106 protein-coding genes and 1 tRNA gene (1 of these 107 running past the window's edge) are annotated in these 115,343 nt (G+C 45.4%); 62 read left to right on the forward strand and 45 right to left on the reverse strand.

Features of this window, described 5'->3' with window-relative positions:
* The first annotated feature begins 173 nt into the window (after positions 1 to 173).
* From DYB02_RS05375 to yfcE, 6 genes are all read left to right on the forward strand, one after another.
* Positions 174 to 908, forward strand: a complete 735-nt coding sequence (locus DYB02_RS05375; protein ID WP_005478515.1) for a DUF1538 domain-containing protein — start codon at positions 174 to 176, stop codon at positions 906 to 908.
* Complete coding sequence (locus DYB02_RS05380) at positions 905 to 1,696, forward strand: DUF1538 domain-containing protein (protein WP_005454529.1); 792 nt, start codon at positions 905 to 907, stop codon at positions 1,694 to 1,696. The genes DYB02_RS05375 and DYB02_RS05380 overlap by 4 nt, the downstream gene beginning before the upstream one ends.
* Positions 1,686 to 2,036 (forward strand): P-II family nitrogen regulator, encoded by a 351-nt coding sequence (locus DYB02_RS05385; protein WP_005382084.1) that lies wholly within the window; start codon positions 1,686 to 1,688, stop codon positions 2,034 to 2,036. Before DYB02_RS05380 ends, DYB02_RS05385 begins: the two co-directional genes overlap by 11 nt.
* Positions 2,033 to 2,440, forward strand: coding sequence for a CBS domain-containing protein (locus tag DYB02_RS05390; protein WP_025442175.1), 408 nt, complete (start codon positions 2,033 to 2,035; stop codon positions 2,438 to 2,440). Before DYB02_RS05385 ends, DYB02_RS05390 begins: the two co-directional genes overlap by 4 nt.
* 142 nt (positions 2,441 to 2,582) lie before the next feature.
* A complete protein-coding gene (locus DYB02_RS25870; RefSeq protein WP_011105727.1) occupies positions 2,583 to 2,792 on the forward strand; it encodes a hypothetical protein in 210 nt (69 codons plus the stop codon).
* A gap of 69 nt (positions 2,793 to 2,861) precedes the next feature.
* The gene (gene yfcE, locus DYB02_RS05400) at positions 2,862 to 3,407 is read left to right on the forward strand and encodes a phosphodiesterase (RefSeq protein ID WP_021453881.1); all 546 of its coding nucleotides are present in this window, start codon (positions 2,862 to 2,864) and stop codon (positions 3,405 to 3,407) included.
* 58 nt (positions 3,408 to 3,465) lie between these two features.
* Here the strand turns inward: yfcE and DYB02_RS05405 are convergent, their stop codons facing one another.
* From DYB02_RS05405 to toxR, 4 genes are read right to left on the reverse strand one after another with little or no spacing between them, the layout of a single operon-like run.
* The gene (locus DYB02_RS05405) at positions 3,466 to 3,744 is read right to left on the reverse strand and encodes an Rdx family protein (protein WP_029804709.1); all 279 of its coding nucleotides are present in this window, start codon (positions 3,742 to 3,744) and stop codon (positions 3,466 to 3,468) included.
* Positions 3,745 to 3,765: 21 nt separating this feature from the next.
* Positions 3,766 to 4,521 (reverse strand): sulfite exporter TauE/SafE family protein, encoded by a 756-nt coding sequence (locus tag DYB02_RS05410; protein WP_025504342.1) that lies wholly within the window; start codon positions 4,519 to 4,521, stop codon positions 3,766 to 3,768.
* Between the two features lie 46 nt (positions 4,522 to 4,567).
* The gene (gene toxS / locus DYB02_RS05415) at positions 4,568 to 5,083 is read right to left on the reverse strand and encodes a transmembrane regulator ToxS (RefSeq protein WP_005454545.1); all 516 of its coding nucleotides are present in this window, start codon (positions 5,081 to 5,083) and stop codon (positions 4,568 to 4,570) included.
* A gap of 11 nt (positions 5,084 to 5,094) precedes the next feature.
* A complete protein-coding gene (toxR, locus tag DYB02_RS05420) occupies positions 5,095 to 5,973 on the reverse strand; it encodes a transcriptional regulator ToxR (protein ID WP_029804710.1) in 879 nt (292 codons plus the stop codon).
* 270 nt (positions 5,974 to 6,243) lie between these two features.
* Between toxR and htpG the strand changes: the two genes are divergently transcribed.
* The 3 genes from htpG to hemH all read left to right on the forward strand — a co-directional run bounded on the left by htpG (position 6,244) and on the right by hemH (position 10,181).
* On the forward strand, positions 6,244 to 8,148 hold the full coding sequence (htpG, locus tag DYB02_RS05425) for a molecular chaperone HtpG (RefSeq protein ID WP_029804711.1): 1,905 nt from the start codon (positions 6,244 to 6,246) through the stop codon (positions 8,146 to 8,148).
* 320 nt (positions 8,149 to 8,468) lie between these two features.
* The gene (gene adk, locus DYB02_RS05430; protein ID WP_005454556.1) at positions 8,469 to 9,113 is read left to right on the forward strand and encodes an adenylate kinase; all 645 of its coding nucleotides are present in this window, start codon (positions 8,469 to 8,471) and stop codon (positions 9,111 to 9,113) included.
* 105 nt (positions 9,114 to 9,218) lie between these two features.
* The gene (hemH, locus tag DYB02_RS05435; protein WP_020904114.1) at positions 9,219 to 10,181 is read left to right on the forward strand and encodes a ferrochelatase; all 963 of its coding nucleotides are present in this window, start codon (positions 9,219 to 9,221) and stop codon (positions 10,179 to 10,181) included.
* Positions 10,182 to 10,257: 76 nt separating this feature from the next.
* Here the strand turns inward: hemH and DYB02_RS05440 are convergent, their stop codons facing one another.
* A complete protein-coding gene (locus DYB02_RS05440) occupies positions 10,258 to 11,646 on the reverse strand; it encodes a peptide MFS transporter (RefSeq protein ID WP_005454549.1) in 1,389 nt (462 codons plus the stop codon).
* Positions 11,647 to 11,979: 333 nt separating this feature from the next.
* Here DYB02_RS05440 and rfaH point away from each other — a divergent pair, with 333 nt between their 5' ends.
* Positions 11,980 to 12,480 (forward strand): transcription/translation regulatory transformer protein RfaH, encoded by a 501-nt coding sequence (rfaH, locus tag DYB02_RS05445; protein ID WP_005454588.1) that lies wholly within the window; start codon positions 11,980 to 11,982, stop codon positions 12,478 to 12,480.
* Positions 12,481 to 12,597: 117 nt separating this feature from the next.
* Here the strand turns inward: rfaH and asnB are convergent, their stop codons facing one another.
* The 4 genes from asnB to nagA form a co-directional block, all read right to left on the reverse strand.
* Complete coding sequence (asnB, locus tag DYB02_RS05450) at positions 12,598 to 14,262, reverse strand: asparagine synthase B (protein WP_005454564.1); 1,665 nt, start codon at positions 14,260 to 14,262, stop codon at positions 12,598 to 12,600.
* 242 nt (positions 14,263 to 14,504) lie between these two features.
* On the reverse strand, positions 14,505 to 16,094 hold the full coding sequence (locus tag DYB02_RS05455; RefSeq protein WP_005454558.1) for a cation:proton antiporter domain-containing protein: 1,590 nt from the start codon (positions 16,092 to 16,094) through the stop codon (positions 14,505 to 14,507).
* Between the two features lie 81 nt (positions 16,095 to 16,175).
* Positions 16,176 to 17,390 (reverse strand): DNA-binding transcriptional regulator NagC, encoded by a 1,215-nt coding sequence (gene nagC / locus DYB02_RS05460; protein WP_005454586.1) that lies wholly within the window; start codon positions 17,388 to 17,390, stop codon positions 16,176 to 16,178.
* A gap of 2 nt (positions 17,391 to 17,392) precedes the next feature.
* Positions 17,393 to 18,529: an N-acetylglucosamine-6-phosphate deacetylase gene (gene nagA / locus DYB02_RS05465; RefSeq protein ID WP_023624136.1), complete on the reverse strand. Its 1,137-nt coding sequence runs from the start codon at positions 18,527 to 18,529 to the stop codon at positions 17,393 to 17,395.
* Positions 18,530 to 19,018: 489 nt separating this feature from the next.
* On the opposite strand from nagA, the gene nagE reads away from it, so the two are divergent.
* Both nagE and glnS read left to right on the forward strand, forming a co-directional pair.
* Positions 19,019 to 20,590: an N-acetylglucosamine-specific PTS transporter subunit IIBC gene (gene nagE / locus DYB02_RS05475; protein WP_005454584.1), complete on the forward strand. Its 1,572-nt coding sequence runs from the start codon at positions 19,019 to 19,021 to the stop codon at positions 20,588 to 20,590.
* Between the two features lie 235 nt (positions 20,591 to 20,825).
* Positions 20,826 to 22,496: a glutamine--tRNA ligase gene (gene glnS, locus DYB02_RS05480; RefSeq protein WP_017448750.1), complete on the forward strand. Its 1,671-nt coding sequence runs from the start codon at positions 20,826 to 20,828 to the stop codon at positions 22,494 to 22,496.
* Positions 22,497 to 22,625: 129 nt separating this feature from the next.
* Here the strand turns inward: glnS and fcrX are convergent, their stop codons facing one another.
* Positions 22,626 to 23,075 (reverse strand): ferric iron uptake transcriptional regulator FcrX, encoded by a 450-nt coding sequence (gene fcrX, locus DYB02_RS05485; protein ID WP_005489847.1) that lies wholly within the window; start codon positions 23,073 to 23,075, stop codon positions 22,626 to 22,628.
* Positions 23,076 to 23,274: 199 nt separating this feature from the next.
* Between fcrX and DYB02_RS05490 the strand changes: the two genes are divergently transcribed.
* The gene (locus DYB02_RS05490; RefSeq protein WP_017448749.1) at positions 23,275 to 23,778 is read left to right on the forward strand and encodes a DUF4442 domain-containing protein; all 504 of its coding nucleotides are present in this window, start codon (positions 23,275 to 23,277) and stop codon (positions 23,776 to 23,778) included.
* A gap of 50 nt (positions 23,779 to 23,828) precedes the next feature.
* Here the strand turns inward: DYB02_RS05490 and fldA are convergent, their stop codons facing one another.
* From fldA to DYB02_RS05505, 3 genes are all read right to left on the reverse strand, one after another.
* A complete protein-coding gene (gene fldA / locus DYB02_RS05495; RefSeq protein WP_015296391.1) occupies positions 23,829 to 24,362 on the reverse strand; it encodes a flavodoxin FldA in 534 nt (177 codons plus the stop codon).
* Positions 24,363 to 24,410: 48 nt separating this feature from the next.
* Positions 24,411 to 24,632, reverse strand: a complete 222-nt coding sequence (locus tag DYB02_RS05500) for a DUF2788 domain-containing protein (protein WP_005461613.1) — start codon at positions 24,630 to 24,632, stop codon at positions 24,411 to 24,413.
* A 112-nt stretch (positions 24,633 to 24,744) separates the two neighbouring features.
* Positions 24,745 to 25,512 (reverse strand): alpha/beta fold hydrolase, encoded by a 768-nt coding sequence (locus DYB02_RS05505; RefSeq protein ID WP_015296392.1) that lies wholly within the window; start codon positions 25,510 to 25,512, stop codon positions 24,745 to 24,747.
* A 92-nt stretch (positions 25,513 to 25,604) separates the two neighbouring features.
* On the opposite strand from DYB02_RS05505, the gene seqA reads away from it, so the two are divergent.
* The gene (gene seqA / locus DYB02_RS05510) at positions 25,605 to 26,147 is read left to right on the forward strand and encodes a replication initiation negative regulator SeqA (protein WP_005489857.1); all 543 of its coding nucleotides are present in this window, start codon (positions 25,605 to 25,607) and stop codon (positions 26,145 to 26,147) included.
* A 94-nt stretch (positions 26,148 to 26,241) separates the two neighbouring features.
* Positions 26,242 to 27,888, forward strand: a complete 1,647-nt coding sequence (gene pgm / locus DYB02_RS05515) for a phosphoglucomutase (alpha-D-glucose-1,6-bisphosphate-dependent) (protein ID WP_029806371.1) — start codon at positions 26,242 to 26,244, stop codon at positions 27,886 to 27,888.
* Positions 27,889 to 27,952: 64 nt separating this feature from the next.
* Here pgm and DYB02_RS05520 read toward each other — a convergent pair whose 3' ends face one another.
* Positions 27,953 to 28,723 (reverse strand): DUF1853 family protein, encoded by a 771-nt coding sequence (locus tag DYB02_RS05520; RefSeq protein WP_025522713.1) that lies wholly within the window; start codon positions 28,721 to 28,723, stop codon positions 27,953 to 27,955.
* Positions 28,724 to 28,860: 137 nt separating this feature from the next.
* On the opposite strand from DYB02_RS05520, the gene DYB02_RS05525 reads away from it, so the two are divergent.
* Complete coding sequence (locus DYB02_RS05525) at positions 28,861 to 29,619, forward strand: Nif3-like dinuclear metal center hexameric protein (RefSeq protein WP_017448746.1); 759 nt, start codon at positions 28,861 to 28,863, stop codon at positions 29,617 to 29,619.
* 81 nt (positions 29,620 to 29,700) lie between these two features.
* On the opposite strand, the gene DYB02_RS05530 is transcribed toward DYB02_RS05525, so the two are convergent.
* Entirely contained in the window at positions 29,701 to 30,990 is a 1,290-nt protein-coding gene (locus tag DYB02_RS05530; protein ID WP_005455487.1) for a citrate synthase, read from the reverse strand.
* A 395-nt stretch (positions 30,991 to 31,385) separates the two neighbouring features.
* On the opposite strand from DYB02_RS05530, the gene sdhC reads away from it, so the two are divergent.
* The 8 genes from sdhC to sucD all read left to right on the forward strand — a co-directional run bounded on the left by sdhC (position 31,386) and on the right by sucD (position 41,070).
* Positions 31,386 to 31,778: a succinate dehydrogenase cytochrome b556 subunit gene (gene sdhC, locus DYB02_RS05535; protein WP_005496079.1), complete on the forward strand. Its 393-nt coding sequence runs from the start codon at positions 31,386 to 31,388 to the stop codon at positions 31,776 to 31,778.
* Positions 31,772 to 32,116: a succinate dehydrogenase, hydrophobic membrane anchor protein gene (gene sdhD / locus DYB02_RS05540; protein ID WP_005455480.1), complete on the forward strand. Its 345-nt coding sequence runs from the start codon at positions 31,772 to 31,774 to the stop codon at positions 32,114 to 32,116. The genes sdhC and sdhD overlap by 7 nt, the downstream gene beginning before the upstream one ends.
* The gene (gene sdhA / locus DYB02_RS05545; RefSeq protein WP_005455465.1) at positions 32,117 to 33,883 is read left to right on the forward strand and encodes a succinate dehydrogenase flavoprotein subunit; all 1,767 of its coding nucleotides are present in this window, start codon (positions 32,117 to 32,119) and stop codon (positions 33,881 to 33,883) included.
* 14 nt (positions 33,884 to 33,897) lie between these two features.
* Positions 33,898 to 34,608, forward strand: coding sequence for a succinate dehydrogenase iron-sulfur subunit (locus DYB02_RS05550; protein WP_005455467.1), 711 nt, complete (start codon positions 33,898 to 33,900; stop codon positions 34,606 to 34,608).
* Positions 34,609 to 34,777: 169 nt separating this feature from the next.
* Entirely contained in the window at positions 34,778 to 37,603 is a 2,826-nt protein-coding gene (gene sucA, locus DYB02_RS05555) for a 2-oxoglutarate dehydrogenase E1 component (protein ID WP_023585941.1), read from the forward strand.
* A 28-nt stretch (positions 37,604 to 37,631) separates the two neighbouring features.
* Positions 37,632 to 38,837 carry a 2-oxoglutarate dehydrogenase complex dihydrolipoyllysine-residue succinyltransferase gene (odhB, locus tag DYB02_RS05560; protein ID WP_005455502.1) on the forward strand — a complete coding sequence of 402 codons (1,206 nt, stop codon included), beginning with the start codon at positions 37,632 to 37,634 and terminating at the stop codon, positions 38,835 to 38,837.
* 194 nt (positions 38,838 to 39,031) lie between these two features.
* The gene (gene sucC, locus DYB02_RS05565; protein ID WP_005455468.1) at positions 39,032 to 40,198 is read left to right on the forward strand and encodes an ADP-forming succinate--CoA ligase subunit beta; all 1,167 of its coding nucleotides are present in this window, start codon (positions 39,032 to 39,034) and stop codon (positions 40,196 to 40,198) included.
* Positions 40,198 to 41,070, forward strand: a complete 873-nt coding sequence (gene sucD, locus DYB02_RS05570; protein ID WP_029803856.1) for a succinate--CoA ligase subunit alpha — start codon at positions 40,198 to 40,200, stop codon at positions 41,068 to 41,070. The genes sucC and sucD overlap by 1 nt, the downstream gene beginning before the upstream one ends.
* Before the next feature lie 137 nt (positions 41,071 to 41,207).
* Here the strand turns inward: sucD and znuB are convergent, their stop codons facing one another.
* Together znuB and znuC are read right to left on the reverse strand one after the other, a co-directional pair.
* The gene (znuB, locus tag DYB02_RS05575; protein ID WP_005455500.1) at positions 41,208 to 41,993 is read right to left on the reverse strand and encodes a zinc ABC transporter permease subunit ZnuB; all 786 of its coding nucleotides are present in this window, start codon (positions 41,991 to 41,993) and stop codon (positions 41,208 to 41,210) included.
* Positions 41,986 to 42,774, reverse strand: a complete 789-nt coding sequence (znuC, locus tag DYB02_RS05580; protein WP_015296396.1) for a zinc ABC transporter ATP-binding protein ZnuC — start codon at positions 42,772 to 42,774, stop codon at positions 41,986 to 41,988. Before znuC ends, znuB begins: the two co-directional genes overlap by 8 nt.
* Positions 42,775 to 42,852: 78 nt before the next feature.
* Between znuC and znuA the strand changes: the two genes are divergently transcribed.
* From znuA to DYB02_RS05615, 5 genes are all read left to right on the forward strand, one after another.
* The gene (gene znuA, locus DYB02_RS05585) at positions 42,853 to 43,731 is read left to right on the forward strand and encodes a zinc ABC transporter substrate-binding protein ZnuA (protein ID WP_029803857.1); all 879 of its coding nucleotides are present in this window, start codon (positions 42,853 to 42,855) and stop codon (positions 43,729 to 43,731) included.
* A 210-nt stretch (positions 43,732 to 43,941) separates the two neighbouring features.
* Positions 43,942 to 47,313, forward strand: coding sequence for an AraC family transcriptional regulator (locus tag DYB02_RS05590; RefSeq protein ID WP_029803859.1), 3,372 nt, complete (start codon positions 43,942 to 43,944; stop codon positions 47,311 to 47,313).
* 881 nt (positions 47,314 to 48,194) lie between these two features.
* A complete protein-coding gene (locus DYB02_RS05605) occupies positions 48,195 to 48,422 on the forward strand; it encodes a FeoA family protein (RefSeq protein ID WP_005455496.1) in 228 nt (75 codons plus the stop codon).
* The gene (gene feoB, locus DYB02_RS05610) at positions 48,422 to 50,698 is read left to right on the forward strand and encodes a Fe(2+) transporter permease subunit FeoB (RefSeq protein ID WP_029803861.1); all 2,277 of its coding nucleotides are present in this window, start codon (positions 48,422 to 48,424) and stop codon (positions 50,696 to 50,698) included. Before DYB02_RS05605 ends, feoB begins: the two co-directional genes overlap by 1 nt.
* Positions 50,695 to 50,925: a FeoC-like transcriptional regulator gene (locus DYB02_RS05615; protein WP_005455490.1), complete on the forward strand. Its 231-nt coding sequence runs from the start codon at positions 50,695 to 50,697 to the stop codon at positions 50,923 to 50,925. The genes feoB and DYB02_RS05615 overlap by 4 nt, the downstream gene beginning before the upstream one ends.
* Positions 50,926 to 51,042: 117 nt before the next feature.
* Here DYB02_RS05615 and DYB02_RS05620 read toward each other — a convergent pair whose 3' ends face one another.
* A complete protein-coding gene (locus DYB02_RS05620) occupies positions 51,043 to 51,471 on the reverse strand; it encodes an HIT family protein (RefSeq protein WP_021449627.1) in 429 nt (142 codons plus the stop codon).
* Between the two features lie 125 nt (positions 51,472 to 51,596).
* Entirely contained in the window at positions 51,597 to 53,330 is a 1,734-nt protein-coding gene (gene argS / locus DYB02_RS05625) for an arginine--tRNA ligase (protein WP_029803862.1), read from the reverse strand.
* 220 nt (positions 53,331 to 53,550) lie between these two features.
* Between argS and DYB02_RS05635 the strand changes: the two genes are divergently transcribed.
* Positions 53,551 to 54,150: a VOC family protein gene (locus tag DYB02_RS05635; RefSeq protein ID WP_021822526.1), complete on the forward strand. Its 600-nt coding sequence runs from the start codon at positions 53,551 to 53,553 to the stop codon at positions 54,148 to 54,150.
* Between the two features lie 73 nt (positions 54,151 to 54,223).
* On the opposite strand, the gene purU is transcribed toward DYB02_RS05635, so the two are convergent.
* Positions 54,224 to 55,057: a formyltetrahydrofolate deformylase gene (gene purU / locus DYB02_RS05640; RefSeq protein ID WP_021822853.1), complete on the reverse strand. Its 834-nt coding sequence runs from the start codon at positions 55,055 to 55,057 to the stop codon at positions 54,224 to 54,226.
* A gap of 217 nt (positions 55,058 to 55,274) precedes the next feature.
* Between purU and yoaA the strand changes: the two genes are divergently transcribed.
* The 7 genes from yoaA (at position 55,275) to rnd (ending at position 62,753) form a co-directional block, all read left to right on the forward strand.
* Positions 55,275 to 57,185 carry a DNA repair helicase YoaA gene (gene yoaA / locus DYB02_RS05645; RefSeq protein WP_017448734.1) on the forward strand — a complete coding sequence of 637 codons (1,911 nt, stop codon included), beginning with the start codon at positions 55,275 to 55,277 and terminating at the stop codon, positions 57,183 to 57,185.
* A 56-nt stretch (positions 57,186 to 57,241) separates the two neighbouring features.
* Positions 57,242 to 57,943: a tRNA (adenosine(37)-N6)-threonylcarbamoyltransferase complex dimerization subunit type 1 TsaB gene (gene tsaB, locus DYB02_RS05650; protein ID WP_017448733.1), complete on the forward strand. Its 702-nt coding sequence runs from the start codon at positions 57,242 to 57,244 to the stop codon at positions 57,941 to 57,943.
* Positions 57,944 to 57,994: 51 nt separating this feature from the next.
* Positions 57,995 to 58,300 carry a hypothetical protein gene (locus tag DYB02_RS05655; protein WP_005478797.1) on the forward strand — a complete coding sequence of 102 codons (306 nt, stop codon included), beginning with the start codon at positions 57,995 to 57,997 and terminating at the stop codon, positions 58,298 to 58,300.
* A 39-nt stretch (positions 58,301 to 58,339) separates the two neighbouring features.
* Complete coding sequence (locus DYB02_RS05660; RefSeq protein WP_029803863.1) at positions 58,340 to 58,897, forward strand: Slp family lipoprotein; 558 nt, start codon at positions 58,340 to 58,342, stop codon at positions 58,895 to 58,897.
* A 5-nt stretch (positions 58,898 to 58,902) separates the two neighbouring features.
* Positions 58,903 to 59,757, forward strand: a complete 855-nt coding sequence (locus tag DYB02_RS05665; protein WP_021823457.1) for an alpha/beta fold hydrolase — start codon at positions 58,903 to 58,905, stop codon at positions 59,755 to 59,757.
* A gap of 106 nt (positions 59,758 to 59,863) precedes the next feature.
* Positions 59,864 to 61,555, forward strand: a complete 1,692-nt coding sequence (gene fadD / locus DYB02_RS05670; protein WP_005455511.1) for a long-chain-fatty-acid--CoA ligase FadD — start codon at positions 59,864 to 59,866, stop codon at positions 61,553 to 61,555.
* A gap of 79 nt (positions 61,556 to 61,634) precedes the next feature.
* Positions 61,635 to 62,753 carry a ribonuclease D gene (gene rnd, locus DYB02_RS05675; RefSeq protein WP_021447616.1) on the forward strand — a complete coding sequence of 373 codons (1,119 nt, stop codon included), beginning with the start codon at positions 61,635 to 61,637 and terminating at the stop codon, positions 62,751 to 62,753.
* An 87-nt stretch (positions 62,754 to 62,840) separates the two neighbouring features.
* Here rnd and minE read toward each other — a convergent pair whose 3' ends face one another.
* From minE to minC, 3 genes are read right to left on the reverse strand one after another with little or no spacing between them, the layout of a single operon-like run.
* Positions 62,841 to 63,104, reverse strand: coding sequence for a cell division topological specificity factor MinE (gene minE, locus DYB02_RS05680; protein ID WP_005458079.1), 264 nt, complete (start codon positions 63,102 to 63,104; stop codon positions 62,841 to 62,843).
* Between the two features lie 2 nt (positions 63,105 to 63,106).
* A complete protein-coding gene (minD, locus tag DYB02_RS05685) occupies positions 63,107 to 63,919 on the reverse strand; it encodes a septum site-determining protein MinD (RefSeq protein WP_005458081.1) in 813 nt (270 codons plus the stop codon).
* A 17-nt stretch (positions 63,920 to 63,936) separates the two neighbouring features.
* Positions 63,937 to 64,599: a septum site-determining protein MinC gene (gene minC / locus DYB02_RS05690; protein WP_011105734.1), complete on the reverse strand. Its 663-nt coding sequence runs from the start codon at positions 64,597 to 64,599 to the stop codon at positions 63,937 to 63,939.
* Positions 64,600 to 64,796: 197 nt separating this feature from the next.
* Between minC and DYB02_RS05695 the strand changes: the two genes are divergently transcribed.
* The 4 genes from DYB02_RS05695 to DYB02_RS05710 all read left to right on the forward strand — a co-directional run bounded on the left by DYB02_RS05695 (position 64,797) and on the right by DYB02_RS05710 (position 68,621).
* Positions 64,797 to 65,081 carry a YcgL domain-containing protein gene (locus DYB02_RS05695; RefSeq protein ID WP_005460544.1) on the forward strand — a complete coding sequence of 95 codons (285 nt, stop codon included), beginning with the start codon at positions 64,797 to 64,799 and terminating at the stop codon, positions 65,079 to 65,081.
* Positions 65,082 to 65,125: 44 nt separating this feature from the next.
* Positions 65,126 to 66,097 carry a lytic murein transglycosylase gene (locus tag DYB02_RS05700; RefSeq protein ID WP_005479026.1) on the forward strand — a complete coding sequence of 324 codons (972 nt, stop codon included), beginning with the start codon at positions 65,126 to 65,128 and terminating at the stop codon, positions 66,095 to 66,097.
* 74 nt (positions 66,098 to 66,171) lie between these two features.
* Positions 66,172 to 67,116, forward strand: coding sequence for a LysR family transcriptional regulator (locus tag DYB02_RS05705; RefSeq protein WP_005460577.1), 945 nt, complete (start codon positions 66,172 to 66,174; stop codon positions 67,114 to 67,116).
* A gap of 305 nt (positions 67,117 to 67,421) precedes the next feature.
* Positions 67,422 to 68,621: a NupC/NupG family nucleoside CNT transporter gene (locus DYB02_RS05710; protein ID WP_029805854.1), complete on the forward strand. Its 1,200-nt coding sequence runs from the start codon at positions 67,422 to 67,424 to the stop codon at positions 68,619 to 68,621.
* A gap of 68 nt (positions 68,622 to 68,689) precedes the next feature.
* On the opposite strand, the gene folD is transcribed toward DYB02_RS05710, so the two are convergent.
* A complete protein-coding gene (gene folD / locus DYB02_RS05715; protein ID WP_005460545.1) occupies positions 68,690 to 69,550 on the reverse strand; it encodes a bifunctional methylenetetrahydrofolate dehydrogenase/methenyltetrahydrofolate cyclohydrolase FolD in 861 nt (286 codons plus the stop codon).
* A 203-nt stretch (positions 69,551 to 69,753) separates the two neighbouring features.
* On the opposite strand from folD, the gene DYB02_RS05720 reads away from it, so the two are divergent.
* Together DYB02_RS05720 and DYB02_RS05725 are read left to right on the forward strand one after the other, a co-directional pair.
* A tRNA-Arg gene (locus tag DYB02_RS05720) sits at positions 69,754 to 69,830 on the forward strand.
* 166 nt (positions 69,831 to 69,996) lie between these two features.
* The gene (locus tag DYB02_RS05725) at positions 69,997 to 71,691 is read left to right on the forward strand and encodes a class I SAM-dependent methyltransferase (protein ID WP_029805852.1); all 1,695 of its coding nucleotides are present in this window, start codon (positions 69,997 to 69,999) and stop codon (positions 71,689 to 71,691) included.
* Between the two features lie 96 nt (positions 71,692 to 71,787).
* Here the strand turns inward: DYB02_RS05725 and DYB02_RS05730 are convergent, their stop codons facing one another.
* From DYB02_RS05730 to DYB02_RS05810, 17 genes are read right to left on the reverse strand one after another with little or no spacing between them, the layout of a single operon-like run.
* Positions 71,788 to 73,011 (reverse strand): beta-ketoacyl-ACP synthase, encoded by a 1,224-nt coding sequence (locus tag DYB02_RS05730; protein WP_021452981.1) that lies wholly within the window; start codon positions 73,009 to 73,011, stop codon positions 71,788 to 71,790.
* On the reverse strand, positions 73,008 to 73,733 hold the full coding sequence (fabG, locus tag DYB02_RS05735) for a 3-oxoacyl-ACP reductase FabG (protein ID WP_015296414.1): 726 nt from the start codon (positions 73,731 to 73,733) through the stop codon (positions 73,008 to 73,010). Before fabG ends, DYB02_RS05730 begins: the two co-directional genes overlap by 4 nt.
* Entirely contained in the window at positions 73,730 to 74,194 is a 465-nt protein-coding gene (locus DYB02_RS05740; RefSeq protein WP_015296415.1) for a hotdog family protein, read from the reverse strand. Before DYB02_RS05740 ends, fabG begins: the two co-directional genes overlap by 4 nt.
* Entirely contained in the window at positions 74,187 to 75,374 is a 1,188-nt protein-coding gene (locus tag DYB02_RS05745) for a beta-ketoacyl-[acyl-carrier-protein] synthase family protein (RefSeq protein ID WP_029804370.1), read from the reverse strand. The genes DYB02_RS05740 and DYB02_RS05745 overlap by 8 nt, the downstream gene beginning before the upstream one ends.
* A 20-nt stretch (positions 75,375 to 75,394) precedes the next feature.
* Positions 75,395 to 76,006, reverse strand: coding sequence for a DUF3261 domain-containing protein (locus DYB02_RS05750; RefSeq protein WP_029804368.1), 612 nt, complete (start codon positions 76,004 to 76,006; stop codon positions 75,395 to 75,397).
* On the reverse strand, positions 76,003 to 78,345 hold the full coding sequence (locus tag DYB02_RS05755) for an MMPL family transporter (RefSeq protein WP_029804366.1): 2,343 nt from the start codon (positions 78,343 to 78,345) through the stop codon (positions 76,003 to 76,005). The genes DYB02_RS05750 and DYB02_RS05755 overlap by 4 nt, the downstream gene beginning before the upstream one ends.
* The gene (locus DYB02_RS05760; RefSeq protein WP_029804365.1) at positions 78,317 to 78,937 is read right to left on the reverse strand and encodes a LolA family protein; all 621 of its coding nucleotides are present in this window, start codon (positions 78,935 to 78,937) and stop codon (positions 78,317 to 78,319) included. Before DYB02_RS05760 ends, DYB02_RS05755 begins: the two co-directional genes overlap by 29 nt.
* Positions 78,937 to 79,383 (reverse strand): acyl-CoA thioesterase, encoded by a 447-nt coding sequence (locus DYB02_RS05765; RefSeq protein WP_005460557.1) that lies wholly within the window; start codon positions 79,381 to 79,383, stop codon positions 78,937 to 78,939. The genes DYB02_RS05760 and DYB02_RS05765 overlap by 1 nt, the downstream gene beginning before the upstream one ends.
* Entirely contained in the window at positions 79,383 to 80,936 is a 1,554-nt protein-coding gene (locus DYB02_RS05770) for an HAL/PAL/TAL family ammonia-lyase (protein ID WP_029804363.1), read from the reverse strand. Before DYB02_RS05770 ends, DYB02_RS05765 begins: the two co-directional genes overlap by 1 nt.
* Positions 80,920 to 82,626 (reverse strand): glycosyltransferase family 2 protein, encoded by a 1,707-nt coding sequence (locus DYB02_RS05775; protein ID WP_029804362.1) that lies wholly within the window; start codon positions 82,624 to 82,626, stop codon positions 80,920 to 80,922. The genes DYB02_RS05770 and DYB02_RS05775 overlap by 17 nt, the downstream gene beginning before the upstream one ends.
* A complete protein-coding gene (locus tag DYB02_RS05780) occupies positions 82,619 to 82,987 on the reverse strand; it encodes an ApeI family dehydratase (protein WP_029804361.1) in 369 nt (122 codons plus the stop codon). The genes DYB02_RS05775 and DYB02_RS05780 overlap by 8 nt, the downstream gene beginning before the upstream one ends.
* A 10-nt stretch (positions 82,988 to 82,997) precedes the next feature.
* The gene (locus DYB02_RS05785; RefSeq protein ID WP_029804359.1) at positions 82,998 to 84,398 is read right to left on the reverse strand and encodes an AMP-binding protein; all 1,401 of its coding nucleotides are present in this window, start codon (positions 84,396 to 84,398) and stop codon (positions 82,998 to 83,000) included.
* Between the two features lie 4 nt (positions 84,399 to 84,402).
* The gene (locus DYB02_RS05790; protein WP_025520452.1) at positions 84,403 to 84,963 is read right to left on the reverse strand and encodes a COG4648 family protein; all 561 of its coding nucleotides are present in this window, start codon (positions 84,961 to 84,963) and stop codon (positions 84,403 to 84,405) included.
* Positions 84,963 to 85,220 carry an acyl carrier protein gene (locus DYB02_RS05795; RefSeq protein ID WP_005460583.1) on the reverse strand — a complete coding sequence of 86 codons (258 nt, stop codon included), beginning with the start codon at positions 85,218 to 85,220 and terminating at the stop codon, positions 84,963 to 84,965. The genes DYB02_RS05790 and DYB02_RS05795 overlap by 1 nt, the downstream gene beginning before the upstream one ends.
* A 15-nt stretch (positions 85,221 to 85,235) precedes the next feature.
* Positions 85,236 to 85,496, reverse strand: a complete 261-nt coding sequence (locus DYB02_RS05800; protein WP_005457487.1) for a phosphopantetheine-binding protein — start codon at positions 85,494 to 85,496, stop codon at positions 85,236 to 85,238.
* A 13-nt stretch (positions 85,497 to 85,509) separates the two neighbouring features.
* Positions 85,510 to 86,277, reverse strand: coding sequence for a lysophospholipid acyltransferase family protein (locus DYB02_RS05805; protein ID WP_025498686.1), 768 nt, complete (start codon positions 86,275 to 86,277; stop codon positions 85,510 to 85,512).
* Positions 86,274 to 87,002, reverse strand: coding sequence for a beta-ketoacyl synthase chain length factor (locus tag DYB02_RS05810; RefSeq protein WP_023624124.1), 729 nt, complete (start codon positions 87,000 to 87,002; stop codon positions 86,274 to 86,276). Before DYB02_RS05810 ends, DYB02_RS05805 begins: the two co-directional genes overlap by 4 nt.
* Positions 87,003 to 87,078: 76 nt before the next feature.
* Between DYB02_RS05810 and DYB02_RS05815 the strand changes: the two genes are divergently transcribed.
* From DYB02_RS05815 to DYB02_RS05830, 4 genes are all read left to right on the forward strand, one after another.
* Positions 87,079 to 87,477 carry a lipoprotein gene (locus DYB02_RS05815; protein ID WP_005460588.1) on the forward strand — a complete coding sequence of 133 codons (399 nt, stop codon included), beginning with the start codon at positions 87,079 to 87,081 and terminating at the stop codon, positions 87,475 to 87,477.
* A 28-nt stretch (positions 87,478 to 87,505) separates the two neighbouring features.
* A complete protein-coding gene (locus tag DYB02_RS05820) occupies positions 87,506 to 88,573 on the forward strand; it encodes a methyltransferase (RefSeq protein ID WP_005460567.1) in 1,068 nt (355 codons plus the stop codon).
* 8 nt (positions 88,574 to 88,581) lie between these two features.
* The gene (locus DYB02_RS05825) at positions 88,582 to 89,826 is read left to right on the forward strand and encodes an NAD(P)/FAD-dependent oxidoreductase (RefSeq protein WP_029804355.1); all 1,245 of its coding nucleotides are present in this window, start codon (positions 88,582 to 88,584) and stop codon (positions 89,824 to 89,826) included.
* Positions 89,827 to 90,019: 193 nt separating this feature from the next.
* Entirely contained in the window at positions 90,020 to 90,760 is a 741-nt protein-coding gene (locus DYB02_RS05830) for a transglycosylase SLT domain-containing protein (RefSeq protein ID WP_029804354.1), read from the forward strand.
* On the opposite strand, the gene DYB02_RS05835 is transcribed toward DYB02_RS05830, so the two are convergent.
* Entirely contained in the window at positions 90,750 to 92,102 is a 1,353-nt protein-coding gene (locus DYB02_RS05835) for a hemolysin family protein (RefSeq protein WP_029804352.1), read from the reverse strand. The genes DYB02_RS05830 and DYB02_RS05835 overlap by 11 nt on opposite strands.
* 184 nt (positions 92,103 to 92,286) lie before the next feature.
* On the opposite strand from DYB02_RS05835, the gene DYB02_RS05840 reads away from it, so the two are divergent.
* From DYB02_RS05840 to DYB02_RS05885, 9 genes are all read left to right on the forward strand, one after another.
* Positions 92,287 to 93,522, forward strand: a complete 1,236-nt coding sequence (locus tag DYB02_RS05840) for a DEAD/DEAH box helicase (RefSeq protein ID WP_021454305.1) — start codon at positions 92,287 to 92,289, stop codon at positions 93,520 to 93,522.
* Between the two features lie 251 nt (positions 93,523 to 93,773).
* Positions 93,774 to 94,436, forward strand: a complete 663-nt coding sequence (locus tag DYB02_RS05845) for a potassium channel family protein (RefSeq protein WP_029804351.1) — start codon at positions 93,774 to 93,776, stop codon at positions 94,434 to 94,436.
* On the forward strand, positions 94,433 to 95,800 hold the full coding sequence (locus DYB02_RS05850) for a TrkH family potassium uptake protein (protein WP_005460587.1): 1,368 nt from the start codon (positions 94,433 to 94,435) through the stop codon (positions 95,798 to 95,800). The genes DYB02_RS05845 and DYB02_RS05850 overlap by 4 nt, the downstream gene beginning before the upstream one ends.
* 295 nt (positions 95,801 to 96,095) lie before the next feature.
* Positions 96,096 to 99,080, forward strand: a complete 2,985-nt coding sequence (locus tag DYB02_RS05860; protein WP_029804636.1) for a M6 family metalloprotease domain-containing protein — start codon at positions 96,096 to 96,098, stop codon at positions 99,078 to 99,080.
* A gap of 175 nt (positions 99,081 to 99,255) precedes the next feature.
* Positions 99,256 to 100,068 (forward strand): sugar transporter, encoded by an 813-nt coding sequence (locus tag DYB02_RS05865; RefSeq protein ID WP_025622389.1) that lies wholly within the window; start codon positions 99,256 to 99,258, stop codon positions 100,066 to 100,068.
* Between the two features lie 179 nt (positions 100,069 to 100,247).
* On the forward strand, positions 100,248 to 101,717 hold the full coding sequence (locus DYB02_RS05870; protein ID WP_029804637.1) for a protein adenylyltransferase SelO: 1,470 nt from the start codon (positions 100,248 to 100,250) through the stop codon (positions 101,715 to 101,717).
* 202 nt (positions 101,718 to 101,919) lie between these two features.
* A complete protein-coding gene (locus tag DYB02_RS05875) occupies positions 101,920 to 102,918 on the forward strand; it encodes a TRAP transporter substrate-binding protein (protein ID WP_029804638.1) in 999 nt (332 codons plus the stop codon).
* 88 nt (positions 102,919 to 103,006) lie between these two features.
* Positions 103,007 to 103,681: a TRAP transporter small permease gene (locus DYB02_RS05880; RefSeq protein WP_005479032.1), complete on the forward strand. Its 675-nt coding sequence runs from the start codon at positions 103,007 to 103,009 to the stop codon at positions 103,679 to 103,681.
* Positions 103,682 to 103,684: 3 nt separating this feature from the next.
* Complete coding sequence (locus tag DYB02_RS05885) at positions 103,685 to 105,046, forward strand: TRAP transporter large permease (protein WP_005495990.1); 1,362 nt, start codon at positions 103,685 to 103,687, stop codon at positions 105,044 to 105,046.
* A 47-nt stretch (positions 105,047 to 105,093) separates the two neighbouring features.
* Here DYB02_RS05885 and DYB02_RS25630 read toward each other — a convergent pair whose 3' ends face one another.
* The 3 genes from DYB02_RS25630 to DYB02_RS05900 form a co-directional block, all read right to left on the reverse strand.
* The gene (locus DYB02_RS25630) at positions 105,094 to 105,276 is read right to left on the reverse strand and encodes a hypothetical protein (protein ID WP_021451574.1); all 183 of its coding nucleotides are present in this window, start codon (positions 105,274 to 105,276) and stop codon (positions 105,094 to 105,096) included.
* Positions 105,277 to 105,352: 76 nt separating this feature from the next.
* On the reverse strand, positions 105,353 to 106,690 hold the full coding sequence (locus DYB02_RS05895) for a sigma-54-dependent transcriptional regulator (RefSeq protein WP_023584165.1): 1,338 nt from the start codon (positions 106,688 to 106,690) through the stop codon (positions 105,353 to 105,355).
* 4 nt (positions 106,691 to 106,694) lie between these two features.
* The gene (locus tag DYB02_RS05900) at positions 106,695 to 108,497 is read right to left on the reverse strand and encodes a sensor histidine kinase (RefSeq protein WP_029804640.1); all 1,803 of its coding nucleotides are present in this window, start codon (positions 108,495 to 108,497) and stop codon (positions 106,695 to 106,697) included.
* A gap of 46 nt (positions 108,498 to 108,543) precedes the next feature.
* On the opposite strand from DYB02_RS05900, the gene DYB02_RS25635 reads away from it, so the two are divergent.
* From DYB02_RS25635 to hbs, 6 genes are all read left to right on the forward strand, one after another.
* The gene (locus tag DYB02_RS25635) at positions 108,544 to 108,729 is read left to right on the forward strand and encodes a hypothetical protein (RefSeq protein WP_005482581.1); all 186 of its coding nucleotides are present in this window, start codon (positions 108,544 to 108,546) and stop codon (positions 108,727 to 108,729) included.
* 293 nt (positions 108,730 to 109,022) lie between these two features.
* Positions 109,023 to 110,327, forward strand: a complete 1,305-nt coding sequence (gene tig / locus DYB02_RS05905) for a trigger factor (protein WP_005460612.1) — start codon at positions 109,023 to 109,025, stop codon at positions 110,325 to 110,327.
* Between the two features lie 105 nt (positions 110,328 to 110,432).
* The gene (clpP, locus tag DYB02_RS05910) at positions 110,433 to 111,059 is read left to right on the forward strand and encodes an ATP-dependent Clp endopeptidase proteolytic subunit ClpP (protein WP_005460620.1); all 627 of its coding nucleotides are present in this window, start codon (positions 110,433 to 110,435) and stop codon (positions 111,057 to 111,059) included.
* Between the two features lie 71 nt (positions 111,060 to 111,130).
* Entirely contained in the window at positions 111,131 to 112,411 is a 1,281-nt protein-coding gene (clpX, locus tag DYB02_RS05915) for an ATP-dependent protease ATP-binding subunit ClpX (protein ID WP_029804642.1), read from the forward strand.
* A 131-nt stretch (positions 112,412 to 112,542) separates the two neighbouring features.
* Positions 112,543 to 114,894 (forward strand): endopeptidase La, encoded by a 2,352-nt coding sequence (gene lon, locus DYB02_RS05920; protein WP_015296438.1) that lies wholly within the window; start codon positions 112,543 to 112,545, stop codon positions 114,892 to 114,894.
* A 192-nt stretch (positions 114,895 to 115,086) separates the two neighbouring features.
* A protein-coding gene (gene hbs / locus DYB02_RS05925) for a non-specific DNA-binding protein Hbs (protein WP_005382341.1) crosses the window boundary here: on the forward strand, positions 115,087 to 115,343 show its 5' portion. It continues 16 nt past the right edge of the window; the window shows 257 of its 273 coding nt (coding positions 1-257); it begins with the start codon at positions 115,087 to 115,089; the stop codon falls past the right edge of the window.

Consider the following 115,343-nt stretch of genomic DNA (forward strand, 5'->3'; position numbering starts at 1 on the left):
GTGGCTCATCCAGTTCACATATTAGGAAAATGTAACCAAATGTTAGTGGTGACATAAGGTTGTTCACGTTTGTGAGTAGAAATTTATGCCACACTGAGAGTAGATGATAAGGATATCACTGGACAGGTCTCGCCTTCAGAGCCAATAACTTGTTCGTCAAAGGGAGGATTTGCATGGAAGCACTCACTGCTTTGTTCCGCGCTCTGTTTAACAGTGCCCGCGATCTTCTTCCTATTGTGATTGTTATTACCTTCTTCCAATTGGTGGTTCTGCAAGAGCCTTTACCTAACTTGGTCTCGATTCTTTTTGGTTTGTTGTTGGTCATTTTAGGCCTGACGTTTTTTATTTTCGGGCTAGAACTCGGCTTGTTCCCCATTGGCGAAAATATGGCACAAGCCTTTGCTCGAAAGGGCAGTGTGTTTTGGTTATTGATTTTTGCGTTTTGCTTGGGGTTTGGAACCACTATCGCAGAGCCAGCATTGACTGCTGTTGCAGAAGAGGCCTCAGAGGTGGCGGCTGAAGGCGGGATGATCCCCAATTCCGAACAATCCATGACGGAGTATGGCGTTGGCCTGCGGATAACGGTGGCTTTTTCTGTTGGGATTGCGATTGTGATTGGGGTGCTGCGCATCTTAAAAGGGTGGCCAATTCATTACATGATCATCGGTGGTTATGTTGGCGTTGTGACTCTTACTTGGTTTGCGCCAGAGTCGATCATCGGCGTTGCTTACGACTCGGGTGGCGTGACCACGTCAACGATTACCGTCCCTTTGGTGACGGCATTAGGTGTGGGGTTAGCTTCGGCCATTAAAGGGCGTAACCCTATGGTGGATGGTTTTGGGTTGATTGCGTTTGCCTCTTTACTGCCAATGATGTTTGTCATGATTTATGGGATGGCCGTTACATGATTTCATTCGAACATTTCTTAGATACGTTGCTGTCCACCATTCGTGATGTGATCCCGATTGCGGCGATTATTTTTGGCTTTCAATTGGCTGTGCTGCGCCGCCCAGTGAATAACCTCAAAAAAGTGTTGCTCGGTTTTGCGTATGTCATTGTTGGGTTATCGTTGTTTTTACTCGGTTTGGAGATGGCATTGTTTCCGTTGGGCGAAACAATGGCGGTGCAGTTGACCGCTCCTGAATTCGTCCGAGAGTTTAAAGTCTCTATTGGGCAGGCGTTAGAGTGGGTCGACTATTATTGGGTGTACACCTTTGCTTTTTTTATCGGCTTTAGTACGACCATTGCTGAGCCATCTTTGATTGCAGTGGCCATCAAAGCCAATCAAGTGTCTGGTGGCAGTATTAGTGTAAATGGCTTACGAGTTGCGGTTGCTTTAGGCGTAGCGATAGGTATCGCGCTTGGCAGCTATCGTATTGTGGTGGGCGACCCGATTCATTACTACATCATTGCGGGGTATATCGTCGTGGTGATTCAAACCTTTTATGCGCCTAAGTTGATCATTCCACTTGCCTACGATTCAGGTGGTGTCACCACCTCTACCGTGACAGTGCCTTTAGTGACGGCGCTTGGGCTGGGACTAGCGTCAACTGTGCCAGGCAGGAATCCGATGATTGATGGCTTTGGGCTTATCGCCTTCGCCAGTTTGTTTCCAATGATATCCGTAATGGGGTATGCGCAAATTACTCAGTGGCTTAATAAAGACACCTCGGAGGACGAAGAAAATGCGCTTTAAATTGATACTCGCGTTTGTTGAAGACAGCAAAACAGACAAGGTGCTCGATGCGGCTCGTGATGCAGGAGCAACGGGGGCGACCGTGATCAATAATGCTCGTGGTCAAGGTTTAAATCAGAAGCGGACGTTTTTTGGATTAACCCTAGAAGTACAAAAGGATGTTCTGCTTTTTGTGGTGGAAGAGCACCTTTCTCGGCACATACTTGAGACCATTAATGAAGTGGGAGAGTTTGACCGAGAGTCGGGGCAGGGGATTGCGATTCAAATTGATATCGAGGATGCCGTAGGTGTTGCGCATCAAGTCGAAACGTTGACCAAGGTGGTTGAGGATGAACTATGAGTAATCAAACGATAGTACGAGTAAGGGATGTCATGGCTGCTACTTACGTTATGGTAGATGGACTGATGACCGTATACGAAGGCATTACTCTAGCAAAGAAGTATCAAGTGAAAGCGCTGGTGGTCAAAAAGCGCGATGACAACGACGAATACGGCATTGTGCTAATGAATGATATTGCGAAGAAAGTGTTGGCAAATAACCGTGCCCCTCAGCGCACCAATATCTACGAAATCATGACTAAGCCTGCTTTGTGTGTCGATCCTAATATGAACGTTAAATACTGTGCTCGTCTGTTCGAGCGATTTGGGATCAGCCGCGCGCCCGTGATTGAAGATGGGGAAGTGATCGGCATGGTGAGTTACAACAATATCGTGATTAATGGCATGGTCAGAGAGGACGGCTAAACTGTGTAAGTAACATGCGTAATATTTTTCTCAAGTCAGCGACATGCGTCAATCTCTAAGATATTGATTATTAATGGTGTTGCATATATTTTCACAGGCGCTATTCTTTGTGCCCTAAGCATATAGTTGAGGAATTTAAATCATGCCTTTAGTCTCTTGCCCTGTGTGTGAGAAACAAATATCGAAACGTGCTCACACATGTCCAGGGTGTGGGGAACCGGACCCGTTACACCATTTAGCGAAGTCGAAGTTCATTTCGATGGTTTTTTGGACATTAGTTTTAGTCGGTGCTGGATATTTTGCTTGGTTCCATTTGCTACCAATGCTGATTGAGACTGTGCGTCATCAGTAATCGGGAAGTCGGTTGAGCATACGTCAGAATGCCGTAGAATAGCCTCATACATTTTGAGGAGACAACGTCGTGAAACTATTTTTTGCCTCAGACCTGCATGGCTCTTTGCCAGCAACCGAAGAAACCATCAAGTTATTCCTAGCATCAGGTGCAAAGCATTTGGTGCTGTTGGGTGACACGTTGAACCACGGACCACGCAACCCGATTCCGGAAGGGTATAACCCGCCCCAAGTGGCGGAGCTTCTCAACCAATACAGTCAGCAAATCATTTCCGTACGCGGTAACTGTGACAGCGAAGTAGATCAAATGCTGCTGAACTTCCCAATGATGATGGATTACGCATGGGTATTGCTAGAGTCTGGTAAGCGAATCTTTCTGACGCATGGCCATTTGTACAACAGCGATAAAAGACCACCTTTGCGAGAGGGTGACATCATCGCTCATGGTCATACGCATGTTCCCGTAGCCGAAATGAAAGAGGGGGTGGTGATCTTTAACCCCGGTTCAATGACCTTCCCGCGTAACGGTTTACCAAGAAGCTTTGGATTACTGGATGGGAATACGCTCAGTGTTCAAACGCCAGAAGGTGAAGTGCTGGCGCAGACGACGATTTAACGACCAACTAAGGTTAGTCGCTACGAAAATGATTTAAATAAGGGAACCGAGTGTTCCCTTATTTTGTATCGGAATGACCGAGATCGCGCTCTGGGTCGATGATGTCTCTTACGCGCTGTTTTAGTACTTTTGCCTCAGGAAAACCGCCGTCCTTCTTACGTTCCCAAATTTGCTGGCCATTGCAGAAAATCTCGAATCGACCACCTGTGTCTGGATGCAAACTGATGGTTTTGATTTCTTCGCTAAAAGTATGCAGCAACTCTTGTGATAGCCAAGTCGAACGCAACATCCAGTTGCATTGTCGGCAGTAATAAATATCAATGATTGCTTTATCCATGAAAATTTCCTTTTAACTGGGTTAAACCAGCAATTTGATGCCCACGGCAAACGTGAGAATTTCGAACGCAATTTTAATCACTCGGTTGCTATAGCGAGTTGCGGCCCACGCGCCTAAACTGCCCCCAAGAAAAGAGCTCAACAACAATACTGGTAACCAAGCCCAGTGAATCGGTGCTCCTGCTTGTACAACCGCGACGCCACCAATACCATTCCAAAACAGGCCGACACAAATCATGGTGTAGGCGACCGCTTGTTTGTAATCGAACCCAAACCAACGCACAAGAAAGAGAGTGACAAGCAACCCAGACCCAGCGGTTAAAGACCCGTTGACGATGCCTATCAACATGATGCCAATACCACCAAGAATCCAACCCAATTGATTGCGATGCTTAATGATTTCGGTTTGCCCCAGCTGCTTTTTCAAGCGGGAATAAATACCGAGTGCCAGAATCATACTGCCTAGCATCTTTTCCGCAATACCATCAGGGATATGAACGATGAGGTTTGCGCCAATCACAACGCCTATACTGCCAACAAAAATCAGATAAAGGGCGATGGGCAATTTAATGGTGCCGGCTTTGAGGTGAGTGCTTGCAGCTCCTAAGCCTAAAGCAACAGAAGCCACTTTATGAGTGCCTAGTGCAACGGAGAACGGTAAGCCAAGAAAAATAAGTAGAGGAAACTGTAGCAAACCGGCGCCGCCACCAGAAAGAGATGCCAACGTATTTGCAACGAGCGAGCCGAAAAAGAGAGTGAAAGTGTCTAACCAATCCATGAGAAAAAATTAAGGGGGCATCTTGCCCCCTTATCACTAATTAAATTCAGTTTCTAAACAGTACCGTAGAACCGTGATTTAGGCTAGTTAATAGCAGAGTCTTCTCATTAACCACGTCAATTCGGCGGCTTTGTTCTGCATCTAGCTTAAAGATTTGAGTAATTAAACGTAGTTGCGCTTCAGAAAAATCCTTGGATTGAGAAGAGGAAATATCTTTGAACTCAGAAGGAGAAACAAGCAGATAGTTATCACTCACTTCCCAGCGACCTTTCTCTGAAATATTAATTGTCGATTCAGCCGTCGAGCCTTGTGCGAACAGTTTGATGTTTGCCACGCGAATGTAATCGCCATTCGGCAGGTACTTAACGTTCGACTCCACATTTACTCGACGTAACGGGCCTACGGTATCGTCTGGCAAGTTATCAGTAATCACAGTCACCATGGTTGACTGCCATTCATTTGATGTAAGCACTTGCTCAACTTTAAGGTCACTGCCCCAGTACAACCAACCACTGAAAAGGATAGATACGGCCAAAACCGCAGATGCTACTTTAATCTTCATGCTGGCCTCCTTTATTTGCAGATGTCTGTTGGATCATTTTGACCTGCGAAAATACGCAATGTCACGTTCTCATACGAGTGGTTGCTGTCATGAATGTAGTTCAAAATCAGCTGGTTATTTTGTCCGCCAGTGGCAATTACTTCCACTGGTAACGAGTCTTCTGCATGGTGCTTAACGTAGCGTTCAATGCACTGCTCAATAGAAGGCAACCAGTTGTTGATTTGCGGGTGATTTACAGGTGTCATCACTGGTACGTTCTGATACTCACCAATCTGACGGAACTGAGATTCCGCAGGGTTTGTAAACAGCAGTACGCAAATCGGTAGTAATAGTGCCAAAAATAAAATAACGCGTGGAATCCAAGGATTCACAGCAGAAGCCACAGGTGCTTTTTCAGGTACTACTGGCGCTTCTGGTTCAACGATTGCGTCAGAAGGCGTCGCTAAAGGCGGCTCTACGATCGTTTCTACCTCATGAGCAGAGGCGTCATTGTTATCAGAAGCAGGTTCTTCAACTTCAATTGAGCTTGAGTCTGAAGAAAGCGGGCTTAGGCGTTCAACAGTACAAATGAGTTGATAGCCTCGTTTTGGAACGGTTTTAACAAACTCTGGAGATTTGGTTGAATCCTTCAACATCTTACGCAGAGTAGAAATCGCTTGAGTCAGGCTTGAGTCATCCACCTCAAAACCTTGCTCACGCCAAACAAACTCGTGAAGCTCGTTACGGGTTAAAACTTCGTTTGGTCTCTCCGCCAACATCAGGAGTATACGGCTTTCGTTGCTTCCTAATCGTACAACTTCGTTGCCGCTTTGTTGGTCAGCGAGCGAATTACTATTTGGATCAAAGGTAAACCTTTGAGCAAGTAGAAATTTGGTGCCGATGTTAGTCATTTAGTTCTTCTTAGATGGATGATGTTGTAATTATGGTGATTTATATCACAAAATTACGTTTGCGCATGGGAGATACGCGACGTTTTAGATGCTTTTAGGGGGGTAGGATAATTAAATTTTTCTAAAAAAACACCGTTTTTAGCAATATTGACCTTGAATTTACATTTGTCAGCCACATGTTAAATGACATCTTAGTGTGGTGATTTCATGGGGCTAAATCACAAAGTCGTCCCAGAAAAAGCCTGTTAGTTTAGATGTTATGGAGCACACATGAGCGAAACCGTATCTCAAAATAAAGAAACTCGTGGTTTTCAATCAGAAGTAAAACAACTACTTCATTTAATGATCCATTCTCTTTATTCCAATAAAGAGATCTTTTTGCGCGAGCTGATTTCTAACGCATCAGATGCATCAGACAAATTGCGTTTTCAGGCACTTTCGAATCCAGATTTATATGAAGGTAACGCAGATCTTGGCGTTAAGCTGTCATTTGATGAAAGTGCAAATACCCTAACGATTTCTGATAACGGTATCGGTATGAGCCGTAATGACGTTATCGAACATTTAGGCACCATCGCAAAATCAGGCACCGCGGAATTCTTCTCAAAGCTTTCAGAAGAGCAAAGCAAAGACTCGCAATTGATCGGCCAATTTGGTGTTGGCTTCTACTCTGCATTTATCGTTGCTGATGCGGTGACCGTGCGCACTCGTGCAGCAGGTTTGCCAGCAGAAGAAGCAGTGCAATGGCATTCTGCTGGTGAAGGTGAGTACACCATTGAAAACATCACTAAAGAATCTCGTGGTACCGACATTATTCTTCACATGCGTGACGAAGGTAAAGAGTTCTTAAATGAATGGCGCTTGCGCGATGTCATCAGCAAGTACTCGGATCACATCGGCATTCCTGTTTCTATCCAAACTGTAGTGCGTGATGAAGACGGTAAAGAGACAGATGAGAAGAAGTGGGAGCAAATCAACAAAGCTCAAGCGTTGTGGACGCGTAATAAAGCAGATATCTCAGATGAAGAGTACCAAGAATTCTACAAACACGTTTCACACGATTTCGCTGATCCATTGGTGTGGAGCCATAACCGCGTAGAAGGTAAAAACGACTACACTAGCCTACTTTACATCCCATCGAAAGCGCCATGGGATATGATGAATCGTGATCATAAGTCAGGTCTGAAACTGTACGTGCAACGTGTGTTCATTATGGATGATGCTGAACAGTTTATGCCGTCTTACCTGCGTTTCGTACGTGGCTTGATTGATTCAAACGATCTGCCACTCAACGTTTCGCGCGAAATTCTACAAGACAACAAAGTGACTCAGTCGCTACGCAATGCATGCACGAAACGTGTACTGACTATGCTTGAGCGCATGGCGAAGAATGATGAAGAAAAATACCAATCATTCTGGAAAGAGTTTGGTCTAGTGTTGAAAGAAGGCCCAGCGGAAGACTTTGCGAACAAAGAGAAAATTGCAGGTCTATTGCGTTTTGCTTCAACAGAAGTTGATTCAGCGGAACAAACCGTTGGTCTTGCGTCCTACGTTGAGCGCATGAAAGAAGGCCAAGATAAGATCTACTACTTAACTGCAGACAGCTACGCGGCGGCGAAGAACAGCCCTCACTTAGAGCAGTTTAAAGCGAAAGGCATCGAAGTCATTCTGATGTTCGACCGCATTGACGAGTGGTTGATGAACTACCTAACTGAGTTTGATGGTAAGCAGTTCCAATCGATTACCAAAGCTGGCCTTGACTTGAGTAAGTTTGAAGACGAAGCCGATAAAGAAAAGCAAAAAGAAACCGAAGAAGAGTTCAAATCGGTTGTTGAGCGTACCAAGTCTTACCTGGGTGACCGCGTGAAAGACGTGCGTACGACCTTTAAACTTGCATCTACACCCGCAGTCGTTGTGACGGATGATTACGAGATGGGGACTCAGATGGCGAAGCTGCTTGCTGCCGCAGGTCAAGCTGTGCCAGAAGTAAAATACATCTTTGAAATCAACCCAGAGCACGAACTTGTTAAGCGCATGGCGGATGAAGCGGATGAAGAAGCGTTTGGCCGCTGGGTCGAAGTGCTACTTGGTCAAGCCATGTTAGCAGAGCGCGGCTCGATGGAAGATCCAACGCAGTTCTTGGGTGCTATCAACCAGCTTTTGACTAAGGTTTAATAAGTCATCAATATCGAAAAGCTCGCATAATGCGAGCTTTTTGTTTGTTGTCGCAAAATTTTGCATTACAGGTGTTGAGTTAATAATCAATAGCTGCAGAAAGAGGGTGTTGTTAACATTCTTTAGTCTTAATTCACTCTTTGCTCTGTGAACCTGTGATAGAATCTGTGACTTGAATGTGAGTAATAAGGCGTGTATTTTTGCCCGCCTATATACCTTATACCGAAACTTATCGTTGCGAGCGCTTCTAGGGTTTATGCCTGCGAAGCACAGCTATTGTGAGCTTCGGTATAAATCTTAAATATAAAAGAGGATAAATCATGCGCATCATTCTTCTAGGTGCTCCAGGTGCAGGTAAAGGCACACAAGCAAACTTCATCATGGATAAATACGGTATTCCACAAATCTCTACTGGTGATATGCTTCGTGCTGCTATCAAAGCAGGTACAGAACTTGGCAAACAAGCTAAAGCTGTTATCGACGCTGGTCAGCTAGTTTCTGATGAAATCATCCTTGGTCTTATCAAAGAGCGTATCGCTCAAGACGATTGTGAGAAAGGTTTCCTACTAGATGGTTTCCCACGCACTATTCCTCAGGCTGATGGCCTAAAAGAAATGGGCGTTGAAGTAGATTACGTTATCGAATTCGACGTAGCTGACGATGTGATCGTTGAGCGTATGGCTGGTCGTCGTGCTCACCTTCCTTCAGGTCGTACTTACCACGTTGTTTACAACCCACCTAAAGTGGAAGGTAAAGACGACGTAACGGGTGAAGATCTTGTTGTTCGCGATGACGACAAAGAAGAAACAGTACGTGCACGTCTAGGTGTTTACCACGAGCAAACTGCACCACTTATCGATTACTACGGTAAAGAAGCTGCAGCAGGCAAAACTAAGTACCTAAAATTTGACGGTACTAAGCAAGTTGCTGAAGTAAGTGCTGATATCGAGAAGGCATTAGCATAATAGGTAATACCTATTATCAAAATTTTTAATAATTTTGTTATAGTGAAGCGGCCGTAAGGTCGCTTTTTTTATACATTTTATATGCTGGGAAAACAAAGGGACGCAATGCAAACTAAAAATAAACAAGGTGTGTTACTGGTTAACCTAGGAACACCTGATGAACCTACCGCTCCAGCGGTTAAGCGCTTCTTAAGTCAGTTTCTTCATGATCATCGTGTAGTCGATATGACACGATGGCTTTGGTGTCCAATTTTACATGGTGTGATTCTTCCAATGCGCTCGCCAAAGGTCGCTAAGTTGTATGAATCGGTATGGATGGAAGAGGGCTCACCTTTAATGGTGTATTCCAAACGCCAGGCAAAGAAACTTGCTCAGCATCTCGATATGCCTGTGGAACTCGGCATGACTTATGGCAACCCAAGCCTTCAATCTGGTTTTGAAGCTCTTATCGCTCAAGGTGTGGAAGAGGTGATTGTGCTACCGTTGTACCCACAATACTCTGGTACAACCACAGCAGCCGTGTCTGATGGAATCACAAAAGCGTTTAAGCAACTGCCAGTGATGCCAGCATTCAGCTTTATTCGCGATTATCACGATCATCCAATGTACATCGAAGCGCTTGCGCACTCGGTTCGACAATACTGGGAAGAGCATGGCAAAGGGGATTACTTACTGTGTTCATATCACGGTATTCCTAAACGTTATGCAGACAATGGCGATATTTATCCTCAGCATTGTGAAGCGACCACTCGCTTGCTCGGTGAGGCGCTTGGTTTATCATCGGATCAGATTGGTATGTCTTATCAGTCTCGTTTTGGCCGAGAAGAGTGGCTACAGCCTTACACTGATAAAACATTGGAAACCATCACCAGTAAAGGCGTTAAGAAAATTGATATCATGACTCCTGCATTTTCATCTGATTGTTTAGAAACTTTGGAAGAAATTGCGGGAGAGAACAAAGAGATCTTTATGGAAGCGGGTGGTGAGCAGTTCCACTATATTCCATGCCTTAATGACGATGATATGCATATCGATATGATGGCAGAACTAGTACGCAGCAAGCTGTAGAGCTTTGGTATTCTGCACTGAATGAATACAGAAAAGGGTCGCGATTGCGACCCTTTTTAGTAACTTTGAAACCATGTTAAGCAACTTGTGTTTGTTGCTCTTCAATTTGTTCTGCAGTGCTGTGAGTGTTTTCTGCACCGTGCATCCAACGAACAAGCGTGTTCGAGAATAACATTAGAATCACACCACTGATCAATGCGGTTACTGCGATGCCACTAAAGATAGCCATTGCACCAAGTTCACCCACATGAGAACCCACGTAACCAGCGACATAGTTCGCAATAGCGTTACAACCAAACCATGCACCCATCATCAACGATGCAAGACGTAGCGGAGCCAGTTTGGTTACAAGAGACAGACCAATAGGGGATAGACACAGTTCGCCCAAAGTATGGAAGAAGAACGCGCCAACTAGCCATAGCATGGATGTTTTCACGTTAGTATCACCACCTTGTTCCATTACTGCACCAACCATGCATAGGAAGCCTAGTGCCAAGAAGAACATAGCTAAAGCAAATTTCGCTGGTGAGTTTGGTTCACGTTTACCTAGTTTCACCCATAGAACCGCAAGGACAGGCGCAAGCGTAATGATAAAGAATGGGTTTAGTGACTGGAACCAAGCTGCAGGTACTTCAAAACCGCCAATCATACGATCGGTGTACTGCTGAGTGTAAATGTTCATCAGACCGCCAGCTTGCTCGAAACCAGCCCAGAATACGATAGTAAACAGGCTCATCACCAAGATAACTTTAATGCGATCTACTTCTTCTTTGGTAAGAGGCTGTTTTGTTTTGGCGTTCTTATTGTTTAGGTCGCGTTTCGCGGCTGGCTCACGGCCAATATCGCCAAGCCAAGACTGTGAAAGCGACATTTGCATGACAAGGCTGATTATCATACCCACGCCCGCTGCTACGAAACCTGCTTTCCAACCAAATGAGTTCGTTACAGATCCAGAAACCACGCCGGCTAGTAAAGCACCAAGGTTGATACCCATGTAGAAGATAGTGAAAGCGCCATCACGACGGTTATCACCTTCATTGTAAAGGTCGCCAACCATGGTAGAGATATTTGGCTTGAATAGACCGTTACCACAAATAAGCAGAGCAAGACCTAAATAGAAAGTGTGAAGTGCTCCGAAGCCTAGTGCGTCAGCCGGAAGTGCCAGTGTGAACTGGCCGATAGCCATTAATGCACCACCAAGCAAAATTGAGCGGCGTTGGCCAAGGTAGTTATCGGCAAGGTAACCACCAATCAATGGGGTAATGTAAACAAGGCCGGTGTAAATGCCATAAAGGTCGAGCGCGTCTTTCGTTGACCAGCCCAAACCACCATTCATTGTGGTATCAGTTAAGTAGAGTACTAGAATGGCACGCATTGCGTAGTAGGAAAAGCGTTCCCAGAGTTCTGTGCCGAACAATAAGAACAAGCCACGAGGGTGACCGAAATATTGATGTTGGTTTGACATAAGCTCTTCTAATAGTAGTTATTACATTTTTTAACGACACCTACGTATACATTGCAATTTAACTGCTTACAAACAATAAAATTTTGCCTTACGACTAAATAACATTGTTAAGTCACTGTTTATTTTTGATTTTGTGGAGCTTTTGTTGGTGATTGGGGTGTGTTACAAACTTAATTTTCATTTTTGCCTATGGACTTATTTTCTTAACCTTTTGAAAAAGTGTAAGTTATGCGAACAATGTATAATGTTCTTCTTATGGATAATTTGAATATTCATGACTCACCTTTAGCTTAATGCTAGGATGAAACAAAAATATAATTGGCTAGTAATAAAATGAAACGTTGGTATTTACTTTATTGTAAGCGTGGAGAACAAATAAGGGCTAAGCAGCATCTTGAAAATCAAGGTGTTGAGTGCTTCTACCCAACTGTAGAAGTCGAAAAAATCTTGCGCGGTAAGCGACAAAAGGTCGAAGAACCGTTGTTTCCTTGTTATGTATTTGCACGTTTTGATTATGAACAAGGCCCGAACTTTACGTCGGTTCGGTCGACGCGCGGTGTTGTCGACTTTGTTCGATTTGGTGCCCAACCAAAAGAAGTTCAAGGCGATCTTGTGTTTGAGTTGAAGCAGCTAGAGAAATGCTGCACAGAAAAAAACATATCCGAATGCATGCCTAAACCAGGTGATCAGGTTCGTGTTAAGAGCGGACAATTTGCAGGTATTGATGCCATTTTCCAAGAACAAGACGGAGAGAAGCGTTCAATCATGTTGGTACAAATGATCTCGAAGCGAGTGCCAGTTAGCATTGATAACACCGATTTAGACTTAAAGTAGTCGCTTAATACTCATAACAACCAACACAAAAAAGAGGTGCGCACGCACCTCTTTTTTTGATCTTAACGTCAACAAGTTAAATAACTGGGCTGGATTGCTGCTCCAGCCCAATTCTGCTTAGTAAGCGTCGTTGTGAACGGTTTGCACTGCACGGCCTGAAGGGTCAACACAGTTCTTGAATGACTCATCCCACTCAATCGCTTTCGCTGATGAACACGCTACAGAAGGACCACCTGGTACACATTCTGCAGCTGATGGTAATGGGAACAACTCCTCAAAAATTTCGCGGTATACGTAACCTTCTTTAGTTGTTGGTGTGTTGTATGGGAAGCGGTACTGAGCCGTTTCCATCTGTTGATCGGTTACTTTCTCTTCTGCTACGGCCTTCAATGTGTCAATCCAGCTGTAACCTACGCCATCAGAAAACTGCTCTTTTTGACGCCAAGCGATTGAGTCTGGTAAGTAATGCTCAAAACATTCGCGAAGAATGTGTTTTTCCATCTTACCGTTGCCACACATTTTGTCTGCAGGGTTTAAGCGCATTGCGACATCAATGAACTCTTTATCCAAGAATGGTACACGGCCTTCAACGCCCCATGCCGCCAACGATTTGTTCGCACGAGCACAGTCAAACATGTTTAGAGCCAGCAGTTTACGAACCGTTTCTTCGTGGAACTCTTTTGCGTTTGGCGCTTTGTGGAAGTACAAGTAACCACCGAAGATTTCATCAGCGCCTTCACCAGAAAGCACCATTTTGATGCCCATTGCCTTGATTTTACGGCCCATAAGGAACATCGGCGTTGAGGCACGAATCGTTGTTACGTCATAAGTCTCGATGTGGTAAATTACGTCACGAATAGCATCCAAACCTTCTTGAATGGTGTATGTCATTTCGTGGTGAACGGTACCAATTTTTTCTGCCACTTCACGTGCTGCTTTTAAGTCTGGAGCGCCTTCAAGACCAACCGCAAAAGAGTGAAGTTGAGGCCACCATGCTTCTGATTTTTCATCGTCTTCGATACGCATTGCTGCATAGCGTTTTGCTACCGCAGATGTGATGGATGAATCCAGACCACCAGATAATAGTACGCCGTATGGTACGTCAGTCATTAGTTGACGTTTCACCGCTGCTTCCAGTGCTTCTGTTAGTTCTTCTTTACTCGTGCTGTTACCTTGAACAGCGGCATATTCGTTCCAGTCACGGATGTAGTAACGCTGAGGTTCTGCATCTTTTGAGCTGTAGTGCGAACCTGGAGGGAATTCGCTGACTGTTTTACAAACGGGTACGAGTGCTTTCATTTCGGAAGCGACGTAGTAGTTACCGTGTTCATCGTAACCTTGGTAAAGTGGAATGATACCGATATGGTCACGACCTACTAGGTACTCATCTTTTTCTTCATCGTACAGTACGAAAGCAAAAATGCCGTTTAGCTCTTCAAGAAGATCAGCTCCCATATCTTGATACAGCGCTAAAATAACTTCACAGTCAGAGTCTGTTTGGAATTCGTACTTGCCTTCGTAGCGAGCGCGAATCTCTTTGTGGTTGTAGATCTCACCGTTAACGGCAAGGATTAGTTTTTTATCAGGGCTGTATAGTGGTTGAGCACCGCTATTTAAACCAACGATAGCCAAGCGCTCGTGAGCTAGGATTGCTCTTTCTGAAGAGTAGATACCAGACCAGTCAGGGCCACGGTGACGAAGCTTTTTCGACATTTCTAACGCGATAGGACGCAGTGCCGCTGCATCACTTTTAATGTCTAAAATCCCAAATACTGAACACATACAACATCCTTTCTAAACTAAACAATTTCTAATCGGTATGGATTCAATTTGCCATTCTGAGTAAAAAAAGCAACGTTTTGTGATTAAAAAAATGATAAAAAGCCTTGTTGATTAAATGATATTTAATTTATTTGTTGTTTTGATGAATGGAATTAAGGTTTGGTATGAAAATCAAACAAAAAAGCCTCTCTATTGATAGAAAGGCTTTTAATTGGTAGTAGCGTTGTTGCGTATTTTTAGGGTTATTTTATCGAGGTGAACTGAGGTTCTAGTTGTTTGCACACGTGTCGCGCAAAACCACTACCTGCTTCGCTGTATATATTAAAGGCAGCGTCCACACCACTTTCCAACAAACCTTCTAGTTGGTCTGGATATTCTGCAATAGCGGCAATTTGCCCTTTGTAGTTTCTACGCTGAAGTTGTTCTAGTGCCGTCTGATTACCTTGATGGTGTGGCATTGCCAATAAAACTAACTTTACATGACCAGTATCTAGGATTCGTTCCCAAAAATCTGGGTCGGTAGCATCCCCTGAAATGACATTACGTCCTTCTGAACGGTGTTGTTGCGCTGCTTCTTCACGGATCTCAATCCCCAGAGAAATCTTGCCGTAACGTGCGCGTAGCTCGTCATATGCACCGGTACCAATTCGCCCCATACCTAGAATAAGTACTTGAGCATGTCCCGGGTTGATCAACTGGTCACGTTGGTTGAGTTTCTCTGCAGCCGTTTCTTGTAACCATTTACCGGAATGTTGATAAATTTTATGGCCCAAGCGATTTAGAGGTGCTGAGATAATAAAGGATAGTGAAACCGCTACAGCGATGGCTGCGAGCATGTCACTCGGCATCCACCCCATTTTGTACGCCAGGCCACCGACAATGAGCCCGAATTCGCTGTAGTTAAATAGTGATAAAGAAGCGAGTAGGGAAGTACGCACGCGAAACTTAAAGTGGTTGATTGTGAGGAAGTATAGCAGCCCTTTAATAGGTAGAAGGACAATGAATAAAAGCGCTAGTGCGATACCCGTTAGACTCAAAGATGCGGATAAGCCGATATTTAAGAAGAAGCAGACGAGAAAGAGCTCTTTCATATTAAATAGCGATTTAGACAACTCTGACGCTTTACGGTGACCAGCGAGCATCATGCCAAGAATCAAGGCGCCAAGGTCTGGTTTCATTCCAACTAACTCAAACAGTCCGGCACCCACAACAAGCGCGAAGAAAATGCCGAACAGCACTAACATCTCGCCGTGGCCTACTTTATCCAATAACTTGTAAAACAGCGGGCGCAGGAGAGGAAGAGCAAATAGACCTATGGCGTACCATTCTGGCACTTTGCCTGTTGAAACAGTCAGAAACACGACCGCGAAGATATCTTGCATAACCAAAATACCGATGGCCAGTGTGGCGTATGTCGCGTTGAGTTCACCTTTTTCCTGCAGTGTTTTTACCGCGAAAACAGTGCTAGAGAAGGAAAGTGCAAAGGCTAGGAGCAATATCTGCCCGCTTTCCATACTTGCAAGGGACGTTAATCCAAGCAGTTTCAGCCCTGACAACGCAAGGGCAAAAAAAGCGGTTGAAAGAATATTGTGCGCTGTTGCGCCGCCCCAAATTTCTTTGGAGAGCAATGTTTTTACATCGAGCTTTAAGCCAATAGTAAAAAGCAAAAGAGTAACGCCGAGATCAGCCAGAGTGACAATAACGTCATTACTTTGATAGCCAAAGGCATGTAAGCCAAAACCCGCTAGTAGAAAACCGACTAGAGGGGGAAGGCTGCATTTGAGCGCGATGAAGCCTGCTAAAAAAGCCGTTGTAATTAGAATAATTTCCATACTGTTGAGCTAGATTCCTGATATACGAAAACGGGCTGTGAAAACACAGCCCGAGATTGTAACTCAATTAGTTGTATAAACTTAGTCTTCTAGTAACTTTTGTAACAAAACGCCATTTAACATTGCTCGTTTTATCATGGCAAAAGCGCCCATTGTTGGCTGCTTATCAATGTGAGAAGCCACAATTGGAAGATCGTTGTGGAAGGTTTTCAGTGACTGGTTTTCTACATTTCTTTGAATTGCAGGGAAAACAATGTCTTGTGCAGCCGTGATGTCACCTGCAATCACGATTTTTTGTGGGTTAAACAAGTTGATGGTGATAGCGATGGCTTTACCCAACTGGTTACCAACACGTACTAAGCTCTGTTTCGCGAGCTCATCACCGTTCATAGCATGAGTGCATACATCTTCAATCGTAATGTGCTCCAATTGCGTTAAGCTAGACTCATAGCCTTGTGCTATGAGCTGTTTAACGCGTTGGATGATCGCTGGGTTAGCAGCAACCGTTTCAAGACAGCCAAAGTTGCCGCATTGGCATTGCTCACCAAGAGGGTCAATTTGAATGTGGCCAATTTCACCTACGTTACGGTTAAAACCTAGAAACACTTGGCCGTTAACAATGATACCTGCGCCAGTACCGCGGTGTACACTGACTAAGATAGAGTCTTGGCAATCTTGGCTAGCACCAAAATAATGTTCTGCAAGTGCCATACCACGGACGTCGTTACCGACAAAGCAAGCCGTATTGAACTTCTCTCGGATAATTTCACCAAGCGCAAGGTTATCAATATCCGTATTTGGCATGTACTCAACGACGCCTGTCGTAGGGTTAACTAGGCCTGGTAACGTAATACCGATAGCAATCAACTGGTCAATTTTATCTTGGCAACGACTTACGAAGTCTTTTAATAAATCAATAAGACCTGCGATCAAATCGGCTTGGTTGGTGTAGTGAAGTTCGTGTTGATCTTCTGCCAGTGCAGTGCCGCCTAAGTCATAGAGACAGAATTGAACGTAGTCTCGACCCAAACGAACGGCGATAGAGTGAAAAGGCTTCACTTCAGTGGTCAATGAGATTGCTCGACGACCACCTGTTGAAGCTTGTTGGGCGACCTCTTTAATGAGGCCGCGTTCCAATAGTTGACGGGTGATTTTAGTAACACTCGCTGGAGCAAGCTGGCTAACATCCGCGACTTGAATTCGGGAGATAGGACCTTGCTGATCAATCAGCCTGTATACCGCAGCGCTGTTAAGCTGTTTTACTAAATCTACATTACCAATCTGTCCGCCATTCATGCTTAATTTTGCTCGTATTGTCCGTTAACAACCGTCGCTTTAACGTTGAAGTCACGATCGAAAATAGTTAGGTTTGCAACCATGCCTTTTCGAATACGGCCGAGACGGTCCTCAACGCCAATTGCTGTCGCTGGGTACAGTGTAGCCATTCGTAGAGCTTCTTCTAAAGCGATACCTGCGTGCTCAACTGTGTTCTGAACTGCTTCAATCATAGTCAGAGCTGAGCCGCCTAGTGTGCCGTTTTCATCAACACACTTACCATCTCGGTAATATACTTTCTTACCGACAAAAATAAAGTGATCAATGTTAGCACCTGCCGGAGCTGTGGCATCGGTCACCAAAACAAGCTTTTCACCTTTGATTTTATGAGCAATTCGAATGTTTGCGTAGTCTACGTGGAAGCCGTCAGCAATGATGCCTGCGTAGATCTCTGGTGTATCGTAAATAGCACCAACCACTCCTGGCTCACGACCAACCATAGGAGTCATCGCATTGAATAGATGAGTGGCAAAAGTAATACCAGCCTCAAACCCTTTACGAGCTTCAGCATAGGTCGCGTTTGTGTGACCGATTGAAACCACAATGCCTGCAGCTTTTAGGCGTGCGATATGTTCAGGGTCGTTCTGCTCTGGCGCAAGAGTTACTTTGGCAATGATGTCTGCATTTGAGCAAATAAGGTCAATCATGCCGTCATCGGATGGACGGATGAAGTCAACGCTATGAATACCTTTTTTCGCGACGTTAAGGTATGGGCCTTCAAGATGTAGGCCAAGCGATTGGTTTTGGTATTTTTTGTGATATTCGCGAGCTGCGGCGATTGCCGCGCGCATATCTTCATCAGAAGACGTAATAAGCGTAGGAAGGAAGCTGGTACAACCCGACTTTAGGTTTGCTTCGTGCATGATTTGCATCGTTTCTGCTGTGATAGCATCGTTCAACATGACGCCGCCACAACCGTTCAGTTGCAGGTCGATAAAACCAGGACTTAAGTTAGCTCCATTAAGATCTTTTACTTCAATGCCTTTCGGTAGTTCAGCAACGGGCACAATGGATTGAATTAGATCGTTTTCAACGATGACCGCATGATCGGTAAGAACATCACTACCGGTATAGATTTTACAGTTACTTAGCGCGTACATAGTCAGCTAGTCCTTATAGATGAGAATTCAATTTCTGTATCGTTATCTAATCGGCGACTGAATGAGTCATGTGGGTACTTAGTTTGTATCACTGAATTAGATAACGAGTCACATACAGCAAGTTGCGTTTTATCGATGTCATTGTCAGAGTAACTAACTGAAAAATAATAAATGAATTGTTTTTTATGATTCTTTTTCAGAGCAAAGTTACTAAGAATTACCCGCCGAGATACCAAAATAACACTGATTCTGCCTTGCATAAAGTGCGAGAATATTATCTTTAAAACGCCATTTTTTCGTATAATAAAATAAGTTTTATGATCTCGCTAGCAAAAACCTTTCGAAAGGGCAAATTGTGGTGATTATGATCACAAACAATGAGCTTTTAATTTGCGGAGCAAAATTAATGTCATAAACTGACGATGACTAAATTGAACGACTGAAATAAGTCATTCAACATAACATCGAATCCTATAGGGGGAACTTAAGGTGAATATTCTCGGATACGCGCAGAAGTTAGGTAAAGCTCTTATGCTTCCTATCGCGACTTTGCCAATCGCAGGCTTGTTACTGCGCTTGGGCCAACCTGATGTATTTGACATCGCGTTTATGGCACAAGCCGGTAACTCAATCTTCTCTAACCTTCCATTGTTATTTGGTCTAGGTATCGCGATCGGCTTATCAAAAGACGGTCAAGGTGCTGCAGGTCTTGCTGGTGCGGTTGCGTACTTCGTACTTACTGCGACAGCGTCAACAATCGATGCGTCAGTTAACATGTCATTCTTCGGTGGTATCATCGCAGGTATCATTGCTGGCCATTCTTACAACGCTTTCCATGCAACACGCCTTCCTGAGTGGCTAGCATTCTTCTCTGGTAAGCGCCTAGTGCCAATTATGGCTGGTTTGTTCGCCCTAGTTGCTGGTGCTGTTTCAGGTATTGTATGGCCAACAATCCAAGGTGGTCTAGATGCACTTGCTCACGGTATCTCTACTTCTGGCGCAATCGGTCAGTTTGTATACGGTACGCTTAACCGTGCTCTAATTCCTGTAGGTCTGCACCACGTACTGAACTCTTTCTTCTGGTTTGGTATGGGCTCTTGTCAAGAAGTGCTAGTTTCTGGCGCAACAGCTGCTGGTCAAGCTCTTCCTGCACTACAACAACTTTGTGTTGACCCAGCTCTAGCTAAGACTCTTGTTGCTGGTCAAACTCACACATTTGAATTCGCTAACTCAGTAACTCCAGAAATTACAGCAACTGTTAAAGAAGTAACTGAAACAGTTAAATCTGGTGACCTACACCGTTTCTTCGGCGGCGATAAGAGCGCTGGTGTATTCATGAACGGTTTCTTCCCAGTAATGATGTTCGGCCTACCAGGTGCAGCACTTGCTATGTACCTAGCAGCTCCTGTTGAGAAACGTAGCCAAGTTGGTGGTGCATTGTTCTCTGTTGCATTCTGTTCATTCCTAACTGGTATCACAGAGCCTCTAGAGTTTATGTTCGTATTCCTAGCTCCTGCTCTATACGCGATTCACGCAGTGTTCACTGGTCTATCGCTAGTTGTTGCTAACATGCTTGGTACGCTACACGGCTTCACATTCTCTGCTGGTCTAATTGACTACTTGTTGAACTACGGTCTAGCAACTAAACCTCTACTACTAGGTGCAGTTGGTCTTGGCTTCGGTGCTCTTTACTTCTTCACATTCAGCTTCGCAATCCGCGCGTTTAACCTAAAATCGCCAGGCCGTGAAGATGATGATAGCCAAGCAGCAGCACCAGCAGGTGAAGCAAAAAGTGGTGACCTAGCTCGTCAATACCTAAAAGCGCTAGGTGGTCATGACAACCTAACTTCAATTGACGCATGTATCACTCGTCTACGTCTAACTCTGAAAGATCGTTCAGTAGCTGATGAAGAAGTGTTGAAGAAACTAGGTGCGAAAGGTGTTGTTAAACTAGGTGAAAACAACCTTCAAGTTATCCTTGGTCCTCTAGCAGAAATCGTTGCTGGTGAAATGAAAGCAATCGGCGCAAACGAAGACCTATCGAATGTAAAACTACCATAATTACATCGAACTAATATTTGATTAGAGACCTCCTTCGGGAGGTCTTTTTTTGTTTTAGTGCTTTGAATCTGCTGTGCATTCACGCGAACTCGATAAATATTGCCGTTTTAGCGCGAGTTCTTGTTGTCTAATGGCTTAGAATTGTGGATCATTAGAAACAATGCACTCTGTAAAACCATATCGGATACAGAGTTCCGTTTTCTCTGACAATACTTATATTTTTGAGGTGCTATAGATGAGTGAAGCTGATGCTCGTCCATCAAACTTTATTCGCCAGATCATTGATAAGGATCTAGCGGATGGCAAACACACTAGCGTGCATACTCGATTCCCGCCGGAGCCAAATGGCTACCTGCACATCGGTCATGCTAAGTCTATCTGTTTGAACTTCGGTATTGCTCAGGACTACCAGGGTCAATGTAACTTACGTTTCGACGATACAAACCCTGAAAAAGAAGACATCGAATACGTTGAGTCTATCAAGAAAGATGTAAACTGGTTAGGCTTCGAGTGGGATGGTGAAGTATGTTACTCATCAAACTACTTCGACAAGCTTTACGAATATGCAATTGAATTGATTAACAAAGGCTTAGCGTACGTAGATGAGCTAAGTCCAGAGCAGATTCGTGAGTACCGTGGCACGCTAAAAGAGCCAGGTAAGCCAAGCCCATACCGCGACCGTTCTGTTGAAGAAAACTTAGCGCTATTTGAAAAAATGCGCGCAGGTGAATTTGAAGAAGGTAAAGCGTGTCTTCGTGCGAAGATCGATATGGGTTCGTCATTCATGGTTATGCGTGATCCAGTGCTATACCGTGTACGTTTTGCTACTCACCATCAAACGGGTGATAAGTGGTGCATTTACCCAATGTACGACTTCACACACTGTATCTCTGATGCGCTAGAAGGCATTACGCACTCTATCTGTACGCTAGAGTTCATGGACAACCGTCGTTTGTACGACTGGGTATTAGACAACATCACAATTGATTGTCGTCCTCATCAATACGAGTTCAGCCGTCTAAACCTAGAATACACAGTGATGTCTAAGCGTAAGCTAAACCAACTAGTAACCGAAAAATTGGTTAACGGTTGGGATGATCCTCGTATGCCAACAGTATCTGGTTTACGTCGTCGTGGTTTCACACCTGCGTCAATCCGCGAATTCTGTAAGCGTATCGGCGTGACGAAGCAAGAAAACATGATCGAGTTTAGCTCGCTTGAATCTTGTATTCGTGACGACCTAAACGAAAATGCACCTCGTGCGATGGCTGTGTTGGACCCTGTTAAAGTTGTTATTGAGAACTTTGAAGAGGGCGCTGTAGAAAATCTAACGCTGGCTAACCATCCAAATAAACCTGAAATGGGTGAGCGTGAAGTGCCGTTTACTCGTGAAGTTTGGATCGAGCGTGAAGACTTCCGTGAAGAAGCGAATAAAAAGTACAAGCGTCTAGTTCTTGGTAAAGAAGTTCGTTTACGTGGTGCTTACGTGATCAAAGCTGAGCGTGTTGAAAAAGACGCGGAAGGCAACATCACAACGATTTACTGTACTTACGATCCCGAAACGCTAGGCAAAAACCCAGCAGATGGTCGTAAAGTTAAAGGCGTAATTCACTGGGTATCTGCGGATAAAGCGCTACCAGCAGAAATTCGCCTATACGATCGTTTGTTCACTGTTCCAAATCCTGCAGCAGCAGAAGACTTCGCTTCAACCATTAACCCTGATTCACTCGTTGTGATCAACGGTTTCGTTGAGCCAAGCCTGGCATCTGCAGAAGCAGAGCAAGGCTACCAGTTCGAGCGTATGGGTTACTTCTGTGCGGATTCTAAAGATTCAACTGCAAATAACCTAGTGTTCAACCGCACGGTTGGCCTACGTGATACATGGGCGAAAATTGAGAACCAATAATCTCAATCGTTACCTATAGAAAAATGCCAGCAATTGCTGGCATTTTTGTTTTTGGATTAAGCAAAACAAAAAGTACAGATACAAAAAACGCCAGCTTTAACTGGCGTTTATTTTTAATCTACAAGCAAATTATTTTGCAGGTTTGTGCGCATCTGGGTTTTCTTTGCAACCACCGTCACTGCATTTACCGTATAGGTATAAGCTGTGGTTTGTTAGCGTCACATTGTACTTAGCTGCGATTTCGCGTTGGCGCTCTTCAATGATGTCGTCAGAAAACTCAATTACTTCACCACAGTCTAGACATACTAGGTGGTCGTGGTGATGTTGAGTTGACAATTCGAAGACTGACTTGCCACCTTCAAAGTGGTGACGAGTAACAATACCTGCATCGTCGAATTGGTTTAGAACGCGATAAACAGTTGCTAGACCTATCTCTTCACCTAGATCAATCAGCTTTTTGTACAAATCTTCAGCACTGATGTGCTGGCAGTCTGGCTGCTGAAGTACTTCTAGAATTTTTAGCCTTGGAAGGGTAACTTTTAGACCCGCATCCTTCAGCGCCTGATTATTATCTGACATATACTTTCCCGTTGGATCATCTGCAGCGATTTAACAGAATTCAATATTCCTACCATTATAGGCGAAGCGCTAAAAACATTAAACCACGAACTTCAAAGGGTTAATAGAATCTTTTTGTAAATTGGAAATGGGTCGATTATATTACAGATCTGACCAGTTACAATTTTGTAACATGAGCTTAGAGAGGGCACGGACTGCAATGAATAAGCGACTCGCGAAGATTTATAAACCAGGGATTGTGAAATTTGCGTTGAATGTATGGCCACCATTTTGGGGGGCCGGAATTAAAATCTTACATATTTCTGAAGACTTCCGAATGGTTAAAGTTCGTTTGAAACTTCGCTGGTGGAACAAAAATGCCAATCGTACACAGTATGGAGGCAGTATTTTTTCCTTAACCGATCCCATTTACTCTCTCATGTTGATGGGTATTCTACGTGAAGAGTATTACGTGTGGGATAAAGAGGCGAGCATCAACTTTATCAAGCCAGGACAAAGCGATTTGTTTGCTGAGTTTAAGATCACGGATGGCATGCTAGACGAGATCTATCAGATGACTCGAAACGGCGAAAAGTGCTTTCCTGAATTCATTACGCATGTAAAAGACAAACAAGGGAATGTGGTATCTGAAGTTCAGCGCAAGTTATATGTGAGAAAGAAGCCTCAATATCGAGAAGAAGAGGCGGTAACGGAAGCGCCTTAATTTAATGCTATAAAAAAGACCTCTAATCGGAGGTCTTTTTTAATACTTACTTAGCCTTCTAGCTCAGCTAGGCACATTTCTTCGTAAATCTGCTTAACCCAGTTTTCGACGCGTTGGTCAGTCAACTCAGGTTGACGGTCTTCATCAATACATAGACCTACGAATTGGCTTTCGTCGCCTTCTACAAGTGCTTTTGAAGCTTCAAACTCGTAGCCTTCAGTTGAAGTATGGCCAAGAATTGTGCCGCCTTTAGACTCAACGATGTCACGCACTGTACCCATCGCATCGCAGAAGTATTCTGCGTAGTCTTCTTGGTCGCCACAGCCGAAGATAGCCACTAGCTTAGTAGAGAAATCGATCTGCTCAAGTTCAGGGAAGAAATCATCCCAATCACATTGTGCTTCGCCGTAGTACCAAGTAGGGATACCTAGAAGAAGAAGATCAAAGTTATCAATGTCTTCTTTGCTGCTTTTCGCGATGTCTTGAACGTGAACTAGATGTTTGCCTAGTTGCTTTTGAATCATCTTTGCAACGGCTTCAGTATTACCTGTGTCGCTACCGAAGAAGATACCTACACTTGCCATAGAGTCTATACCTTTACATTGTTTGTTATGGGCAATGGTACTGAGGGTTTAACCTAACCCCGAGCCTTCCCAAGTGAGCTGAATAATGCCTTTTGCAATAAAGCCAGCACAGCCTAGGAAAAGGACTAACCATACAATACGACGACCAAAAACAGGTACATTGCCTTGCTTTAGCACATCTTTTATTGCCATCCCGATGAAAAAGAAGATAGCAGCAAAAAGAAGATCGAGCCCAATAGACTCGAGCATATCCATATAGTCGTAAAGCATTTTAGTCCTTCATGCCGAAAAATCATGGGCGCACTATACCACTGTTACACAGTATTGTTAATGCACTACAAGGAGGGTTATTTCAATAATCTATTGTTGCTTTTCGAATTTGTTAACTCGAAATGTATTTCCGGATCACTCGCATCACTTCAGCGGGTTTTTCTGCGTGTAACCAATGGCCAGTGTTGGCAATAATGTGTGCTTTAGCTTGTTTGAATTGTCGTTGTACTGACGGTTGGTGCTCTGGCATTAAGTAGTCCGAATCTCCGCCTTTAATGAAGAGTGTCGGGATCTCGGTAGGAGCAATATCTTGCCAGCCAATGATCTCAGCATAGTTACTTAATAAACTGTCGACGTTAAATCGCCAAGCCATATGGTCTTCGTTTTTAAACAGCGATTTTGAGAGAAATTGTCTAACGCCATCCATCTCAATGTGTTGAGCTAAGATTTCTAACGTTTGTTGACGGTTCTCAGGTTTTTCTTTGATAACGGCCAGCAAACCATCAAATACGTTGTCGTGACGATTGGTCTGGTAAGCTACTGGAGCCATGTCCAATACGACCAACTGTTTCACAAGATTTGGTGCTATATCAGCGAGTTTCATCGCGACTTTACCGCCCATTGAATGGCCGACGATTATCGATGGCTCAACGTTTAAGTGCTGAAGAAGCGTCGCGACATCTTGTGCCATGTCAGTGTAGTTATGAGTATCAGAGTGGAAAGAGAGACCGTGATTGCGTAGGTCGATACTGATCACTGAGTGATCTTCAACAAGATCACGAGCCAATAGGCCCAGATTACTTAAACTACCAAACAATCCGTGAATCAAAACAACTGTTTGGCCTTGGCCTTCCTGCTTATAGTTGAGTAATGCTGACATTTTATCTTATTCGTGATGGGTTTAACGTGGAGTATCCGAAAGGATCTCGTTATAATCCCCCAGAGTTTAAACATTGAGAATGTGAAAAGCGAATGAAAACAATTGAGGTTGATGAGGATCTATACCGTTACATTGCTAGCCAAACTAAGCATATCGGTGAAAGCGCCTCGGATATTTTGCGACGCCTTTTAAACCTTGATGGTCAGTTGCAGGTAGCAGAATCGGCACCAGCAGTAGAGAAGCCACAAGGGATTGTAGTAAGTAAAGATGCGGGCAAAGCAGAATCTATTGATGTAGTGAAAGAGATGCGTTCGCTGCTAATTTCTGATGAGTTTGCCGGTCTAAAAAAAGCGATTGATCGCTTTATGTTAGTACTATCGACCTTACATAAGTTAAATCCAGAAGGCTTCGCACAAGCGACAAACGTAAAGGGACGCAAACGCGTTTACTTTGCAGACAATGAAGAAACCTTACTGGCCAATGGTAACACCACCAAGCCTAAAGCCATTCCAGGTACGCCGTTTTGGGTTATCACAAACAACAATACCAGTCGTAAGAGACAAATGGTTGAACAAGTGATGACGCACATGGAGTTCCAACCTGACTTGATAGAAAAAGTAACAGGTTCAATCTAAGAAACCTGATAGAAGCCTCATAATGCGTCGCAGTTAGCGGATATTATGAGGCTTTTTTGTAATTTTATTATTTTTAAAAGAAAGGATGTCAAACATGGCTATGCACCCTCGTGCTGGGCAAAAAGCGCAGCAGGAAGATCTCCATAATATTCCAGCGTTAGTTGCTAACTACTTCTTACTTCAGCCTGATGCTAATAATGCGGAACATAAGGTTCAATTCGGTACTTCTGGTCACCGTGGCACAGCAGACAAGCAAACTTTTAATGAAAACCACATTCTTGCTATCGCACAAGCAGTTGCAGAAGTACGTGCCAAGCAGGGGACTACAGGGCCGTTGTTTGTGGGCAAAGATACCCACGCGTTGTCAGAACCTGCGTTTTCAAGCGTAATCGAAGTTTTGATTGCGAATGGTGTAAAAGTCATCGTACAGCAGGATAATGGCTACACACCAACACCTGGCATTTCTCACGCTATCTTAACTTACAATCTAAAGCATGATGAGAAAGCGGATGGCATCGTTATCACACCGTCTCATAATCCACCACAAGATGGCGGTATTAAGTACAATCCAACACATGGTGGTCCAGCAGAAGCTGAATTGACTCAAGCGATTGAAGATCGTGCGAACGAGATCATTGCTGGTGGCCTAAAAGATGTGAAGCGTCTAGCGCTAGCAGAAGCGAAAGCATCTGAGCTATTCGTAGAGGTGGATTTGGTGAAGCCTTACATCGATGACTTAGTAAATGTTATCGATATGGAAGCGATCCAGAAATCGAAGTTGAAAATTGGTGTGGATCCACTTGGTGGCAGCGGCATTGATTACTGGCGTCAAATCGGCCAAGCATACAACTTAGATCTGACCTTGGTCAGCGAAGCGATTGACCCATCATTCCAGTTCATGTCGCTTGATAAGGACGGCGTGGTTCGTATGGACTGTTCTTCTCCATACGCAATGGCTGGTCTGCTAGCTCTGAAAGATGAATACGATCTTGCGTTTGGTAACGACCCAGACTATGACCGTCATGGTATCGTGACGCCGAAAGGTTTGATGAACCCGAACCATTTCTTAGCGGTTTGTATCGACTACCTATACCGTCATCGTGAGGCGTGGGGTAAAGATGTTGCTGTTGGTAAGACGCTGGTTTCAAGTGCACTTATTGACCGAGTAGTAGCCGATTTGGGTCGTGAACTGTGTGAAGTGCCTGTCGGCTTCAAGTGGTTTGTCGATGGCCTTTACACTGGCAAGTTTGGTTTTGGTGGTGAAGAGAGCGCAGGTGCCTCTTTCTTACGTAAAGATGGAACACCATGGTCAACAGACAAAGACGGCATCTTACTATGTTTGTTAGCGGCAGAGATTACTGCGGTAACGGGTAAAAACCCACAAGAGTACTACGAAGAGCTTGCCGCTAAACATGGTGAGTCTAAGTACAATCGTATTCAAGCGGTAGCGAATGGCCCTCAAAAAGATGTGTTGAAGAAACTGTCGCCAGAAATGGTTGCAGCAGAAACACTGGCAGGTGATCCGATTACGGCGCGTCTAACACACGCTCCTGGTAACGGTGCGGCGATTGGCGGATTAAAAGTGACGACTGAAAATGGTTGGTTTGCTGCTCGTCCATCGGGTACGGAAGACATCTACAAAATCTATTGTGAGAGCTTCAAGGGTGAAGAGCACCTAAAACAAATTGAAACTGAAGCACAAGAAATTGTGAATCAAGTATTTGCAGCTGCAGGTTTGTAATTAAACCTACTCTGACAAAAAGGCGACCAGATGGTCGCCTTTTTTACAACTCGTCGTTAACTCTCTATTTAAGAGCCTTTGGATTTTGTGGCCAATTATCTGGCACGATAAACCAGAACTCGCCATCTGCTGTTTGTGCATGCTCAAATCGCTCCATTGGTTTTTCAATCGGCTGAGAAAAATCATCCGTACCAATAGCCCAGTTGGGTTTGCTTAAGTGGTAAAGCGGTTTATTGATCAAACTCCATTGGCTTTGATAACACCAATATCCACTGATTTGGCTTGGATTGAGAGCAAAGCCTAAGCACTCTTTCGGTGGTACTTCATTAGAAAATGGATTGATGTAAAGTCGCCCTTGCATCAACAAGCGTTCCTTTGGAGACTGATCCAGAGGAAGCATTTGTCTAAATTCAGGCCTTTCGCTCATTTTCAATTGGTGGGAGAGCATTCTATCCAGTTTTGTATGCAATTGATCGTGCGCGTTAGGGCCATACCAAACACCTTCATGTAAAAGATAAAACTTAATCGCTACTTCCCAATGTTCTAGTTGGTCCAATGTTCTATTTTTGAGTATGAGATCTATCGCTCCAATGGTTTTTCCGTCGCTATCGTTGAGTTGAATTTCTTCTGCAATAATTTCATATTGTTCTGAATTAGCAAGTGCAGCGGTACATAAATGCTGATACAAAAAACCCAGTCTCGGGTTCCCTTGGTACTCTTCAGATTCATCCAGAGGTTTAATCGATAAGTCTTCCAATGTAGCAAAAGGGGGGAGCAACTGAAAAAGAGGAGGAGAAGAGGTGATCCATTGATAAAGACGTTGCAGTTGATTCATCCTGATTCCTTAGTGATGTTGATAAAGCAGCGAGCCTCGTTATTGTAACTAAATTTGGTTAGTAGAATAGGGTAGCTAGCATCAGTGTCATAGTTCGATATACACTTTGAGGTACTCGCTCGAAATTGGAAGTGATAATGAATAATTTACAGTTAGAAAAGATTCTCAACAGCAAACTCTCGCCCGAGTTAATTAAAGATTACGCGCCAAATGGCTTACAGGTTGAAGGTTGTCCACAGATCAAGCGCGTAGTTACTGGAGTAACTGCTTCTCAAGCATTAATTGATAAAGCGATTGAACTCAGAGCCGATGCGTTATTGGTCCACCATGGTTATTTTTGGAAAGGGGAGCCAGAACCCATTCGCGGTATGAAAGGTAAGCGCATTCGTAGCCTAATTAAAAGTGACATTAATCTGTATGGCTACCATCTACCGCTCGACATTCATCCTGAACTTGGTAACAACGCAGAGCTTGCTCGTCTTCTTGATATTGAAATCGACGGTGGGTTAGAAGGTCATCCGCAGTCTGTCGCCCTATTTGGACGCTTGAAAAAACCGATGACTGGTTCTCAATTTGCGAGCAAGATCAACCAAGTCCTTAATCGAGAGCCTCTACATATCGCTCCAGATAATGCGGAGAAAATGATCGAAACCGTTGGTTGGTGTACTGGCGGCGGACAAGATTTCATTGAACTTGCGGTTCAGCATGGATTAGATGCATTCATTTCTGGCGAAATTTCGGAGCGAACAACTTACACCGCTCGTGAGATGGACATCCACTATTTTGCTGCGGGTCACCATGCAACAGAGCGTTATGGCATCAAAGCACTTGGTAAGTGGTTAGCCGATGAATACGGTTTAGATGTCGAGTTTGTGGATATTGATAATCCAGTGTAGCGTGTATTTTTATCGTTAAAACTAAAAAGGGTTGAGACTTACATCTCAACCCTTTTGTTTATCTGATAACTCTAGTAACGATTATTCGCGCTCATGAAGCGGCGAAAATTCACGTTGCGTTTCGCCTTTGTAAAGCTGACGTGGACGACCGATACGGTTTAGTGGGTCGCTGTGCATCTCGTTCCAGTGGGCAATCCAACCAATAGTACGAGAAATCGCGAAGATAACCGTAAACATTGATACAGGAATACCGATCGCTTTCAGAATGATACCTGAATAGAAATCTACGTTCGGGTACAGTTTCTTAGAAACAAAGTATTCGTCAGAAAGAGCGATACGCTCAAGTTCCATTGCTACGTCCAGCAGAGGATCTTTAATGTTCAGCTCTTTTAGAACTTCGTGACATGTTTCGCGCATTACGGTCGCACGAGGATCGTAGTTCTTGTAAACACGGTGACCGAAGCCCATCAAACGGAATGGGTCATCTTTGTCTTTCGCACGTTCCACGTATTCTGGAATGTTATCCACGCTGCCGATTTCTTCTAGCATCTTCAGACATGCTTCGTTTGCGCCACCGTGAGCTGGGCCCCAAAGTGATGCGATACCAGCGGCAATACATGCGAATGGGTTTGCACCAGAAGAACCTGCTAAACGGACTGTTGATGTCGACGCGTTTTGCTCGTGATCTGCGTGAAGTGTGAAGATTTTATCCATCGCACGAGCAACAACAGGGTTCACTTCATACTCTTCACATGGGTTAGCAAACATCATGTGTAGGAAGTTTTCCGCGTAGCTCAAATCGTTGCGTGGGTAGATAAATGGCTGACCAACAGAGTATTTGAAACACATTGCAGCCAGAGTTGGCATTTTAGATAGCAGACGATAGGCCGCAATTTCACGGTGCTCGTCGTTATTGATATCAAGTGAATCGTGGTAGAAGGCTGCAAGAGCACCAACCACACCACACATTACTGCCATTGGGTGAGCATCACGACGGAAGCCATGGAAGAAGCTTGCGATTTGCTCGTGTACCATTGTGTGACGAGTAACTGTCGTTTTGAATTGCTCGTATTGTTCTCGGGTAGGGGCTTCACCGTAAAGAAGGATGTAACATACTTCTAGGTAATCTGCGTTATTGGCTAATTGATCAATCGGGTAACCGCGGTGCAAAAGAATACCTTTGCCGCCATCGATGTAAGTGATTGATGATTCACAAGATGCAGTGGCAAGAAAACCTGGGTCAAAAGTAAAGTAACCATTGGCTCCCAGTTTACGAACGTCAATTACAGGTGTACCTAGCGTACCGTCCATAATTGGCAGTTCGATTGGCGCTTGACCTTCAACATGAAGGGTCGCTTTCTTATCCGCCATAACAATCTCCTTTGTTTATTATTTAATCCGTCCAGGATGTTTATGTGCCATTTTTGTACTGTTGTTAAAGCTTAAAGTCAATTTTTCTCCATCTTTGTGTGCACTTGTTATGATTTTTCTCATGAAAATCGTTAAAAATCTGTTCTATGTAGCATAATTTGTTACACCAATTGTATTAGAATGTTGCTCGCCGTATATTGGCAAAGAAAATTTTAGTTAAATCCTTATAAATTCGGGGCTAGAAACAAAAGTGAGGTTTGTTTGTGGACTCCGGTTGTTAACAAAGTGTTTACAATTATCTCTGAGCTTATTGTGATAATTTGTTAATCAAATGTTAACTTTTGTACGTTTGGAAGCTGAAATTGGTTATAACAATAAATGCTCAATGGAGCTGAGTGAGCAAGCCCGTGAAAGAAAGAAAGTCAAGACCTGTTAATTTAGATTTACAGACCATTCGCTTTCCTATCACAGCAATCGCATCGATCCTGCACCGTGTGTCTGGGGTAATTACGTTTGTTGCGGTGGGTATATTACTTTGGTTACTGTCCATTTCTCTGTCATCCCCTATGGGTTTTATGGAAGCCGCAGATATCGTTGATGGCTTCTTCGTAAAATTCATCCTGTGGGGTATCCTGACTGCACTTGCCTACCACATCGCTGGTGGTATTCGTCATTTGCTGATGGATCTAGGTCATTTTGAAGAACTAGATTCAGGCGCGATGAGCGCGAAAGTTGCCTTTGGTGCAACTGCAGTATTATCACTATTGGCGGGGATCTTGGTATGGTAAAACACGTATCTTCATTTGGTCGTAATGGTGTACACGATTTCCTACTGATTCGTGCAACAGCCATCATTATGACGCTATACACGATTTATCTGGTTAGCTTCTGTGCATTTTCAGATATCTCTTACGCATCATGGACCCAATTCTTTGGTGGTACTTTCACTAAAGTCTTCACCATGTTGGCGCTTGCATCTGTTCTGATTCATGCATGGATCGGTATGTGGCAAGTGTTCACCGACTACATTAAGTGCGCGAAACTTCGTGGTGCACTTCAACTTGGTGTGATTGCCGTTTTATTCGGTTATGTCTTCTCTGGTCTATTTATTCTGTGGGGTGCGTAAGTGTCTATTCCAGTTCGTGAGTTTGATGCCGTAGTAATCGGCGCTGGTGGTGCAGGTATGCGCGCTGCACTACAAATTTCGGAACAAGGCCTTTCTTGTGCTTTGTTGTCTAAAGTATTCCCAACCCGTTCTCATACTGTATCTGCTCAAGGCGGTATCACAGTTGCGCTTGGTAACTCGCATAAGGACGATTGGCAATGGCACATGTACGACACAGTAAAAGGTTCTGATTACATTGGTGACCAGAACGCGATTGAATACATGTGTAAAAATGGTCCTGAGTCAGTTATCGAGCTAGAAAAAATGGGTCTTCCATTCTCTCGTTTTGATAACGGTACCATCTACCAACGTCCATTCGGCGGTCAGTCAAAAGAGTTTGGTGGTGAGCAGGCGGCGCGCACAGCAGCTGCAGCAGACCGTACAGGTCACGCTCTTCTTCATACGCTTTACCAACAAAACGTCAAACATAAGACAACCATCTTTTCTGAATGGTACGCTTTGGATCTTGTGAAAAACCAAGATGGCGCAATCATGGGTTGTACTGCGATCTGTATGGAAACGGGTGAAATCTGTTACTTCAAATCGAAAGCAACAATTCTAGCTACTGGTGGTGCAGGTCGTATTTACGCATCGACAACTAACGCGCACATCAACACGGGTGATGGCGTTGGTATGGCACTTCGTGCAGGCGTTCCAATGCAAGACATGGAAATGTGGCAGTTCCACCCAACGGGTATTGCTGGCGCGGGTGTTCTTGTGACAGAAGGCTGTCGTGGTGAAGGTGGTTACCTTCTAAACAAAGACGGCGAGCGCTTTATGGAACGTTACGCTCCAAACGCGAAAGACCTTGCTGGTCGTGACGTTGTTGCTCGCTCTATGATGATTGAAATCCGTGAAGGCCGCGGTTGTGATGGTCCTTGGGGTCCACATATCAAGTTGAAACTTGATCACCTTGGCAAAGAAGTACTTGAATCACGTCTGCCAGGTATCTGTGAACTGTCTCGTACATTCGCACACGTTGATCCAGTGAAAGAACCAATTCCAGTAATTCCAACTTGTCACTACATGATGGGTGGTGTTCCGACTCAAGTTTCTGGTCAAGCGATTAAGCAACTTGCGGATGGCAGCGAAGCGGAAGTTCAAGGTCTATACGCTTGTGGTGAAATTGCTTCTGTATCTGTACACGGTGCAAACCGTCTAGGTGGTAACTCACTGCTAGACTTGGTGGTATTTGGTCGTGCAACAGGCCTACACCTAGGTGAGACTCTTGCTGCTCAAGTTGAAGCTCGCCCTGCAACTGAATCAGACATCGAAGCTTCTCTAGCGCGCACTATGCGTTGGGAAAATAGCACTGGTGGCGAAGATCCGGTACAAATCCGTAAAGACCTACAACGCTGTATGCAAAACAGCTTCTCGGTATTCCGCGAAGGTGATGCAATGGCGACGGGCCTAGAAGAGTTGAAGGTAATTCGTGAACGTCTGAAAGATGCTCACTTAGCCGACAAATCTTCTGAGTTCAACACGCAACGTATTGAGTGTCTAGAACTAGATAACCTGATGGAAACCGCGTTCTCAACAGCAGTTGCAGCAAACTACCGTACAGAAAGCCGTGGTGCTCATGCTCGCTTCGACTTCCCTGAGCGTGATGATGAGAACTGGCTATGCCACTCTATCTACAACCCGGAAACCGAAGCGATGACAAAGCGTGATGTAAACATGACGCCAGTACACCGTGACGCGTTCCCACCGAAAGTACGTACATACTAAGGGAGGATATGAATATGAAACTGAACTTCTCTTTGTACCGTTACAACCCGGACGTAGATACTAAGCCTTACATGAAAGAGTACACACTTGAGGTAGACGAAGGCTCAGACATGATGGTGCTTGATGCATTGATTCTGCTAAAAGAGCAAGATCCAAGCATCGCATTCCGTCGTTCTTGTCGTGAAGGTGTGTGTGGTTCTGATGGTTTGAACATGAACGGCAAAAATGGTCTGGCATGTATCACTCCATTATCGGCTCTACAAGGTGACAAGATCGTCATTCGTCCTCTACCGGGTCTACCTGTAGTGCGCGATCTTATCGTTGACATGACGCAGTTCTATGATAACTATGCGAAAGTTAAGCCTTTCTTAATTGATGACGGTGCTCTACCGCCATCACGCGAGAACCTGCAATCTCCAGATGAGCGTGCGCATTTAGATGGATTGTACGAATGTATCATGTGTGCATGTTGTACAACTTCTTGTCCGTCATTCTGGTGGAACCCAGATAAGTTTATTGGCCCTGCAGGCCTACTTGCGGCTTACCGCTGGTTGATTGATAGCCGAGATACGGCAACAGATGAACGTTTGTCTGATCTTGATGATGCATTTAGCGTTTTTCGTTGCCATGGCATCATGAATTGTGTAAGTGTTTGTCCTAAGGGACTAAATCCGACGAAAGCCATCGGTCACATTAAGTCGATGCTGGTGAATCGCTCGGTTTAATTACTCGCAAGCCATAAAGTTGCAGTAAAGTGAGCACGCAACGTACTGACTTTGCTGCAGCCTCCAAGCACGAGTAAAAGGATACTAAAATTGCCGGCTATTTCGGTCGGCTTTTATTAGCTCGGCGTAAGACCGAAGCAAACGTGAAAACTACTGGTTAAGGGAAAATATGCACAACGGCGTGATGAAGGCATGGCTCGAGTCTTCACACTTGGCTGGCGCCAATGCAACGTATGTAGAGGACCTCTACGAACTGTATCTAAGTGATCCCGATCTGGTAAGTGAGGAGTGGAAACGTGTTTTTGAGGGCTTGCCTAAGCCATCAGAAGAAGTGGCAGAACAGCCGCATTCACGTGTCCGTGACTACTTCCGACGACTCGCTAGAGAAACAAAGCATTACAATGTCCAAGTTAGTGATCCAGATGTCGATGCAAAACAAGTAAAAGTTCTACAGCTTATCAACGCATACCGCTTCCGCGGACACGAAGCTGCAGAATTGGATCCACTAGGTCTGTGGCAACGTCCACCTGTGGCGGAGCTAGACCCAGCATTTCATAATCTTACCGAAGACGACTTCGAAGAAACTTTCAACGTAGGTTCTTTTGCTGTTGGGCAAGAAACCATGAAGTTGAAAGACATCTACGCAGCTCTCAAGAAAACTTACTGCGGTTCCATCGGTGCTGAATACATGCACATGACTGACACAGAGCAAAAGCGTTGGATCCAACAACGTCTTGAGTCTGTCGTAGGCCAGCCATCATTCAACCAAGATGAAAAACGCACGTTCCTTGAAGAGTTGACTGCAGCGGAAGGCCTTGAGCGTTATTTAGGCGCAAAATTCCCTGGTGCGAAGCGATTCTCTCTTGAAGGTGGTGATGCGCTTATCCCAATGACGAAAGAACTGATTCGTCATGCGGGTAAGAGTGGCATGCGTGAAGTGGTTATTGGTATGGCTCACCGTGGTCGTTTGAACATGCTGGTGAACGTACTGGGTAAGAAACCACAAGATCTATTTGATGAGTTCGCGGGTAAGCACGATGAAACGTGGGGTACTGGTGACGTTAAATACCACCAAGGTTTCTCTGCAGACTTCGCAACTCCTGGTGGCGATGTTCACTTAGCGCTTGCGTTTAACCCATCTCACTTAGAAATCGTAAACCCAGTGGTTATCGGTTCCGTGCGTGCACGTCAAGACCGTTTGGGTGACAACTACGGCAGCAAAGTTCTTCCTATCACTATTCATGGTGACTCTGCGATTGCTGGCCAAGGTGTAGTGGCTGAAACGTTCAACATGTCACTTGCTCGTGGTTTCTGCGTTGGCGGTACGGTTCGTATTGTTGTAAACAACCAGGTTGGCTTTACAACGTCTAACCCGCGTGACACTCGATCAACCATGTATTGTACTGACATCGCTAAGATGGTTCAGGCTCCGATTTTCCACGTTAACGCCGATGATCCAGAAGCGGTTGCTTTTGTTACTCGCATTGCATTGGATTACCGCAACGAGTTCAAGCGTGATGTCGTGATTGATTTGGTTTGTTACCGTCGTCATGGTCACAACGAAGCGGATGAACCGAACGCGACTCAGCCGTTGATGTACCAAAAAATCAAAAAGCACCCAACTCCTCGTAAACTGTACGCCGATGTTCTGATTGATAAGAATGAGTCGGATATTGAAACTGCAACGCAGTTGGTGAACGAGTATCGTGATGCACTTGACCGCGGTGAAGTCGTGGTGAAAGAGTGGCGTCCGATGGCATTGCATTCTGTAGACTGGTCTCCTTACTTGGGACACGAGTGGGATATGCAATGGGAGGCGACCTACGATAAGCAACGCCTTGTCGAACTAGGTAATCGTTTGTGTCAGTACCCGGAAAGCCACAAGCTGCAAAGCCGAGTAAACAAGCTGTACAACGATCGCTTAGCAATGATGACAGGTGAGAAGGCTATTGACTGGGGTATGGCTGAAACATTGGCTTACGCGACATTGGTAGACGATGGTAAGCGTATCCGTATTTCTGGTCAGGACTCAGGTCGTGGTACTTTCTTCCATCGTCACTCAGTTCTTCACAACCAATCAGATGCAAGCACTTACATCCCGCTAGCGAATATCCATGACAAGCAGGGGCCTTTCCAAGTTTTTGACTCTGTGTTGTCGGAAGAAGCTGTTCTTGCATTTGAGTACGGTTATGCAACAGCTGAACCTGGCGGTTTAACCATTTGGGAAGCGCAGTTTGGTGACTTCGCTAACGGCGCACAAGTGGTTATTGACCAATTCATTTCGTCTGGTGAGCAAAAGTGGGGACGTTTGTGCGGCCTGACGATGCTTCTGCCTCATGGTTACGAAGGCCAAGGTCCGGAGCACTCATCTGCTCGTCTAGAGCGTTACCTTCAATTGTGTGCTGAGCAAAACATGCAGGTCGTTGTACCGTCAACGCCAGCTCAGGTGTACCACATGATTCGTCGTCAAGTAGTACGCCCAATGCGTCGACCATTGATTGTAATGTCGCCTAAATCATTGCTTCGTCATCCTCTTTGTACTTCGACTCTAGAAGACCTTGCAGAAGGTACGTTCCAAGCAGCGATCCCTGAAGTGGATAACTTGGAGCCAAGCAAAGTGAAACGTGTCGTGTTCTGTTCGGGTAAGGTGTATTTCGACCTTCTTGAGCAGCGTCGCAACAACGAGCAAGAAGACGTAGCAATCGTGCGTATTGAGCAGCTTTACCCATTCCCGATGGAAGAAGTACAAGCAGCTATTGCTCAATACACTAACGTTGAAGACTTCGTGTGGTGTCAGGAAGAGCCTCAGAACCAAGGTGCTTGGTACTGTAGTCAACATAACTTCCGTGCCGCTATTCCTGCAGGTGCAGATCTTAAATACGCAGGTCGCCCAGCTTCTGCTTCGCCAGCAGTTGGCTACATGTCGGTGCACTTGAAACAACAAAAAGCGTTGGTTGAAGACGCTCTGAACGTGAACTCAAAAACTTCGGACTAAGAACTAGAAGTTAAAGGAAGAAACAGATATGACAATTGAAATTCTGGTTCCAGATTTACCTGAATCAGTTGCTGATGCAACCGTGGCGACATGGCACAAACAACCAGGCGACACCGTAGAGCGTGATGAAGTTCTGGTTGATATTGAAACTGACAAAGTTGTACTAGAAGTGCCAGCTCCAGAAGCCGGCGTTTTAGAAGCCATTCTTGAAGTAGAAGGTGCAACGGTACTTTCAAAGCAACTTCTTGCTAAATTGAAAGCCGGCGCTGTTGCGGGCGAGCCAACCGCAGACAAAACAGAAGCAACAGAAGCTTCTCCAGATAAGCGTCACAAAGCGACACTGACTGAAGAAAGCAATGATGCACTTAGCCCTGCCGTTCGTCGTTTACTTGCGGAACATGGTCTAGAAGCACACCAAGTTAAAGGTACTGGTGTTGGCGGTCGTATTACTCGTGAAGATATCGAAGCGCATCTAGCAAACGCTAAAGCGGCTCCAAAAGCTGATGCTCCAGCAGTTGAAGCACCAGCAACCGCTCGTAGTGAGAAGCGTGTGCCAATGACTCGCCTACGTAAGACGGTTGCAAACCGCCTATTGGAAGCGAAAAACAGCACCGCAATGCTAACGACGTTTAACGAAGTGAACATGAAGCCAATCATGGATCTTCGTAAGCAATACAAAGACCAGTTCGAAGAGCGTCACGGTATTCGTCTTGGCTTCATGTCTTTCTATGTGAAAGCAGTGACAGAAGCCCTAAAACGTTACCCAGAAGTAAATGCATCAATCGATGGTGATGATATCGTTTACCACAACTACTTTGACATTAGCATGGCGGTATCAACGCCACGCGGTCTAGTAACTCCAGTGCTAAAAGACTGTGACAAACTTGGCTTTGCAGATGTTGAAAAAGGCATCAAAGAGCTAGCGATCAAAGGTCGTGATGGCAAGCTAACAGTTGATGAGTTAATGGGTGGTAACTTCACTATCACTAACGGTGGTGTGTTCGGTTCTCTAATGTCTACGCCTATCATCAACCCACCGCAATCTGCAATCCTTGGTATGCATAAAATCCAAGAACGCCCGATGGCTGTAAACGGTAAAGTTGAAATCCTACCGATGATGTACCTAGCGCTATCTTACGACCACCGTTTGATCGATGGCCGTGAGTCAGTTGGCTTCCTAGTAACGATTAAAGAGCTACTAGAAGATCCAGCGCGTCTCCTATTAGACGTTTAATATCGCTAAAACGTCTAGTTACCTTGGGTGGCTAGACGTTGAAAATTTCAATGGCTAGACTAGCTCAACGTCTGGCCTTCATTTGAATCACTCAGTGATTTACTTGAGAAGACCCTACAGACGTACAAGCAGCCAAGACTGCAGCGTTATGGAAATAATAAATCCCTCAAGGGAAAAACAAACGGAATATCGAAATGAATTTGCATGAATACCAAGCCAAACAGCTGTTTGCAGAATTCGGTTTGCCTGTGCCAGAAGGCTACGCATGTGATACACCACAAGAAGCGTTTGAAGCAGCAGGCCGTATCAGCACAGCAAAGAAAGTAGTCAAGTGTCAGGTTCACGCTGGTGGCCGCGGTAAAGCGGGTGGCGTAGAGCTTCACGACACTAAAGAAGGTGTAAAAGAGTTTGCGCAAAAGTGGCTAGGTAAAAATCTAGTAACTTACCAAACAGATGCAAATGGTCAGCCAGTTACAAAAATCCTTGTTGAAGAAGCGTCAAACATTGCCAACGAACTTTACTTAGGTGCGGTAGTTGACCGTGCTAGCCGTAAGATCGTTTTCATGGCTTCTACAGAAGGTGGTGTGGAAATCGAAAAAGTTGCGGAAGAAACGCCGGAGCTAATCCACAAAGCAGCCATCGATCCTCTAGTAGGCCCTCAAGCTTACCAAGGTCGTGAGCTTGCGTTCAAACTTGGTCTTGAAGGTGACCAAATCAAACAATTCGTTAAGATCTTTATGGGTCTTGGCACTATGTTCTCTCAGTACGATCTTGCTCTACTAGAGATTAACCCGCTTGTGATTACTGCTGAAGGCAACCTGCTATGTCTTGACGGTAAGATCAACATCGACTCAAACGCACTTTACCGTCAGCCTAAGCTACGTGAAATGCACGATCCATCACAAGAAGATGAGCGTGAAGCGCACGCAGCTCAGTGGGAACTGAACTACGTAGCACTAGACGGTAACGTTGGCTGTATGGTTAACGGTGCAGGCCTAGCAATGGGTACGATGGATATCGTAAACCTACATGGCGGCAAACCAGCGAACTTCTTAGACGTAGGTGGCGGCGCAACTAAAGAACGCGTTGCTGAAGCATTCAAGATCATCCTATCTGATGACAATGTGAAAGCGGTACTCGTAAACATCTTCGGTGGTATCGTTCGTTGTGACATGATCGCAGAAGGTATTATCGGTGCAGTTAAAGAGGTAGGTGTAAGCGTACCTGTTGTTGTTCGTCTAGAAGGTACTAACGCAGACCTAGGTCGCGAAGTTCTTGCTAATTCTGATGTTGATATCATTGCTGCTGAGTCGCTAACTGACGCTGCTCAGAAAGTTGTTGCTGCTGCGGAGGCTAAATAATGTCTGTATTAATTAACAAAGACACTAAATTAATCTGTCAGGGTTTCACTGGTGGTCAAGGTACTTTCCACTCAGAGCAAGCTATCGCATACGGTACGCAAATGGTTGGTGGTGTGTCTCCAGGTAAAGGTGGCCAAACTCACCTAGGTCTACCTGTATTCAACACAGTACGCGAAGCAGTAGAAGCGACTGGTGCAACTGCAACAGTAATCTACGTTCCAGCACCTTTCTGTAAAGATGCAATCCTAGAAGCGATTGATGCGGGTATCGAGCTAATCGTAACCATCACTGAAGGTATTCCTACAACAGATATGATCGACGTGAAAGTGAAGCTAGAAGAAACTGGCGTTCGTATGATCGGTCCTAACTGTCCGGGGGTTATTACTCCAGATGAATGTAAGATCGGTATCATGCCTGGTCACATCCACAAGAAAGGTAAAGTAGGTATCGTATCTCGCTCTGGTACTCTGACTTACGAAGCAGTTAAACAAACTACAGACGAAGGCTTCGGTCAGTCTACGTGTGTTGGTATCGGTGGTGACCCAATCCCAGGTTCAAACTTCATTGATATTCTAAAACTGTTCCAAGAAGACCCAGAAACTGAAGCGATCGTAATGATCGGTGAAATCGGTGGCACAGCAGAAGAAGAAGCGGCGGCGTTCATTAAAGAAAACGTAACTAAGCCAGTTGTTTCTTACATCGCTGGTGTAACTGCACCTCCAGGTAAACGTATGGGCCACGCTGGTGCGATTATCTCAGGTGGTAAAGGTACTGCAGAAGACAAATTTGCTGCACTAGAAGCGGCAGGCGTTAAGACAGTTAAGTCTCTAGCAGACATCGGTCAAGGTCTACGTGAAGTAACTGGTTGGTAATTTCTGACTCGTAAAATAAAAAGCCTGGCATTGCCAGGCTTTTTTGTATCTGATCTTGTATTGATTTTGTATGTAAGCCAGCAATAGCACTGAGAATTCTTAATCACCAGCTCCGTTTGCTTAACCTGTGCTTATAACTAAGCTTTCCGCTGAATCAGTTGGCTCAGCATAAACAAAGAAGTCGCACTGATCACCACTGATGGGCCTGCTGGTGTGTCGAAGTGCCAAGACAGACTCAGTCCCATTAGAACTGAAATCGCACCTATGATGGATGCGAAGAATGCCATTTGTTCTGGTGTAGAAGACAACTTACGCGCTGTTGCTGCAGGGATGATCAACAGTGAAGTCATAATAAGGGCACCGACAAACTTCATACCTACCGCAATCACTACGCCCACCATCAGCATCAAGACCAGACGAATTAAGTCTGTGTTCACACCTTCTACAGCGGCTAGCTCTTCGCTGACGGTACTTGATAATAACGGTCGCCAGAATATGTACAAACATGCACTAACGGCAATTACGCCGGCATAAATAAACATCAAATCTTCTGGTGATACAGCTAATAAATCACCAAATAGGTAACTCATTAGATCGACACGAACATTGTCCAAAAAGCTTACTGACACCAAACCGATAGACAAAGAGCTGTGAGCTAGAATTCCGAGTAGGGTATCTGTGGCCACCAGTTGCTGCCTTTGCAGTGTTACAAGGAGTACCGCTAATGCTAAACAGCAGACTAGCAGCGCAAGATAGAGGTTAACGTTCAGTAAGAACCCGAGAGCGAGCCCCATTAAAGATGCATGGGCAAGAGTGTCACCGAAGTAGGCCATTTTTCGCCATACAACAAAAGACCCAAGTGGACCTGCGATGATTGCAATACCAATACCAGCGAGAATAGAAGGTAGAAGAAACTCAATCATGGTGATGATGTCCGTGGCTATGGTTAGAGCACGAGGTAGCGTCGCCCGATACTGGAGAGCCAGACAAATCGTGATGGTGATGCTCGTGGTCGTGATGATAAAACGCGAGTGATTCTCTCGCTGCGTTACCAAACAATGCTATGTAAGAAGGATGCTGAGTGATCGTTGCTGGTGATCCCGAACAACAAACGTGGTGGTGCAAACAAATCACATCGTCTGTTTTTGCCATGACCAAATGCAAATCATGAGATACCATAAACACAGCGCAATCGAAGCGGTGACGGATGCTTTCAATCAAATCGTATAGATCGATTTGTCCCTGAACATCAACACCTTGAGCTGGTTCATCAAGAACCAACAAGTCAGGGCGTTGTAGCAGCGCGCGGGCGAGTAGGACGCGTTGGTTTTCACCACCGGAAAGGCGGTGCATGTTGCTCTTAATTAAGTGCTCGGCACCAACTAGTCTTAATGCATCAAGGCATTCTTGTTTGCTGTACTTTCCTGCTAAATTTAAGAAACGGATAACGTTTAGCGGCAAAGAGTCGTTGAGTTTCAGTTTCTGAGGCACATAACCAATTTTTAGCTTTTTCGCTTTAACCAATTTTCCGCTAGTCGGCTTTTGAAGCCCTAAAATGACTTTAACTAACGTGGATTTTCCCGCTCCGTTGGGACCGATTAGGGTTGTGATTTTGCCCTTTTCTAATTCCATGCTGATGTTATCGAGAACTCTGCGATCATCGAACTCGACGCACAATCGTTCAAGACTGACTAATGAAGACATGAATGAAACTCATTTGCAAAACTATAATGTTATAATGTAACATTATCGCACTTTCTATGCCATATCCCAAGTAAAACTATGAAAAGAGCTTTAATTCTTGCTGCTTCAGCCATGTTAACCTTGCCAGCGCAGGCGATAACAGTACTTACAAGCATTAAACCGATCCAACTGATGGTGACTGAACTGACGGAAGGCGTCACTACTCCTGAAGTGCTAGTTCAGTCAAACGCATCACCACACGATTATTCGCTGCGACCTTCTGATGTAAAAAAAGTCGCGTCTGCGGATTTGGTGATTTGGTATGGTCATGATTTGGAACCGTTTCTTGAAAAAGTCGTATCAAATAGATCTAGTACACTGACGCTAAGCGAAATACCAAATCTAGCGCTTCGTGAGTTTGATAGTGAGCATTCGCATGATCACGACGGTCATGACCACGGTAGCCACGACCCGCACTTTTGGTTGGGTATTAAACCGGTTAAACAGGTCGCCCAAGCTGTTGTGAACAAATTGATGGAAATCGATCCAGCTAATGCGAAAACGTACAGCAACAATCTTGTTAAATTTGAAGAACAGCTTGCGGCTAAAGATAAGGAAATAGAGCAGCAGTTAGCACCAGTGAAGAACCAAGGATACTTCGTTTTCCATGATGCGTACGGTTATTTTGAAGAGCGTTACCAGTTAAATAATCTAGGACACTTTACCGTGACTCCCGACCGAAAGCCGGGTGCCAAGACGCTGATTCAGATCAGAAAAACACTGGGAGCAGGTAACGTGGCTTGTGTGTTTTCTGAGCCTCAATTTACACCAGCCGTTGTCGAGAGTGTGATGCGTGGCAGCGATGTGGCCAAAGGCGAGCTTGACCCATTAGGCAGCACGATCAAAGTGGAGCCAGGCAGTTACTTTAACTTGTTAGGCAACATGGCTGACAGTTTTGCGCAATGTTTGGCTAAATAAGGGTAATTAGTTGTAGTTTTGCGGATGAAATGTCTCTTTTACGTGATCTAGCAGTAAGAATTACAACCTTTGGCAAGACGAACCTTTTCTATAAAAGGAATTGAGATATCATTATCAATAATTAGCGGCTCAAAATAACCCTACTCACAAGAGCTACGGAAGGCCTATAGGGAGTTGAGTTGATATAAATTGATATATAAGGTTTTCGTCTTGCTTCGCCAACTTGTCCTGATTTTCTGGGGACTCTTCATATCATCTCAAGCATTTGCGCTGAACAACGCAAATGCCATCTTTTACCCTTTGCCTACTCAGGTTAAGGGCACTTTTATTGCTGCGAAAAAATTGTTCTTGGGCGAGCAAGGTGGGCTATGGATTCATGATGTACATGGCCGCGTTCTTTTTTATGACGGCCAGAATGTTCTGCCAAAATCAGGCAGTTTTTTGCAAACGACCGCAAAGCAGCTTGCGTATCATCAAGGGTCATTCTGGACCTTTGTCGAAAATGAGGTTTATCAGACCTACCCAAACAAAGAAAGGCAGTTGGTCTTTAGCCTTAACCCCGGGTCGCAAATTAGAAAAATAGGTTCATCAGGTGATTATATTTGGGTCAGTGATGGCGCACATTTTTATACCTACAACATCAAAACCAATGAACTTGATTCATTTTCACTGCTTCAACTGTATCAACATAGCAATAATAGTTATGTGTACATCAATGATGCGATTCTGGTCGAAACCAAATGGGCGTTGGCTACAACATCTGGTGTCTATCTCTCTGAAGGTAATAAATTTGATCATGTGATTTCTTCCGGTCAAAACTACATTGAAAAAGTGTATTACTCGCATACGAGACGCGAGATATTGGTCGGCACCTTAAAAGGCGCGTTGATCTTCAATATTTACGAGCCGAACAAAGAGATCGTCAAAATTGGCGGCTCCCACGTACTGACGTTTTCAGAGACCAATCAAGAGTATTGGGTTGGTACTGAGCACGGTTTGTATCTCTACTCGTTTTTAACAGGTGAAGTTACTGAAGTTGAGCCTGCGAGCTTCTTAGAGTTAGAGCTCGATAGCACTAAAATTTATTCCTTACTTAGCGACAACATGGGCGGAATGTGGATAGCGACCAACCAAGGCATTCGTTATTACTCTTTGTTTAGCAAAAAATTTGAGCGAGTCACCTTTAGTAGTTATGACTCGCAAACCTTATCTGGTCGTATCAGACAAACGGTAACAGGGCCAGATGGTGTGCTTTGGTTTGCCGATGACCGCAAGCTGTATCGTTCTGGCGCGGAAGGGATTGTAAAAGTCTTAGAATTAGATTCTCAGATTAACGAATTTGCGTTCCAACGAGGCATGTTATGGCTTGCTACTTCAAAAGGTTTGGAGATATTCCAATTGGAGGGGCTGAAAAAGGTTAGCTTCCCTTATTTACAAGTAATGGCTGGGCATGCTGTTGAGCATATTGCTCTAGACGACACAAACCGTTTGTGGGTATCCAGCGGTTACCAACTTTACAACGTTGATATCGACAAGCAATCCGTCAGAAACTTTGGTAGCGAATGGATCGTGAGTCAGTACTTACCAGCTAAAGTGACGCGCTTATATGATACCGAAGATAAACTTTTTATTGGTACGGATCACGGCATTTATGAATACGATGATGAACGTATTCGTTTCAATCGTTTCTCGGAAAAATATGGCGAGTCGCTAGATATAGTGACAGCGGCGGATGGCTCTCAGTGGTTTGCCTCTTCCTATGGGTTGTTTAAAACAGTGGCTGGTGGCGAAGCCAAGCAAGTCTTGGAGATGAGTGTTGCGAATGCTCGTCCGGCGTGTTTGATCAGTGATGCGAAAGGTGTGTGGCTCGCATCTTCTGTTGGGTTGAGTTACTACCGATTGTCCGGTGAGTTAGTTAAACATTATTCATCTGCATCGGGCTTGATTAATAATGAGTTTATTCCTGGGATATGTAGCGTAGTGAAACGCACAGAAGATGGTGAACGTGAACTTGTTTTAGGCTCAAAATATGGATTAGTTAAAGCAGAGGCTTCAAAACTATTGGTGTCAAACCCGCCAGAATCCCGCTTTATTGTTAGCCAAGTGATGCTTGAAAACGATGTAATCCAAGTGGGGAGTTCCGACCTTGATGGGATTAAGCTGCCTTATGGTTCTTCGCTGAGTTTTCTCTTTGGCATCATGCCTAAACCGGATAGCCAGAACCTGTACTACCGCTTAAACGAAGACGATCGATGGCAGACCTTAGACGGGGGTCAGTTAACCTTAGAGCACCTCAACTCTGGGGAATACCACCTTCAAGTGAGTAACGAGTCACAGGTAACGGCGGGCGTTGTTGGTTTAGAGTCTCGTTTTGAAGTGCTCAAACCATGGTATCTATCCCAGCTTGCGATATTAGGCTTTCTCGTCTCAATTTCTACGCTTATCGGCCTTATCATGTACTGGCGTTCACGATATGTTATGCAAGCAAACCGAGAGCTTGCTGCTCAGGTCACTCTAAAGACCAACCAACTAAGGCATCAAAGCCGCGTATTATTGACGAGTAACCAACAGTTAAGAAAGCAAATTCAGGTTAGAAATCTATTAGTTGACCATGTTGCTCAGTCTATAAAAACCAGCGTCGATTATATCTCGTCAAAATTGCCAGTGGAGAGAGACTCCATCACAGAGGATCACGTATCAAAAACTTACTGGCAGCTGAATGAGCTTAAAAGTGCTCCTGGTGATGCGAGTAACGGCAGTCAAAACTACAACCTAAGCCAAATTACGCAATCTGTGGTGGATGTGTGGCGAGACGATTTCGCCAAAGCGGGGATCTCTGTGGAGTTAGAGGATGAGAACAAGTCTAGCCGTATTGCTCTAGAGAGTTTTAATCTGGATGTTATCTTCAACAGTATCTTTGCCAACATCATCAAGCGCTCTTTCCGAGGTCAAGCCGTTAAAGTGATGTTAGAAGAGGGGCGGGACATTGTCTCACTCAGCTTTTTGGATTACGGAACGCAATTGCCAAATAAACTTTCTCTAAGTCGTCCTGCTAATAACAATGTGGACTTGAGTATAGACAATCTTTCGCAGTTGGTTACGGTGAGTGGAGGGCACTTAGCGGTGTTCACTTCTGATGCGCAGAATAAAATTGAGATTACTTGGCCGATGGCAAAAGAGTTGAGCCATGTCGAGGAAGTTTTACCAGAATTTGTGCCAGAAAACATCGCCGAAGAAAAAGCCAGTCCAGAGAATGAGTGGCTACAAAAGGTCTATCAGTTAGTTGCTGAGCATTACCATGACCCTGATTTTGGTACTGCGACAGCGGCTAAGATGTTATTTATGTCTGAACGTAGTTTACAACGCCGCTTTAAGTCGGCCTCGTCAAGAACGTTAAAAGATTATTTAACGGAGGTACGGTTAGAAACTGCTTGCGAACAGTTACTCGCAGGTGAAAAAATCAGTGAAGTGGCTTTCAATTGCGGTTTCAATGATCCCTCTTACTTCAGCCAGAAGTTCAAGTTGCACTTTGGTTTACCTCCATCAAAGTTCGCGATGGAACAAGACAGTCACGCAAATTAGTCTCCAATCTTTCGAGCATCGTTAATAGTTACAGCACGGATGCTATCTAAATCACCTCCTCACGTTTAGCGGCGTGATTCGTTCTGATACCGCAACTAAACCATTCTAGTCGCCTCGGGCTACGCAGCGTTCTGTTTTTTTGAGTTGTTCTGAGTAAGTAAAGCATCTGTACTTTCTTATGTAGTTCATAGAAATAAAGAGCTGCAATGCCTTTGTGTGTTGTTAGGTTAGAGTTTTTTTGCCTAATTTATGCGTTGTGATAGGTAAGTGAAACATCAATGCACAGCGTTGTAGCAGTTTGTTTTCGCCAAACAGCACATATAAATAGGATATAGAAAGCTTAACTAAAGTGCTTCTAGTTACAGGAGGTTGGTTGTTAAAGGTTTAAATCGGGAGTAGAAAAGAAGTGAAAAAAAATATCGTGGTATAGCCGGGGGGACTATACCACGGGTGTCAATGACACCTTCGCTTGCTGCCGGAGTGACATGTTGCCATGCCACCTCTGGAATTCTTTTAAGAGGTTGCCCTCTCGATGGAATAACTATACGAGACCTTACTTATTTTTCTTATAAAAATAACGACAGGTTGATATGAGAAAAGCGACAATGTTGATTTTTCATCTTAAGTTATTGATTTTATGGGATAGTATTTGTTCTGATTAGGCGATGTTAAGTTTTTGTTTCTTTTTAATGGTTTTAAAAATGTCGATTTTGACGAAAATGACGAGGTAAAACTTAACGGAGTTAACGTTCAAAATATGAAAGGCAATTATGGAATCTTTGATTTCACACAATGAATGGAAGGGTATAGAGGAGTATTATCGCAGCCTAAATACTCTTAAATAATAATATTTATCATTAGCAATACTCTTAAGGGCCACTATGAAATTATCAGAAATTAAACCTGGCGATACGGTGACAATTCGTTTGTTAGATGGTCTTTCATCAGATATTAGAAAAAAGCTTATGGTAATGGGGCTACTTCCGAACACAGAAGTTAAGGTGATCAGACGCGCACCGATGGGAGACCCGCTACAAGTTGAGGTACGCGGTGTATCTGTTGCGTTAAGAGAAACCATTGCTCAAAAAATTGAAGTGGAGCGAGTGTAATGCAGTATCAAGTTCTTACCGTAGGTAACCCAAACAGCGGTAAAACCACTCTTTTTAATGGTTTGACTGGTGCCAAACAGCAAGTCGGTAACTGGGCGGGCGTGACTGTCGAGAAAAAAACGGGTCAATTTAAGCACGCGGGTGATGAGTTTTTACTGACGGACTTACCGGGCATTTACTCTCTGGATAGCGGTAACGATAGTAACAGTATCGATGAATCCATCGCTTCTCGTGCGGTGTTGACGCACCCAGCTGATTTGATCATCAACGTGATTGATGCCACCAGCTTAGAGCGCAGTCTATATATGACGCTGCAACTTCGTGAGCTTGGTCGTCCGATGGTTGTTGTTCTCAACAAAATGGATGCGTTAAAGCGTGAACGTCAGATGATCAACATTGCTGAGTTAGAAAAGACGCTAGGTTGCCCAGTGATCAGTTTGTCTGCCACTAATAAAGCACAAGTTGCTGAGTTTAAAGAAAAGCTCCACAAAGCCATAGTTCAGGGTGTTGCGCTAAAAGACCGCTCTTTGAATTACGGCGATAAGATGGAAGTAGCGATCGAGCATATTTCTTCTCTATTTAACGATCAAACCGTTTCTCATCGTGCATTAGCGATCCGTGCTCTAGAAAAAGACACGATGGTTCTCAATAGCCTTTCCGATCTTGATAGAAGCAAAGTACTGGAAGCGATTGCGACTTTAGATTTGGATATTGATTTACACGTTGCGGATACCAAATACACTCATCTGCACGAACAATGCAAAAAAGTTCGCCGCAGTGAAGGCAAACTCAGCCGCAGTGTTACCGAAAAACTTGATCAGTTTATTTTGAACAAGTGGGTGGGGATTCCATTCTTCTTTGTTGTGATGTACCTAATGTTTATGTTCTCGATTAACATTGGTAGTGCATTTATCGATTTCTTTGATATCGGCGTTGGCGCACTTTTGGTTGATGGCGGTCATCACCTATTGGATGGTTATTTGCCAGTTTGGCTTGTGACGGTTATTGCCGATGGTATTGGTGGCGGTATCCAAACGGTAGCGACCTTTATTCCTGTCATTGCGTGTTTGTATTTGTTCCTCGCTGTGCTTGAGAGTTCGGGTTATATGGCTCGCGCTGCGTTTGTACTCGATAAAGTGATGCAGAAAATCGGCTTGCCGGGTAAAGCGTTTGTGCCGTTGGTTCTTGGTTTTGGTTGTAACGTGCCGTCAATCATGGCAACACGCACTCTAGACCAAGAACGTGAGCGTAAGTTAGCGGCATCGATGGCGCCATTTATGTCATGTGGTGCTCGTTTACCTGTATATGCACTGTTTGCGGCGGCGTTCTTTCCTGGTTCTGGTCAAAACATTGTCTTTGCACTTTATCTATTAGGTATTGTGGCTGCGATCTTCACCGGTCTTTTCTTAAAGCACACTCTTTACCCTGGCAGCAGCGATAGCTTAGTCATGGAAATGCCGGACTACGAATTGCCAACATTGCAAAACGTCGTGATCAAAACTTGGCAAAAGCTTAAGCGCTTCGTGCTGGGTGCAGGTAAAACCATCGTTGTGGTTGTTGCTATCCTAAGTTTCCTAAACTCGTTGGGTACAGATGGCAGCTTTGGTAATGAAGACAGTGAAAACTCTGTACTTTCTAAAGCGGCACAAGTGGTAACGCCAGTGTTTGCGCCAATTGGCATTCAAGAAGATAACTGGCCAGCAACGGTTGGTATTATTACCGGTATTTTCGCCAAAGAGGCGGTCGTTGGTACGCTAAACAGTTTGTACACGTCGCCAAGTGACGGTGAAGAAGCAGAGTTCGATCTGATGGGTAGCCTAAAAGATGCGGTAATGAGTATTCCTGAGAACCTTGCAGGCTTGAGTTACTCTGATCCATTAGGCATCGAGGTGGGTGATCTAACAGATTCAAATGCGGTCGCAGAAGAACAAGAAGTGGATGCGTCTATCTTCGGCAATATTAAGTCTCAGTTTGTTTCTGGTCATGCCGCGTTTGCTTACTTGATCTTCATCTTGTTGTACACACCATGTGTTGCTGCGATGGGGGCGTATGTACGTGAATTTGGCCATAACTTCGCACGTTTTATTGCGGTATGGACGATGGGTTTAGCTTACCTATGTGCAACGTTCTACAATCAGTTGACGCATTTCTCTGAAAGCCCAATTACTAGTGGTGTCTGGATGGCAATTATTGTTGCAATCTTCATCGGAACTTATCACGTATTCAAACGTATTGGTAAAAAACAACATGGTGCGTTAGAGGCGCAAGTCGCATGATTTTAAATGAGCTTTATCAATATATTGCAGACAAAGGGACGGTCTCACAGTCTGAGCTGGCTAAGCAGTTTGGAATGAGTGAAGATGGCGCGGATGCAATGTTAAGCGTGTGGATCAAGAAGGGTAAAATTAGCCGCTTGGTTGATACCAATAAAGCTCGAGATGTGATGCGTGTGCGTTATGCCGTGACAAAACAAGACGAGTTGTCACTCACTGTTACTATGTAGTGGTTCATCAACCAAAGTTTACAAATAATAAAGCCGCGTCATTTCTGATGCGGCTTTTTCGTTTCTAATCAATAGCCTTGTCGCTGGCAAGCAAATCTCATAGCGGCTGAATATTAATTAAGCTTTATGGAAGATCGAGCTTAGCGACAATACATTTCCAATACGTTTGAGAATCTCATCTTGTTCTTTTTCGCTGCGAAACTCGCCGCTTGTGTTTCCCCAAATCGGCCCTGGCCATGCAACGTCGTCCTTAAAGCGTGCGATATGATGAATGTGTAGCTGCGGCACCATGTTACCAAGTGCGCCAAGATTCAACTTGTCAGGGCGGAAAGTCGCTTCGAGCGCTTGGCTTACCGCTTGTGACTCAAGTAAAAACTGTTGCTGCTCTTTCATCGGTAAGTGGTGCAATTCTTTTAAGTTGGCACGTTTAGGAACTAAGATGACCCACGGCACTGCATTATCTTTATGTAGAAGTGCAACGCAAAGAGGGAAGTGGCCGATTACTGTGGTGTCTTTTGCCAATTGAGGGTGCAGTTCAAAACTCATTGTGGATATCCGATTCATTTCAATTTGAATTAGTATACGTCAGATAAAACAAAAGGTTGACGCTTTCACGTCAACCTTTGCAATCATTCAGCTTGTGCTACTTAAGTTATCAACTTAAAAGCGGCTTACATGCGTTCTAGCGTTTCGATACCTAGTAGCGATAAACCTTGCTTGATGGTTTTCGCTGTTAGGGCTGCCAGTTTTAGACGGCTTTGCTTAACGGCTTCATCTTCTGCTACTAGAATTGGGCATGCTTCGTAGAAGCTTGAGAATTGACCCGCTAGTTCAAATAGGTAGCTACACATGATGTGCGGTTGGCCTTCACGAGCAACAGATTGAACGGCTTCTTCAAATTGTAGAAGTTTAGCGATAAGCGCTTTTTCTTTTTCGTCAGTGATTTGGATATCACCTTGAAGTTCATCCATCGCTACACCAGCTTTAGCAAAGATAGAGGCAACGCGAGTGTATGCGTATTGCATGTACGGCGCTGTGTTACCTTCAAATGCTAGCATATTGTCCCAATCGAACACGTAGTCAGTAGTGCGGTGTTTAGATAGGTCAGAATATTTAACCGCTGCCATCGCCACTGTTTTAGAGATCTTCTCTTTCTCTTCAGCATCTAGCTCTGGGTTCTTAGATTCGATCAACTGTGCAGCACGAACTTCGGCTTCATCAAGAAGGTCCGCCAAACGAACCGTACCGCCCGCACGAGTCTTGAATGGTTTACCGTCTTTACCAAGCATCATGCCGAAAGCGTGGTGCTCAAGAGATACTGACTCAGGTACGTAGCCCGCTTTACGAACGATAGTCCAAGCTTGCATTAGGTGCTGGTGCTGGCGAGAGTCAATGAAGTAAAGTACGCGGTCTGCGCCTAGTTCTTCGTAACGGTATTTCGCACATGCGATATCCGTTGTGGTGTATAGGAAGCCGCCGTCGCGTTTCTGAACGATAACGCCCATCGCTTCGCCGTCTTTATTCTTGAACTCTTCTAGGAATACAACTTGCGCGCCGTCATCTTCAACCGCAAGACCTTGTGCTTTTAGGTCCGCTACGATCTTAGGTAGCATGTCGTTGTACATGCTTTCGCCCATTACGTCATCACGAGTTAGAGATACGTTTAGACGATCGTAGTTGCGTTGGTTTTGGATCATGGTTACGTCAACCAGCTTCTTCCACATTTCTGCGCAGAATTCATCGCCGCTTTGCAGTTTCACTACGTAGTTACGTGCTTTCACCGCGAATTCTTCATCTTCGTCGTACAGCTTTTTAGATTCACGGTAGAAGCCTTCAAGGTCCGCCAGTTCCATAGAAACTTCGCCAGACTCTTGTTGTACACGCTCAAGGTTTGCGATAAGCATACCGAACTGAGTACCCCAGTCGCCGATGTGGTTCGCGCGGATCACTTTGTGACCTAGAAACTCAAGCGTACGTACTACCGCATCACCGATGATAGTTGAACGTAGGTGACCAACGTGCATTTCTTTTGCAACGTTTGGTGCTGAGTAGTCAGCGACGATAGTTTGAGCTTCTTCAGCTGCAACGCCAAGGCGTGAGTCAGCCAGTGCTGCGTCAGCTTGTTTCGCTAGGAACTCTTCGCTTAGGAAAATGTTGATGAAACCAGGGCCAGCGATTTCTGTTTTGCTCGCAATACCATCTAGGTCTAGAACATCCAGTACTTTCTGTGCAAATTCTCGAGGGTTAGTACCCAGTTTTTTAGCAACGCCCATTACGCCGTTTGCTTGGTAGTCACCAAATTGTGGCTTTGCTGATTGACGAACAGCAGCAGGGCTTCCTGCAGGTGCGCCAGAGGCTTCTAGAGCCTGAGATACTTTGTCATTAATAAGTGCTTGGATATTCACACGCGTTTCCTTCAATTCAAGGACGAAGAACTCGGCAAAATAGGCGCCGAGTTCTGTTGGAGTTCACAAAAATGGGGCTAATGATAACAACTTTATTGCTTTTCATACAGAGAGGATTTGGGGAAATTTTTACTTTTTCGATTGAATGGAAATGTCACTTTGTTTGCGTTTACTATTGCGCTCAGAGTAAAGAGATAAATCGCCCCAAAAGAGAGCCACAATGACTATTCAACTTGTTGAAAAACGCCTTACGCCTGAACTAATGCTCCAAGACTTAGATGTCTTCATGGGCAAGATTGCAGAGCTTGCAACCCTGTTAAAACTGGATCTGAGCTTTGTTCAAGCTGACCATATTGCATTGCGTATTAATGACCCTGAAACGGCAAAAGCTGCGCATGAGGCATGGAATCAATACGGCAAGGTGATTTCACAAGCGAAAATCAACGGTCGTCCAATTATCGTCATCGAATTCGACACAGCACTCGAAAGCCGCGGCTGGAAGATTGAGTGTCTGGAATTGCCATACCCAGCCGAAGGGAAAACCTATCCAACCGAAAGTTGGGAGCACGTGGAGTTTGTGATCCCATCTCATGCGGAAACCGCAGACGAGTTTTTGGCGGACTTGAAACACACTTATCCAGCGTTTGGCGCGCGTTTTGATGAGTTAGAAGAATTGGGTGTGAAGATCAAACTATCGAGCCCGAAAGGGGAAGGTGAACGCTTGAACAACCCAACCGTGGCGTTTAAGTACCAAGGTATTTGTATCAAGCTGCATCCGCATTCGCTCAAGCGTATAGTGGAGTCTGAGCAGGCGGAATAAGCAAACTTTGAACGACTAGAAAGAAGAAAGGGTTGCAAATGAGCAACCCTTTCTTTCATTCAAATGCGTGAACTTAAAGAATCACAGTCTTATTCCCATAAACAAAAACGTGGTCGTTAATTGCCTTATTCAGAGCTTTACTCAAAACATTCTTCTCAACATCGCGGCCTGCTTGAGCCATATCTTGTGCGCTGAATGTGTGATCGACTGGAATAACATCCTGCTTGATGATCGGGCCTTCATCTAGGTCGTTTGTCACGAAGTGGGCTGTTGCGCCAATAATTTTTACGCCACGGTCGTAAGCTTGTTGATAAGGCTTAGCACCGATGAAAGCAGGCAAGAAACTGTGGTGAATGTTGATGATCTTATGGCGGTATTTTTCAACAAACGTTGGCGTGAGAACGCGCATGTATTTCGCTAGCACCAAGTAATCTGCATCGTATTGATCGATCACCTCTAGCATCTTTTGCTCGTGTTCTTCACGGCTTAGATCTTCGTGCGTCACATAGTGGTAAGGGATATCAAAACGTTCAGTGAGGCCTTGCAACTTATCGTAGTTACCCACCACGGCGGCGATTTCTACATCTAAACTGCCATCGTAATTTTTCATCAGAATATCACCTAAACAGTGTGCTTCTTTCGTTACGAGAATCACGATGCGTTTACGGCGAGAGCCAATGAGAGTGCGTTTTGCACCTTGCGGTAGAGCTTGGTCTAAATCGGCAAGAAACGTTTGGTCGTTGAAGTACCCCTCCAACTCCGTTCGCATGAAAAAGTGCCCACTGGTGTTATCAACAAATTCGTTATTATGAACGATGTTTAGCTGATGTTTGTAACAGATATTAGTAATTTTAGAGATCAAACCCGGTGCGTCAGAGCAATGGGTCAACAGTGTTTTCTTTTCCATAAATCAGATACTTCCATGCATTATTTTTCTAGCGTACGAAATATGTGTTTTCCCCAAAAGGGTCAACCGTACTGCAATCTGACTTCATAAATAATCTATTCTTGCCATGGTTTCAACAAATTATCTGTGTTGGGCCGTAAGCTGGCCATCTTACATGCTGATGTCTCTCCCAAACGTCTGATATACTCACGACAATTTTTCTAACCAGATGTCAGGCATGATCGCAAAAACATTTTCCTCTGATGGCGCTTTAGGTAAAGCGATTCCGGGTTTTCAGGCTCGTCAGCCACAAATAGACATGGCTGAAGCCGTCAGTAGTGCGATCAAAGAACAAAGTCAGTTGGTGGTAGAGGCAGGAACTGGTACCGGTAAAACATTTGCCTATCTTGTTCCAGCGCTGTTGAGTGGGAAGAAAGTCATCATCAGTACTGGCTCGAAAAACTTGCAAGAGCAGTTGTACCATCGTGACCTACCGCTGATGGTCAATGCGCTCGGTTTTTATGGTCAAGTGGCGTTATTGAAAGGGCGTTCCAACTATTTATGTTTGGATCGCTTAAGTCGCCAGATGGTAGAAAGCCACACCAACGAATCCGACCCAACATTGTTGACCCAATTGGTGAAGGTGAGGTCTTGGTCCTCAGAGACAAAAACCGGTGACTTAGGTGACTGTGAAGATTTGCCTGAAGACAGCATGATCATCCCAACGATTACCTCGACAAACGATAACTGTTTGGGGAAAGAGTGTCCCAGTTATACCGATTGTTTTGTCTTGAAAGCTCGTAAACGTGCAATGGATTCTGACATCGTCGTGGTGAACCATCACTTGTTTCTCGCGGATTTAGCCATCAAAGAGACAGGTTTTGGTGAGTTGATCCCAGAAGCCGATGTCTTTATTTTCGACGAAGCTCATCAGCTACCAGACATTGCCAGTGAATATTTCGGGCAATCGGTATCGAGTCGCCAAATTCATGATCTCGCCAAAGACATTGAAATCGCGTATCGCACCGAAGCAAAGGACATGCGTCAGCTGCAAAAAGTGGGGGATAAACTGCTTCAAAGCGCGATGGATATGCGCATCGTTTTGGGTGAGCCGGGTTTTCGTGGCAACTGGCGAGAAGCGATGCAGTCTGAATCCATCAAGCGCGAATTGGTTCGTTTAACTGACAGCCTAGATCTGGCGATTGATGTGCTCAAATTGGCACTTGGTCGCAGCCAATTGTTGGATACGGCTTTTGAGCGTGCGAACTTGATCAAAGGTCGAATCGATCGTGTGTGTGATGTTGATATCACCGGCTACTCTTACTGGTACGATACGTCACCGCGTCATTTTACTCTGCATATTACTCCGTTATCGGTGGCAGATAAGTTCCATGAACAAATTGAAATCAAGCAAGGTGCCTGGATCTTCACCTCGGCAACGCTTGCGGTTTCTGGTGACTTTAAGCACTTTACCGATCGTCTCGGCTTAAAACCTAAACAACAGTTTTCGCTGCCATCGCCATTTGATTATGAAAAGCAGGCTCGCCTTTGTGTGCCTCGTTATCTTCCTGAGCCAAACAGCCCAGGCTTAGCGGACAAATTGGTGAGAATGTTAGCGCCAGTCATTGAAGAAAATGACGGTCGTTGTTTCTTCTTATGTACTTCTCACAGCATGATGCGTGAGTTGGGAGAGAAGTTCCGTGAGGTGTTGGATCTTCCGGTTCTTATGCAAGGTGAAATGAGCAAGCAAAAGACTCTTGCAGAGTTTATGGAGCTGGGTAACGCTTTGCTTGTGGCGACGGGGGCGTTTTGGGAAGGGATCGATGTTAGAGGTGACGCACTGAGCTGTGTTATCATCGACAAATTGCCGTTTACTGCCCCGGATGATCCGCTGCTAAAAGCCCGAATTGAAGATTGTCGATTGCGTGGTGGTGAGCCGTTTGCTGAAGTGCAAATCCCCGATGCGGTGATCACGTTAAAGCAGGGCGTAGGGCGTTTGATTCGAGATCAGAAAGATCATGGTGCATTGATCATTTGTGACAATCGCCTTGTCACCCGTGACTATGGCGGCACGTTCCTTGGAAGCTTGCCACCGATCCCAAGAACACGAGATTTAGAACGTATCAAAGCGTTTCTTAAAGCAGAATAATTAGTCGCAGCCTGTGCTGTGATGTAACCAAATAAAATAGAGTTTTAGAGAGTTAAATGAGCGCAAAAATTCTTGCTATCGATACCGCAACTGAAAACTGTTCAGTTGCACTACTGGTTAATGACCAAGTGATTTCACGCAGCGAAGTGGCACCTCGTGACCACACGAAAAAAGTGCTGCCAATGGTTGACGAAGTGCTGAAAGAAGCGGGTCTAACTCTACAAGACTTGGATGCACTAGCGTTTGGCCGTGGCCCTGGTAGCTTTACTGGTGTTCGTATCGGTATTGGCATCGCTCAAGGCCTAGCATTTGGTGCAGAACTGCCGATGATTGGTGTTTCAACATTGGCTGCGATGGCACAAGCAAGCTACCGCCTGCATGGTGCAACTGATGTCGCTGTAGCGATTGATGCGCGCATGAGCGAAGTTTACTGGGCACGTTATTCTCGCCAAGAAAACGGCGAATGGATGGGTGTTGATGAAGAATGTGTGATTCCACCAGCTCGTTTGGCGGAAGAAGCACAAGCTGACTCTAAAACGTGGACAACAGCTGGTACAGGTTGGTCTGCGTATCAGGAAGAACTGACAGGCCTGCCGTTTAACACTGCAGACAGTGAGGTATTGTACCCTGACTCACAAGACATTGTGATTTTAGCTAAGCAAGAACTAGAAAAAGGCAATACGGTTCCTGTTGAAGAATCTAGCCCAGTTTACCTGCGTGATAACGTGACTTGGAAGAAGCTTCCAGGCCGCGAATAATTAGGAAAAAAATAAAGACGGGGCGGTAGCCCTGTCTTTTTATGTAGCGTTATGGCGTCGATTAATGGTTTACCTCCTTCACTGATACCCGGTACCAACCGTACCAATAAAGTGGGTAAAAAAGGGCAGGTAAAGAAAGCTCAAAATAAGCAGTCCGTTGGTCAACCTTCAAAGGTGGCAAACGCAGTCGCGCATTCCATAAAACAAGTTGATGAGTCCCAAATTCATCGTGCTCAAGTACAATATGATTTGCCGGAAGGTAATGCTCGCAAAGCCATGGAGCAGTACATGGACGTCATGAATCGAGCAAAAAAAGAGGAACTGGCTCAGCTACTGGGTGTCGATATCTATGTATGAATTTCCTCGAATTGGTATTAATAGATTAAATGGTGGTTTATGAAGGTTTTTGGACGGTTGTTTTTGGTTTTGGTTGCCGCTTTTGGCTTGTCTGCATGCAGCTCTCTTCCTGAAGAGTTGAACGCTAGTACAGAGCAAGTCGTTACCGACTATAAGGCCTTTGCTGAGTCTCAAGGAGAGGTCACGAATGATGTTCGCCTCGGCGGTATCATTGCGAAAGTGGACAACTTCAAAGACAAAACACGCCTAGAGATCGTCAATCTACCTATCAATAAATCGGGCAAACCTGATATTGACCAAGAGCCTACGGGTCGTTTCGCCGTGTATTTTGATGGCTACTTAGAACCCGTTGCATTTAGCCAAGGTCGTTTGGTGACCATTGTGGGCAAAGGGGCCGGTGAAGAAGAAGGCAAAATCGAAGAGCATGAGTACGTGTTCCCATTAGTAAAAGGGCAGGGGTATCGCCTGTGGAAGATTGAAGAACGAGTGAGAATGTATGACTCTCCTACGTATTTCTATCCATGTTATTCCATCAACTGCCGCATGCTGCGTAATGATTTTCCACAAGATGGCAAAGTAATCAAACAGGTGAAATAAACCAGATGCATGAGCGCCGATTTACTCTCCCAACGGGAGAAATGGCCGCCCTTGAAATAGGTAATGAAAAAACGGCTGACTTGTCAGTCGTTTTTCTTCATGGGTGGTTAGATAATGCCGGAAGCTTCAAAGCGTTGATGGAGCAACTTCATCAATTGAACCCGAAGCTGCATTTGTTAGCTGTCGACCATTTTGGTCACGGCTTATCCAGTCACAAATCCCGCGACAATTATTACCCTTTTCATGATTACATTGCCGATATGTATCAGTTATTGGACGAATTATCGCCAAACAGACTCATGTTAGTGGGGCATTCTCTTGGTGCTTTAATCGCAAGTTGCTATAGTGCAGCGTTTCCTGAACAGGTCGAAGCATTAGTGCAGATTGAAGGTACGGGCCCTTTAACGGAATCTCCTTCAAATAGTTTACAGCGTCTTCGGAATGGTGTGTTAAGTCGAATCCGACAGCAAAACAAACCAGAGCGTGCGTTGGCATCTTTCGATCTGGCGTTAAAATTGCGCATGCAAGCCAACCAATTGAGTGCTGATCAGCTTTTGCCCATTGTGGAGCGAGGGACTGAGTATCGCGACAACAAATGGTACTGGCGACATGATGCCAAGTTAAAGTGTGATTCACTTTATCGCATGGCTCGCGAGCATGCGAATTCGATCACCAGTCAAATACGTTGTCCTCATCTGATCGTATTAGGCGATCAAGGATTTCAGCATTTACCATCTAACCAAGTTGATTGGGGAGAGAATCCACCGCAAGTGGTTTCTGTCGCAGGTGGTCATCACTGCCATTTAGAGCAAATACTCGAAGTCGCAAAGCGAATTCTTGGTGTAGTTAACAAAATTTAAACAAGTGTTTGAGAGTTGCGTGCTCAAGCACGTTCGCTGTGCTGTAATAGCCCTCAAAATAAAAAGGACGCTATTTTTTAGCCAGTTATAAACGAGGAGTAACATCGTGGATAAACCATGGCTTTCACGTTATCCAAGTGACGTACCTGAAACCATCAATCCAGAGCAATATGAGTCTTTGGTAGAAATGTTCGAGCAGTCTGTACAAAAGTATGCAGACCAGCCAGCATTCATGAACATGGGCTCGGTAATGACCTTCCGCAAGTTGGAAGAGCGTAGCCGCGCATTTGCCGCTTACCTGCAAAACGAACTGAAATTGCAAAAGGGTGACCGTGTTGCTCTGATGATGCCAAACCTACTGCAATACCCAGTAGCGTTGTTTGGTATTTTGCGTGCAGGTTGTATCGCTGTAAACGTAAACCCTCTCTACACTCCTCGTGAACTTGAACACCAATTGAACGACTCTGGTGCCACGACGATTGTGATTGTGTCTAACTTTGCCAATACACTAGAGCAAATCGTAGATAACACACCTGTGAAACACGTGGTGCTAACTAGCCTTGGCCAAATGCTGCCACGTGCGAAAGGTACGATTGTCGATTTCGTGGTGAAATACGTAAAAGGTATGGTTCCTAAGTACGATCTACCGGGCGCAATTTCAATGCGTAAAGCACTGCGCAAAGGTCGTCGTCTGCAATACGTGAAGCCGTTTATGTCTGGTGATGATATTGCATTTCTGCAATACACTGGTGGTACTACGGGTGTCGCAAAAGGTGCAATCCTAACGCATCGCAACATGATTGCTAACGTGCTTCAGGCGAAAGGGGCTTACGGTCCAGTACTTTCTCCAGGTCGTGAATTAGTGGTAACCGCATTGCCGCTTTACCACGTGTTCGCACTGACAGTGAACTGTTTGCTGTTTATCGAAATGGGCGGTCGTAACTTACTGATTACCAACCCGCGTGATATTCCCGGCTTTGTAAAAGAGCTGCAAAAGTACCAATTCACAGCGATCACAGGTGTGAATACCTTATTCAATGCGCTAGTGAACAATGAAGATTTCCATGAGTTGGACTTCAGTAATCTTCGCTTGGCTGTTGGTGGCGGTATGGCAGTTCAACGTGCTGTTGCTGAAAAATGGCTGAAGACCACAGGCTGCTACCTGCTGGAAGGTTATGGACTTACTGAGTGTTCACCGTTAGTTGCGGCTTACCCGCATGACTTGGTTGAGTACAACGGCTCTATCGGTCTGCCAGTTCCTTCGACAGAAGTTCGAATGGTTGATGAAGAAGGCAATGTACTGCCAAATACTGGTACAGGTGAGCTACAAGTTCGCGGCCCTCAAGTAATGCAAGGTTACTGGCAACGTCCGGAAGCAACCAAAGACACCATTAACGAAGACGGTTGGCTATCAACGGGTGACATCGTTAAGTTTGATGACGAAGGCTTCCTGCACATTGTTGACCGTAAGAAAGACATGATCTTGGTTTCTGGCTTCAACGTTTACCCGAATGAAATCGAAGACGTTGTCGCTCTGCACGGCAAAGTTCTTGAAGTGGCTGCTATTGGTCAACCGCATGAAGTGTCTGGTGAGTTGGTGAAGATCTACGTTGTAAAACGTGACCCGAGCTTAACCAAAGAAGAAGTGATTGCACACTGTCGTCAGCATCTAACGGGCTACAAGGTTCCAAAACTGGTTGAGTTCCGTGAAGACTTACCGAAGACCAACGTAGGTAAGATCTTACGTCGTGTACTTCGTGAAGAGAACGACGCAGAACTGGCAAAGAAAAGCGCGTAAGCCGATTTCGTTGAGTCGCCAGAATTAAAAAATGATAGAATGCCAGCGTTTTGCTGGCATTTTTTATAGCGAGAAGCATGTGAATTATCAGATTATTACTAAAAACAAAGACCTAGAACAAGTTTGTGCTCAAGCAAGAGACGCAGATGTCGTAATGCTGGATACCGAGTTCGTACGTATCAGGACTTTTTATCCGCAACTAGGTTTGATTCAGCTTTTCGACGGCAAGCACTTGTCCCTTATCGATCCGACAGAATTAACGGACATGACATCTTTCATCGAACTATTGAAAGATGCATCGGTACTTAAAGTGCTTCACGCCTGTGGCGAAGATTTAGAAGTATTCCAAAATGCATTTGGTTGTACGCCATTTCCAATGGTCGATACACAGTTAATGGCGGCGTTTCTTGGCCACGGGCTGTCAACAGGTTTTGCAACATTGGTGGAAGAATACTTAGGTGTTGCGTTGGACAAGAGTGAATCTCGCACCGACTGGATGGCTCGCCCTCTCACGCAAAAGCAACTTGATTATGCAGCGGCAGACGTTCACTACTTGTTGCCACTTTACGAAAAATTGCTCGATAAAGTCACTGAAGCTGGTTGGTGGGAAGCGGTGCAGCAAGAGAGCGACTTGTTGGTTTCCAAACGCATTCGCGAAACCAACGAAGAAAATGCGTACCTTGATATTAAAGGAGCGTGGCAACTTAAACCGTCAGAGTTAGCTGTGTTAAAGCCGCTAGCGACTTGGCGTTATCGTGAAGCAATCAAGCGCGACTTAGCACTAAACTTCATCTTCAAAGAGGGTGATTTGCTAACGGTTGCTCGTTTAGGTTTAACAAGCTTTAAAAAGATGGAAGCGGAAGGGATGGATAGCCGCGCGGTCAATCGTCACGGTACTAAAATTGCGGCCATCGTGAAAAAGGCTAAGCAAACGCCACCAGAAGAATACCCAGCTAAAATTGATCGCCTGATGGATTACCCTGGCTATAAGCAAGTTTTCAAAAACATGAAAGATGTCGTGAAAAGTGCTGCGCAAAAATCAGGGTTAGCGACCGAGTTTTTAGCATCGAAAAAGCAGATTAACCAGCTCATCAGTTGGGTGTGGAAGAAGGATCGTGATCCTGCTCGCTTGCCTGATGTTATGCAAGGTTGGCGTCTAGAGTTATTGGGCGAAAAAATGAATAAGGCGTTGAAATAAGCGCAAACTAAAAAGGTTGACCAAATGGTCAACCTTTTTTCGACACGTACATTGTTGTGCGCTGCATATTGCGTTGAGAATAAAGCCTTACTTCTCGTCGTCAGGCAGTTTCACGTTGAGCTCAAGTACAGAAATGTCGTCATCCTTGTGCTCAAAGGTTAAATCAACCATGTTCGGGTCAATGTCTACGTATTTACTGATCACCTTCAGAATGTCTTCTTTAAGCTGAGGTAAGTACGAAGGCGCAGGGTCATTTTGGCTGCGGCGTTCAGCCACGATGATTTGTAAGCGCTCTTTCGCCAGACTTGCAGACGTTTTTTTCTGCGGGCGGAAAAATTCTAATAATGACATGTCTAGCCTCCGAACAGTCGTTTAAAGAGTCCTTTCTTCTCCTCAGTAAGGAAACGAAATTCAACTTGATTGCCTAGTAAGCGATCAACAGTGTCAGAGTACGCCATGCCCGCATCGGTGTTTTCGTCGAATGTGACCGGCACACCTTTGTTTGATGCGTTAAGTACCGCTTGGCTTTCAGGAATCACGCCCAATAGTGGGATGTGTAGGATTTCTTCTACGTCTTCCACACTCAGCATTTCACCTTGGTTTACACGCGTAGGGTTGTAACGTGTAAGTAGAAGGTGTTGCTTCACTGGCTCTAGCCCTTGTTCAGCGCGTAGAGACTTAGAATCTAGGATACCTAGAATGCGGTCTGAGTCGCGTACTGAAGATACTTCAGGGTTAGTCGTTACAATCGCTTCATCTGCGTAGTACAACGCCATGAGCGCGCCTTGCTCGATACCTGCTGGTGAGTCACAGATGATGAAATCAAAGCCCATTTCATCTAGCTCAGTGAAAACTCGTTGCACGCCGTCTTTCGTTAGCGCATCTTTGTCACGAGTTTGGGATGCTGGAAGAATGAAAAGATTGTCTGTGCGCTTATCTTTGATTAGCGCTTGGTTTAATGTCGCTTCGCCGTTAATGACATTCACAAAGTCATAAACTACACGGCGCTCACAACCCATGATTAGGTCGAGGTTACGCAAGCCGATATCGAAATCGATCACCGCGGTCTTATTCCCTTTCAGAGCAAGACCAGAGGCGATGGCTGCGCTTGAAGTGGTTTTACCAACGCCACCTTTACCAGACGTTACTACAATAATGCGTGCCATTTTTTTTCCTTTTTAGACTAAATCGCGAGTACTTCTAAATGTAATGATTCTTCGGCTTTACTGATCATCACTTTCTTTTGCCAGTACTCACTCTCAATTTGATCGCTTAACCAGTAATCGCCCGCAATGGAGACCAGTTCAGCTTGTAAATCGTGGCAAATAATACGCGCTTCCTGCTGACCACTTGCGCCTGCAATAGCACGGCCGCGCAAGGTGCCATGAATATGAATAGAGCCATCTGCAATCACTTCTGCGCCAGCGCTTACGTGCGCCAGTACGACTAAATCACCGTCTTTTGCGTAAATTTGCTGACCAGAACGAACTGGCGTACGCACAACTTTAGTCGGCGCCATTTTCGCTGGAGCTTGGCTAGGTGATTTACTTGCAGACATGATGGCGAAGCCAGCTTCTGAGGCAAGGTTTTGTACACGTTTGTCTTTACTGCCCGTTATACCGACTGGAATAAACCCAGCATCTGCGATGCCTTGTTTAAGCGCAGGGAAATCAATGTCGCCTTGTACTTTTGCTATATTGATTACCAAAGGCGCGGATGCGAAGAAAGAAGGTGCTTGAGAAACTTTTTCTTGCAAAAATTCGACAGTATTTGCGATCTCATTGTCAGAAAGGTGTAAAACTGACAAAGTAAAACTGCTACCTTTAAGGTCTGGTGAATGGGTCATCGTGGACTTCTTGCCTCTGTTGAAAGAGCGTTGCCTTAAACTAGGTCTGTCATGTTATATTTCATCCTTTGACGCAGCAAGTTCTCTAGCAGGCAAATAGGCGAATTAATCTCAAATTTGCAATTAAGTTTGCGAGAATTTTACGTTTTCAACTCAATCCGTATTCAAAGCGGGTAAATCAGCATAAAAGGCGTGTCATGCTTTGTTCTATTTATAAAAGCTCGAAAAAAGAAGGTACTTATCTCTATATCCCGAAAAAGGATGATTTTTCACAGGTTCCTGACACCTTAATGCAGATGTTCGGTAAGCCTATTCCTGTCATGACGATTAAACTTGATGGTCGTAAATTGGCACAAGTAGATATCGAAAAAGTGAAGGCTTCATTACAAAATGATGGCTTCTTTCTGCAGGTTCCTCCACCGCCGGAAAACCTATTAGAAAAGTACAAAGAACAAAAAGCTCAGCAAAAGAACGAACAGTAACTCGGCTTCTTTCTGAGACTTCTGCCTTGCTCAAGGAGGGCAATATGAAAAAAATACTGGCTACAATGCTTAGCGTTGGCGTATGTACCTCAGCCTTTGCAAGTAGCGAGGGTTTTGAAGAATACTTAGATAAATTGCGTGCAGAAGCGCGTAACCAAGGTATCTCAGAGCAGGTAATCAGTGCCGCTTTCGCAAATGTTGAATACAAACCGAGAGCAGTAACAGCAGACCGCAACCAACCAGAGAAAAAACTGACGTTAGATGAATACATTCCTCGTGCAGTCCCTGAGTGGAAAGTAAAGCAAGCCAAAGCACTATACAAAGAGCACTATGCGGAGCTTAAGCGCATAGGTGATCAATACGGCGTGCAACCTCGCTTTATTGTTGCGCTCTGGGGTGTAGAAAGTAACTTTGGCAAGTTTACGGGTAACTTCCGCGTAATTGATGCGTTGTCGACGATGGCATTTGAAGGTCGTCGTGAAGAATTTTTCCGCAAAGAGACCATGGCGGCTCTGCAGATCCTTGATCAAGGCCATATCGAGCTAGATAATTTTAAAGGTTCTTGGGCTGGTGCGATGGGACAGTGTCAATTTATGCCAAGCTCTTTCCTACGTTTTGCCGCCGATGGTAACGGAGACGGAAAAAAAGACATCTGGCAATCAGAAGCGGATGTGTTTGCGTCTACCGCTAACTACTTGAGCGAGTCTGGCTGGGACGATAAGTTTACTTGGGGGCGCCAAGTGAAGGTGCCGAAAGGGATTGATCGTAGCCTAGAAGGACGCGGGGCAGAAAAAGGCAAATATCTTCAGGAGTGGAGTAAACTTGGCATCACGAAGTACGATGGCAGTCCATTACCTAAACTGAATGAAGATATCCAAGCATGGCTTATCATGCCTGACGATGAAAACGGTCGTACGTATCTGGTTTACAATAACTATAACGTACTGATGAAGTGGAACCGCTCTTACTACTTCGCGCTTGCCGTCAGCCATCTCGCTGATCGCATTTCATTCTAGTTCGTTAGTAAATACTGTTTTATAGGGGCTCTTCGGAGCCCTTTGTTTTTCCCACATTCTTATCGAGGTACTGCGTGTTATCTGAACGTGCTGCGCAAATGGTGATCTTTTCTGCATTGATCAAACATAAAAACTTTACTGCGGCGGCGAAAAGCCTTGGAGTGTCAGTATCTCACGTCAGCAAACAGCTTAGTCAGTTAGAGGAATCTCTTGGTATCAAGCTTGTTCAACGCACCACGCGTAGTTTTACGCCTACCGAAGCGGGAAAAACGTTTTATCATCATTGTGAACAAGTGGTGCAGGCGGTGAGTAGTGCGACGTTAGAAATGGAAAGCCAAAGGGATGAAGTGGCTGGGCTGGTTCGCCTCGGGTTATCTCAATCATTTGGAACGCTGCACATCATTCCTGCGATTCAAGAGCTGCGTGAGTTGTATCCACAGCTTCAAGTGGAAGTGCATTTGTTTGACTACAAGGTCGATATGCTGGCGGAAGGGCTCGATCTGTGGGTAACAAACAATGAGCACCTACCAGAGGGCTACATTGCGCAGCGTTTGACGGACTGCCAGTTTGTGGTGGCAGCATCGCCGGATTATTTGCTTAAGTATGATACTCCGACTGAGCCGAACGACTTGTCTTTGCACAACTGCTTGATCTATCGCAGTTGGGAGCGTGATTACACAGGATGGGCATTTACCAAGGGACAACAAGAGCTAAACGTCAAAGTCTCCGGCAACTACTCTGTCGATTTAGCAGAAGCTGTCCGCGACGCCGCGATTGCTGGATGGGGGATTGCGTATCTCGCTACGTATTTGCTTGGTGATGAGTTCAGAACGGGTAAGTTGATTCAACTATTGCCAGACTGGAAAGCGAGCCAGTCGATGCCATTTTATGCGGTGTACCCGAGTCGTCAGCACATGCCGAAAAAAATATCAGCCGTTATCAACTTTATTAAACAGAAAATTGGCAACCCGTGTCACTGGGATCAGCGCCTCGCACCTTACATCTCTATTCCCAAGTAGATTCATTAATAACGTTCAAGAGGTGTTTCTAGTCGATTTTCTCTAAGCAAAACATTTTTCGACTATTCAGTGGTTGTATAAGGTGATTTGTCTCACAAAATTTTTCCAAATCTAGAAACATCTTTTCCATATAGAAACAATAAAAACAAGCAAACGTTTATCTATAGCAAATTCAATTAGTTATTTGTGTGGTTAATTATTGTTCGCTTGAACTTTTCACACTGTTAACATCCTCAACTTGCGCCATTTTGAGTCCGCTATACAATCCGGTGCCTTCCATATCCCCCTTCTATCGGATTCATTTTATGAACTCAATTATTGGTATCGTAGCCATACTATTCGTAGCATGGCTACTTTCTACAAATAGAAAAAATATAAAGCTGAGAACAGTGGCGTTTGCGTTTGCTTTACAGGTGCTGTTTGCATTGTTGGTTTTATATGTACCAGCAGGACGAGATGCGCTGAATTCAGTAAGCAGCGTCGTGTCGAATTTGATCAACTACGGTCAAGAAGGCATCGTGTTTTTATTCGGTAATTTGGCGACAGGGGGCTTCACCTTTGCGATCAATGTACTGGGTATCATCGTTTTCTTCTCCTCTCTTATCTCCGGTCTTTATCACATTGGTGTGATGCCAAAAGTTATCAACTTCATTGGTGGTGGTATTCAAAAGCTTCTTGGCATTGGTCGTGCTGAGTCTTTGTCTGCAACAGCAAACATTTTTGTCGGCACTATCGAAGCGCCACTTATGGTGAAACCCTACCTAAAACACATGACTGATTCGCAGTTCTTTGCGGTAATGACAGGTGGTTTGGCGTCAGTAGCTGGTGGTACGTTGGTAGGTTATGCCTCGTTGGGTGTCGATCTTAACTACCTTATCGCTGCTGCCTTTATGTCTGCGCCCGCAGGCTTGTTGATGGCGAAAATTCTCATGCCAGAAGATGTGAACAAAGCACCAGATATCGACATTAGCCAAGTGGAAATTCCACGCGCAACTAACGTGGTTGAAGCGTTAGCCGATGGCGCAATGGCGGGTGTTCGCATCGCTGTGTCTGTAGGTGGTACGTTGTTAGCGTTCATCAGCGTAATCGCGTTGCTGAACGGCATGCTAGGTTGGGTTGGAGACCTTATTGGTACGCCACTAAGCTTTGAGCTTATCTTAGGCTACGTATTTGCACCTGTCGCATGGTTGTTAGGTGTGCCATGGGAAGAGGCGATTACGGCGGGCTCGCTTATCGGTAACAAGATCGTGGTGAACGAGTTTGTTGCTTTCATCCAACTAGCAGAAGTGAAGTCTCAGCTAAGTGCTCACTCTCAAGCTATCGTGACTTTCGCACTGTGTGGTTTTGCAAACATCTCTAGTATGGCAATGCTGATCGGCGGATTGGGTTCTTTGGTACCAGAGAAGCGTGCATTTGTTTCTAAGCATGGTTTCCGCGCGATTATTGCCGGCGTTATGGCGAACTTGATGAGTGCTTCTATTGCGGGTGTGATTTTAAGTCTGTAATTGAAATAGATATCTAAAATTAGCAAAAAGGCTCCTTGCGGAGCCTTTTTCGTACCTCAAGATTGATGTTATTGTTCAGTATGGAACTGCTCGCAAGCCAACATCGTGTTCTCAATCAAGCTTGCTACGGTCATTGGGCCAACACCACCAGGAACCGGAGTAATGAAGCTCGCGCTTTCGCGTGCTTTGTCGTATTCCACATCGCCCACTAGCTTGCCTGAATCAAGACGGTTAATGCCTACATCGACAACCACTGCGCCTTTTTTAATCCACTCGCCAGGGATGAAGTTTGGCTTACCTACCGCGACCACAACAACGTCAGCTTGACGTACGTGGCTTTCTAGATCTTTGGTAAAGCGGTGGCATGTCGTTGTTGTACAACCAGCAAGCAGCAGCTCAAGTGTCATTGGACGACCAACAATGTTTGATGCGCCAACCACAACCGCATGTTTACCACGAAGCTCGATGTTGTAACGGTCGAGTAGGGTAATGATGCCTTTAGGCGTACAAGAGCGAAGCTTAGGAATACGTTGCGCAAGACGACCAACGTTGTAAGGGTGGAAGCCATCCACGTCTTTTTCTGGATGAATACGCTCTAGAACGTGTGTGGTATCAATACCAGCAGGAAGTGGCAACTGAACTAAAATGCCGTCAATTTCGTTGTCGTTGTTCAACTCATCAATAAGAGCAAGCAGCTCCTCTTCAGATGTTGAAGCCGGAAGGTCAAACGACTTGGATACAAAGCCAACTTCTTCACAAGCGCGGCGTTTGCTGCCCACGTAAACTTGAGATGCTGGGTCTTCACCAACCAGAACAACTGCTAGGCCAGGAGCGCGTAAACCTGCTGCGACGCGAGCTTTAACACGTGCTGCAACTTCGGATCGAACAGTTTGGGAAATGAGAGTTCCGTCTATATTTTGAGCAGTCATGACTTTCCTTATAAATTAAGAAGGCAAATTATCTGCGGCGCATTGTCGCAGAAATTCTAATTAACATCCATACGCAAACGTTTGCCTTGTGGTGTTTTTGAACATTAAGCGTTTGGATGGGCTTTTTTTAGGCATTCAGATCAGAATGTTATGAAAACCCGTTGATTTACCCGTTTGAACTCGTATAATCCTGTCCCTGTAGCGCGCCCTTAGCTCAGCTGGATAGAGCACGTCCCTTCTAAGGATGTGGTCATAGGTTCGAATCCTATAGGGCGTGCCATTTATTCTAAAAAGCCCCGATAACTCTTTGAGTTTTCGGGGCTTTTGCGTTTTAGAACATTCGATATTAATCACTACGTCACCTACAACTTTTGACTGAGATTATAGCTATTGCAATCTCTAGCAATTAACATGAGCTCATATTAGTTGCTTTCCTGTTTATCTTTATGCCTGCCATGTCTAGATTTTATGAACAACACGCAGATTGTTTAGCGGAGCAATACACTTCGCTCAAGTTTGAGGATGTCCACGCGAGCTGGAGAGCTTTCTGGCCTCAAGCCAGAGATCGCGTCTTAGATGTTGGGGCTGGCTCTGGTCGAGACGCTAAATGGATGGCTGAACATGGATGTGAAGTTATTGCGATTGAGCCTGCTCAAGCGCTTCTGAGATTTGGTAAGTCTTACTGTGGTGATTCAGTTACTTGGCTTGAAGATGGGTTACCTAAGCTTGAAAAAGTCATTAATCTTGGCTTTCGCTTCGATTTAATTCTTGTCAGTGCGGTATGGATGCATCTTGCGCCTACGCACCGTGAACGCGCATTTCGCAAACTTGCGAATTTGCTAGCGCCCAATGGTCGATTGGTGATTAGCCTTCGTCACGGTGACTTTTCTGACGGCCGTAAAGCTTATCCGGTATCGGTTGAAGAGCTTGAAAAGTTTGCAAAGAATAGCGCGTTAATGGTGAGAAAGGTATCTCTCGATGATGACCAGTTACAGCGAACAGGTGTATCTTGGCAAACTGTAGTTATGTCTTTGCCTGATGATGGTTCTGGTGATCTGAATAAGGTTCGTCACATTATCGTGAATGATTCCAAATCGGCTACCTATAAACTCGCACTACTGCGTACTTTACTACGAATTGCAGATGCTCATTCTGGTGCAGTGGTTGATCGTAGCGACGGTAAAGTTGCCATCCCATTAGGATTAGTCGGCTTATATTGGATTCGTCAATTTAAGCGTTTAATCGATAAAGAGAACATCCAGCAGAACTCGAACTCGTCTAAAGGACTAGGATTTATCAAGCCGGAAGGTTGGGGAAGGCTTTCCCATTTAAGCCCTGATGATCTTGCTGTAGGCGCGACATTTTTTGGCGAAGACGCAGTGGCGCTGGATAAAGCAATAAAAGATAGCTTAAAAACCTTAAAAGATGGCCCCGTCGCCTTTACCTATCAGGGCGATAAATCAAACCCTTATTTTGAAATGATTCGTTCAGCTAAAAAGCCTAATAAAGGCCCAATTGTTGTGGATAGTGAGTTTCTCGAAAGCTATGGGCTGTTTGTGTTGGATGAAAGCCTTTGGGATTGTTTTCGATTGTATAACTCTTGGATTGAGCCGCTAGTGGTCAACCAGTGGATTATGGAAATGCAACGATTTCGGTCTAATCAAGAGCGGGGTATTCCACTGCAAACGTATCACGATTGTTTGGTCTGGATTGATAAAGACCATGATACGCGAGTGGTGCGAAAGAGAATTGAACAGTTGAAGCTCAGCCACTCCGACATTGTCAGTGTATGGAGTGGAAGCAAATTACGAAATGAGTATCACGTTGATCACTGTTTGCCTTTTGCTTATTGGCCTAACAATGATAAGTGGAACTTGCTACCAACTTCTAAGGCTGAAAACCTGAACAAACGTGATCGTATTCCTGCTAGCTATCGATTAAACGCATCTAAGCCGCGAATTTTGGATTGGTGGCAGCTAGCTTGGGGAGAGACGGATAGTTTGAGTCGGACATTTTTTACCGAGGCTTCATTGTCGCTACCTAATGTGCCAGCATCTTGCCAAGATTTTGAGCATGTCTTTGAAGCGATGGGATTACAAATTCGTGGTGTTAAAAGTCGCCTGTGTATCGCGGAATGGTAATATCTCGTTTGCTATTACCTCGTGATAAATGAAGTTTGATTGGTAACTAACAAAAAAAGCGCTGGTTAACCAGCGCTTTTGCATTTACTAAGGGCATTACATCTTTTTAAAGATTATGGAGGTGTTGATGCCGCCAAAGGCGAAGTTGTTACTCATCAAATATTTCACGTCCAGCTCTCGGCCTTGTCCGGCAATGTAGTCTAAATCGCCACATTGCTCGTCGAGGTTTTCTAGGTTGAGCGTTGGGTTGAACCAACCCGTGTGCATCATTTCTAAACCTAGCCACGCTTCAATCGCGCCACACGCGCCTAGTGTGTGGCCAAAGTAACTCTTGAGTGAGCTGATTGGCACTTTGCCCAGAGCATTCGCTGTTGCGTTGCTTTCTGCAATATCACCGCGGTCGGTGGCAGTGCCGTGAGCAGATACATAGTCGATCTTCTCAGCAGGAATGCCCGCGTTTTGCAAAGCCATTTCCATACAGATTTGCATGGTTTCCATCTGTGGTTGAGTGACGTGTGCGGCATCACAGTTGCTGGCAAAACCGATGATTTCTGCATAGATTTTCGCGCCACGAGCGACGGCGTGTTCGTACTCTTCCAGAACCAGCGTTCCCGCACCTTCACCAATCACCAAACCATCGCGATCGGAGTCATAAGGTCTTGGTGTGCTTTTCGGGTCTTCATTCTTCAGACTGGTGGCAAAAAGGGTATCGAAGACAGCGGATTCCGTTGGGCACAATTCTTCAGCGCCACCAGCAACCATGACCGTTTGGTAGCCGTGTTTGATCGCTTCGTAGGCGTAGCCGATTGCTTGGCTGCCGGAGGTACATGCACTACTGGTTGGGATCACTCGGCCTTTCAAACCGAAAAATAGACCAACGTTCACTGCCGTGGTATGCGGCATCATCTGCACGTAAGTCGTTGCGGTGATCGCTTTCGTGGTTTTCTCATTCAGCATGACGCCAAATGCGCCGATTGCGTCAGTACTGCCTGTTGATGAGCCGTATGCGATACCCGTTTGGCCATTGGTGAGTACGTCGTTACCAATCAAACCTGCTTGGCTCAGTGCGTTTTCTGTTGCGACGGTCGCCAATTTAGAAACACGCCCCATGCCGCGTACTTGCTTGCGCTTGTAGTGCTTTGGCAGTTCAAAATCTAAAATTGGTGCCGCGAGCTTGGTGTTCAAACCATCATACTGTTCGTAAGAAGGCATGTATTGCGTCGCGTTCTGGCAGTCACGCAGTTTTGGCTCGACAGATTGCCAATCGTTACCAAACGCAGTCACGCCCGACATTCCGGTTACAACGACTCGACGGTTCATACTAGGCCTCCGTTTACCGAAATGACTTGGCGAGTTACATAGCCTGCGATGTCAGACATAAGGTAACTGACTAAACCAGCGACTTCTTCTGGTTCTCCCATGCGGCGCAAAGGAATTTGCGGCATCGCGTGTTCTTTTACGTGTTCGTCTACCATGCCTGTGTCGATAAGTCCCGGTGCAACGCAGTTAACGGTGATTTTGCGTTTTGCCAGTTCAAGTGCGAGTGATTTTGTTGCACCAATTACGCCCGCTTTTGCTGCGCTGTAGTTGGTTTGACCACGGTTACCCATCAGGCCAGATACTGATGCAAGGGTAACAATTCGACCACCTTTACGCTTTTGCACCATTGGCATAACACAAGGGTGAAGAACGTTGTAGAAGCTATCTAGGTTGGTATGAATCACGCCATCCCATTCTTCTTCGGTCATCGCAGGGAAAGCGGTATCTTTTGTGATGCCAGCGTTGTTCACGACGCCATAGTAAGCGCCGTGTTCGGCGATATCGGCTTCTAGTTTCTCTCGGCAATCTGCGCGGTCACTGATGTCGAATTGGATAAGACGACCGTTACCCCCATGCTGTTCGATGGTGTCTAGGGTATCTTGCGCGCCTTGTTGATCGCCCATGTAATGGACAATGATTTGGAAACCATCTTTGGCTAATTGAACGGCAATGGCTTTACCGATGCCTTTGCTGGCACCTGTAACGAGGACTTGTCGGGTCATTGTTGACTCCTGATTTTCATTTCTTGTAATTTTTCTTCTGATGGAACGTAAACGTTCAATTGGCAAGTCGCTACAACAGTTCCTTGTAGCTCAATACGGGCAGAAAATACCGCCATACCGTTATCTTCCATGACTTTTTCGGCATATACATCGAGCATTTGTCCGCGAGAAAACGCATCGCATTCAGACGTGTATCGACGGCTACCAAGCAAAAAGCCAATTGGTGGCGCTTGTTCTTTCATTAATGCGTGGTAACCAGACCACGCCGCGACCGATTGCGCCATAAACTCAATGCCAACGTAAGCTGGCACGGTGTGTGATGCCGAGTCGAAGAACGGGTTGTGTTCTGCGATATCAACCTGGCAGTGAATCGTATCTTGTTGAACATCTATAGCACGATCAACCAAAATCATTGGTTTGTCGTGTGGCAAAAGTTGTTCGATGGGAGGAAGTTTAGTCATGAGCGTAACCAAAAATAAGACTAATATTGTTGCCACCAAAAGCAAAAGAGTTACTGAGAATCGCTTTGTTGCCAAGTTTGGTTGGCGTCTTAACTAACGATATATGGATATCGTCTGCCTTGGTTTCGCAGTGTTGCATTGGCAAGTCAAGGTTGTACTTGAGAATATGCCAAGCGATAGCGGCTTCCGTTGCACTTGCTGCACCTAATGTGTGTCCGGTAAGTGGCTTTGTAGAGCTCACAGGGACGGAGTCACCAAAGCAGCGGTGAATGGCTTTACTTTCCATCGCATCGTTTAACGGCGTTGCTGTGCCATGCGCGTTGATGTAACCAATGTCTTGTGCTGTTAGTCCTGCATTGGCCAACGCTTTTTTCATCGCTTCTTCTGCGCCTAACCCTTCTGGATGTGGTGCGGAAATGTGGTGCGCGTCTGAGCTATCGCCAGCTCCGAGAAGGGCAACAGGCGCGGGTGTTTTGCTTAGCAACATTAATGCTGCGGCTTCGCCGATATTGATGCCGTTGCGATGTTGGTCAAATGGTTTGCAAAGAGTATCGGATAGGGCTTCTAAACCGTTAAAACCGTTTAGCGTTAGGCGACAAATGGTATCCACGCCACCCACAATGACGGCATCAACAATGCCCGAGTGAATCAGGCGTTGCGCGGTTAAAAAGACACGACCACTAGAAGAACAGGCGGTTGAAACTGAGTAATGTGGGCCGCTCAAATCAAAGTAGGCGGCAATAAAATCGCTGCAGTTGCCAAGCTCTTGTTTGGTGTAATGGTAGTCGGCAGGAAACTCGCCGTTTGCCAGTTTCTCTCCAAACGCGATTTCGCCATCTGAAATGCCAGATGTGCTGGTGCCGATCACGACCGCGATACGGTCACGGCCATATTCAGCAATGGCGTTATGCACGTCACTTTCGATTTGCTGCAAAGCTGAAAGTGCGAGGCGGTTGTTTCTCGTATCAAACCGGCTGAAAGCTGGTGGTAATTGCGGTAACGGCTGTGCAATTCGACCGATTACTGTTTGTCGGCCTGAATTCAAAATGTCTTGGTCAACCACCATGTTGGATGGTTTCGCTCCCGATAAACACTGGTGGATGATGGCGTCATCTTGTCCCATTGCGGAGTGGAAACCACAGGTCTGAATATACAAAGGTTGAGGAGAGCGATTAGGCATATTGTTGTTCTAAATTGTTCTTAATTAATCTGATGTTGCAGTGTCTGAATAGAAATTGAAAACTGATGCTTGAGGTGGTGAAAATCAATCTTACCCTCTAATTTGTTAGAAGAACTGTATTGAATCTCAATGATCTTTTCACCGTCGCTATCAAAGATGGCGCGAGAATTATTTTTATCAATCATTTGCCACCTTACCTCATTTAACGATCCTTCCCAAGCGGAACTCGGCCAGAGCGTGATCATCAGGTTAAATAATACCTGTTCTGGCTGCGGTAGCGTACCTTGCAAACCGTTGAGTACTTCGGTTTGGATTTGTTCTCCATCGTAAGACAACGAGAGCACTCGCGTCCCCCAAGATGAGAAGCCTGCCAGTACCACTTCGTTGTTGGTTACTTGCAGTTGTACCGGAAGTTGCTCAGATGTGGGTTTGCCATCAATTACCCAAGAGGCCGTAATCAATTGGCTGGCCGTCAACTGATAGCCCAAGCTGGTTGGAGTCGGTAAGTTAACTTGGGTGTTCTCAGCAATATCGACTTGAGGTGTCGATTGGTGAGGTACCAAGCTGCATGCACTTAAAAACAGACTCAGTGCGATTAACGTTGCGCAGCGAAAAGCATGGCTAAAAATCATGACGTCGTTTCCTCTGTTTTAATTGCAATCGGAGAGAGCAACCAAGCGACAAAAATACCACTTAACACCGTAATGCCGAAACTGTGAATCGCGTGAGTTTGGCTTAGTGACAGCAACCCAAATGACAGCACAGTGGTTATTGCCGAAAGGGTGATCGCCAATAGTGTGCTCACGCTGCGGGCTTTCTCGGCAAAGAACAGAGTGTAATCGATTCCGATACCAAGAATGAGCACCAAGCCAAGCAAGTTGAACAGGTTTAATGTTGTTCCCATCGCGACAGCAGTTGCCAGACCGCACGCACAAGCAATCAATGATGGCAGTAAAACTCGCCAACTGTGTTGCAGACCGTACCGCTTGATTAACACCAGAAAGATCACAGTACTGGCGGCTGCCAACAGCTCCATGATTTTGATTCGGTATTCACCAAATAGGGCGGAAATTTCTTCTGCTTTGTTTAGGTAGACAACGTCAGGCTGCGATTTGGCAAAAGACTTAACAACGGCGGAGTCTTGCAATTGGTTTAACACCACTACCGTTGCCGATTTTCCTTTAATTTTACCCAAATGGAGAAAACGCACAGGCGCTGATACTGGGTTTTGCAAGTACTGATCAACCGTGACAGGGATAAAATCGGCGTCCATTTTCGGCTTTTTATTTAAGCGCAGTCCGGATGCGAGTGGGCTGGATTGTGTCGCGTAAAGATCGCGAATCAATTGATAGTCTTGTTGCTGACGCTCCACTGAGCTCAAGTAGCGACTCAGACTCTGGTAGCTTTCGATGGTGCTGTCCGCTTTCCACGCTTCTAATGTTGGCGTTAAAGACTCCAGCTTTTTCATTAGGTTTTCGTCATCGTCGGCGGTAACGACCAACATTTGCTGCGAAGATTGCATGCCACTGAGCGTCGTAATCAAGGTTTCTTGCTGCTTGAGATCGTTCGGCATCGTTTGCAGCAGACGAATGTCGTCATCGTAGTTCAATTGCAGCAAGAAAAAACCACTCGCAACCACACATAACATCGGTAATCCGACTTTAATTCGAGGTTGATTCCAAAGTGTTAACCATTTCGCCAACAATGATTGTCCCGGTAAAGTCGAAATGGTGCGCGATGGGTTACGAGCCAGTATCGGATACCAAGCCACCACGGTGATGTAAGCGGCAATCAGACCAATGGATGAAAACAGCGCAAGCTGCTGCAAACCAGGAAACGGCGCCACTAACATGCCCAAATAGCCGATCAAACTGGTGATTAAGCCAAGTGTGATCGCTATGAAAATATGCTTTAACCCTTGCTCGCTATCCCATTCATTTCCCGCCGCAAGGCGTTCGGTTAGGTAGTGGAATGCGTAGTCGATAGACACGCCGATTAAACTTGCGCCAAACACTAAGCTGAACAGATGGACTTTTCCAAAAATCCACGTCGTAACGGACAACGCAACGAGCAAACCAATGGTGATGGAAAGCAGTGCCAGAGACAGTGGCATCACACTACGAAAGACCAACACGAACAATGCAATGATACCGAGCAGAGAGAACACACCGATGGTACTGATCTCCGATTTGGCACTTTGCGTACCAAAGTCGGCGTAAAATAGAACGCCAGTATGTGCGACTTCAGCGCCATATTTCTGAGCGACGCTTTGTTCTAGCGCTTGAATATCAGGGACTGCAAGCTGCCCAGTTAGGCTATAAGGCGAGTCTTTTAGCTCAGCAGTAATAAGCAAGTATTGAGCACCGTCTTTTTCGACGGACAGATAGCCGTTATCCAACCGGAAAGAGGAAGATTGCTGGGTAACTTGGCTTAAATAATCACGAAATAACAAGAAAGGGTCATTTTGTAACTCTTGCCCGGTCACTCCAGAAAACGGGTTGTACAGAGACTGAATTACATGCTGCACTTGCTGCTCTGGATTTTTGCTTAAACGCTCTCGTTGTTCAGGCGTCAGCAATTGGAAACGGTGCTTAAAGTAGTAACTCGCCCAAGCTTGCTGTTCTTGAGGTGAGATTTTTCCTACCACATCGCGAAAATGATTACTTTGGCGTAACTCCTTATCAAATTCAGCGGCCGCTGCAAAAAGGGCATTTTTGTCCGGCGCTGTGATCACGAAAATGACTTTGTCGCTCATACTTGCCGAGACCGACTCAAAGGCTTGCTCAGCCACCGGGTTTTGTTGGTTCTTCGGCAGCAGTTTTAAAATGTTGGTCTCAATCGGAGATTCTGCACTCCAAACCCATTGTTTGAGTAGCAACGCGCCCGCTAAAACAACGAGATTGAGCCAAACCAGAGCAAAGGTATGAGTGCCGAGACTGAGTTTAGAAACGGAATTGAGCGTCTTCGGCATCCGTGAGTTCCTGAGGTAGAGAGGTCTGGTTCGTAAACGTGATTTCGGTCTTATCGCCACGCAGCTCTTGTAGGGTTAGGCGATCAATGTGCGTTTTACCGGAAAGGGTGATGGCTTTAAACACCGCATTTAATGGCGACTGTTTTGGCACTAAAACGAGCTGCCATTGATTGTTCTCAACTGAAAAATTGAGTGTGAATTGTTCTTGCAGTGCAGAAGTATCCCCGTGGAACACGGATAAAAACACATGGCTAAAGTAGAACGCCATTGGGTTTTCTTGTGCAGAGATCGTTTTCGGTGCTTGGTCGGCAAAAGTCTGACGAAGTTTGTTTTCCGTCAATACCAAATTGACTGCGAAAGGTTCAGTTTGTTGCCACAACAAGCCATGTGTTTTGCTCAGTGTGAACTGACCTTTAGAGGTTAAAGGTTGACTAAACATTTCCAGATGACGCTGCTGCGTAAAATCTCCGCGTACGATTTCATGCTGAGACAACTGCTGTTGAAGCGATGCCAAATCCGTTACGTTTGCAGTCGGTGTGGCCAGTGCTGGAACAGAAAATATCAACAAAAAAGAGAGTAACCACTTTTGCATTAGTTCAGGCTCCCATGGTTGTGCCATCGCTCTACTTTATCTAAAAAGACTGCTGGAGAAACAAAGCACATCTCTTGCTTTTCAATGGATACGGCGACTTGCGTTGTATGCGCTTTGCACATACGTTGATTCGTTTCGGCGTCGTAAATCACGTAATCCACACGTAAGCGGTTTTCCCACTCCGTGAGTTGCGCGGTAATACGAATGGTGTGATTAAACGGAATCGCCTTCACGTATTTAACGCGCGTGTCGATGATCGGCCACATGTACCCAGAGTCTTGCATATCGCGATAGCTGTATTGGATCTTCTCCATCAGCACACGACGCGCTTCTTCAAAATATCGAAAGAAGTTGCCGTGATAAATCACGCCCATCGGGTCAGCATCTTGGAATGAGGTGACCATAGTCACCTCCGCTTCTAATGGGTAGAGAACCTGCTCTTGCATTATACCTCCACGTAGAGTGGCCAATGACGTTGCTGAATGCGTTCAATGAAATGACGCAAATCTTGTTCTAACGGGCGATCTTCAATCACAAACTTAAACTCGCTCAGTACGGCGTCACGAATTACTCGCAAACTCTGACTCATGTGGTGTTCGTCCAATTCGTTATGACGGCGACGAATCTCAACCGCTTGAACGCTTGCTAGGAGTGAAGCCGCAGCAACTTGCTCTGTTAACTCAAGTACGCGTAGGCAATCACGAGCCGCAATGGTGCCCATGCTCACTTTGTCTTGGTTGTGACATTCGGTTGAGCGAGAAAAAACGCTCGCTGGCATGGTGTTTTTCAACGCTTCTGCCGTCCAAGCTGAGATACCAATCTGAACCGCTTTAAAGCCGTGGTTGATCGGTTTACGTTCGCCTTCTGCACCGGTTAAGTTAAACGGCAGGCCGTTATTGAACTTGTAATCCATCAGTTGCGCCATCTGACGGTCCAGCAAATCAGCTAAGTTGGCAATGTTCACTTTCAACGTATCCATCGCCATTGCGATATGACCACCGTAGAAGTGACCGCCGTGCAGAACGCGCTCGTTGTCACCATCGATAATTGGATTGTCGTTGGCACTATTTAGTTCATTCTCAATCAATTGACGTAGCCAAGGCAGGGAGTCTTGCACCATGCCAATCACGTGTGGCGCACAACGCAGTGAGTAACGATCTTGCAGTCGGTCGCTATTGCGTGGCGGACGTTCAGCATTGAGATCATCACGCAGCCAAGCCGCAACTTGCTGTTGACCAGGGTGAGGTTTTACCGCAAACAACGCTTCATCAAAGTGGAAGTCATTACCTTGCATACCCACAGAGACCATCGCGGTAATCTTGGTGCAAAGCTGCGCTAGGTATTCTGCGCGTTTGTAGGCAAGACAGGCGAGGGCAGTCATCACGGATGTACCGTTCATTAACGCCAAACCTTCTTTTGGTTTTAGGCGAATTGGCTCAATGTCCAGCTCTGCAAACACTTCTTGTGTTGGTCGCACATCGCCTTTGTAAAGCACTTCACGCTCGCCAATTAAGGTCGCCGCTAGGTAAGACAGAGGCGTTAAATCGCCACTTGCGCCCACCGAGCCCTCTTGTGGAATACGCGGCGCAATGTCGTGGTTGATAAGCGTAACGATTTGGTTCAACAGATCGTGAGACACGCCAGATACGCCTTGCGACAATGAACATAAACGGGTTGCCAACACCGCGCGAGCTTGCTCATGAGAAAGGATTTGACCTAAGCCACAGCCATGGAAGCGCGTAAGGTGCAACGGAAGTTCATCCACAAGAGCGGGTGGAATCGCCACAGTACATGAATCGCCGTAACCCGTAGTCACGCCGTAAATAACGCCTTCTTCTTTCAGTAATCGTTCCAGAAACGCCACGCCACGATCAATTTTCGCGGTAAATTCTGGCGAGGTGTTCATGTTTGCCTTTGCACCTTGAGCAATGGCAACGACATCTTCGATGGTTAAAGATTGGGCACCAAAAGTGATGTTGTGATTATTGTTGTTTGTCATGTGGCTGATTACTTAAAGTCCAGAAGTTAAAAAAGTTGTACCACTGTAACGGCGCTTGCAGTGTGTGGTGTTCTAATCTGTGTGCGTACTGTTGAACAACGTGTTCTAGTGCCTGCTGACGCTCCTTGCGCGGTAGCGTGATTTGGTCACTAAAGTGTTCAAAGTACACATTAAAATGCGGAGTGTTTGCTTCATCGTCGCGTAGGCCGAAGAGTAGATAAACCGGCGCTTTTAATACCGAGGCCAGCATGAATGGGCCTTGCGGGAATGGCGCGGGTTTACCAAGAAAATCTGCCCAAACGACACGATTTTCTTTGCTGGTAGAAGTGCGATCGCCAACGATCACCACCCATTCGCCGTGCTCGATTTTTTGTTGAAGCAGAATCGCGGTGTCTGGTCCCATTGAGCTGACTTGAATCAGATTCAGTTCCGAATTTGGGTTTACCGCCTTCATTACCGCATTAAATTGTTCAGCGTGTTGGGTAAATACCAAGGCATTGATTTTGACATGAGAGTGTCGACGACCAAGCGCGCGGCAGAGTTCGATATTGCCAAGGTGCGAGCCTAAAATGAGCACGCCTTGTTTTTTCTGCGCCATCTCTTCGAAATGATGCTGGCCGTGAATGGTTAGGTTGTCGACGTTAAAGTCACCTTGCCATGCTGCCAGTTTGTCGAGCATGGTTCGCCCAAAAGAAAGCAGATGATGATAGCTGTCCAACTGTTTTGGTAGTGTGATGTTCTGCTGCGCTGCGTAGCGCTGCAAGTTTTGCAGGTAAATCTCAGACGCTTCGCGGGCTGATTTACCCGTGAAGTGGTAGTAGCGCATGACTAGCTTTAAAATCAGGTCGAACGCTTTTCTGCCGAACAAGCGGTAAACCGCGAGCAAGGTTTTGATGCCTAAAATCGTGCCTTGTTCTTTTCGTTTCGACCAGTGGGCATTGCTGTCGTCTGTGTGACGGCGCTTTCTGGCGAGTAGCGAAGGAATGCGCGGCAACATGCCAAAAAATAGGCGAGTGTGCATCCAGCTTATCTTGACGTTATCCCACAATGCGTCGAAGTGGGAAATGCCACCTTCAGGGTAGATCACGCGCGTTGGAACAAAATCAATATCGACGCCTTCCCAGTACATTCGCACCAGAATTTCGATATCAAAATCCATGCGTTTGCCGATGTTGTACTTGTTCAACACGGCGACCGTTTTCGCCACTGGGTAGGCGCGGAAGCCGCACATGCTGTCTTTGATAGACAGTGACAAGGTTTCTATCCACACCCAAACGTGCGTAGCGTAGCGACCATACAGACGGGCTTTAGGTACGCTCTCGTCATATATTGGTTGGCCAGAAATCAGGTTATCTGGTTTTGTTTCGCTGGCGCTGAGCAATTTTGGTAGTGCTTCTAGGTCGTGTTGACCGTCTGCGTCGATTTGAATGGTGTGCGTAAAACCAAGCTGGTGAGCTTGATGTAGGCCAGCCATCACCGCGCCACCTTTGCCTTGGTTTTCACTCAGACTAATCAGTTTTATCAGCCCTTGCTCACTCAACGCTGAAAGTGCTTGTTTAGTGTCTTCATTGCTGCCGTCGTCCACGACAAGCACTGGCAAATCGAAAGAGGATAACGACGCAACCACGTCTGCAATTGTGCTGCCGTGGTTGTAGCAAGGAATTAAAAAGCAGGGACGGTAATCACTCACGTGACTCACCCAGTTTCATTTTGCCTGAAGAGTGAGTCACCAAGGTTTCACCGTTTTTCGATGTGTACTTAAAGGTCAATTTCTCGCGCTCACTGTCCCAAGAGAGTGCGAGACAAACGTCGGCGTTTGGCAGAATCGGCTCTTGAAATTTGATGACTTCCATTCCTTTAAATACCTTGGGAGTATTCAAATGTTGAACGGCGTAGAACAACGCCCAGTCAATTTGAGTGACGCCGGGTAAAAGAGGAAAGTGACTGAAATGACCTTGGAAATCTAAGATGTCAGCATCCACACGCAGCGATAGCTCCGCGGTGTGGTCGCTCACTTCAATATTCTGAATAGTTGGTTTTCTTTTTTCCATGTTACTAGCTTTATTGGAATAGTTTTTCAATTTCAGCAACTTGGCGTTTGCCTTGGCTGTTCAATGGAATTTCGTCGACCACTCTGAATTTTCTCGGGATAGCGATCGGCTCTAGCCAATTGCGCAGAGCCTTGCGAAGCTCAAGCCAAAATTTGCCTTTACCAAGTTCATTAAGCACATCGCTGCCTTTATCGTTAAGTACGATGATCGAGACTAACGTGAGGCGACCAGATTCTTCCATTGGGATCACCACGCTTTCTTGAACCCACGGCAATTGCTCTAAACGTTTTTCCACTTCGACAAGGGAAATACGCTTTTCTTCGACTTTGACGATTCGGTCAGTGCGTCCACGCAATTCAAAAGAAATACTATCATGGAAATAGCATTCATCCGCAGTTTGGTACCAAGTGTTTTCATCAATGTGTGGCGAGCGGAGCTTTAAACAATGTTCATGGTTAAGCTCGGCTTCAACACCAGGGAATAACGTCCAAGGAGTGCAGGCTACGTGCTGCTGACGGTAAGCGATGCCGCCGGTTTCTGTGCTGCCAAAAACTTCAATAGGAAGTGACCCAAACAACAGCTGGCTGTGTTGCGCGGCTTGGTTTGGCAGGGGGCCACCAGAAGAAAATACGCACCGAATCGCAACCGGATTATGCTCTTCACTGAGTCGTTTTAGTAACGCAGGGCTGCTTACTAGCATGGTGTCAACATCGGCGTGATGGACAATTTGCTCAGGGAATTCGAGGTTGCGTGCTGAAAATGGACGTGCAGAATACAAAGGCCACAATACGCGAAACAGCAAGCCGTAAATGTGTTGATGAGAGACGGTGCTTTCAACGCGTGTGTTGGCAACCGTGTCGCCCCACAGGTTGTCTAGAATAGCAACTTCGATATCGAGCTGTTTCAGCGTTTTTGCAATGGCTTTTGGTTTGCCGCTTGAACCAGAAGTGAATAGCGTTACCGGTATTTCCGCCAGGTTCAATTCACGCCAAAAATAAGGTTGTTTGGCCTCTGGCTCGTTAATCAAGGTGATGCCTACCAATGATTGAGCTTTTACTAGGAGTGAACTCACCTGTTCTGGAACAGAGACATCGGCATCATGCAACAATAAATCGTAATGCTCGCTGAGTTCTTTGAGTGCTTCTGGTTGGTAGTTACCAGGCAATACAATGGATTTTCCTGCGTGACAACAAGCAAAAAAACCAACGGCAAATAGGTAGCTGTTGCCAAAACACAACGCAATGTTTTGCGTTGGCTGGCTTTCTAACTGCTGAGCAAGCGTTGCGACGTGCTTCTGGAAATCACCCCAAGTGATAACTGTGTCGCGATCGTAAGAGACAGGGGATTGCTCATACCTCTTTGTGCTGAACAAGGTCGCCAGTGAGGTAAAGCTCGAATACGTTGTATTCATACGATTAGTGTTCCTTTCGAACAAATTGACGCACGATCCATTCTCCGGCGAACAAGCTACCAGCAAGTAAGTAGCTAATCAGACCGTTATACAGCGTCCATATTTTTACTGGCAGGAAACAGGTATAGAGGGCAAAAACGGCATTCAGTACAAAAAAAACGCACCAAACCATCGTTACTTTGCGAGTGTAAGCAACGCCGCTTGGCGGTAGTTCTGGTTCTTGTAAACGCGCGAGCCTTTCAATGATCGATTGAGGCTGTTTGAGACTAAATGCGAACACGCACAACATGCATACGTTCACAACCACAGGGTAAAACTTAAGCCACCCGTGTTGTTTAAACACCATGCCAAGCGCAACAAGAAGAATACCGACAGCGCCCGTGGTGAGCGCTAGGAATTTAAACTCTTTAAGTGGGGTCTTATTTGCGACGAATAAACGCAAAAGCAACGCAGCAATTAACAAGCCCCCAACTAAGTTCAAGCCAAATTTATCTATACCGAAGTAAACGGCGAAGGGGTAGGCAAACAGTACAATTGCAGACAGACCAGTCAGCAATTGGCGCATTAACTTTCCTTCAATAGCTCAGTGACTGCGTTAACGACATCGTCAACGGTTCTTACTGTACTAAATTCAGCAGGTTTGATTTTTTTACCAGTGACATTCTGTAGGTGCACGACCAAATCAACCGCGTCAATGCTATCTAGATCGAGATCTTGATATAAGTGCGCGTCAGGTTGGATGTCGTCTGCGTCGATTTCGAACAGCTCAACAAGCGCATCTTTAACTTGTTCAAATACTTGATCTTTATTTACATCAGTCATGAATATACCTACAACTTATTCATTAGTTTGAGAAGAAACGTATTTCGCTAGGTTTGCTACAGAAGCAAAGTGTTCGCGCGTATTTGAGTCGTCAGCATCGATGACGATGTTGTATTGCTTTTTAATTGCTAATCCAAGCTCAAGTGCGTCGATAGAGTCTAAGCCAAGTCCATCACCAAAAAGTGGCGCATCCGTTTCAATATCGTCTACGGTTAAATCTTCAAGGTTCAAAGCATTAATAATAAGTTGCTTAATATCGTTGTGTAACTGTTCCACTGGGACCTGCTTATCAATAAAAGTTTTCTGGAAAAATGTTGTCAGCCAAGTGCTGTTGTAAGCGTCGAGCCGCTATCGTTGGTGACGTAGTTTGCTTTATAAAGGGCTCAATCTCAACTTTATCCTTAACTTCAATTTTGAAAAAGGGCTTTGTTGTGGGCACCTGATACCATTTTTTCTCTTTTGTGAGAAAGCTCGGTGTCACCGTAATATGTACGACTCTTAAATCTCGTTCTGTTCTTACCGCAATTTGTGCCGCGCCACGTTGCAACTTAGGTTTTACGCCTGGTGTTGTTCTTGTGCCTTCAGGAAATATAAGCAACACGTTGCCTTTATTAAATCGTTCTTCACAAAGTGCTAATAAATCATCTGGCGCTTCGTTTGGAATATATCCGGCCGCTTTTACAATATGCTTCATAAAAGGATTCGACCAAATTGCGGACTTTACTAAACAATCACAGCGATTTAATTGTGAGGCGATTAAAACGTAATCAATTAAACTCGGATGATTGGCAACAATTAAACAATTTCGATCTTGTTGAAGAAGGTCTGCGCCAATAATTTCATAATCAATCGCCCCGCTGAACTTCATTAATTTACAGAATGTGTTGAAAGAATATTGAATCGCGCCTTGAACTTTATATTCACGTTCAGTTTGGTCAGAGACAAAAATACGAATAGTTGGAATCACGATAAAGCTCAGCGCTAAACCACCCAAACCAAATACCGAAAAACAGAAACCCGTGGCGAGCACACGCCAATACTGATTTAAGCGATTCATTGTTTGCGCCATTCCCAAGATTGCTGTGGGGCATGGATGGTCCACTGAGTTTTGTCTGACAAGTAGTGCTGCAAAAACGCTAAGCCTTGTGGCAAAAGGTGGCCTTGTGTTTCTACGCTGTGGCTGCTGCGCAACGTAAAATCATCACCGTTTGATAGCACCAAACCTAAGCCAAAGCCCGGATATTGCTGCTGTTCAAATTCGGTGTAGGAGTCAGGTAAAGGTTCATCAAAGTCGACAAGCAGAACTTTCTTATCTGGATTGTCTGCTAAAAATAGCCACGCTTCTAATATCGCGCTTTGGAATGTATTTTCCGATGCCGCAATCGAAGTGAGAGGGATTGGCTGCTTGGTTGCGATGGTCGCTAAACCTGCCGCGGTATTGTGCACTGATTGAGAGAACGCCATTGGAGAGGCTTCTTCGCCACTGATGATGTCTGCAACCAGCGCGACACTGCGATGCAGTTCGCCATGACGGCTAGAAAACACCAGATAATCGACCTGATGTTGCTTTAATAATTCGATGGCCGTTTGCACAGCAAGTTTACTTAATGGACTCATTCTTCTGCGCATCATTGCAGGAATATCCGCCACATTTACTTTGCCATCTTGTGGCCAATTTCCGCTTGCAGCCCATTCTTTCCATTCATCAGGTTGAGATAAACCTAGTGAATTCGCTGTCCACGCATCAATATTGAACGAAATTTTGATCTTCGAGTTTGGCATATTTGGTTAAATTGTTTATTTTACAGCTCGATACAATTTGGGCTTCACCCGAATTCATAATAAAAAGGAAATTCTTATGTCGCGCTTTAAGCTGTACATCTCATTATTATTAACTTTGCTTCTTGTCGGTTGTGGACGTGTACAACCTGTATTGAGTGTGGAGGATACTCCAGTTGCGTATGATCTTCAAAATAAACAAGTAAAAATGGCGATTGTGCAATCCGCAACTAACCGTGGTTGGACGATTGAAGAAGTTAGTCCGGGTGTATTAATTGCGAAAATTCACGTTCGTACACACTCTGCTGAAGTAAAAATTCCATACAACAACAAGTATTATTCAATTATTTATCTCAACTCAGTAAATCTCAAAGCAAGTGATGGCAAAATTCACCGCAATTACAATCGTTGGGTAAACAATTTAAATGTTGATATTCAGCGAGCACTTGCGTTGTTGGGCACTCAGTCTCAGCAATAAAAATTATTAAATGCAGTTAGGTTTTTTCGTGTTAAATCAAAATAATGATCCTTTTAATGCTTTTGAAGCAAAAACAGAAGCTCAAAAATTATCTTTTGCCCCTATCGTTTTCCATACCGCGAGAACGCTCAGAGATTTGGGTATATTAGCGGCGCTCGATAGCGCTGGTTCAAAAGGCATGAGCGCCATTGATATCGCCGAAAAAACAGGCGTGTCAGAATATGGTGTCAAAGTGCTGCTAGACATGGCGATAAGTGCGCACATTGTTTTGTGGGAAAAACCTAACTACTCACTGGCCAACCTCGGGTTCTACTTGTTGTACGATGGCATGACCCAAGCAAACATGGATTTCACGGCCGACGTTTGTTATGCCGCGATGATGCACCTGACTGAAGCAATCAAAGACGGCAAACCTGCTGGACTGAAAGAGTTGGGCGATTGGGAAACCATCTATCAAGGGTTGTCGACATTACCTGAGCAAGCTAAGCAGAGCTGGTTTAAGTTTGATCACTTCTATTCGGATCGTTCTTTCCCATTGCTGCTTAAAGAAGTGTTTGCCAATGAGCCAAAACACATCGTCGATATCGGTGGCAATACGGGTAAATGGGCAATGCAGTGCTGCAACTACGATAAAGATGTGCATGTGACCATTGTTGATTTGCCGCAGCAATTGGAAGTCGCGATGTCTAACGTGGCAGAGAATCAGCTCAGCGAGCGCGTGCATCCGTATCCTGCCAATATGCTTGATAAAGCCCAAACATTGCCTGATCATGCCGATATTTGGTGGATGAGCCAGTTCTTAGATTGTTTCTCTCCAATTGAAATTTTAAATATTTTGAAGAAAGTGAAGGCGCAGTTGAGCGCGGGCGATACCGTTTACGTTCTCGAACTGTTTTGGGATGCGCAGAAATACGCGGGCGCGTCATACAGCTTAAATGCCACCTCGCTTTATTTTACCTGCCTAGCCAATGGTAATAGCCGTTTCTACCGTAGTGATGATTTCCTAGAAATTGTTGAAGCAGCAGGTCTCTCTGTTGTGGAAAGAACGGACAACATTGGCCTCGGACATACCTTATTAAAACTCCAAGCAAGCTAGTATAAAGAATGAAAACAGAGCACAAGCAAGTTGTCGTCGTTGGCGCAGGTCCTTCGGGTTCCACCGTTTCTGCGTTGCTAAAATCCCGTGGTATTGATGTTGTCGTGATCGAAAAAGCGACGTTCCCTCGTTTCTCAATTGGCGAAAGCTTACTTCCAGCTTGTATGGAGGTGGTTGAACTTGCCGGAATGACAGAGGCGGTGAAGCAGCATGGCTTCCAATTCAAAGATGGTGCGGCGTTCCGTTGTAACGGGGTCTACACCCACTTTGATTTCACCGACAAATTTACCGCAGGACCAGGCACTACATTTCAGGTTCAGCGCGCCAGCTTTGATAAAGTGCTCGCTGACAGCGCCGCAGAGCAGGGCGTCGACATTCGTTATCAGCATGAGCTGGTTAGCTTGGCGTTTGAAGGCAAAAAATCGCGCTTAGAAGTGGTTGGACCCGACAAGCAGGCGTATCAAATCGAAGCCGATTTTGTTTTGGATGCGAGTGGTTTTGGCCGAGTGCTGCCGCGTTTACTGGATCTGGAAGAACCTTCTTGCCTTCCTCCAAGAAAAGCGATCTTTACGCATATTGAAGATCATATTTCACCACAAGAGCCAGAGTACGATCGCAACAAAATTCTGATTTCAGTCCATCCTGAAAATCACGACGTATGGTACTGGCTAATTCCATTCTCGAATGGTACGTGTTCGTTTGGTGTGGTGGGTGAGCCTGAGTTTTTCGAGCAATACCCAGAAGATAAGCTTGCAGCTTTGCAGCAGTTGGCTAATGAAGAGCCGGGTTTGGCGTCTTTATTGCGAAACGCGAAGTACCCAAATCCCGTAGGTGAGTTGGGTGGCTATTCAGCGAACGTCAAACGCTTAGCCACAGAACACTACGCGCTGCTTGGTAACGCGGGCGAATTTTTGGATCCGGTATTCTCATCGGGTGTCACTATCGCGATGAAGTCCGCTCAATTTGCTGCTGATTGCGTTGTGCGTCAATTGAACGGCGAAGTGGTTGATTGGCAAGAAGAGTACTCAGAACGCTTGATGGTTGGTGTCAACACGTTCCGCACTTATGTGGAAGGATGGTACAACGGCACGCTTCAAGACGTGATTTTCTACCAAGCTCCAAATCCACGTATTAAACAGATGATCAGTGCAATATTGGCTGGTTACGCGTGGGATACCGAGAACCCATACGTCAAGCAAAGTGAACAACGCTTGTCGACGCTGGCTGAGTTAGTGCGTGGCGAAGGTTTTTAAATTACCAAGAAAAAACCATTAAAAACATCTCATTAGCCCCATCTGTGATTCATAGATGGGGCTTTTTATTGCCTTGATTTTAATAAGGTTATTTCTTTTTTTGGTGGGTTATTGAACGTTGAGATTGCTCTAAAAGTGATCTTGGTCACATAAATATTTGTTGTAGCTGATATTTCTATAAAAATTGTAGGAAATGGATTACATTTTGGGAGTGTTCTCTCAACTTGGTTATGTCGTGAAAAAGGTATCTAAGCGACTGTATAGATTAGTAAAGTTTAAAAAACGGCAGCCACTCAAAGCTGTATTGTTTTCCTTTACTTCCATGTTGAAGGGCAGGCAGCAGCGCCTCATTAAAAAGCTTCCTTTTTATCCCGAACGTTCCCATCGATGTATTTTTTCTCCCGAGCCATTTCAAGAGCCTTCTGAGCATGTTTTGGCATGGGGACAACGAGTTAGCCCTGCATTCAAAAGCAAAGTGGTCGAAATTTGCTCTGAGCTAGAAATCAACCCGAATCATCTAATGGCTTGTATGGCCTTTGAGACGGCTGAAACGTTCAGCCCTAGCATTAGAAACGGCTCTGGGAGTGGTGCGACAGGTCTGATTCAGTTCATGCCCGCAACCGCGAAAAACTTGGGGACGAGTACTAAGCATCTCGCCATGATGAGCGCCGTTGAACAGCTCGATTATGTGAAAGCTTACTTTTGGCCTTATCGACACCGAATGTCTTCGTTGGAAGATGTTTACATGGCGATTCTCTACCCCGCGGCAATCGGGAAATCACCCTCACACGTGCTGTTCAAACAAGGTTCGATCGCTTACCGACAAAATGCAGGCATCGATCGTCACAGCAAAGGGAGCATTACGTTGAGTGACGTCTCTTACAAAGTTAGGCAGAAGCTGGCGAAAGGTTTGCAGCCTAACTTTATGGGTTAGCGTCGCCATCGTTGGTGTCGGTGGTTGTTTCCGACTCTGTCTCTCGGCTCACTTTAACTTGCACAATCCGGTGATGCTTGACGTTTAACACCTCAAACTGCCAGCCCTCATAGTCGACCAACTCTCCTGCATGTGGAAGGCGTCCTAGCCACCAAGTTAAAAAGCCATTGAGGGTTTGAAAACCTTCACTCTCTTCGCCTTCAATTGTGGTCAATCCCAGTTTGTATTTGAGTTCGTTGAGAGGAATCAGCGCATCCATCAGCCAACTGCCGTCTTTTTGCTGCTTCGCCCAGATTTGTTCTGGTGCCATTCCTAATTCGCCAGCAATGGACTTGAGCAAATCGTATAAGGTGACTAAGCCTTGCACGTCGCCATATTCATCAACAATAAATACCATCTCTGCGCTGGTTTGTTGCATGTAGTTCAGCAGAGGCAAGCCTTTCATCGACTCCGGTACAAAGCGCGGATGTTTGAGCAATTTACCGAGTCTCGAAACAGACAGGTGGTCGTACTCATCAAGCAATACTTTTGAGGAAATGGTGCCGATGATGTTATCTAAACCGCCTTTGCACACTGGCCAAACTGAGTGTTGAGTTTGACGTAGGTGTTTTAGAATCGCATTCAGCGGCAAATTGGTGTCCAAAAAGTGGATGTCGCAGCGCGGCGTCATTAAAGACAGGGCTAAACGATCATTAAGGTGCAGTAGCTTGCGGATCATCAGTTGTTCTTGCGGTTCGATGGCTCCTGATTCCGAACCTTCATTGACGACGGCAAAGATGTCTTCTTCTGTGACGATTTCGCCTTGGTTTTCGTTTTGGCGCAGAAGTTTAAGTAACGCGTCTGTCGACACAGTAAGTAAGAACACAAAAGGTCTGGCAAGTTTGGCTAACCAATGAATCGGATAGGCGACCACAATTGCGATGCTTTCCGCGTTGTTTTGCGCAAAACGTTTTGGTACGAGCTCGCCGATGATGATCGCGAAGTAAGTGATCAAAATAACAACGCTGGTGGTCGCAAGAATGGTGGCGACTTCGCGCTCTAGCCCTTGGGCAACGAGCCAGTGTTCAAAAGGAATGGACAGCGTCGCTTCACCAAAAATGCCACTGAGTAGACCGATGGCAGTAATGCCGATTTGGATAGTCGAAAGAAACTGGGTAGGGTTATTTTTTAGTTCTAAAGCGAGCGCAGCAGGTGCGTTGTCTTCGGCCATCATTTTTAGTCGGCCGCTTTTCGCCGCGACTAACGCAATCTCAGACATAGCGAAAATGCCGTTTAGTGCGATCAATCCAACAAGCAATAAAATGTCCATGGAGCCTTCCAGTAATGCACACGTTAGCAGCATAACGAGATTCTCTCGCGAGAAACGTGAGGTTGTGAATAATTCAACGCGTCATGCCAACAGAATGTCTTATTAAAAGGATAGAGTTCATTTGTTGAATGTGGTTTTCGCGTCCAGACGAATGATTCTGTTACTTGACTGGGATTCTGATAAACTACGCGCCCATTTCCTCTTTAGAGACGTTTCTATGCCATTTTCTAAGCTTGGTTTAAGCGCACCAATTACGGATGCCGTAACGGCGCTGGGTTACGAAAAACCGACTTCTATCCAACAAAAAGCGATTCCAATTGTGCTGCGTGGCAGCAACTTGATCGCGGCTGCGCAAACCGGCACGGGTAAAACCGCCAGCTTTGTGTTGCCAATCTTAGAAAAGCTCAGCCAAGGTGAGACGCAACGTAAAAAGCGCGCTCGTGCCATCATTCTTACGCCAACGCGCGAACTGGCTCTGCAAGTGCATCAAAGTATTGAAGCGTACGGGAAGAACTTGCCACTGCGCTCAATGGCGATGTTTGGTGGCGTGGAATATGCGCCGCAGAAACAAGCGCTGATTGAAGGCGTAGATATTGTGGTGAGCACACCAGGACGTCTGATTGATTTATACGGCCAGCGTGCGATCCATTTTGATGAAGTGGAAATGCTGGTATTGGACGAAGCCGATAAGATGCTTGATATGGGCTTTATCGACTCGATCGATAAGATCATCGATTGCATGCCAGAAGATGTTCAAAGCTTGCTGTTCTCGGCTACGTTGTCGAACCCAGTTCGTGATTTGGCCAAAAACGCGATTGTTGATCCTGAAGAGATTACGATTGCAAAACACAGCGCATCTAAGTCGAACATCAAGCAGTGGATCACCACCGTCGATAAAGACATGAAGTCATCGCTTTTGAGCCACATGTTGAATGAAAACGACTGGTCGCAAGTGCTGATCTTTATTGAAACAAAACACGGTGCGGCCAAATTGGTTAGCCAGCTTGAGAAGCGCGGTATTGTGGCTGAAGCGTTCCACAGTGGTCGCAATCAGCGTGTTCGTCAGGAACTGATTGAGAAGTTCAAGGCGGGTGAAATTCAGTATCTGGTTGCAACTGGCGTTGCCGCGCGTGGTATTGATATCGACAACTTACCAGTAGTGATTAACTACGATTTACCATTCCCTGCGGATGAGTACGTACACCGCATCGGGCGTACTGGCCGTGCTGGCGCGCAAGGTGAAGCGATCTCTTTGGTATCGAAGGATGATTTCAAAAACCTGTGCATGATTGAAAGCCGTCTGGGCCACTTGCTTGAGCGTGTTGAAATCGAAGGTTTTGCTCCAAGAAAGCCAGTGCCGATTTCGATTTTGAATTACGTACCTAAGAATAAGCGTAAACCGCAAGACAATCGTCCGCGTCGTGAGCATTCTGAACCGCGTGACGCAAAATAGTCTGCTGATACATTGAAAGCAAAGCCGCATTCGTGCGGCTTTTTTGCGTTTAGAACCGCCGAAAACACGATGGATTTTGTCTGGTTTGTCGATCGTGATGAGGAAAAAAGTTAAATCGTGTCATACGCTTAACACTCAAAATGCAAATAACTGCGTAAATGTTTTGTCAAATTTCTGTCCTCATATTTGCAGAAGGGCAGGAATAGGCGCAGACTTTCGCGCTTGCTAATGAATGCATAAATGAGGCACGAATGAAAACAGGTGATAAGCAATTCGCTGTTATTGGTCTTGGCCGATTTGGTTTGGCGGTATGTAAAGAATTACAAGATTCTGGGTCACAAGTCTTAGCGGTCGACATCAATGAAGATCGAGTGAAAGAAGCTGCAGGTTTTGTGAGTCAGGCCATTGTGGCAAATTGTACTCATGAAGAAACGGTCGCAGAGCTCAAGCTCGATGATTACGACATGGTGATGATTGCCATTGGTGCAGACGTGAATGCCAGTATTCTTGCTACTCTGATAGCAAAAGAGGCGGGTGTAAAATCGGTATGGGTAAAAGCTAACGACCGATTCCAAGCTCGCGTTCTGCAAAAAATTGGCGCAGACCACATCATCATGCCAGAGCGCGATATGGGCATTCGTGTGGCGCGCAAAATGCTGGATAAACGCGTACTCGAATTTCATCCATTGGGCAGCGGATTAGCGATGACAGAGTTTGTTGTTGGCTCGCGTTTGATGGGTAAAACGTTAAGCGATTTGGCGCTGTGCAAGGTCGAAGGCGTGCAAGTGTTGGGCTTTAAACGTGGCCCTGAAATCATCAAAGCGCCTGATATGAGCACCACGCTTGAAATCGGCGATCTCATTATTGTGGTTGACCCGCAAGACAAGTTGGCAAACAAGCTGAAATCATTATGACGCAATTTCATCAGAGAGGCGTTTTTTACGTCCCAGACGGCAAACGAGATAAAGCGAAAGGTGGCGAACCGCGCATTATATTGCTGAGCTTTCTCGGAGTGTTATTGCCTTCTGCTGTTCTGCTTACACTACCGGTTTTTTCGGTTTCTGGTCTGTCTATTACTGACGCGTTGTTTACCGCGACTTCAGCCATTAGTGTAACTGGGTTGGGTGTGGTCGATACCGGCCAACATTTTACGCTCGCGGGTAAAATTCTTCTGATGTGCTTGATGCAGATCGGCGGCTTAGGGCAAATGACCTTATCTGCGGTGCTGCTCTATATGTTTGGGGTGCGCTTGAGTCTACGTCAGCAAGCGTTAGCCAAAGAAGCACTTGGTCAAGAAAGGCAAGTCAACCTGCGTCGTTTAGTGAAAAAGATCGTCACATTTGCGCTGGTGGCAGAGGCGATTGGTTTTGTCTTCCTCTCGTATCGTTGGGTGCCAGAAATGGGGTGGCAGACGGGCATGTTCTATGCGCTGTTTCATTCTATTTCGGCTTTCAACAATGCTGGCTTCGCTCTCTTCTCTGACAGCATGATGAGTTTTGTCAACGATCCGTTAGTGAGTTTCACCTTAGCTGGTCTGTTTATCTTTGGCGGCTTGGGTTTTACTGTGATTGGTGACGTTTGGCGACATTGGCGTAAAGGTTTCCACTTCTTACATATTCACACCAAAATCATGCTGATTGCCACGCCGTTACTGCTGTTGGTGGGAACGGTGCTGTTTTGGCTTTTGGAACGTCACAACCCCAACACTATGGGGTCACTCACTACTGGCGGGCAATGGTTGGCCGCTTTCTTCCAATCAGCCAGTGCGCGGACAGCGGGTTTTAACAGTGTTGATTTAACGCAGTTCACGCAACCGGCATTACTCATCATGATCGTTTTGATGTTGATTGGTGCGGGTTCGACCTCTACGGGGGGGGGTATCAAGGTGTCTACTTTTGCTGTCGCGTTTATGGCGACGTGGACGTTCTTGCGTCAAAAGAAGCACGTGGTGATGTTTAAGAGAACGGTAAACTGGCCAACGGTAACGAAGTCACTGGCAATCATTGTGGTGAGCGGAGCAATTCTCACCACCGCGATGTTTTTGTTGATGCTGACGGAGAAAGCTTCTTTTGACAAAGTGATGTTCGAAACGATTTCTGCTTTTGCAACGGTTGGGCTTACTGCAGGTTTGACGGCGGAGCTTTCGGAACCAGGTAAGTACATCATGATCGTCGTGATGATCATTGGCCGTATTGGGCCTTTGACGCTCGCATATATGTTAGCGAGACCAGAACCAACCTTGATTAAGTACCCAGAAGACACGGTTCTTACTGGTTGATTTGTCAGTAATAAGCAAAATGAACGTAAAATAACGCTTTGAATTTAAAGTGATATTTTGACTTTTTTGAGCGCCGATTGGTCATCGGCGCTCAAACATTTATAAATAACGTGGTCTTCTGCTCAAATTTTCTTTTTGATCCCCTTGTCAGCATTCCCTTATCCTTTCATTTCTGTACCATTCATTCACTTAATTTATATCTAATGCGTAAATAACCATCCGGTAACCGCTCATTAAATTGATGGGTATCTGAGTTCGTTTTACGCATGGTGAATTGAAAAGATGGAGCCGTACTTTGAAATTCCACACCCTTGCCTTGACCATGCTGACTGCACTTGTTGCCGGAAACAGTATGGCAACGACACCACCATCGCCAATTTGGCATCCGATCACGCTGAGTGACGGAAGCAATAGCGAGGCGATTTTACGCGGAACTGCTGATTTCCATTGGTTTGAAGACAAACAAGGCAATGCCTTGATTCAGGAAGATGGTGTTTGGTTTTTTGCTCAGATCCAGCGTAATTCAGACACCCCTGAGTTGCTCTCTACTGGTATTGAGAAAACCCAATCCAGTGATGCGCCTGATTCAGCGAAGTTTCGTCCTGACGTGCAAGTTAAGCCGGAGCTGTCTTCGTTAAAAGCGATTGAACCTATGGCTCGCCAAAACTTATTGCGCACGGCACAAGGTTATCAGGCGATGAGCAGCTCGAGCGTGAAACAGCAGCCTTTGTTGGTTGTGCAGGTTTCTTTTAACGATCAAGCGATGGTGCACAATTTCGAGCAACGTGTTTTCGACACGAATGGCCAAAGCGTTGTGGATTACTTTGATAAAAACTCTCAAGGTAAATTTAAAGTCGTCCCAGCTATCGAGAGTTACGGCACCGCAAATGATGGTGTGATCAATGTGTCCGTGGCACAAAGCCACCCAAATTGTCACTCTAGTTCTAGCGACACCACATGTACGGCCAAGCTGAACGCCGTGTTTACAGAGGCCTACCAAAAACTGGATCCGTACTTCAATCTTTCTGCTTACGACAGTAACCAAGATGGAACCGTTGAACCTTCAGAGTTGTCAGTGATGTTTATCTTTGCTGGTGGCGACCGTTCAACCGGATTCCTTGACCGTCCTGCTATCTGGCCACACAAATTCTCTCACAATGATGTCACGCTAGATGGCAAAAAGATCACTGACTACTGCGTGTTTGCTGACTACCAAGTTGATCATCAAGCGACGTTGGGTGTGATCGTACATGAGCTTGGCCACTTAATGCTTGGCTTGCCGGACTTGTACGCAAGGAACAGTGACGCTTCGATCGGTTCTTGGGGCGTGATGGGTGCTGGTTCATGGGCGAAGAAACCGGGTGATTCGTACTCAGGTGATACGCCCGTTAACATGAGCGCATGGAGCAAACACGCGGCTGGTTTCGTTGTACCAACGATCACTCATGAAAGCCCGACGCCTATTTCCGTGAATAACGACGACGTCAAATTGGTGTATCTCGACCCATACTTAAAAGAGTTTGGCCCACGCGTGTATTTGGAAAACCGTACCTTTAGCGGTTACGACCGAGCATTGGCGGCAGAAGGTGTATTGGCGACGTCTGTGAACGTCCAGAACCGCTTTAACGATGTTGGCGCGATGCAGGTTCAAATCATGCAGGCTGATGGTCTGAATGAGTTAGAAAATGATGGAAGCAGTGATGCCGGCGATTTGTACCCTAACGGTGGCACTGAGATTTCCGACACTTCTAATCCAGGACTTCAAGCAATTGCTGGGTTTGAAACTGGTGTTCGTATTTCTAACATTGCTAGCAGTACGAATGGCGGCAGTTTCTCCCTTGAGCAAGCGAGCGAGCCGAACAAATCGGCTTGGCTGAACTCTCTCTATCAAGGTTATGTGTTTGCTAGTGGCACAAATACGCTGGCGGTTTCACTCGATTTAAATAACGCTACAGAACTGGATGGTATTCAGCTATACGCGCAAAGAAGCAGCCTTCAAAGTGACATGACTTACCGAGTATGGCGATTCCCATTCTCAGGTAATGCGGGTTACCGTTTGGTGTTAGACCAAGACAGCGCTGAACTGCTACAACAAGGTTCTTTCCAAAAATCATCACGAATCTTATTCCCTCAGCCAAGTCAACTAAGTGCTGGTCAGCATCTGTTGGTGGTGGAATTGGAAGGCGGTGAGTTTGAAGCGAACTTTGATTTCGGTCGTGTTCTAAAAACTGAAAAATCCTCTTTACCAGAGATGTGGACAGGCAGCAATAGCGACATGTACACATTTGGTTTGAATCAGACAGGCTTCTCTTTCGTACCGTTTGCCGCGCTGCTGAATGTGGATGCGAGTCATGTCGTTGAGGCAAAAGCAGACTCATTGCAAACCGATAAGAACAAGTCAATCGAGTTGAACTTGATGGACAATGACTTTATGGCCGTTGGTTATCAGTTCAATGTGGACATCGTTCAACAACCAGAACATGGCACCATTTCGGGTAATCAGTATCAACCTGACATGAACTTTGTTGGCTTGGACCGTTTTCAATATCGTTTGTTGTCGATTGATGGTGCCTACTCATCTTCAATTGTGAATGTTCAGGTGGAAGTGCTTGGCAGCAACGAAGCGCCAGTGGCCGTGATTAATGTTGATAATCAAGACATGACGGTTGGGCAGCGAGTCACGTTGTCTGCACTAAATAGTACGGATGCTGATGGTGACGTGTTGAGTTATCGATGGGAGCAGTTGGCTGGCACTTCAGTTTCTCTTGGCAATGCAACCATTGTTAGCGCTAGCTTTACGGTGCCTCAAGGTGCAAAAGCGGGTGAGGTTCTAACATTCCGTCTTACGGTGGCGGATCCAAGTAACGAAACTTCCAGTGCGACCATCGATTTAACCGTGCAAAACTCAGCTCCAATTACGCTAGCGGATACGGCGACAGTCGCCGTCGGTGAAAGCATTGTGATTGATGCAGCGGGCAATGATTCGGACGTGAACGGCGATAAACTGGTTGTACAAAGTGTACAAAACTTAACGAGCGTAGGAATCGCGAGTGTAGAGAACGGAAAAATCCGCTTTCAAGCACCGGATAGTCCGGCTGACGGCATCAAGCTGCGGTATACGGTTTCGGATGGCAAAGGCGCTACTGCAACGGGGCAAGTGACCGTGACGGTTGTTGCTTCTTTGAAAACAACGACGTTTAAAAACTCGGAGGGTGGCGGCAGCGTTTCTTATTGGGCTCTGATGTTACTTGCAATATTGGGCTGGCGACGCCGCGTCTAAAACGGTATTAAATTTACGGTATAAGCCACTCGCATCGAGTGGCTTATTTTTTGTGTCTGATTTATTTCGAATTTGCTCTCATTATCTTATGAGATGTGTTTCTCATTATTTTTAAAGCGATTTTTCTACTCTGCGGTTACCCTAGGGGCAGATTTTTACAAATTAAGGATGTTGTATGTCAACCGAGGACTTTTCTGTTTCGGCAATATGCCGAGAAGCGGCAGTGATGGTCAGAAGGAACCTACTCGCAATTGTCATTGCGTGTATTCCATTAATCATCGTGCACTCAATTTTTGTGTTTATGTATCCTGAAATGACGGGGCAAGATCAAGCGAGCGTCCAAGAAGGAAACATCACGGGATTTTATTTCGTCACAATCGTTTTATACCCACTTGTTGCTGCGATGGCTGCTGTGCGTGTGCACCGGATTTATTTGGTTGGCGATTACATGCACTCGGCGTTGGATGTGTTTCGTTTGTCGGCCCGAGAATTCCGTTTCATTGGCTGGTGGATATTGTTTGGACTGATGATGATGCTCGTCATTGGTATCCCAATCTTTGTATTGTCGTTTATCTACATTGCAGAAAGCGGTGAACCCGATTTTGTCGCCATGGCGTTTATCACAACAGTTGCAAGCATTCCGGGCTATTGGGTGATGGCGCGTTGGTCGTTTGTGCTGCCAGCGACCGCAATGGATCATCAGCCGCGCAGTTTGCGTCGTTCATGGAACCAAAGCAGACCATACAACAAGCAAGTATTCATTTTGATGGGATTAATTCCATTAGGTGCAGGATTGCTCAGTCAGCTTATCTTTAGCCACTTTACGAACTTCTTCATGCTGAGTTTTGTTGGCGTTGCCTATGGTATTTTCGGCGCGTACCAGCTGGCATTGTTATCGTTGAGCTATAAAACGGTAGTGGATATCGAACGCGCTCGTTTTGATACGCCATCAGAGCCACCAAAAACGGGTGAAGAATTTTCCGCTTAATCAATTTGATCGTTTTTACATACCACCTCCGTTTGTGAGGTGATATGTAGCGGGTGAATACCTTTCCTGCCGTCTTCGCGTTATTCTCGCAATAATACCCATGCCCATTTCATGGCTGAATGGCAGTGACGTTCACACGTATACTGACAACAGTACTTCTTTTTATTAAGGAACCCCACATGTCCATTTGGCAACGGGTCAGTTTCACCCATCGCTTTAGTCAATTACCGTCAGCTTTCTATACTTTGGTCGCGCCACAACCCTTGGATAATACTCGCTGGGTTGCTTGGAATGGTGAGTTTGCGCAGCAGTTTGGTTTACCAGCAGCGCAAAACGATGAGCTATTGGCGGTTTTTTCTGGGCAAAGCGAATTCGAACAGTTTCGTCCTCTGGCGATGAAATACGCAGGGCATCAGTTTGGCGTCTACAACCCAGACTTGGGCGATGGACGTGGATTGCTGTTGGCGGAAATTGAGCATCAAAATGGCACTTGGTTTGATATTCACCTTAAAGGTGCGGGGCTAACACCCTACTCGCGAATGGGGGACGGCAGGGCTGTGTTGCGCTCAACCATTCGTGAGTATCTATGTAGCGAAGCCATGGCGGGGCTTGGGATCCCGACGACTCGTGCTCTTGGCATGATGGTCAGTGACACGCCTGTTTATCGCGAGAAAACAGAATTCGGCGCAATGTTGATTCGTATGGCGGAGACCCACGTGCGTTTTGGCCATTTCGAGCATCTTTTCTATACCAATCAATTGGCAGAGCAAAAGTTGCTGGCGGACAAAGTCATCGAGTGGCACTTTGCTGATTGTGCGTCGGCAGAGAAGCCATACGCTGCAATGTTTGGCGAAATTGTTCAGAAAACAGCGGACATGATTGCTTACTGGCAAGCGTATGGGTTTGCTCATGGCGTGATGAACACCGATAACATGTCAATTCTCGGGCAAACCTTTGATTACGGGCCATTTGGTTTTCTCGACGATTATGAACCGGGGTACATTTGTAACCATTCTGATTATCAGGGGCGTTATGCGTTCGAGCAGCAACCGCGAATTGCCCTGTGGAATCTTTCTGCTTTGGCGCATGCCTTATCACCGCTTGTCGAGCGAGAAGATTTAGAACAGGCACTGAGCCAATTTGAAGGGCGTTTAAGCCAGCAGTTTAGCCGCTTGATGCGCAGTAAGCTGGGTTTGAAAACAAAAATTGCAGAAGACGGACGTTTGTTTGAGTCGATGTTTGAACTGCTTAATCAGAATCATACCGACTACACGCGATTCTTTAGAGCGTTGTCCAACCTCGATAAACAGCCAGCGCAAGAGGTCATCGATTTGTTTATTGACCGGGAAGCCGCCCAAGCTTGGCTTGATTTGTATTTGGCTCGATGTGAGCTGGAGGTAGATAAAATTGGTGAGCTGATTTCAGCCGAGCAGCGTTGTGAACAGATGCGCCAAGCCAACCCGAAATACATTCTTCGCAACTACCTTGCGCAATTGGCTATCGATAAAGCTGAGGAAGGTGATTTCAGCGAAGTTCATCGTCTTGCTGAGATACTTCGCCATCCATACGATTCGCAACCAGAGTTTGAAGCGTATGCCAAACTGCCGCCAGAGTGGGGGAAAAAGATGGAGATCAGCTGCTCCTCATAAATGGGTCATTTCCCACCCATATCCTTTGGGTTTGTGGGTGGATTTCCCTCCTTTTGGCTCTCGCTTGTCAACTTTAATATTTTAATGGATTGATTTTAAATAAAAAAATAGTTGGTCTGTTAATTGCTCTTTGATGAACATCCGTACCCATCACCTTAACTTCATGGACGGGATGGGATGTGATTTATCAAGGAGAATAATAATGTTAAAGCCTCTAACCCTACTATCTGTCTCTGCTCTTGCTGTTACCAGTTTTAATGCCGCTGCGAATTGTGACCCAGGTGAAACGGTCATCAAATTCAGCCACGTGACTAATGCGGACAAACACCCAAAAGGCATTGCTGCTTCGTTGCTTGAAAAACGTGTCAACGAAGAAATGAACGGAAAAGTGTGCATGCAGGTGTTTCCAAACTCAACGCTTTACGATGATGACAAAGTGTTGGAAGCTCTTCTAAATGGTGATGTTCAACTCGCTGCTCCTTCTCTTTCTAAGTTTGAGAAATTCACCAAGAAGTATCGCCTTTTCGATCTGCCTTTCTTGTTTTATGATGTTGCTGCTGTTGACCGCTTCCAAAACTCTGAAGCGGGAGAGAAGCTGAAAAACTCAATGAAACGTCGTGGTCTACAAGGCATTGCGTTCTGGCACAACGGTATGAAGCAAATGTCTGCCAATAAACCTCTGATGGTGCCAAGCGATGCGAAAGGACTTAAGTTCCGCGTTCAAGCTTCTGACGTTCTTGTTGCCCAGTTCGAGCAACTTGGCGCAAACCCTCAAAAAATGTCCTTCAAAGAAGTTTACGGCGGTCTACAAACGAAGGTTATCGATGGTCAAGAGAACACTTGGTCAAACATCTACGGTAAGAAGTTCTTCGAAGTTCAAGATGGCATCACGGAAACCAACCACGGTATTTTGGATTACCTCGTTGTGACATCGAACGATTTTTGGCAGAAGCTACCAGAAGATCAGCGTGAACAGCTCAATACCATCATTCAAGAAGTGACTGTTGAGCGTAACGCGGAATCGACCAAAGTGAACTTGGCGAATAAAAACAACATCATCGAAGCGGGTGGTGTGGTTCGTACGCTAACGCCAGAGCAGCGTCAAGAGTGGGTGACGGCTCTGCAACCAGTGTGGAAAAAGTTTGAGAAAGACATTGGTTCTGACCTGATTGAAGCGGCTTTGGCTTCAAACCAACAATAACAAAAACGATATCCATTCGCCCTCGGACTCTCTCTAAGCCGAGCTGAGGATGAGGGCTTTTTCCCTTTACTGATGACGTGATGTAATTATGGAACCGACTTTTTTTGCCAAGGCTGGACGAATCACCGATGCCATTGAAGAAACCTTGATTGCTTTCTTCTTAGGTGCGATGACATTGCTGACGTTTGCTAATGTCATTTTTCGCTATGTCTTTAACGATAATATTCTCTGGGCGTTAGAGCTCACCGTATTCATGTTCGCGTGGATGGTTTTAGTTGGCGCTTCGTACGGTGTGAAAAAACACTTTCACATTGGCGTGGATGTCATCATCAATATCGTACCTGAAGGGCGCCGTAAACTCCTTGCGCTAGTCGCAGCGGCCTGCTGCCTAACCTTTTCGATTCTGCTTTTGATTGGTGCTTGGAATTATTGGTATCCCTTTGCGACAGAGCGCGCATGGTATGAAACCGACGATATCCCAATGCCTGAGTTTTTACAGTTCTTAGCGGATTGGCTTAATGAAGGCGAGCGCTACGAAAAACTGCCACGCTTTATTCCTTATTTCGCTTTGCCGCTTGGTATGGCGATGCTCACTTTCCGTTTTTTACAAGTCACTTGGCAGATCGCTACAGGCAAGCTGGATCGCTTGATTGCAGGGCATGAAGCTGAGGAAGAACTGGAAGCCTTAAAAGAAGAAATGAGTGAAGCTGGCGATGCCATGACTCCTCGTTCCTCGAACGATTCTGAGCACAAGGAGCGCTAAGCCATGGATATTTTACTACTGTTTTTAATGGTGATTGGCTTCATGCTCATTGGTGTGCCAATCGCAATTTCTCTGGGTCTTTCCAGTGTACTTTTCTTAATGCTGCATTCCGATGCCTCTTTGGCGTCAGTTGCTCAAACGCTGTTTAACGCCTTTGCTGGTCACTATACATTGTTGGCGATACCTTTCTTCATTTTGGCCTCAAGTTTTATGTCGACAGGTGGCGTTGCAAAGCGAATCATCCGATTTGCGATTGCCATCGTCGGTTGGTTCCGTGGTGGTCTCGCCATGGCTTCTGTTGTGGCATGTATGATGTTTGCAGCACTGTCTGGCTCTTCACCAGCAACCGTGGTCGCTATCGGTAGTATCGTCATAGCGGGGATGATCAAAAACGGTTACTCGAAAGAGTTTGCTGCGGGTGTTATCTGTAACGCAGGTACTTTGGGGATCTTGATTCCGCCATCGATCGTGATGGTGGTGTATGCTGCTGCGACCGATGTGTCAGTGGGGCGTATGTTCCTTGGTGGTGTGATCCCGGGTTTGCTGGCTGGCGTGATGTTGATGATCGCTATCTACATTGCGGCGAGGATTAAGAATCTACCTAAGCAACCATTCGTGGGATGGAAAGAAACGTTTGATGCAGCCAAAGATGCAAGTTGGGGCTTGCTGCTGGTGGTGATCATCCTTGGCGGTATCTATGGCGGTATTTTCACACCAACAGAGGCTGCGGCAGTTGCGGCGGTGTACTCATTCTTTATCGCGAACTTTATATATAAAGACATGGGACCATTTGCTGATAAGCAAAACACCAAACCAGCGATCGTCAAAGTGATTCAGACCTTTGTGCATGAAGACACTAAGCATACCTTGTATGAAGCGGGCAAGCTTACCATCATGCTGCTGTTTATCATTGCTAATGCACTGATCTTAAAACACGTACTGACTGAAGAACGTATCCCTCAGATGATCACGGAATCGATGCTGTCTGCTGGTCTTGGACCAATTACGTTCTTGATAGTTGTGAACTTATTGCTCCTGATCGGTGGTCAGTTTATGGAGCCTTCGGGCTTATTGATCATCGTTGCTCCTTTGGTGTTCCCAATTGCCATTGCGCTGGGCATCGACCCAATTCACCTCGGTATCATGATGGTGGTGAACATGGAAATCGGCATGATAACGCCACCAGTCGGGTTGAACCTGTTTGTAACGGCTGGGGTGGCAAGAATGTCGATGATGAATGTTGTAAAAGCGGCATTGCCATGGGTGGGTGTCATGTTCTTGTTCTTGATAATTGTGACTTATGTTCCTTGGGTATCAACCTGGCTACCAACGACCTTGATGGGGCCAGAAATAATCACTAAATAACACATTTTCCGAATTACATTCACGCAACCAAAAAGAGGTGTGAGCTATCACACCTCTTCGTCTATGGATTTAAAATCTTGTTTTCTCGGATCGGGATGGACTCTGCGCTCATAGCCGTGCCACTTCTTTTTGTTTTTACGTCGGTCTTCACCGGAGCGCCTTTCTTCTTGATACTGGCCGTCTACCATCACTGTATCGGTAATGATCGGTATCCTCACTTTTTCATTCATATCCATATGAGCCCAATAATTGCCTTAGCAAAATTATGATTCAAGTTGGATATAATACCAATCGCGCGAACCGGTTTTATTTATAGAGCTCTTTATCTATCTGATAGCGTTGCATTTTGTCATACAGCGTTTTTCGAGGCACATTCAACTGTTCCATCGTTTGTTTGATGCTGCCATTGTTTTCCAGTAGCGCATTTTCTATCGCTGCCTTTTCAAACTCCGCCACTTGCTCTGCAAGGCTACTGGTTGAGGCGGGGATGGAACTTGGTTCGCCTAATTGGATGAGTTTACCTAATAAAACGAAACGCTCTGCTGCATTGCGCAGTTCTCGGACATTTCCCGGCCAATCGTGAGCCATTAGCTGAGCCAAATCTTGTGCTGAAAGACTTGGCGAACTTTTACCATAGCGCGACGCCGCGACTAAAAGAAAATGGTGGAAAAGGGCAGGGATGTCTTCCTTGCGTTCACGTAAGGGAGGCAAATCTAGCGTAACCACGTTGAGGCGGTAGTAGAGGTCTTGACGAAATGTGCCTTGTTCCGCCGCACGTTTAAGATCCACTTTCGTTGCCGCGACAACGCGAATGTCGAGAGGTAAAAGTTCGTTTGAGCCAACGCGTTCAATCACGCGCTCTTGCAGGACGCGCAACAAACGAATTTGTGCCTGAATTGGCATCGATTCGATTTCATCCAAGAAGAGTGTGCCGCCCTGCGCAAATTCAAACTTACCAATACGCCGACTTTCTGCACCAGTAAATGCGCCTTTTTCGTGACCATAGAGTTCGCTTTCAATTAAGTTTTCTGGCACCGCGCCACAGTTCACCGCCACAAAGTTATTGTTTCTACGAGAACTTTGTTCGTGCAGTGAGCGGGCGATAAGCTCTTTACCTGTACCTGTTTCGCCAAACAGCAGAATATCGGCATCAGTATCAGCAATTTGGGTGATGGTTTCTCGCAGCGTTTGGATGCTGGTGGTTTCACCGATGATTCGGGGGCCAAGCGTTTGGCTCGCTTTGAGTGATTGACGAAGTTTCTCATTTTCGTTCGTCAGTTGGCGTCTTTCAATGGCGCGTTTTACGGTTTCAACCAAGTGTTCTGGCGCAAAAGGTTTCTCTATAAAATCGTAGGCCCCTTGGTGTAACGCATTTACGGCCATTGAGATGTCACCATGGCCTGTAATCATGATGACTGGCAGATTTGGGTCGCGTTGAACTAACGTGGTTAACAAGTCCATGCCTGAAATACCGGGTAAGCAGATGTCGGTCACAATCACACCAGCTTCGTCGCTTTGTTTCATGGCTAACAAGGCGGATTCCGCATCGGAAAAAAAAGTCGCTTCGATATCGGCTAGCTCAAACGTTTGTTCTATTGCTAATCGAAGGTCGGCTTCATCATCAATAAAAAACACCTGACACATTATTCTATCCTTCTGATTGTTCGGTGCGTTGGCATATTGGTAAACACAATGAGAATCGAGCGCCACCTTGGGCTCTGTTATGAGCGCTCAAGCTGCCGTTCATACCAGCCAATATTTGCTGAGATATAGAAAGTCCTAATCCCAATCCATTCTTTTTAGTTGTTAAAAACGGTTCGCAAAGTTCGGACAGTGTGTGCGAACCAAGCCCAGGGCCATTGTCATCGACATGAATCATCACTTTGTTTTCATCCGTATCCGTTTCAACGAGCAACCACACTTGTTTATCTTGTTGTTCTTTTACGGCTTCAATTGCGTTTGTCAGCAAGTTAACCAGAACTTGCTCCAATTGAATGGTATTGATTTGAACCTCGATGTCGTCAGTAGGAAGTTCGGTAGCAAGTAGAACACGAGCAGATTTAAAAGCGGGTTTCATGAGCTCTTTTGATGAGGCTATCACGGGCAACAGGCGTGTTTGGGTAAGCTCATTGCCGCTGGCCTTTTTGGCAAACGAACGCAATTGCTGGCTGATGTTTGCCATTCTGTCTGTGAGGGCTGAAATGCGAGTGAGATTATCTTCGACTCGATCATACTTTTCTTTCTGAAGGAACAATTTTCCATTCTCAGCAAAGCTACGAATGGCTGCCAACGGATTATTCAGCTCATGGCTGATGCTCGCTGACATTTGACCGAGAACTGCCAGCTTAGCCGCTTGAATCAACTCATCTTGGGTCAAACGCAGTGTTTGCTCCGTTTCGGTTCGCTGCGCAATTTCAGCCTGTAACTCTGCTGTTCTCGCCATGACTTGAAATTCTAACTTCTGATTCGCTTCTTGTTGGATTCGTTCTAACTGCAAATGACGTTGTTGGCGGTGATAAATCAACTGGCCAATCAAGAACAAAACCGTAAAGGCCAACGTAAGCACAACGATATAGCCCATCGTAACCCAAACGATGGATTGTTTTGGCGAAAGCACACGAATCGTTAGCCTTAACTCAGGTAAAGGCAGTGAAGAGACAACCAGTGTCCCTTTATTGTAGGGGTAGCCTTGTTTCAGTTCAGAATTTGGTGCATTCAAGTTGCCGACAAAGCCCAATGTCGGAATCGGTGTGTCGAGATATTGTCTACTCGTCCAAACTTGCTTTTTATCTGCATCACTTAACGGTTGTAGGCTTTTGAATAGCCAATCCTGCCGGCTGCTCATAAAGACAATATTGTGAGGGTCGCTGGCCACGAACACGCTGTCAGGTTGTTGCCAGTTATCTTCAATTTTACTCAAATCCATTTTTACGACCACGATGCCCAACACGCCGCCAGCATAAATTATTGGATATGAGTAGTAATAGCCACGTTGGCCGGATGTTGAGCCCAGAGCGTAATATTGGCTGCTTTCACCGCTGATGGCTTGTTTAAAGTAAGGTCTAAAAGCAAAGTTGCGTCCAATAAAAGAGCGCTTTTTACGCCAGTTACTTGCTGCAATGGTCGTGCCCCATTGATCAATCAAATAAGTATCTGCCGCTTCAATAACGTTGTTCACCGATTCTAGATAGCGATTGGTGATTTCGAGTTGAGCGCTATTTGAAGGATTCAGTAGAGCTTCAAAAAGAGGATCATCTTTGGCTAAAAGATTGGGTATATGGGCGTATTTATCGAGCTTATTTTTGATGTGGCTAGAAAATTGTTCGAGCTGTGATTGGTGTTTATCTAGCAAAGATTGATAGCTGTGTTGCCACACCCAGCGCCCGCCCACAATGGCGCACAGGAAATATAAGGCGAAAAAAATCAGTAAAATACGATTTCGTTGAGACATCCTTGCATTCCTATTACACGTCCTTTTTATGCCTTTAGAAATGTTAATGGGTTGTAGGGATGATGGGGGATTTAGTTTTCAACTCTGTGGAGTAAAACAAGAGCAAGATCTCTTTTTACGCTTTTCAATAAAAAAAGCAGTCGATTCTCTTGAAAAAGTCGCTATTGTCCCCATTCTAGATATGCTGACGCGCTCATTGGGTGTTTTAATCCCATTTTTGGCAAAAAAATGAGTCAGCTTTCGAGAATTTAGCGCAGACAATGTCCACATAGTGGCTATTGGCTCGACAGGGTTGCGACAGATCGCTAGAATGTCGCGTCTAAAAATTCTGTCCTGAGGCTAATAGGAGATACCTTTGATATTTCTGTCGAAGATATCACTGATTAGTCTGGTGCTGAGAATCAGCATCAATACTCGATTTTAAATTAGGTGTTCGGACAGAACACTACACAAGGATGAAGCGTTAACTTAAAGAGTTACGCTCATACGCTCGGATAACCGAGCCACTTTAGAGGTTTATAAATAATGCAAGTTACTGTTGAAACGCTAGAGGGCCTAGAGCGCCGTCTAAACATTACTGTTCCAGCTGCAAACATCGAAGATGCTGTAACAGCTGAACTACGCAACATCGCTAAAAACCGTCGTTTCGATGGTTTCCGTAAGGGTAAAGTGCCTCTAAAAATGGTTGCTAAGATGTACGGCAAAGCAGTACGTCAAGACGTTCTTGGTGAAGTTATGCAACGTCACTTCATCGAAGCGATCGTAAAAGAGAAAATCAACCCAGCTGGCGCTCCAACTTTCGCTCCTGTAGAAAACAAAGAAGGTGCAGACCTAGTTTTCACAGCAACTTTTGAAGTTTACCCAGAAGTTGAACTAAAAGGCCTAGAAAACATCACTGTTGAGAAGCCTCTAACTGAAGTTAAAGAAGCAGACGTAGAAGAGATGATCGAAACTCTACGTAAGCAACAAGCAACTTGGGTTGAAGTTGAAGAAGCAGCAGAAGCTGGCAAACGCGTAAGCATCGATTTCGTTGGTTCTATCGACGGCGAAGAGTTTGAAGGCGGTAAAGCTGAGAACTTCCCACTAGAAATGGGCGCTGGTCGCATGATCCCTGGTTTCGAAGACGGTATTGCAGGTAAAACTGCTGGTATGGAATTCGACATCGACGTAACTTTCCCAGAAGATTACCACGCTGAAAACCTAAAAGGTAAAGCGGCTAAGTTCGCAATCAAAGTGAACAAAGTTGAAGCTCGTGAACTTCCAGAACTAAACGACGAATTCGTTGCTAAGTTCGGTGTTGCTGAAGGCGGTGTAGACGCACTTAAAGCTGAAGTACGTAAGAACATGGAACGCGAACTTAAGCAAGCTGTTAAGACTCGCATCAAAGAGCAAGCAATCGAAGGTCTAGTTAAAGAAAACGAAATCGACGTTCCTGCTGCACTTATCGAGCAAGAAATCCACGTTCTACGTCAACAAGCGGCACAACGCTTCGGTGGTAACCCAGAAGCAGCTGCACAGCTTCCACGTGAACTGTTCGAAGAACAAGCTAAGCGTCGCGTAGTTGTTGGTCTTCTACTAGGTGAAGTAATCAAGTCTGAAGAGCTAAAAGCGGACGACGAGAAAGTTAAGGCTCTAATCGAAGAAATGGCTACTGCATACGAAGATCCATCAGAAGTTATTGCTTACTACGAGCAAAACGAGCAAATGATGAACAACATGCGTAACGTAGCTCTAGAAGAGCAAGCAATCGACGCGATCATCGCTAAAGCACAGGTTACTGAGAAAGAAGTAGGCTTCAACGAGCTACTTAACCAACAACCTGCTGCTTAATAAGCAATATCTTGCGTAGAAGGTTGACTTAACGTTAACTATTCTGCTAACAATGGTCCGTATGATAGTCATCATCCGGGCCATTTATTTTAGGGACATAAGAATATGAGCTACCAAGAAAAAAATGCAATGTCGCCAATTATGGACGCACTAGTACCAATGGTGGTTGAGCAAACTTCCCGAGGCGAGCGTTCTTACGACATCTACTCACGTTTACTTAAAGAGCGCGTGATTTTTTTAACTGGTCAAGTGGAAGACCACATGGCAAACCTTGTCGTGGCTCAGCTACTTTTCCTAGAATCTGAAAATCCAGATAAAGACATTTTCCTATACATCAATTCTCCAGGCGGCAGCGTAACTGCAGGTATGTCAATTTACGACACAATGCAGTTTATTAAACCAAATGTAAGCACTGTATGTATGGGTCAAGCTTGTTCTATGGGCGCATTCCTGCTTGCAGGTGGTGCTGCTGGTAAACGTTACGTTCTTCCTAACTCACGTGTGATGATCCACCAACCACTAGGTGGTTTCCAGGGTCAAGCTTCTGATATCCAAATCCATGCTCAGGAAATCCTGACCATTAAACAGAAGCTAAACAACCTGTTAGCAGAACATACTGGCCAGCCTCTTGAAGTGATTGAACGCGATACCGATCGTGACAACTTCATGTCAGCAGAGCAGGCTGTGGAATACGGTATCGTGGATGCAGTGTTGAGCCATCGCGGCGCGTAATTTAGCCAGCGCATTTTGGCAAAAATTGATATACACTCATTCATGAAGAGTAAAGGCTAAGAGGTTAGCGAATGACAGATAAAAGCAAAGAAAGTGGCAGCGGTAAATTGCTGTACTGTTCTTTCTGCGGCAAAAGTCAGCACGAAGTTCGCAAGCTAATCGCAGGTCCGTCAGTTTACATTTGCGACGAGTGTGTCGACCTATGTAACGATATTATTCGCGAAGAAATCAAGGATGTTCTCCCTAAGAAAGAATCTGAAGCGTTACCAACGCCAAAACAGATCCGTGAACACCTTGACGACTATGTGATCGGACAAGATTACGCGAAAAAAGTGCTCGCAGTTGCGGTATATAACCACTACAAGCGTTTACGCAATGGTGATACAACGAGCGAAGGTGTGGAGCTTGGTAAAAGTAACATCCTTCTAATTGGTCCTACAGGTAGTGGTAAAACGCTGCTTGCTGAGACGCTAGCTCGATTCTTGGATGTGCCATTCACAATGGCAGACGCAACCACACTAACCGAAGCTGGTTATGTGGGTGAAGACGTTGAAAACATCATCCAAAAGCTTCTGCAAAAATGTGATTACGATGTAGCGAAAGCTGAACGCGGCATTGTTTACATTGACGAAATTGACAAAATTTCACGCAAAGCTGAAAACCCATCAATTACGCGTGACGTATCTGGTGAAGGTGTTCAGCAAGCGCTATTGAAACTTATCGAAGGTACGGTTGCTTCAGTTCCACCTCAAGGTGGTCGTAAGCATCCACAGCAAGAATTCCTACAAGTGGACACGTCTAAGATTCTGTTCATCTGTGGTGGTGCATTTGCTGGTTTAGATAAAGTTATCGAACAGCGTATAGCTACGGGTACTGGTATCGGCTTTGGTGCAGAAGTGCGCTCGAAGAACGAAACCAAAACCGTCGGCGAACTGTTTACTCAGGTTGAGCCAGAAGATCTAGTGAAGTATGGTTTGATTCCAGAATTCATTGGTCGTCTTCCTGTGACAACAACACTGACAGAGCTTGATGAAGAAGCGTTGATTCAGATCCTATGTGAACCGAAAAACGCACTGACCAAGCAGTATGCAGCATTGTTTGAGCTAGAAAACGCAGAGCTTGAATTCCGTGAAGATGCCCTTCGTGCTATCGCGAAGAAAGCAATGGAACGTAAGACAGGTGCTCGTGGTTTGCGTTCAATTCTGGAAAGTGTTCTGCTTGAAACCATGTACGAACTGCCATCTGCGACAGATGTAAGTAAAGTCGTGATTGATGAATCCGTCATCAATGGTGAGTCAGAACCACTGCTTATTTACAGCAATGCCGACAATCAGGCAGCTGGAGCAGAATAAATTCAGCCATGAATGAAAAAGGAGGTAAGTAATTACCTCCTTTTTTTATTTCTCTTATTGAATCCAAACAATTAGCCCCCATATACTGCCTTAAGTAATACGTTAAACGTGAAAGCGGAAGAGAGAATTATATGAACTTGGAACGTTCCGAGCGTATCGAGATCCCGGTATTACCTCTACGTGACGTAGTGGTCTACCCGCACATGGTGATTCCATTGTTTGTTGGTCGTGAGAAATCGATTAGCTGTCTAGAAACGGCGATGGAAACAAACAAACAAGTTCTGCTTGTGGCTCAAAAACAAGCTGACACTGATGAACCAACGGTTGATGACCTATTCGAAGTGGGTACGGTAGCTACCATTCTCCAACTTCTAAAGCTCCCTGATGGCACAGTAAAAGTACTGGTTGAAGGTCAGCAGCGCGCAAAAATTAATCATTTCAAAGAAAGTGATTTCTTCTTAGCTGAGGCGGAATTCATCGTAACACCAGAATTGGATGAACGTGAGCAAGAAGTGATTGTTCGCAGCGCAATCAACCAATTCGAAGGCTTCATTAAGTTAAACAAAAAGATTCCACCAGAAGTGCTAACGTCACTGAATGGTATCGATGAAGCGGCACGCCTAGCTGATACGATTGCGGCACATATGCCTCTTAAACTTGTTGACAAACAACAAGTGCTTGAAATTATTGATGTTACTGAGCGTCTAGAGTTCCTAATGGGCCAGATGGAATCAGAGATTGATTTGCTACAAGTTGAGAAACGCATTCGTGGTCGCGTGAAAAAGCAAATGGAGAAGTCTCAGCGTGAGTACTATCTGAATGAGCAAATGAAAGCGATTCAGAAAGAGCTTGGTGAGATGGAAGACGCTCCTGATGAGTTTGAGACTCTGCAAAAGAAGATCGACGAATCAAAAATGCCGCAAGAAGCACGTGAAAAGACAGAGCAAGAGCTGCAAAAGCTTAAGATGATGTCTCCAATGTCCGCAGAAGCGACCGTGGTTCGTAGCTACATCGACTGGATGGTAAGTGTACCTTGGACTAAGCGTTCTAAAGTGAAGAAAAATCTCGCGAAAGCGGAAGAGATTTTGAACGAAGATCATTATGGTCTAGAGCGTGTGAAAGAGCGTATTCTGGAGTACTTAGCAGTACAAAATCGTATCAATAAGCTAAAAGGCCCAATCCTTTGTCTTGTTGGTCCTCCAGGCGTGGGTAAAACATCGCTTGGCCGCTCAATTGCGTCTGCTACTGGCCGTAAATACGTACGCATGGCCCTAGGTGGCGTGCGTGATGAAGCAGAGATTCGAGGCCACCGTCGTACTTACATTGGTTCATTGCCAGGTAAGCTGATTCAGAAAATGTCGAAAGTTGGTGTGAAAAACCCTCTCTTCCTTCTGGATGAAATCGACAAAATGTCTTCAGACATGCGTGGTGACCCGGCTTCAGCGTTGCTTGAAGTATTAGACCCTGAACAAAACAACTCATTCAACGACCACTACCTAGAAGTGGATTACGACTTGTCTGATGTGATGTTTGTTGCAACGTCTAACTCGATGAATATTCCTGGTCCGTTACTTGATCGTATGGAAGTGATTCGTCTATCCGGTTACACCGAAGATGAAAAACTAAACATTGCGAAGCGTCACCTTGTTGAAAAACAAGTGCAACGTAATGGCTTGAAACCAAACGAGATAGTCATCGAAGATTCAGCAATCATCGGTATTATCCGTTACTACACTCGTGAAGCGGGTGTGCGTGGTCTTGAGCGTGAGATTTCTAAGATCTGCCGCAAAGCAGTGAAGAACATCCTGCTAGATAAAGACATCAAATCAGTGACGGTAACGATGGACAACCTAAAAGAATACTTGGGTGTTCAACGTTTCGATTACGGGAAAGCTGATGAAAGCAACCGAATTGGTCAAGTTACTGGTCTAGCTTGGACTGAAGTGGGTGGCGATCTATTAACGATTGAAACTCAATCTATGCCAGGTAAAGGTAAGCTGACTCAAACAGGTTCGCTGGGCGACGTAATGCAAGAGTCTATCCAAGCAGCAATGACCGTGGTGCGCTCTCGTGCAGATAAACTGGGCATTAACTCAGATTTCTACGAGAAAAAAGACATTCACGTTCACGTGCCTGAAGGTGCGACGCCGAAAGATGGCCCAAGTGCGGGTACAGCAATGTGTACTGCTTTGGTATCGGCTCTGACCGGTAACCCGGTAAAAGCTGAAGTCGCGATGACGGGTGAGATCACCCTACGTGGTGAAGTATTACCAATCGGTGGCTTAAAAGAGAAGTTACTTGCGGCACATCGTGGCGGCATAAAGACAGTGCTTATCCCGAAAGATAACGAGCGTGATCTGGAAGAGATTCCTGAGAATGTTATCGCAGATCTGCAAGTTATCCCTGTTCGGTGGATTGATGAAGTACTGAAAGTTGCACTAGAGCGAGACCCGACAGGCGTTGAGTTTGAAGCTAAAAAATAGTGATGTGCAGCAAAAATAAGTAAAAGTTTGCGCTGATAAGCCTAAAAAGGCTTGTCAGCGTTTTTTTTGGGCGCTAAGTTAGTTTCGATAGCTGCCAGCCCTTGAAAAATAAGGGTTGGAGCATATTTTCTTAACTATGGAACGAAAAGTCATCACAAAAATAATCACAGATGGCACAAAGGGGAAATCACAGTGAATAAAACTCAATTAGTAGAACAAATCGCAGAAAATGCAGACATCTCTAAAGCGTCAGCGGGTCGTGCTCTAGATGCATTCATCGAAGCAGTAAGTGGCACACTTCAGTCTGGTGATCAAGTTGCTCTAGTTGGCTTCGGTACATTCAGCGTTCGCACTCGTGCTGCACGTACTGGTCGTAACCCAAAAACTGGTGAAGAAATCCAAATCGCAGAAGCAAAAGTACCAGCTTTCAAAGCAGGTAAAGCACTGAA

The organism is Vibrio parahaemolyticus, from assembly GCF_900460535.1.
Taxonomy (GTDB): domain Bacteria; phylum Pseudomonadota; class Gammaproteobacteria; order Enterobacterales; family Vibrionaceae; genus Vibrio; species Vibrio parahaemolyticus.

Bases quoted from the DNA above. Each gene is read 5' to 3' on its own strand.
- DYB02_RS05725 (WP_029805852.1), top strand. From the start codon at position 69,997: ATGCCTGCCATGTCTAGATTTTATGAACAACACGCAGATTGTTTAGCG.
- DYB02_RS25870 (WP_011105727.1), top strand. From the start codon at position 2,583: ATGCCTTTAGTCTCTTGCCCTGTGTGTGAGAAACAAATATCGAAACGT.
- DYB02_RS05550 (WP_005455467.1), top strand. From the start codon at position 33,898: ATGAAACTGAACTTCTCTTTGTACCGTTACAACCCGGACGTAGATACT.
- lon (WP_015296438.1), top strand. From the start codon at position 112,543: ATGAACTTGGAACGTTCCGAGCGTATCGAGATCCCGGTATTACCTCTA.
- DYB02_RS05740 (WP_015296415.1), bottom strand. From the start codon at position 74,194: ATGACTAAACTTCCTCCCATCGAACAACTTTTGCCACACGACAAACCA.
- toxS (WP_005454545.1), bottom strand. From the start codon at position 5,083: ATGAAGATTAAAGTAGCATCTGCGGTTTTGGCCGTATCTATCCTTTTC.
- tig (WP_005460612.1), top strand. From the start codon at position 109,023: ATGCAAGTTACTGTTGAAACGCTAGAGGGCCTAGAGCGCCGTCTAAAC.
- DYB02_RS05615 (WP_005455490.1), top strand. From the start codon at position 50,695: ATGATTTTAAATGAGCTTTATCAATATATTGCAGACAAAGGGACGGTC.
- DYB02_RS05750 (WP_029804368.1), bottom strand. From the start codon at position 76,006: ATGATTTTTAGCCATGCTTTTCGCTGCGCAACGTTAATCGCACTGAGT.
- hemH (WP_020904114.1), top strand. From the start codon at position 9,219: ATGCAAACTAAAAATAAACAAGGTGTGTTACTGGTTAACCTAGGAACA.
- asnB (WP_005454564.1), bottom strand. From the start codon at position 14,262: ATGTGTTCAGTATTTGGGATTTTAGACATTAAAAGTGATGCAGCGGCA.
- DYB02_RS05500 (WP_005461613.1), bottom strand. From the start codon at position 24,632: ATGCTTTACGACTATATGGATATGCTCGAGTCTATTGGGCTCGATCTT.
- DYB02_RS05895 (WP_023584165.1), bottom strand. From the start codon at position 106,690: ATGTGTCAGGTGTTTTTTATTGATGATGAAGCCGACCTTCGATTAGCA.
- DYB02_RS05825 (WP_029804355.1), top strand. From the start codon at position 88,582: ATGAAAACAGAGCACAAGCAAGTTGTCGTCGTTGGCGCAGGTCCTTCG.
- feoB (WP_029803861.1), top strand. From the start codon at position 48,422: ATGCAGTATCAAGTTCTTACCGTAGGTAACCCAAACAGCGGTAAAACC.
- clpP (WP_005460620.1), top strand. From the start codon at position 110,433: ATGAGCTACCAAGAAAAAAATGCAATGTCGCCAATTATGGACGCACTA.
- folD (WP_005460545.1), bottom strand. From the start codon at position 69,550: ATGACTGCTCAAAATATAGACGGAACTCTCATTTCCCAAACTGTTCGA.
- znuA (WP_029803857.1), top strand. From the start codon at position 42,853: ATGAAAAGAGCTTTAATTCTTGCTGCTTCAGCCATGTTAACCTTGCCA.
- DYB02_RS25635 (WP_005482581.1), top strand. From the start codon at position 108,544: ATGGGTTGTAGGGATGATGGGGGATTTAGTTTTCAACTCTGTGGAGTA.
- nagA (WP_023624136.1), bottom strand. From the start codon at position 18,529: ATGTACGCGCTAAGTAACTGTAAAATCTATACCGGTAGTGATGTTCTT.
- seqA (WP_005489857.1), top strand. From the start codon at position 25,605: ATGAAAACAATTGAGGTTGATGAGGATCTATACCGTTACATTGCTAGC.
- DYB02_RS05840 (WP_021454305.1), top strand. From the start codon at position 92,287: ATGCCATTTTCTAAGCTTGGTTTAAGCGCACCAATTACGGATGCCGTA.
- nagC (WP_005454586.1), bottom strand. From the start codon at position 17,390: ATGAATGGCGGACAGATTGGTAATGTAGATTTAGTAAAACAGCTTAAC.
- DYB02_RS05440 (WP_005454549.1), bottom strand. From the start codon at position 11,646: ATGTCAAACCAACATCAATATTTCGGTCACCCTCGTGGCTTGTTCTTA.
- DYB02_RS25630 (WP_021451574.1), bottom strand. From the start codon at position 105,276: ATGAATGAAAAAGTGAGGATACCGATCATTACCGATACAGTGATGGTA.
- DYB02_RS05385 (WP_005382084.1), top strand. From the start codon at position 1,686: ATGCGCTTTAAATTGATACTCGCGTTTGTTGAAGACAGCAAAACAGAC.
- DYB02_RS05780 (WP_029804361.1), bottom strand. From the start codon at position 82,987: ATGGAAAAAAGAAAACCAACTATTCAGAATATTGAAGTGAGCGACCAC.
- pgm (WP_029806371.1), top strand. From the start codon at position 26,242: ATGGCTATGCACCCTCGTGCTGGGCAAAAAGCGCAGCAGGAAGATCTC.
- DYB02_RS05700 (WP_005479026.1), top strand. From the start codon at position 65,126: ATGAAAAAAATACTGGCTACAATGCTTAGCGTTGGCGTATGTACCTCA.
- DYB02_RS05695 (WP_005460544.1), top strand. From the start codon at position 64,797: ATGCTTTGTTCTATTTATAAAAGCTCGAAAAAAGAAGGTACTTATCTC.
- DYB02_RS05785 (WP_029804359.1), bottom strand. From the start codon at position 84,398: ATGAATACAACGTATTCGAGCTTTACCTCACTGGCGACCTTGTTCAGC.
- DYB02_RS05765 (WP_005460557.1), bottom strand. From the start codon at position 79,383: ATGCAAGAGCAGGTTCTCTACCCATTAGAAGCGGAGGTGACTATGGTC.
- DYB02_RS05520 (WP_025522713.1), bottom strand. From the start codon at position 28,723: ATGAATCAACTGCAACGTCTTTATCAATGGATCACCTCTTCTCCTCCT.
- sucD (WP_029803856.1), top strand. From the start codon at position 40,198: ATGTCTGTATTAATTAACAAAGACACTAAATTAATCTGTCAGGGTTTC.
- DYB02_RS05710 (WP_029805854.1), top strand. From the start codon at position 67,422: ATGAACTCAATTATTGGTATCGTAGCCATACTATTCGTAGCATGGCTA.
- DYB02_RS05605 (WP_005455496.1), top strand. From the start codon at position 48,195: ATGAAATTATCAGAAATTAAACCTGGCGATACGGTGACAATTCGTTTG.
- DYB02_RS05760 (WP_029804365.1), bottom strand. From the start codon at position 78,937: ATGCAAAAGTGGTTACTCTCTTTTTTGTTGATATTTTCTGTTCCAGCA.
- DYB02_RS05525 (WP_017448746.1), top strand. From the start codon at position 28,861: ATGAATAATTTACAGTTAGAAAAGATTCTCAACAGCAAACTCTCGCCC.
- DYB02_RS05660 (WP_029803863.1), top strand. From the start codon at position 58,340: ATGAAGGTTTTTGGACGGTTGTTTTTGGTTTTGGTTGCCGCTTTTGGC.
- DYB02_RS05635 (WP_021822526.1), top strand. From the start codon at position 53,551: ATGACTATTCAACTTGTTGAAAAACGCCTTACGCCTGAACTAATGCTC.
- DYB02_RS05530 (WP_005455487.1), bottom strand. From the start codon at position 30,990: ATGGCGGATAAGAAAGCGACCCTTCATGTTGAAGGTCAAGCGCCAATC.
- fcrX (WP_005489847.1), bottom strand. From the start codon at position 23,075: ATGTCAGATAATAATCAGGCGCTGAAGGATGCGGGTCTAAAAGTTACC.
- DYB02_RS05875 (WP_029804638.1), top strand. From the start codon at position 101,920: ATGTTAAAGCCTCTAACCCTACTATCTGTCTCTGCTCTTGCTGTTACC.
- rfaH (WP_005454588.1), top strand. From the start codon at position 11,980: ATGAAACGTTGGTATTTACTTTATTGTAAGCGTGGAGAACAAATAAGG.
- znuB (WP_005455500.1), bottom strand. From the start codon at position 41,993: ATGATTGAGTTTCTTCTACCTTCTATTCTCGCTGGTATTGGTATTGCA.
- DYB02_RS05405 (WP_029804709.1), bottom strand. From the start codon at position 3,744: ATGGATAAAGCAATCATTGATATTTATTACTGCCGACAATGCAACTGG.
- DYB02_RS05900 (WP_029804640.1), bottom strand. From the start codon at position 108,497: ATGTCTCAACGAAATCGTATTTTACTGATTTTTTTCGCCTTATATTTC.
- DYB02_RS05655 (WP_005478797.1), top strand. From the start codon at position 57,995: ATGGCGTCGATTAATGGTTTACCTCCTTCACTGATACCCGGTACCAAC.
- DYB02_RS05375 (WP_005478515.1), top strand. From the start codon at position 174: ATGGAAGCACTCACTGCTTTGTTCCGCGCTCTGTTTAACAGTGCCCGC.
- DYB02_RS05795 (WP_005460583.1), bottom strand. From the start codon at position 85,220: ATGACTGATGTAAATAAAGATCAAGTATTTGAACAAGTTAAAGATGCG.
- adk (WP_005454556.1), top strand. From the start codon at position 8,469: ATGCGCATCATTCTTCTAGGTGCTCCAGGTGCAGGTAAAGGCACACAA.
- yoaA (WP_017448734.1), top strand. From the start codon at position 55,275: ATGATCGCAAAAACATTTTCCTCTGATGGCGCTTTAGGTAAAGCGATT.
- DYB02_RS05835 (WP_029804352.1), bottom strand. From the start codon at position 92,102: ATGCTGCTAACGTGTGCATTACTGGAAGGCTCCATGGACATTTTATTG.
- DYB02_RS05865 (WP_025622389.1), top strand. From the start codon at position 99,256: ATGTCAACCGAGGACTTTTCTGTTTCGGCAATATGCCGAGAAGCGGCA.
- glnS (WP_017448750.1), top strand. From the start codon at position 20,826: ATGAGTGAAGCTGATGCTCGTCCATCAAACTTTATTCGCCAGATCATT.
- minE (WP_005458079.1), bottom strand. From the start codon at position 63,104: ATGTCATTATTAGAATTTTTCCGCCCGCAGAAAAAAACGTCTGCAAGT.
- DYB02_RS05790 (WP_025520452.1), bottom strand. From the start codon at position 84,963: ATGCGCCAATTGCTGACTGGTCTGTCTGCAATTGTACTGTTTGCCTAC.
- DYB02_RS05810 (WP_023624124.1), bottom strand. From the start codon at position 87,002: ATGCCAAACTCGAAGATCAAAATTTCGTTCAATATTGATGCGTGGACA.
- fabG (WP_015296414.1), bottom strand. From the start codon at position 73,733: ATGACCCGACAAGTCCTCGTTACAGGTGCCAGCAAAGGCATCGGTAAA.
- DYB02_RS05850 (WP_005460587.1), top strand. From the start codon at position 94,433: ATGACGCAATTTCATCAGAGAGGCGTTTTTTACGTCCCAGACGGCAAA.
- DYB02_RS05410 (WP_025504342.1), bottom strand. From the start codon at position 4,521: ATGGATTGGTTAGACACTTTCACTCTCTTTTTCGGCTCGCTCGTTGCA.
- clpX (WP_029804642.1), top strand. From the start codon at position 111,131: ATGACAGATAAAAGCAAAGAAAGTGGCAGCGGTAAATTGCTGTACTGT.
- fldA (WP_015296391.1), bottom strand. From the start codon at position 24,362: ATGGCAAGTGTAGGTATCTTCTTCGGTAGCGACACAGGTAATACTGAA.
- DYB02_RS05870 (WP_029804637.1), top strand. From the start codon at position 100,248: ATGTCCATTTGGCAACGGGTCAGTTTCACCCATCGCTTTAGTCAATTA.
- DYB02_RS05620 (WP_021449627.1), bottom strand. From the start codon at position 51,471: ATGAGTTTTGAACTGCACCCTCAATTGGCAAAAGACACCACAGTAATC.
- sucA (WP_023585941.1), top strand. From the start codon at position 34,778: ATGCACAACGGCGTGATGAAGGCATGGCTCGAGTCTTCACACTTGGCT.
- DYB02_RS05845 (WP_029804351.1), top strand. From the start codon at position 93,774: ATGAAAACAGGTGATAAGCAATTCGCTGTTATTGGTCTTGGCCGATTT.
- DYB02_RS05505 (WP_015296392.1), bottom strand. From the start codon at position 25,512: ATGTCAGCATTACTCAACTATAAGCAGGAAGGCCAAGGCCAAACAGTT.
- DYB02_RS05380 (WP_005454529.1), top strand. From the start codon at position 905: ATGATTTCATTCGAACATTTCTTAGATACGTTGCTGTCCACCATTCGT.
- DYB02_RS05885 (WP_005495990.1), top strand. From the start codon at position 103,685: ATGGATATTTTACTACTGTTTTTAATGGTGATTGGCTTCATGCTCATT.
- toxR (WP_029804710.1), bottom strand. From the start codon at position 5,973: ATGACTAACATCGGCACCAAATTTCTACTTGCTCAAAGGTTTACCTTT.
- DYB02_RS05755 (WP_029804366.1), bottom strand. From the start codon at position 78,345: ATGCCGAAGACGCTCAATTCCGTTTCTAAACTCAGTCTCGGCACTCAT.
- odhB (WP_005455502.1), top strand. From the start codon at position 37,632: ATGACAATTGAAATTCTGGTTCCAGATTTACCTGAATCAGTTGCTGAT.
- DYB02_RS05665 (WP_021823457.1), top strand. From the start codon at position 58,903: ATGCATGAGCGCCGATTTACTCTCCCAACGGGAGAAATGGCCGCCCTT.
- minC (WP_011105734.1), bottom strand. From the start codon at position 64,599: ATGACCCATTCACCAGACCTTAAAGGTAGCAGTTTTACTTTGTCAGTT.
- DYB02_RS05745 (WP_029804370.1), bottom strand. From the start codon at position 75,374: ATGCCTAATCGCTCTCCTCAACCTTTGTATATTCAGACCTGTGGTTTC.
- htpG (WP_029804711.1), top strand. From the start codon at position 6,244: ATGAGCGAAACCGTATCTCAAAATAAAGAAACTCGTGGTTTTCAATCA.
- sucC (WP_005455468.1), top strand. From the start codon at position 39,032: ATGAATTTGCATGAATACCAAGCCAAACAGCTGTTTGCAGAATTCGGT.
- DYB02_RS05390 (WP_025442175.1), top strand. From the start codon at position 2,033: ATGAGTAATCAAACGATAGTACGAGTAAGGGATGTCATGGCTGCTACT.
- sdhD (WP_005455480.1), top strand. From the start codon at position 31,772: ATGGTAAAACACGTATCTTCATTTGGTCGTAATGGTGTACACGATTTC.
- DYB02_RS05770 (WP_029804363.1), bottom strand. From the start codon at position 80,936: ATGACAAACAACAATAATCACAACATCACTTTTGGTGCCCAATCTTTA.
- purU (WP_021822853.1), bottom strand. From the start codon at position 55,057: ATGGAAAAGAAAACACTGTTGACCCATTGCTCTGACGCACCGGGTTTG.
- DYB02_RS05805 (WP_025498686.1), bottom strand. From the start codon at position 86,277: ATGAATCGCTTAAATCAGTATTGGCGTGTGCTCGCCACGGGTTTCTGT.
- tsaB (WP_017448733.1), top strand. From the start codon at position 57,242: ATGAGCGCAAAAATTCTTGCTATCGATACCGCAACTGAAAACTGTTCA.
- DYB02_RS05730 (WP_021452981.1), bottom strand. From the start codon at position 73,011: ATGAACCGTCGAGTCGTTGTAACCGGAATGTCGGGCGTGACTGCGTTT.
- DYB02_RS05815 (WP_005460588.1), top strand. From the start codon at position 87,079: ATGTCGCGCTTTAAGCTGTACATCTCATTATTATTAACTTTGCTTCTT.
- DYB02_RS05455 (WP_005454558.1), bottom strand. From the start codon at position 16,094: ATGGAAATTATTCTAATTACAACGGCTTTTTTAGCAGGCTTCATCGCG.
- znuC (WP_015296396.1), bottom strand. From the start codon at position 42,774: ATGTCTTCATTAGTCAGTCTTGAACGATTGTGCGTCGAGTTCGATGAT.
- minD (WP_005458081.1), bottom strand. From the start codon at position 63,919: ATGGCACGCATTATTGTAGTAACGTCTGGTAAAGGTGGCGTTGGTAAA.
- DYB02_RS05880 (WP_005479032.1), top strand. From the start codon at position 103,007: ATGGAACCGACTTTTTTTGCCAAGGCTGGACGAATCACCGATGCCATT.
- DYB02_RS05830 (WP_029804354.1), top strand. From the start codon at position 90,020: ATGGATTACATTTTGGGAGTGTTCTCTCAACTTGGTTATGTCGTGAAA.
- DYB02_RS05490 (WP_017448749.1), top strand. From the start codon at position 23,275: ATGAATAAGCGACTCGCGAAGATTTATAAACCAGGGATTGTGAAATTT.